This is a genomic window from Stenotrophomonas sp. TWI169 (assembly GCF_039674705.1).
Taxonomy (GTDB): domain Bacteria; phylum Pseudomonadota; class Gammaproteobacteria; order Xanthomonadales; family Xanthomonadaceae; genus Stenotrophomonas; species Stenotrophomonas maltophilia_P.
In genome coordinates this window covers 54,865-160,353 of record NZ_JBDJOB010000009.1, presented here as the reverse complement: position 1 = coordinate 160,353, position 105,489 = coordinate 54,865, and the positions used below count along the sequence as shown (strand labels likewise).

The window sequence follows — 105,489 nt, the reverse complement described above, 5'->3', positions numbered from 1 at the left end:
CCCGGGGGCCCCCCCCGCCCCTGCGCCCCGGCCCCGCCGCCAACCCCCGGGGCGCCCGTCTCCCCGGCGGGGGTTCCCCCCCGCGCGCAGCGCCCCCCGCCACCCTCCTTGGGGTCAGATCCTTTCGCCACGGCGAAAGGGATCTGACCCCTTTGCTCAACCCCGGTTTGCCGGATCCGGGCCGATCACGCCGCACGGGACGCTTGAAACCCCTCCCGGCCGTCCCAAGCTACAATGGGTGTTGCCATCGACAGGGCGCCAAGCGCCCTGTTTCGTTTGCGGCGGACGGATTCCCCAGGGAAGGCCGGGCGTCGTGTCCATCCAACCCGGTTCCTTCAATGATCAACAGCCTGCTTACCCGCGTATTTGGCAGTCGTAACGAACGACAGCTGCGCCAGCTCAACCGCATCGTCGCCAAGATCAATGCGCTGGAGCCGGAGATCGAGAAGCTTTCCGACGAGCAGCTGCAGGCCAAGACGCCGGAGTTCAAGCAGCGCATCGCCGGCGGTGAGGCCCTGGACAAGGTCCTGCCGGAAGCATTCGCGGTCTGCCGCGAAGCCGGTCGCCGCGTGCTCGGCATGCGCCACTACGACGTGCAGCTGATCGGCGGCATGGTCCTGCACCTGGGCAAGATCGCCGAAATGCGTACCGGTGAAGGCAAGACCCTGGTGGCCACGCTGCCGGTGTACCTCAACGCGCTGGAAGGCAAGGGCGTGCACGTGGTCACCGTGAACGACTACCTGGCCCGCCGCGATGCCGCGCAGATGGGCAAGCTGTACAACTGGCTGGGCCTGAGCGTGGGCGTGGTGTATCCGGGCATGCCGCACAGCGACAAGCGCGAAGCCTATTCCGCCGACATCACCTACGGCACCAACAACGAATTCGGTTTCGACTACCTGCGCGACAACATGGCGCTGTCCAAGGCCGATCGCTATCAGCGCGGCCTGCACTACGCCATCGTCGACGAAGTCGACTCCATCCTGATCGACGAAGCACGCACCCCGCTGATCATCTCCGGCCCGGCCGACGATTCCCCGGAGCTGTACATCCGCGTCAACCGCATCGTGCCGAACCTGGTCAAGCAGGAAGTGGAAGACGGCGAGGGCGACTTCTGGGTCGACGAGAAGGGTAAGCAGGTGCACCTGTCCGAAGCGGGCATGGAGCACGCCGAACAGCTGCTGGTCGAGGCCGGCATCCTCAACGGCGACACCGAAGGCCTGTACGCGGCGCAGAACCTGACCGTGGTCCACCACCTCAACGCCGCCCTGCGCGCGCACGCCATCTACCAGCGTGACGTGGACTACATCGTGCGCGATGGTGAAGTGGTGATCGTGGACGAGTTCACCGGCCGTACCCTGGCCGGTCGCCGCTGGTCCGACGGCCTGCACCAGGCGGTGGAGGCGAAGGAAGGCGTGCCGGTGCAGCGTGAGAACCAGACGCTGGCCAGCATTACCTTCCAGAACCTGTTCCGCATGTACAAGAAGCTGTCCGGCATGACCGGTACGGCCGATACCGAAGCATTCGAGTTCCAGAGCATCTACGGCCTGGAAGTGGTGGTGATCCCGACCAACCGCCCGACCATCCGCAAGGACAGCCCGGACCAGGTGTTCCTCAACCGCAAGGGCAAGTTCAACGCGGTGCTGGCCGACATCGAGGAATGCGCCAAGCGCGGCCAGCCGGTGCTGGTCGGTACCACCTCGATCGAAACCTCGGAAATGCTGTCCGAGCACCTGCGCAAGGCGGGCGTGAAGCACGAAGTGCTCAACGCCAAGCAGCATGACCGCGAAGCGACCATCGTCGCCAATGCCGGTCGTCCCGGCGCGGTGACCATCGCCACCAACATGGCCGGTCGTGGTACCGACATCGTGCTCGGTGGTTCGCTGGAAGCCGAGCTGCATGCGCTGGGCGAAGATGCCACCGATGAACAGAAGGCGGCGATCAAGGCCGACTGGCAGCAGCGCCACGAAGCAGTGAAGGCGGCAGGCGGCCTGCACATCGTCGGCACCGAGCGCCATGAATCGCGTCGTATCGACAATCAGCTGCGTGGCCGTTCGGGCCGCCAGGGCGACCCGGGTTCGTCCCGCTTCTACCTGTCGCTGGAAGACAACCTGATGCGCATCTTCGCCTCCGACTGGGTGCAGAAGGCCATGCGCATGATGGGCATGAAGGAAGACGACGTCATCGAAGACCGCCTGGTCAGCCGCCAGATCGAGAAGGCGCAGCGCAAGGTCGAGGCCCACAACTTCGACATCCGCAAGAACCTGCTGGACTTCGACGACGTCAACAACGACCAGCGCAAGGTCATCTACGCCCAGCGCGATGAACTGCTGGACGCCGAATCGGTGAAGGAGAACGTCGATGGCATCCGCGACGACGTCGTCTTCGACATCGTTGCGCGCTTCGTGCCGCCGAACTCGGTGGACGAGCAGTGGGACCTGCGTGGCCTGGAAGCGACCCTGGAGTCGGAGTTCGGCCTGCAGATGTCGCTGACCGACCTGGTCAAGTCGCACGAGGAACTGGACGCCGAAACCATCGCCGCCAAGGTGCAGGAGCGCGTCAACCAGCACTTCGCCGAGAAGGAAGCCAGCGTCGGCGACGAGACCATGCGCGCGCTGGAAAAGCATGTGATGCTGACCGTGCTGGACCAGAGCTGGAAGGAGCACCTGGCACGCATGGACTACCTGCGCCAGGGCATCTACCTGCGGGGTTACGCGCAGAAGCAGCCGAAGCAGGAGTACAAGAAGGAAGCCTTCGAGCTGTTCTCGGACATGCTGGAGAACGTCAAGCGCGAAGTGGTGACCCTGCTCGCCCGCGTGCGCATCCGCAGCGACGAGGAAGTGCAGGCACTGGAAGCGGCCGAGCGCCAGCAGGTCGAGGCACGCCTGCGCCAGTCGCAGTTCCAGCACCAGGACGCCGGCGGCTACAGCGCCGACGAGGAAGCGGCGCAGGTGCAGGCCGCGCAGCAGGGCGTGGCCCAGGTGCAGCGCGAAGAAGCCAAGATCGGCCGCAACGATCCGTGCCCGTGCGGCAGTGGCAAGAAGTACAAGCACTGCCACGGCCAGCTGAGCTGACCGGCCAGAGAGCCCCGCGAAAGCGGGGCTCTCCCGTTCTGGGGCAGGAAAGTACGCGATCCGCGATTGCGCCGGTCCCCCTGTTGTAGGCATGCTCCCTGCATGCCTTCCCCCACCCGATCGATCCATGTCGTGGCGGCCGTCATCACCGACGCCCGTGGCCGCGTGCTGCTCAACCGTCGTACCGAGAACCGCGACATGGCCGGCCTGTGGGAGTTCCCCGGCGGCAAGCGCGAAGCGGGCGAAACCTCCGCGCAGGCCCTGGTGCGTGAACTGCGCGAGGAACTGGGCATCGAAGCCGAGGTCGGCGACTGGATCATGGACGTGCCACAGCGGTACCCGGACAAGCACCTGACGCTGGAGGTGCGGCACGTCCGCAGTTGGAAGGGCACGCCGCGCGGTCGCGAAGGCCAGGCCATCACCTGGGTCGCGCAGGACAAGCTCGGACGCTACTCGATGCCGCCGGCCGACCTGCCGGTGGTGGCGGCACTGCGCGAGCCCGACTGCTACCTGGTCACCCCTGCACCGGGTGAGGACGATGCCGGTCAACGGCAGTGGCAGGAACGGCTGCAGCGCGCGGTCAGTGGCGGCCAGCAGCGCATCCAGCTGCGCCTGCCGCTGCAGCATCCTCGCCGTCAGGCCCTGATCGAGCAGGCGCTGCGTGCGCACCGGCGCGGGGTGCAGTGGCTGCTGAACCGCGATATCGAACTGGCGCGCTCGCTGGGTGTCGGCGTGCATCTGGGCAGCGAACAGCTGTTGTCCCTGCAGGCGCGACCGTTGCCGGATGGGCAGCTGGTGGGAGCCTCCTGCCACGACCTTGCGCAGCTGCAGGCCGCACAACGGCTGGGATGCGACTTCGCCGTGCTTGGGCCGGTGCAGGCGACCGCCAGCCATCCCGAGGCAACGCCGCTGGGCTGGGATGCGTTTGCCGCCCTGCGTGCGCAGGTATCGCTGCCCATCTACGCGCTGGGTGGGATGGCACGCGGCCAGGTCGCTGAGGCGCGCCGCCATGGTGGGCAGGGCATCGCCGCCATCCGCAGCCTGTGGCCGGAGTAGAGCACGCTCGCGGGGCCAGATCCCCGCGCAGCCGGGCTCTGACCCCATTGCCGGGATCGGACCCCACCGGTCACAAGGTGATCCAGAAACAGCCGTACTGACGTCGCAGTCCCAGCACCGTCGCGGCGCGGGTGGCGCTGCCAGGCAGCGTCTGCTCAAGCCGCAGGCCTACGGGATGGCGCGACGTGGAGGGCTCGGTCGCGGATCCGGCCAGTGCAGGATCCTCGTCCTGGAGAAGGGCCTGTGCCTGCTGCGGATAGACCGGCACGACGTCCACCAGTGGCCGCCGCGCCAGCGACTCCAGCTGGCCGAGGATGCGCTGCGCGCCCGCGTCGGACACCGCCCCCCAGAGATAGAGTGAGGACAAGCGGTTCACGTCGTTGCCGGTGATGCCGGTGCGCAGGGCCTGTACCAGCTCGCTCAGGCGGCGCGGGCAGCGCGCCCCCAGCGAGTCCTGCGGCAGGTGGTTGCCGGCAGGAGCGGGAGGTGGCAGCCGTGATCGCGCGCCGATGCTGTCGCAGGGCCGGTCGGTGTAGACGCTCTGGCCTTGTGCATCGGTGCAGCGGTTCAGGCGCGAGGCCTGGCCGTGGGCAACGCCGGGCGCAGCGGACAGCAGCAGCGGCAGCAGCAGGAGTGAAATGGATCTCATCGACGCAGGGTAGCGCCGAATGCACGCGTGCAGCGTGCTTTCAGCCCTGCAGCAGTTTCAACACGGCCGTTGTCGGCTTGGCCAGGTTCAGTGTGTAGAAGTGCAGGCTCGGCGCGCCGCCTTCGATCAGGCGCTGGCACAGCTTGGCCACCACTTCGGCGCCGAATGCACGCACCGATGCCGCGTCATCGCCGTAGGCCTGCATCTTGCGGCCGATCCAGCGCGGGATCTCGGCACCGCATTGCTCGGAGAAGCGGCGCAGCTGGCTGAAGTTGGCGATCGGCATGATGCCGGGCGTGATCGGCACGTCCACGCCAAGCCGGCGCACTTCATCCACGAAGTGGAAGTAGGCGTCGGGGTTGAAGAAGTACTGGGTGATCGCCGCGTCGGCGCCGGCATCGATCTTGGCCTTGAAGTGCTTCAGGTCGGCCAGGGCATCGGAGGCCTGCGGATGTGTTTCGGGGTAGGCACCGACCTCGATGCGGAAGGCATTGCCATGTTCGGCACGGATGAAGGCGATCAGTTCGGCGGCGTAGCGCAGGTCGCCAGGAAAGCCCATGCCCGAGGGCAGGTCACCGCGCAGTGCGACCAGCCGGCGGCAGCCGATCGCGCGGTACAGCTTGAGCAGCTCGCGGATTTCCTGGCGGGTGCCGCCGACACAGGAGAGATGAGGCGCCGCCTCGAAGCCGTGGTGCTGGTTGAGATGGCGCACGGTCTCGGAGGTGTAGCTCAGGGTCGAGCCACCGGCGCCGAACGTACAGGACACGTACTCGGGCGCGTAGTCCTTCAGCTTCGCCGCGGCACGGTCGAGCTGGCTGCGCTGTTCGTCGGTCTTGGGCGGATAGAACTCGAAGCTGATGGCGGTCATGGCACGGGCGATGGCGGCGGGTGCGAACCAGCATATCGCTTCATCAAGATGGATGTGCAATGAATGTGTGAAGCGCCTGCCGCGAAGGGGGAAGGGCGGGTACCCTGTGCCACTGAATTCCTGATCACGCCGCACACCATGTCCATCGTCCTTACCGATTTCGCCCGTCCCCGCCTGTTCCCGCGCGTGCCGCGCGGCAACACCATCCAGGACTGCACTGCCGAGCAGTTCGAGGCGTATCTCAACGCACACGCACCGCTGAAGGTGCTCGACGGCTACGCGCCGTTCTGCAAGCTGTTCGTCTACGAGAACTGGACCAGCACGCGCTGCCTGACCGTGCCGGTCACCGACGCCAACCGCCACCTGCTGCGCAGCGGCTACGAAGCGCGCAACCGCGATGAGCTGCCGGTGCTGGTGCGTTGGTTCGAAGGCGTCGAATCGCCGCGTGCGAACTACCTGGTGGTGATCCTGTACAGCGCCGAGCAGCTGGCCAAAGAGGGCTCACCGATCGATGCGGACTGGGGCATCGTCGGCTGCATCTACACTGCCGAACCGGAGGAGGTGCCGATGGCGCCGATCACGATGATGCGCAATGCGCTCGGTGTGGAGGAGGGCGGTTCCGGCGTGCCGCTGGACCGCGAGGCCTACCAGCGCGCCGTGCAGTTCTGGGAGAACAACGCCAACTGGCGGCCGTAGGCCCGGTCAGGTGCGTCCGGCCGCGCTCAGCCGGAAAGCCATTCCCACCACGGGTAATGGTATTCGCGGTCGATTGCCTGCCAGTGCTGGCCGCAGTGTGCACAGGCGACCGTGTGGCAATCGCCCCACCCATCCTCGGCCTCCTGCAACGAGAGCAGCTGCATGTGGCCCTGTTCGATCAGGCGCCGGGGATCGAAGAACGGGTAGGTGGGGTGGAGCGCGCACAGGCAACCCTCGCGCGCCTGCCAGTAGCGCAATCGCCGCAGCGCCGCCTTCAGGTGCGCCTGGTTGCTGACCAGCATGCCGCCGAGTTCGATGGGCTGGCAGCGTCGCTCGATCAGGTCGGCGTGCGATGCCAGGGCCTCCAGCGAGGAGGGGGTGAACAACCGTGCAACCGTACGCGCGGCGTCGGTGATGCGGCTGGCGTCGCGCGACAGCAGATCCTGCAGCAGCACGTCGGCCTGTGCATCGTCGAGCCGGGGTATCGGCGCTGAGGACCACGGCCAGCGCATCAGCGGGCCTTGCCGATGGCGGCGTAATGGCCGGCCGTAAGGCGCAGCAGGTCGGCCGGCGCCAGTTCCACTTCCAGTCCACGACGCCCGGCGCTGACATGCAGGCTGGGCAATACCTGCGCACTGGCATCCAGGAACGTGCGCAGGCGCTTCTTCTGCCCGAGCGGGCTGATGCCACCGACCACGTAGCCGGTGGCGCGCTGGGCAGCATCGGCAGCGGCCATCTCACACTTCCGGCAGCCGGCTGCTTCCGCCAACGCCTTCAGGTCCAACTGGCCGGCCACCGGCACGATCGCCACCAGCAGCTCGTGGGTTTCGGTGCTGGCCAGCAGGGTCTTGAATACCTGTGCCGGATCGAGGCCCAGCTTGTCGACGGCCTCGCCACCATACGACTCGGCGTGGGCATCGTGCACGTAGCTGCGTACGGTGTGGGCGATCTTCTCGCGCTTGAGCAGGGTGATGGCCGGAGTCATGGGCGCATCGTAGCGTGGGGCGACGCGGCTGCCTTGACCGAGGCTGTTGCCATGATCTGGTAGCGCCGGACCATGCCCGGTGGCGTGGAGATCGTATTGCCTGCGTGTCGATGAGCAGGCGCCTTGTACCCGCCGGGCATGGCCCGGCGCTACCGGGATGCTCGTGGGCTGGCGCTAGCGGCGTGCCTGACGCAGAACGGGCGCCCGAAGGCGCCCGTTCTTTCTGTTTCCGTTGCTGGGGCCGGGGCCCTTTCCTGCGGAAAGGGAACCGACCCCGGGCGCGGCATCAGTAGCGGTAGTGGTCCGGCTTGAACGGGCCTTCCACCGGCACGCCGATGTAGTCGGCCTGTTCCTGGGTCAGGGTGGTCAGCTTCACGCCGATCTTCTCCAGGTGCAGGCGTGCCACTTCCTCGTCCAGCTTCTTCGGCAGCAGGTAGACCTTCTTCTCGTAGCTGTCCTTGTTCGCCCACAGGTCGATCTGTGCCAGGGTCTGGTTGGCGAAGCTGTTGGACATCACGAAGCTCGGGTGGCCGGTGGCACAGCCTAGGTTCACCAGGCGGCCCTCGGCCAGCAGGAAGATCGCATTGCCGTTCGGGAAGACGTACTTGTCGACCTGCGGCTTGATGTTGACGTGCTTGATGCCCGGGTAGGACACCAGCGCATCGACCTGGATCTCGTTGTCGAAGTGGCCGATGTTGCAGACGATCGCCTGGTCCTTCATCGCGCTCAGGTGCTCGATGCGGATGATGTCCTTGTTGCCGGTGGTGGTGACGTACAGGTCGGCACGGCCCAGGGTCGATTCGATGGTGTTGACTTCATAGCCTTCCATCGCTGCCTGCAGGGCGCAGATCGGATCGATTTCGGTCACGACCACGCGTGCGCCGTAGGCACGCAGCGAGGCGGCGCAGCCCTTGCCGACGTCACCGTAACCGCAGACCACGGCCAGCTTGCCGGCCAGCATCACGTCCATGGCACGCTTCAGGCCATCGGCCAGCGACTCGCGGCAGCCGTACAGGTTGTCGAACTTGCTCTTGGTGACCGAATCGTTGACGTTGATCGCCGGAATCAGCAGGGTGCCGGCCTGGGCCAGCTGGTACAGGCGGTGCACGCCGGTGGTGGTCTCTTCGGAGACGCCCTTCCAGTCCTTGACCACGCGGCCCCAGTAACCCGGGCGCTCCTTGGCCACGCGCTTGAGCAGGTTCTTGATGACCTGTTCCTCGTGCGAGGAGGAGGCGGTGTTGACCCAGTCACTGCCGTTTTCCAGCTCGTAGCCCTTGTGGATCAGCAGGGTGACGTCGCCACCGTCATCGACCACCAGCTCCGGACCGGTCAGGGTGCCGTCGGCCAGGGTGAAGGTCAGCGCGTCCAGGGTGCAGTCCCAGTACTCTTCCAGGGTCTCGCCCTTCCAGGCGAACACCGGGGTGCCGGTGGCGGCGATGGCCGCAGCCGCATGGTCCTGGGTCGAGAAGATGTTGCACGAGGCCCAGCGCACGTCGGCGCCGATGTCCTTCAGCGTTTCGATCAGCACCGCGGTCTGGATGGTCATGTGCAGCGAGCCGGTCACGCGCACGCCCTTCAGCGGCAGCTCGGCCTGGTACTTGCGGCGGATCGACATCAGGCCCGGCATTTCATGCTCGGCGATGTCCAGTTCCTTGCGGCCCCAGTCGGCCAGGGTGATGTCGCGGATCTTGTAATCGCCTTCGGTGGAGAAGGTCTTGGCAACAGCGTTCATGCAGTAGCTCCGGTTGTGGGCGAGCGGGTGCTCGCATCTAGCCGGGCGCCGTTGTTACAGAGCCACCTCACCGAGCCTGGCCGGCCTCATGGGGGTCCGGTCGCAGCGCCCCTCGGGAGGGGAGAACGGCCATTATATCGCGCGCCCGGTGTTTCATCGGCGTGACCCAACCATCGGCAGATGGGCGCCTGTGCACGGACTGTTAAGGTCGGGTTTTAACGCACCCTCAGGTGGAACGATGAGCATGCATGTACGCCGCAACCGGCGCTTGACCGGCCTGGTCCTGTCCATGGCCCTGTTGGCGGTGGCCCCGCTGGCCTGGGCGGCAGCGCCGCAGCCTGCGGCGGCCCAGGCCCAGGGGGCAAACGGCTACGAGCTGCCCTCGGCCGAGCTGCAGGCGGTGGTCGACGCCCCGCGTGCGCCCTCGCTGTACCTGTCGCCGCGCCGCGATGTGGCCGCGCTGATGCAGATGCCGTCGCTGCCGTCGATCCAGGTGGTGGCCCAGCCGGAACTGAAGCTGGCGGGCCTGCGCATCAACCCGCGCACGTTCTCCGACAGCCGTTTCAGCTTCGGGGAGAAGCTGTGGCTGATGAGCGTGGCCGACGGCAGGGAGCGGCAGATCAGCGGCCTGCCGGGCACGCTGTCGATTGCCAGCCTGGCATGGTCGCCGGACCAGAAGTGGCTGGCCTTCAACCAGGTCGACGCCGCCAGCGGCGCCAACGAACTATGGCTGGTGGATGTGGCCGCCGGCAGCGCCCGTCGCCTGGTCGCCGGCCTGAACACGGTGATCGGCAGCGGCTACCAGTGGCTGCCGGACAGCCGTGGTCTGGTGGTGTTCACCCGCCCGGCCAACCTCGGCGCCGCCCCGGCCGCCGACGGCATTCCCACCGGCCCCGCCGTGCAGCAGACCAGCCAGGGCGGCGGCGTGGTGTCGATCCGTACCTATCAGGACCTGCTGAAGAACGAGGCCGACGCGCGCCAGTTCGACTACTACGCCACCACCCAGCCGATGGAAGTCAGCTTGGATGGCCGCACCCGCGCGATCGGCGCGGCGGGCATCTTCATGGGCTTCTCGGTATCGCCGGATGGCCGCTTCGTGCTGCGCCAGCCGGTGCAGCGGCCTTACTCCTATGTGGTGCCGGTCAGCAGCTTCCCGCGCCGCATTGAAGTGATCGACCGTGCCAGCGGCCAACTGGTGCACACCGTGGCCGTGCGCCCGCTGGTGGAAGGCCTGCCGACCGGCAACGACGCCGAAGTGACCGGCGTACGCGACATCATCTGGCGCGGCGATGCCGATGCCACGCTGGTCTGGGCCGAGGCCCAGGACGGTGGTGATCCGAACCGCGACGCCAAGGTGCGCGACGCGGTGCTGATGCAGGCCGCCCCGTTCGACAGGCCGCCGGTGACGCTGGCCCAGCTCGGCAGCCGTCTGGCCGGCATCAGCTGGGGCCGTGGCGACCTGGCCCTGCTCACCGAGTCGTGGTGGAAGACCCGCAGGACCAAGACCTGGTTGATTGCCCCGGACAACGCCGGTGCCGAGCCCCGCCTGCTGTGGGATCGTGATGCGCAGGACCGCTATTCCGATCCGGGCCGGCCCCAGCTGTCCAGCGACGATCGCGGCCGCTCGCTGCTGCAGACCAGCCCGGATGGTGGCAGCCTGTATCTGGTCGGTGCCGGTGCTTCGCCGGAAGGTGACCGTCCGTTCGTGGACCGCTTCGACATCGCCAGCGGAAAGGCCACCCGCCTGTTCCACTCGCAGGCGCCGAACTATTCGGTGCCGGTGGCATTGCTGGACAACCAGGGCAGCTCGCTGCTGCTGAGCCGTGAAAGCCCGGACGAGCCGACCAACTTCCATGTGCAGTCGCTCACCGATGCCGGCGCGGCACCGCGTGCGCTGACCCACTTCCCGCATCCGCTGCCGCAGCTCAAGGGCGTGCAGAAGGAGCAGATCCGCTACAAGCGTGCCGACGGCGTGGACCTCACGGCCACGTTGCTGCTGCCGCCGGGCTACGATCCCACGCGCGACGGCCCGCGCCCGCTGCTGATGTGGGCCTACCCGGGCGAGTTCAAGAGCGCCGCGGCCGCCAGCCAGGTCACCGATTCGCCGTACCGTTTCAACGCGATCAGCTACTGGGGGCCGCAGGCCTTCCTGGCCAAGGGCTATGTGGTGCTGGCAAGTCCTTCGATGCCGATCATCGGCGAGGGCGACAAGGAACCCAACGACACCTATATCGAACAGCTGGTGGCCAATGCCCAGGCTGCGGTGGACGAAGTGGTGCGCCGCGGCGTGACCGACCGCGACCACATCGCCATCGGCGGCCATTCCTACGGTGCGTTCATGACCGCGAACCTGCTTGCGCATACGCGCCTGTTCAAGGCCGGCATCGCCCGCAGTGGCGCCTACAACCGTACGCTGACGCCGTTCGGCTTCCAGGCCGAAGAGCGCAACTACTGGCAGGCGCAGGACGTGTATCAGAAGATGGCGCCGTTCAACTATGCGGACCGGATCAAGGATCCGATCCTGTTCATCCACGGCGTGGATGACAACAATTCCGGCACCTTCCCGATGCAGAGCGAGCGTATGTTCGCTGCGGTGAAGGGCCTTGGAGGGACGGCGCGCCTGGTGATGCTGCCGAACGAATCGCATGCCTATCGTGCACGCGAATCGATCATGACCATGCTGGCCGAGAGCGAGCGCTGGCTGGAGCAGACCATCGGCCCGGCAGCCTCCGGCAAGGCGAAGAAGAAGCGCTGACACGTGCATGCCGGCGGCCCCTGTGAGGGGGCCGCCCCGGCCCGGCTGCAATCCACACCGGCAGCGCTGGCGTTGCATGCAGATGAAACCATTTCTGCATCGCAGCACAGCCCACGATCTGGGATAGGCTTGGATCCTGGATCCGTTGACCGAGGCCTGTGCGTCGCCGATGAACGAGTACCGCAGCAGCATCGAGTTCGCTTCTCCCGATCTTCCGCTCCGCGATGACGTGCGCCGGCTCGGCGCGCTGGTCGGCGACCTGCTGGTCGAGCAGGTTTCGGCAACCTTCCTCGACGATGTCGAGGATGTGCGCACGCGGGCCATCGCCCGCCGCGAAAACCAGGCGCCGCTGTCGGAGCTGGCCGATGGCCTGGCCGGTCGTACGCCGCAGCAGGCCGAGACGATGGTGCGGGCATTCAGCACCTACTTCCAGGTGGTCAACATTGCCGAGCGTGTGCACCGCATCCGCCGCCGCCGCGACTACCAGCGCGCCGGTACTGCCGCGCCGCAGCCGGATGGCCTGCAGGATGCGCTGCAGCACCTGAAGGCGCAGGGCGTGACGCTGGATGAGTTGGCGCAGTGGCTGCCGCGCATCGATATCGAACCGGTGTTCACTGCGCATCCGACCGAAGCCGTGCGCCGCGCACTGCTGGAGAAGGAGCAGCTGATGGTGGCCAGCCTGGTCGACAACCTCGACGGCCAGCGCACGCCGGGCGAGGCGGCAGCGGATGCTGCACGCTTCCGCATGGCGCTGACCGCTTCCTGGCAGACCACCGACTCCTCGCCGGTGCGGCCGACGGTCGATGACGAGCGCGAGCATGTCGGCTTCTATCTGGTGCAGGTGCTGTACCGGGTGATACCCGTGCTGTACGAATCCCTGCAGCAGGCGCTGCGTGATACCTATGGCGAAGAACTGGCGCTGCCGCGCCTGCTGCGTTTCGGCACATGGGTGGGCGGCGACATGGACGGCAACCCGAACGTGGACGCCCGCACCATCCGCAGCACGCTCGATGCCCAGCGACAGGCAGTGCTGGGGCGCTACCAGAAGGAACTGCTGCAGCTGGCCAGCCTGCTCAGCCAGTCCACCGAGCGGGTGGGCGTGAGCGATGCGCTGCAGGCGCGCGTGTCGCACTACCAGCAGCTGTTGCCGCAGGTGCAGTCGCGCCCGCGGCACGCCGACATGCCGTACCGGCTGCTCAACGACCGCATGCGTGCGCGCCTGCAGGCCACCCTGGACGATGCAGAGGGAGCCTATGCAGGCCCGGACGAGCTGATCGACGATCTGCAGCTGATCCTCGACAGCCTTCGTGCCAACCGTGGCGAGCATGCCGGCGGATTCGCCGTGCAGCGACTGTTGTGGCGGGTGAAGACGTTCGGCTTCCATCTGGCGCGGCTGGACGTGCGGCAGGAGTCGAGCGTGCATGCGCGCGCGCTGGCGGCAGTGCTGGGCGGTGAAGCGGCCTGGGAAGGAATGGATACATTGGCGCGCGCCGGCCTGCTCGGCCCACACGCCAGCGGCGAGCAGCCGCTGCCGGTGGGCGACGACGAAGGCAACCAGCGATTGGATGCGGTGTTCGCGGCGCTGGCCGACGCGCGCGCGCGGCATGGCAGCGAGGCGCTGGGCAGCTACATCATCTCGATGGCACATGATCGCAGCGATGTGCTGGCCGTGCTGGCGCTGGCGCGCCGTGGCGGATTGGCTGACGAGGACGGCGCGGTGCCGCTGGACATCGCACCGCTGTTCGAGACGGTGGACGATCTCAAGCGCGGTACTGCGACGCTGCGTGACCTGCTGGCCGATCCGGTCTATCGCGCTCATCTGCGGGCACGCGGTGATGTGCAGATGGTGATGCTGGGTTATTCCGACAGCAGCAAGGACGGCGGCATCGCCGCTTCGCGCTGGGGCCTGCAGCGTGCGCAGGTGGAACTGCTGGACGTGGCGGCCGAGGCCGGCATCCGCCTGACCTTCTTCCACGGCCGTGGTGGTTCGATCAGCCGGGGCGGTGGCAAGACCACGCACGCGGTGGACGCGTCGCCACGTGGCAGCATCGATGGTCGCCTGCGCGTGACCGAGCAGGGCGAGGTGATCCACCGCAAGTACGGCATCCGCGCGCTGGCGCTGCGATCGCTCGAGCAGGCCACCGGTGCGGTGCTGCGGGCCAGTCTGCGTCCGCGTGCCGCGGAACCTCGCGAGGAGGGCTGGCGACCGGTGATGGACGGGGTCGCCGCCGCCAGCAGCGAGGTCTATCGCGCCTTCGTCGGCCAGGCCGGTTTCATGGATTACTTCCGTACGGCGACGCCGATCGATGTGATCGAGCGGATGACGCTGGGTTCACGGCCGTCGCGTCGTCTCGGCCAGGATGCGGCACTGGGCAATCTGCGTGCGATCCCGTGGGTATTCGCCTGGAGCCAGGCCCGCGCGGTGATTCCCGGCTGGTATGGCGTGGGCAGCGGCCTGCAGGCGGCGGTGGATGCCGGCCATGAACCTGTCCTGCGCGACATGGCGCGCGACTGGCCGTTCTTCCGCACCTTCCTGGACGACATCGCAATGGTGCTGTCCAAGGGCGATATCACCATCGCCGAACAGTTCTCGCGTCTCTCCGGTGACCTGCACGGGCGCTTTTTCCCGCAGATCCAGCACGAACTGGCGCTGACCCGCCGCTGGCTGCTGGCACTGATGGACCAGCAGACCTTGCTGGAGCACGATGCGCGGCTGGCGCTGTCGATCCGCCTGCGCAATCCCTACGTTGATCCGATCAGCGTGCTGCAGGTGGACCTGCTGCAGCGCTGGCGCGCAAGCGGGCGGGAGGACGAAGAACTGCTGCGCGCGCTGGTGGCCTGCGTGAATGGTGTTTCGCAGGGCGTGCAGAACACCGGGTGATCCGCATCCGCCGGGCATGGCCCGGCGCTACCCGCTTCGGTGGGTGCGGAGCTTGCCCCGCACGCTCTCACTCTTCAGGCGAAGGCGGATTGGACGCCAGCAGTTCCAGGTGCCGTTGCTCCATTTCCTGCCGCAGCTGGCGCCGGATCAGCGCGGCGGCCTGCCGGCGCTTTTCGTCCGAACTGGCGGGCTGCAGCGGGGGGACAGGCGTTGGCCGCCCCTCTTCGTCCACCGCCACCATGGTGAAGAAACAACTGTTGGCGTGGCGCACGCTGCGCTTGAGGATGTCCTCGGCCACCACCTTGATGCCGATCTCCATCGACGAGGTGCCGGTGTAGTTCACCGAGGCCAGGAACGTCACCAGTTCGCCCACCGCGATCGGCTGCCGGAACATCACCTGGTCCACCGACAGGGTGACCACGTAGCTGCCGGCGTAGCGGCTGGCGCAGGCATAGGCAACCTGGTCGAGCAGGCGCAGGATGGCGCCGCCGTGGACCTTGCCGGAGAAGTTGGCCATCTCCGGCGACATCAGCACGGTCATGGACAGCTGGTGGGTTTTGAGTTCGGTCGACATGCACCGATTGTATCGGCGTGGCGCAGCTCGTGTAGAGCCGGGCCGTGCTCGGCTGCTCTCGGCGCAGGCAAAAGAAAGCCGAGCATGGGCTCGGCTCTACAGAAAGCAGAAGGGCCGCTTGCGCGGCCCTTCATGTTTCTTACTTCAGCTTCGCATCGGCGCGCAGGGCGGCGGCACGATCGGTCTTCTCCCAGGAGAAGGCCGTGGCGTTGACCGTCTCGCCGGCACCGTTGAGGTAGCTGAACTCCTTCGGCTTGCGGCCGAAGTGGCCATAGGCCGCAGTCTGCTGGTACATCGGGTGGATCAGGTCCAGCATCTTGATGATGCCGTACGGGCGCAGGTCGAAGTGCTTGCGGATCAGCTTCTCGATCTTGTCGTCGCTGATTTTGCCCGTGCCGAAGGTGGTGACCGAGATCGAGGTCGGCTCGGCCACGCCGATGGCGTAGGAAACCTGCACTTCGCAGCGGTCGGCCAGGCCGGCGGCGACCACGTTCTTGGCGACGTAGCGGGCAGCGTAGGCGGCCGAGCGGTCAACCTTGGACGGATCCTTGCCGGAGAACGCGCCGCCACCGTGACGGGCCCAGCCGCCGTAGGTGTCGACGATGATCTTGCGGCCGGTCAGGCCGCAGTCGCCCACCGGGCCGCCGATCTCGAACTTGCCGGTCGGGTTGATGTGGAACTTGGTGCCCTTGTGCAGCCACTTGGCCGGCAGCACCGGCTTGATGATCTCTTCGCGGACGGCCTCGATCAGGTCCTTCTGCTTGATGCCCGGGGCGTGCTGGGTGGACAGCACCACCGCGTCGATGGCGGCCACTTCGCCGTTCTCGTAGCGCAGGGTGACCTGGCTCTTGGCGTCCGGGCGCAGCCACGACAGCGGGGAGTTCTTCTTCTTGCGGATCTTGGCCTGCTGCTCGACCAGGCGGTGCGACAGGTGGATCGCGGCCGGCATGTAGCTGTCGGTCTCGTTGGTGGCGTAGCCGAACATCAGGCCCTGGTCGCCCGCGCCCATTTCTTCCGGCTTCTTGCGGTCCACGCCCTGGGCGATGTGCGGCGACTGCTTGCCGATCAGGTTCAGCACGCCGCAGGTGGCGCCGTCGAAGCCGACGTCGGAGCTGTCATAGCCGATGTCCAGGATGACCTTGCGGGTCAGCGCTTCGAGGTCGATCCAGGCGCTGGTGGTGATCTCACCGGCAACAATGGCCACACCGGTCTTGACCATGGTCTCGCAGGCCACGCGGGCGCGCTGGTCCTGGGTCAGGATCGCGTCCAGCACCGCGTCGGAGATCTGGTCGGCAATCTTGTCCGGATGGCCTTCGGAGACCGATTCGGAGGTGAACAGGTAGCTGGACATCAGGCTTAATATCCCTTGATTCGGATGGAAAGATGGGCGCGCATCATACACGGGGTGCGCCGCCTGTGCATTGTGAACCCGTACGGGTTGCCGGTGGTTAAGGTGACGTGCCCTCTGGCACAAGGCCTGGCGGGCGTCTGCAGGACACGGTGCGCAGGCAGTGTTCCACTGGCGTGACCATTGCCGCAAGGCCGTGTTGCGGGGGGGGAAGGGGCGGTTCCGGCGTTGCCGGAGCGGGACCGGCCGTCATCGTTCTGCCCCGAAACCGCCATCTGCCTGCCGCGTGCCAGGCGCAGGCTGTCGGCCAATCCGGCCGCCGGGTATCAGTGAGCACGCCATGCAGGAACTCGAACAGCGTCTGCAGCAACGCTTTCCGGAGTGGTTCCATGGCCGCCGCGGCCAGCTCGCGCGACCACTGCTGCGCAGTGTCGGTCGCTGGTCGCGGCTGGACCGGGTGGAGGACTTCCTGCGGCGCAACGCGGACGTGCGCGGATTCGGCTTCGTGGCCGCCGGACTGGAGTTCCTGGACGGCCAGTACCAGGTGGATCCGGCAGCCCTGGCCCGCATTCCGGTCACGGGCCGTCTGCTGATCGTGGCCAATCATCCTTCCGGTGCACTCGACGCGCTGGCGCTGCTGGACGCGGTCGGCCGCATCCGCCGCGATGTGCGGATCGTGGCCAACGATCTGCTGGGCGCCATCGGCCCGCTGCAGGACCTGCTGCTGCCGGTCCGCATCCTCGGCGGCAAGGTCCAGCGCGGCAGCCTGCAGGCGGTGGAGCAGGCGCTGGCCGCCGAGCAGTGCGTGATCGTGTTTCCGGCCGGCGAGGTATCCCGGCTGTCGTTGCGTGGCATCCGTGATGGTCGCTGGCAGCGCGGGTTCGTCAGGTTCGCCCGGGCCGCCGGCGCCCCGGTGTTGCCGGTTAGGGTGGAGGCACGCAATTCGGCCCTGTTCTACGGCGCCTCGACCCTGTTCAAGCCAGCCGGCACCGCGCTGCTGGCGCGTGAGATGTTCGCGCGGCGTGGTCGGCCGCTGCGGTTGCGCATCGGTGAACCGATGCAGCTGGGACAGGGCGACCCGGGCGAGCAGCTGCTGGCGGTACGGCGCGCGGTGTATGCGCTGGGGCGCGACCTGCGCCCCGGCGAGACTGCCAGCGCCGGCCCCGAACCACTGGCCGCACCGGTGCCGCCGTCGCAGGTGGCGGCCGCCATCGCTGGCGCTGTCCGGCTCGGACAGACCGCCGACGGCAAGCAGATCCTGCTGGCCAGTTGCAGCGCCGACTCGCCGCTGCTGCTGGAACTGGGACGCCTGCGCGAGCTGACGTTCCGCCAGGTGGGCGAGGGTACCGGCCACAGCCGCGACCTGGACGCCTTCGATCCGCAGTACGAGCACATCGTGATCTGGGACGCTGCCGCGCAGCGCATCGCGGGCGCGTACCGCATCATGCGGGGCGCGCACGCGCTGGCCCGGCGCGGGCTGGCAGGGCTCTACAGCGCGTCGCTGTTCCGCTATTCCGACGATGCCATCACCCATATCGCCGAGGGGCTGGAGCTGGGCCGCAGCTTCGTGGTGCCCGATTACTGGGGCAGCCGCAGCCTGGACTACCTGTGGCAGGGAATCGGCGCCTACCTGCAGTGCCGGCCCGGCATCCGCTACCTGTTCGGTGCGGTATCGATCAGTGCGGCGCTGCCGCGCGATGCGCGCGAGCAACTGGTGGCCTACTACCAGCGCTACTACGGCGGCATCGCCGGCCTGGCCGAGTCGAACCGGCCCTTCCAGTACTTCGCGGCACCGCCCAGTTTCGGTGAACTGGATGCGGGCGCAGCCTTCGATGTCCTGAAGGCCAACCTGGCCGCACTCGGGACCGGCGTGCCGACCCTGTACCGCCAGTACACCGACCTGTGCGAGCCCGGTGGCGCGCGCTTCCTTGCGTTCGGTGTCGACCCGGCGTTCAGCGACTCGATCGACGGTCTGATCGAGGTGGACCTGTGCGCGATCCGACCACACAAGCGCAAGCGCTACCTGCGTGATGCCGGAGCGCAGGCATGAGCGCGCTGGCGACGTTGTCGCCACGCCGTCGCGCCGTGTTCGTCTCCGACGTGCATCTGGGCTCGCGCCATTGCCATGCGGCCGAACTGGCCGTGTTTCTCACCCAGCTGCGCTGTGAACGGTTGTACCTGGTCGGCGACATCATCGACCTGTGGTGGATGGCGCATCATCGCGCCAACTGGCGGCAGTCGCACAGCGACGTCATCCAGGCGCTGCATGCACTGCGTCGCAACGGTACCGAGATCATCTACATCCCCGGCAATCACGATGCCTCGCTGCGCCATGTCTGCGGGTTGATGCTGCCGGCGATGCAGGTGCGCCGTCGTGCGATTCATGTGACCGCCGATGGGCGACGGTTGCTGGTCGCCCATGGCGACGACTACGACGGTGTCACCCATTTCGGCGGCCTGCAGGAAAAGTTCGGCGACTGGCTGTACTACCGCATCCTGACCGGCAACCAGGCGCTCAACGCGGTACGCCGCCGGCTGGGCATGCGCTACTGGTCGCTGTCGGAATTCCTCAAGAAGCGCAGTGGTGCGGCCGAGCGCTACATCGAGCGCTTCGTGCAGGCCGGGCTGGACGACGTGCGCCGGCGCGGCCTGGACGGCATCATCTGCGGGCACATCCACCGTGCGGCGCTGGTCGAGCGCGACGGCCTGGTCTATGCCAACGACGGCGACTGGGTGGAGAGCCTGACCGCGCTGGCCGAAGATCATGACGGCGCGCTGCGCCTGCTCGATCACCATGGGCGGACGCTGGTGGAGCTGCCCGGCGCAGCCCGGCGCGCGGCGGCTGCCTGAGCCCAGCGACACCGGCCACCGTCCGGGCTCTGCTGTCGCCCGGCAAAGCCGTTAGCATCGGGCCATGGATTCCTTGACCCAGATCGTTCTCGGCGGCGCCGTAGCCGCTGCCATCGCCCCGCCCGGACATCGCCGCGCGGCCCTGCTGGCCGGTGCCGCACTTGGCACCCTGCCGGATCTGGATGCCTTGTGGCTGGGCTTCACTGCCGAGGATCCCGTAGCGGTGATGGTCGACCACCGCAGCTTCAGCCATTCGCTGCTGGTGTTGCCCTGGGTGGCGGCGTTGATCTGGTGGCTGTTCAAGCGCTACGGCCGGGGGCGGGTGGCGCAGTCGCCGCTGCGCTGGTTCTGGGCCATCCAGCTGGCGCTGGTCACCCATCCACTGCTGGATGCGTTCACCGTCTACGGGACCCAGCTGTGGTGGCCACTGCGGCCACACCCGACCATGGGATCGAGTGTTTTCATCATCGACCCGGCGTACACGGTATGGCTGCTGCTGGGCTGCGTGGTGGCGTGGTTCGGGCGCGCGCGGCCGTGGGCCGGCAAGGTGCTCGGGCTCGCCCTGGTGCTCAGTACCGGCTACCTGGGATGGGGCCTGCTGGCCAAGGCTCAGGTCGACCGTGCCGCCCAGCAGAGCCTTGCGGCCATGGGGCTGGGCGATGCACCACGATTCTCGGTGCCGATGCCGTTCAACACCCTGCTGTGGCGGGTGGTGGCGATGACCCCGAACGGTTACGTGGTCGGCGATCGCTCGCTGGTGGCCGACCGCGGCCCGATGCAGTTCGAAGGCCACCCGTCCAATGTGCAGGCCCTGCGTGAAGCGCAGTCGATTCCGGCGGTTCAACGCCTGCAGTGGTTCAACCGTGGCTTCATGCGTGCGCAGATAGTGGACGGAATGCTGGTGCTGAGTGATCTGCGCATGGGCCTGGAGCCGGATTACACCTTCAACTTCGCGGTAGCACGGCAGGTCGATGGGCGCTGGCAGGCGATCGTGCCCGAGCAGCGGCGCACGGATTACAGCAGCCCAGCGGCGCGCGCCGATGTCGGCGTCAGGCTGGCCGCGATGTGGCAGCGGATCTGGCATGCGCCGGCAGCGACGGGCGCCACCGGCGGGAGTGCCCCGGTGCACGCGGGCGATTGATCGGCAGGCGGGGATGCTGTGCCGGCGTCAGGCCGGCGGTGCTGTGCGGTTGAGCTGGATCGAGCGATGCAGGACCTGGCGCGGCGCATTGGCGATGTCGAAGCCGACGAATGCCAGCAGGAACTGCAGACCTGAAATCAGCGAAACCATGACGATCATGAGCGTACCGACCGGCGTCGCAACCTCCGCCGATGCCGATGCGATCCAGTGGTACGCGCCGAACACGCCACCGAAGGCAAGCAGTCCCAGCCCGGCGATCAGCTCCAGCGAGGCGATGGTCAGGTCGCGCAGGAAATAGTTGTAGCCGACACGCTTGAGCGTGTTGCGCACGTGCTTGAAGGCGAACTCGCCCAGTACCCGGCTGATGCGCAGGTTGCTGGTCTCGTCGGCATAGCGCGCGTCCATCGCCACGTCCTGCACCACGGCACGCACCGTGTTGAGGCGGAACAGCATGTCGGTCTCGAAGAAGTAACGGTCGCTGATCGCATCAAGGGGCAGGTGGCTGGCAACGCGGGCGTGGATGGCGGTGTAGCCGTTGGTCGGGTCGAACACCTGCCAGTAGCCGGAAGACGCCTTGCTCATGAACGACAGCGCGAGGTTGCCGATCCGCCGCAACAGCGGCATGCGACGGATGTGGCTGAGGTTCCAGAAGCGGTTGCCCTTGGTGTAGTCGGCGTTGCCCTCGGCGATGGGAGCGACGAAGTCCATCAGCAGTGCGGGATCCATCTGGCCGTCGCCATCAACCTTCACCAGGATGTCCATGCCCTCGGCGATGGCCGCGCGGTAGCCGGTCTTGATTGCACCACCGACGCCGCGGTTCTGCGCATGGAACAGCACCCTGACCCGGGGATCGCGCGTGCTGTCCTGGACCATCCGGCCGCTGCCATCCGGGCAGGCATCATCAACGCAGTAGATGGCGGTGACCGCATCGTCGATCGCTGCGAGCACGCCGAGCACGTGGCGGGTCACCCGGTAGCAGGGAATGATGACGGCGATCTTCGGTGGCGTGGCCGGGCGCGCGTAGGCGTTCATCTGCATCGTCCTCAGGGCTGCGGCGGTGCCGGCGGCTGCGCGGGCGCGGACAGCATCGCGGCTGCGGGCACTTCCACCAGGTCGGCGTACATCGAACGGGGTTCGGCGACGTCGCTGACCATCACATGGTGATAGCGGTTGAACGTGGTGTTGAAGCGGTCTTCGGGCATGTCCGGGAAGCGCGCGCGGAAGTACGCCAGCTGCGGGAAATACAGCGTGTGGTTGACTGCCGGGATACCGACGCCGGACAGCAGCGCACCGTAGCGCCCTTCCACCACCAACGCTCCGTCCGCAGCCTGCCGTGCACCGCGCGCCTGCATCGACGCCAGCACGGCGCTGCGGTCCATGTCGAAGATCGGCCGGGCCGACTGCACCGGATTGAACAGCCCGTTGGTCAGCACGTTGCCGAGCGCGGCCACCGCCAGCACCAGCGCCACCGGATGCGCGGCGAGCCGCGGGCGGCGCGCGGCGAAGGCCAGCACGCCCACGCACAGCAGTGGCCATGCATCGGCCGTGGCATGCAGCCGGCTGAAACTGCCCTGGCCGAAGGCGAACTTGAGCAGGCATCCCGCCAGCAGCAGGGCCGCGAGCAGCAGCAGGCGGCCGCGTCCCAGGCGCACCCCGCCGCGCACCAGCACGATCGCGCAGCCGATGTTCAGCAGCAGGCCCAATGCCAGCAACGCACGGGTGGGCGGCACCATCGACAGTCCGGTCAGCTGGCCGATCCGCAGCGGCACCGGCAGGAAGATCCAGCAGGCGACCAGCGCGATGCCGGCGGCCAGCACCGCCAGCGACAGCCGGTGGCCGCGCGCCCAGCGCAGCACCTGCGTCCAGTCGGCGAGGACGGAGGTGAACAGCGGCAGCAGGCTGCTGAACACTGCGATCTCGCAGGCGTTGGACGGCTCGAACGCAGGCAGCGGATAGAACCCGCGCGTCATCAGGTTGGGGAACCCGTGGGTGAGCAGCGCGACCGGGCTGACCCCGCCGCCGGCGCTCTCGCGCTGGCCGGGATAGACGGTGTTGCGGACGATCTCGATCGCTTCGTGGAAATAGCCCAGGAACGCCAGCAACGCCAGGCCGCCGGCGACCGCCGCGTCGAGCAGGCGTGCCACTGTCAACGCATCGCGGCGGAAGGCCAGCACCAGCACGCCCATGGCCAGCAGCGCTGAAATGATGAAGGGCGGATAGGCCACGGCCAGCAGCCAGACCACCAGTGCGTAGGCGCTGGCGAGGATGCGCAGCCAGCGGTTGTCGATCCGCAGCCAGGCCACGGCTACCCACGGGGCCAGCGCGAACGCGCCCCAGTTGGTCGTCCACCACACCTGCACGTAGGGCGAGAAGTACAGGGTCAGCGCGACCAGCACGGCCGCCAGCGGCGGAACCCGCAGTTGGCGCAGGAACAGCGCCCAGCCGCACAGGAACGCCATCGCCATGAACATGAAGAAGAACGAGTAGGCGTTGGCCGGTGGCAGGATGAAGAAGGCCCAGTGGTACGGCTTGAACAGCAGGCCCCAGTCCAGCAGCGGAAGCGCCTGGAACGAGCGCAGCGTCTCGTGGTACGGCGAAAACGCGTTGGTCGCGCCGAAGTCATTGGCCACCGCGATCTGCACGTAAGGGGTGTAGACCATCCACTCGTCCATGCGGATGCCCCGCGCCTTTCCGAGCAGGGGCTCGATCGGCGCCAGCCCCAGGTACTGGCTGGCCATCGCATACGACGAGGGCGTCAGTGCAAATGCGACATACAGCAGGCACAGCACCGCCACGATGCCCAGGCACAGACGGGCCTGGCGGGAGTCGAGGCCATCCAGCAGGCCGCCTTCCCGGGCGGCGAGGGGCAGCGTGCTACCCGGAGTCGTTGCGCGTGCTGTCATCAGGAATCCCTTCAGGCGCGGAGCTCGGTGGTCCCGTTGCCGCGCACGCGGAAGGGGCCGGGTCCAGCGCGCGCCCGTCCTCGACGCCAGCCCGCGACGATTCTAGCGGGTTGCCAGCCATGCGGCGCGTGGCACCGCCGCAGCGCAGCGGTACAGGCGCCGGTCAATACACCGTCGCGCGGCCCTGCACGAACGAGAAGAAGAACACGGCATTGGGATCGTTCTGCACCAACCGGAACTCGCGACGCATGCCCTCCACCGTATCCTCGTCCACGGTGCCGGCCTGCAGCAGCTGCTCGGCGGCCGACAGCAGCAGCTGCTCCCAGAACGCGATCATCGTCTTGCGCCGCGCCGGCTCGCGGTTGTCCAGGTGGATCGTCTTGATCTCGGTATGCACATCGCGGAAACCACCGGCCAGCAGCAGGTTGCCGAGCTTGGCGCCGACGAAGGGATCGCCGCCGTGGTCGTACTGGAAATCATTGAATGCCATCCAGTAACGCCAGATGTGCGGCGAATACGGATCGAGCAGGAACGATGCGTTCATCACTTCGGTGATGTAGACCGGCGATCCCGGTGCGAGTACGCGGCGCACTTCGCTGAGCACGCGGGCCGGCGAAGGTACATGCTCCAGCACCCAGCACAGGAATGCCGAATCGAAGCTGCGTGCCTCGAACGGCAGCTCGCCTGCATCGGCCTGCTGCAGGGTGTAGCGATCGCTGCACCACGGCGTGCGCGCGAGGTTCTCGCGGGCGGTCGCCAGCTGCGTTTCGCTCAGGTCCACGCCGGTCACGTGCAGGTCGGGGAAGCGGCGCAGCAGGATCTCGGTCTGCGCGCCGACGCCGCTGCCGACTTCCAGCAGGCGTCGTGCGCTGCCGTAGTCGATCTGGCCGAAGATGCTCGATTCCAGCAGGCGGGCCTGGGTCATCAGGCGCTGCTGTTCGGTGCCGGAGAACCCGTGCAGGTAGGTGGGGGAGGAAATCGGCGGTGTCATGGTCGCGGGCTCGTGGTGCGTCGTGCGGGGTCGACTGCGGGGCGTGCGGGGTCAGGCAGCCGACGGCAGCGCCGGTTGCCCGGCGATCAGTCGGTCGAAGTACTCGGTGGTCAGTGTGATCTGGCTCTGCGGATCTTCGGCGCGGTTGACCACGGCGCGGAACGCCGCATTCTCGGGCCGGTCCTTGGCGTACCAGCCCAGGTGCTTGCGCGCGATGCGCACGCCCTGCGGCTCGCCGTAGAAGGCATGCAGGGCGTGCAGGTGGCCGAGCAGGATATCGCGCACTTCGGCCAGTGACGGCGGGGCCAGTTCCTCACCGGTGGCCAGGTAGTGCGCCACCTCGCGGAAGATCCACGGCCGGCCCTGCGCCGCGCGACCGATCATCACTGCGTCCACGCCGGTCTGCTGCAGGACGAAGGCGGCCTTGCGCGGCGAATCGATGTCTCCATTGGCGATCACCGGAATGCGCAGCGCGGCCTTGATCTCGCCGATCGTGGCGTACTCTGCCTGGCCGGTGTAGTGCTGATCGCGGGTGCGGCCGTGCACGGCCAGGGCGGCGATGCCGCTGTCCTCGGCGATACGCGCGATCAGCGGCCCATTGCGGTGGTCGCAGTCCCAGCCGGTGCGGATCTTCAGCGTGACCGGCACATCGACCGCGTTGACCACGGCAGCAAGAATGCGCGCCACCAGCGATTCATCACGCATCAGCGCCGAACCGGCCCAGGCATTGCAGACCTTCTTGGCCGGGCAGCCCATGTTGATGTCGATGATCTGCGCACCATGGTCGACGTTGTAACGCGCCGCCTCGGCCAGCTGCTGCGGCTCGGTGCCGGCGATCTGCACGCTGATCGGTGCCGGTTCACCCTCATGGTCCATGCGGTGGATCGACTTGCGCGTGTTCCAGAAGCGCGGGTCGCTGATGGTCATCTCGGAGGCGGCCAGGCCCGCGCCCAGCCGTTTGCACAGCAGGCGGAACGGCTTGTCGGTGACGCCGGCCATGGGCGCCAGCACGACGTTGGGAGCAATGGTGTAGGGGCCGATCTGCATGCGCCCATTGTAGGCCGCAGGCGGTCACATGGCCGGGTCGGCGAGGCGCCGGTTCAGGCCGATCCGGACCGACCTCATGCCGTACGGGCATCAGCAGATGCTTGACGGTTGCTTCCGCCGCCCCCAGTGGCGGGTCATCGTGGGCGGCTGCGGCAGGGCTGCGTGCCCTGCATGGGCGCAGGCAGAAAAAGGCCCGGGCACCTGCGCGCCCGGGCCGGTTCATGCAGCTGCGGCGTGGACCTACCGGATTTCCACGTCGGCCGGGGTCAGCCGTGGCATCGCCGCTGCGGCGCCTTCCTTCTCGGTCGAGCGGCCCGCGAACTGGTTGGCGAAGCGCACATGGCGTGCGAACGGCGCCTCCGGCAGCTGGGCAAGGGAGGCGGCCAGCGCGCCGTTGAAGGCGTCGCCGGCACCGGTGGTATCGATCGCCTGCACCTGCTCGGCACCCACGCGGTAGTACGGCTGGGTGTCGCCGCGCAGGTTCTCATCGGCATGCGAAACGAACACGCCCACCGAGCCCAGGGTCACTACCACGGTACCGTTGCCGACCAGCTTGCGGCACAGCGCATGCAGGCTGGCACCATCCAGCGCGGCCACGTCGTTGGCATCCACGCGCTCGCCGACATGGCGGCCCAGCAGGGCGGCGAACTCGGTCTCGTTCGGGGTGATCACATCGGCCAGCTTGAGCAGGCCGATGGTCGAGGGGGCGTCGGCCGGTGCGGTGTTGAGCACGGTGGTGACACCGGCCTCGCGGGCGGCAGCCAGTGCCGCCTCGATGGTCTGCACCGGCGACTCCAGCTGCACCAGCACCACCCGGGCACCGGTCAGCAGCGCCTGTTGCTGCTGCAGGAAATCGGTGCTCAGGGCGGCATTGGCGCCCGGGCCGATCACGATGGTGTTGCGACCCCGTGCATCGACATAGATGCCGGCGGTGCCGGTCGGTTCGCTGCTGGCTTCGGCGATCAGCGCGAAACCGTCCTGGCCGGCGAGGTCGCGGGCGGTGGCACCGCCGGCGTCATCACCCAGGGCGCACACGAAGTGGGTGTCGGCGCCCGCGCGGCATGCGGCCACGGCCTGGTTGAAGCCCTTGCCACCGGGGCCGGTGCTGTAGCGGCCGGCAATGGTCGCGCCCGGTGCCGGCAGCGACTCGCACCGCCACACGTGATCGACATTGAAGGAACCGACGACAACGACACTGCTGCTCATAGGGAATCTTTTCTCGAACTAGGGTTCAACTGAAATGCGTCAGCACGCCGGCGATGGTCGCCGTCATGAAGGTGGCGATGGTACCGCCCAGTACCGCGCGCAGGCCGAACTTGGCCAGGTCGTGGCGACGTTCCGGGGCCAGGCCACCGATGCCGCCGATCTGGATTGCGATCGAGCTGAAGTTGGCGAAGCCGCACAGCGCATAGGTGGCGATCAGGCGACCTTCGTTGGACAGGGTCACGCCGGCGACCTGGCCGTTCACGATCTGCGACAGCTCGGTATAGGCGACGAACTCGTTGATCACGACCTTCTGTCCGATCAGCGACCCCACGGTGGTGGCGTCGGCCCACGGAGTGCCGATCACCCAGGCGATCGGTGCCAGCAGGTAGCCGAAGATGGTCGACAGGTTGGTCGGCTTGCCGATCTGTGCGGCCAGGCCGGTCACTTCGCCGAGCCAGGTCAGCGGGGCGTTCAGCAGGGCGATCAGGGCGATGAAGGCCAGCAGCATCGCGCCGATGTTCAGCGCCAGCTTCAGGCCGTCGCCGGCGCCGGCCGCCGCCGCGTCGATGATGTTGCTGGAGGTCTTCTCCACTTCCATCTTCACCGTGCCGCGGGTCAGCGGGGTGCCGGTTTCCGGGATCAGCAGCTTGGCCACCACCAGCGTGGCCGGTGCGGCCATGATGCTGGCCGCCAGCAGATGCTTGGCGTAGAACGCCTGCTGGGTCGGGTCGCCCCCGCCGAGCATGCCCACGTAGGCCGCCAGCACGCCGCCAGCGATGTGGGCCATGCCACCGATCATCATGGTCAGCAGCTCGGACTGGGTCATCTTGGCGATGTACGGGCGCACGGTCAGCGGCGCCTCGGTCTGGCCGATGAAGACGCTGGCGCAGACGCTGGTGGTTTCGGCACCGGACACGCGCATCACCTTGGTGATCGCCCAGGCCATCACCCGGACGATCGCCTGCATGACGTTCAGGTGGTACATCACGCCCATCAGCGCGGAGAAGAAGATGATGGTCGGCAGCACCTGGAAGGCGAAGATGAAGCCGTAGTTCTGGACGTCCATCAGCGAGCCGAAGATGAACTTCGAGCCCTCGTTGACGAAGCTCAGGACCTTCACGAAGCCGTGGCCGAGCGCATCGAACACGTCGCGGCCGCCGGGGACCAGGATCACCAGCGCCGCAAAGGCGATCTGCAGGGTGATGCCGGTGGCGACGAGCTTCCAGTCCACCGCGCGCTTGTTGTTGGAAAACAACCAGGTGATGCCGATCAGCACCGCCAACCCGAACAGGCCGAAGCCGATCCTGCCCAAACCTTCGACCATGTGAGTGACTCCCCTGGGGCGTCGCGAAAAACGGGAAGCCTAGTGCAGGGCAGGGGCCGGGGCAAGGAAAAGCAGCGTGCGCGCGGCCATCGGCACCGATCGGGCCAGCAACGGCAAGGGGTTGCGGTCGGCACGACGGGTAGAATGGGGCTCGATTCCGGCCCGGATGCGGGCCCGCAGCAGGAGATTCGCATGCACTACCGCCGCCTGGGCTCCACCGGCCTGCCGATATCCGCCCTGTCCTTCGGCGCCTGGGTGACCTTCGGTGACCAGATTCCGCGCGACGAGGCCCGCAACCTGGTTGCCGCGGCCTGGGACCATGGCATCAACTTCTTCGACAATGCCGAGGGGTATGCCAATGGCCGCGCCGAGCAGGTGATGGGCGATGTGATCGCCGACCTGCGCCTGCCGCGCGATGGGTTCTGCGTGTCCAGCAAGGTGTTCTTCGGCAGTGCCAAGGATCCGCGACCGACCCAGCGCGGCCTGTCGCGCAAGCACGTCACCGATGCCTGCCATGCCGCGCTCAAGCGCCTGCGGGTGGACTATCTGGACCTTTATTACTGCCACCGCCCGGATCCCGACGCGCCGATCGCCGAGACCGTGCACGCGATGGATACCCTGATACGGCAGGGCAAGGTGCTCTACTGGGGCACGTCCGAGTGGTCGGCGGCACAGATCCAGCAGGCGCTGGACATTGCCGCGCGACACAACCTGCAGGGGCCATCGATGGAGCAGCCGCAGTACAACCTGCTGCACCGCGAGCGGGTGGAAACCGAGTACGCCCCGCTGTACGCGGGGGCCGGCCTGGGCACCACCATCTTCTCGCCGTTGGCGTCCGGCCTGCTCAGTGGCAAGTACGACCGTGGCATTCCGGCCGACGCCCGGCTGGGCCGCGAGGGCATGGAGTGGCTGCAGGATCTGGTTCTGGGCGCCGATGCACAGGCACGCTTGGCCCAGGTCCGTCATTTCAGCGCGGTGGCACGCGAGCTTGGCCACGCCCCGGCCAGCGTGGCCATCGCCTGGTGCCTGCGCAATCCACAGGTGTCCAGCGTGATCCTGGGCGCCAGCCGGGTCGAGCAGCTGCTGCAGAACCTGCAGGCCCTGGAAGTGCTGGAGCAGATCGACGCCGCCGGCTGGGCCCGGATCGAAGCCGCCTTCGTCTGACCCGCAGCATTTTCCCGCCGGGGAGTCGAGCCGTGCTCGACCCCAGGGTCGCCGCCACCCACCGTTCGATTCACAAAATCTATCGAATTTTGGATTTCGATCATTAATCTCATCAATCAAATTGAGAATGGTTGTTGATTGTCAACTGAGAATCATTATCATTTAACTCGTCCCTCGCACGAGTCCAGATGCTCATGAACGCTCAACCTGTACTGCTGCGCCCTGAAACACTGACCCTCCGCGATCGTCCGGTCCGCGTCGTTCCGCCGGAAGAGGTCATCGACAGCGAAGCCCTGCTCAAGGGACGTCGTGAAATCCTGATCCAGCACGGCGATCGCTTCTATCGCCTGCGGCACACCAGCAACGACAAGCTGATCCTGACCAAGTAATGCGGCCTGGTCGCCCGCCTCCCTCCCTCCTGCCGGGCGCCGCCCGCAGGGTGGGCGACCCGACCGCTCCCGCTCTCTCCCCCTCGGTCTACCGCGTGCGCTCCGGCGTGCCGGTGGCCGGGGGTTCCCCTGCCTGACCGAACGAACCCGATGACCCGCCATACCGCCCTTTGCCTTGCTGTCTGGATGGCGCTGCCGCTGTCCGCCCACGCTGCCACCGCCGCCAGCGCCGCCAGCGCCGCGCCCGATGCGCGCGAATTCGATCGCGTGCAGGTCACCGCCACGCGCACCGAGCGCGCAGTGAGTGACGTCGCCGCGACGGTGGACGTGATCGACCGTGAGCAGATGGACCGGCACCTGGTGCAGGACATCAAGGATCTGCTGCGCTACGAGCCAGGCCTGTCGGTCAGCCGCAGCGCCGCGCGCTTCGGCCTGGGCAGCATCCGTATCCGTGGCCTGGACGGCAACCGTGTGCGGGTGCAGACCGATGGCATCGCGATGCCGACCAGCTTCAACATTGGTTCGTTCTCCAACGCCAACCGCAACTTCACCGATCTGGACACGCTCAAGCGCGTGGAGATCGTGCGCGGCCCGGCCAGCTCGCTGTACGGTTCCGATGCGCTGGGCGGCGTGGTCGCCTTCGTCACCAAGGATCCGGCCGATTACCTGAAGGATGGCAAGGACAGCTACGTCGGCCTGAAGTTCGGCTACGACGGTGAATGGAAGGGCCTGCTCGGCGGTGTAACCACGGCGTTCGGCGGCGAACACTGGAGCGGCATGGTCAACATCAACCATCGCCAGGGCCAGGAAACCGACAACAAGGGTGACGTGCGCAGCAACGACAACACCCGCACCGCCCCCAACCCGCAGGACCGCGATGGTCGCAGCGGCTTGGCCAAGCTGGTCTATGCACCGAGCGAGGACCAGCGCTTCCGCCTGACCGTGGAAGGCAACGAAGACAAGACCGAGACCAACGTGCTGTCTTCGATCGACCGTACCACCACCACCGGCATGAAGGCGCGCGACAAGCAGAACCGCACCCGCGTGTCGTTCGCGCATGAAATGGATGCGCTGGACAAAGGCTTCGCCGACAGCCTGCACTGGCAGCTGTATACCCAGCACAGCGAAACCACCCAGATCACCGATGAGGACCGTGCCAACCGCAGCCGTCGCCACCGCGAGTTCAACTTCGACCAGCGTGTGTACGGCCTGCAGGCGCAGTTCAACAAGGCCTTCAGCACCGGCAGCGTCGAGCACGCGCTGACCTATGGCTTGGAGGGTGCACGCACCGAGATCCGCCAGAAGCGCGATGGTTTCCAGGTACTGGCCAACGGCCAGACCAGCACCACCATCCTGCCCGATGCGTTCCCGGTACGCGATTTCCCGATCAGCAAGACCACCGAGCTGGGCCTGTATGCGCAGGATGAAATGCGCATGGCTGGCGGCAAGCTGTCGTTGGTGCCGGGCGTGCGCGTGGACCGCTACGAGCTGAAGCCGGAAGTGGACAACATCTTCGCCGAGGACAATCCCGGCGTGGCGGTGGCGAAGCTGACCAAGACCAGCGTCTCGCCCAAGCTTGGCATGGTCTATCGCTTCACCGACGAATGGTCGCTGTTTGCCGGTTACTCGCACGGCTTCCGCTCGCCGCCGTACAACGACGTCAATCTCGGCTTCACCAACTTCGCCTTCGGCTACACGGCCATTCCCAATCCGGACCTGAAGCCGGAAACCAGTGATGGCATGGAACTGGGCCTGCGCTTCCTGTCGCCGGCTGCCTACGTCAGCGTCAGCGGCTACTACAACGAGTACAAGGACTTCATCGAGTCGCAGTCGCTGGTCGGCACCAATGCGCAGGGCCTGATGGTGTTCCAGTCGCGCAACATCGCCGACGCCCGCATCTACGGCGCTGAACTGAAGGCCGGCGTCGACTTCGGCCAGATCAGCCCGACCCTGCAGGGCTGGGCACTGCGCAGTTCCGTGGCCTGGTCGCGCGGCGACAACAAGACCGAGGACACCCCGCTGGATTCGGTCGACCCGCTGCGCGGCACCGTCGGCCTGATGTACGACACCGATGCCTGGGGTGTCGAACTGGCCGGCACGTTCGTCAAGCGCAAGGACCGCGTCGCCTCGGCCACGGTGTACCGCCCGGCCGGCTATGGCGTGGCCGACCTGATGGCACATTGGAACTTCGCCCCGGGTGCGACCTTCAACGTAGGCGTGTTCAACCTGGGCGACAAACGCTACATCGATTGGTCCAACGTGGGTACGACGCTGTCGCCGACCAGCCGCGTGCTGGATCGCTACACCAGCCCGGGTCGTACCTTCTCCGCCAGCCTTGCCGTGTCCTGGTGACCTCATGAGCCGAGCCTTGTCCGCACGCAGGAATGACTCCATCGCCGCTCCACACCGCGCGGCATGGCCGACCCCGGCACAGCTGGCCACGCTTGGCACCGTGTTGTGTCTCTACCACGCCGACGGCAACGAGCTTGGCGGCTGGCGCCAGGCGGTGCGCGTGCATGCCTGCCAGGGCGTGGACAGCGAGGGCCTGCGCGAAAGCCTGTGCTTCCTTGACGGCCGTGGCCGCTGCGTGTGGCGCCTGTACCTGCTGCCGGACAGCGATTTCCTGGCCTGGGACCGGTTGGTGGCCGCGCTGCCGCCGGGCCCACAGCACGACAGCGACGGCAGTGTCGGTGAACGCCTGTGGCGGCGCCTGGCCGGTCATCTCGGCGGCCAGCGTTGGCGCCTGTGTGCGCTGCGCCTGCATGCCGCCGATGACGGCCGCACCCTGGCGGCCAGCCTGTCGACGCTGTCGTCGCTGGGCGCGGCCACCGCACGCCGCATCGCGCGCCTGGAAGGCGCAGAGGGCGAGCTGGCCATCGACGACTGCTGCTGTGCCGACGCCGCGCGCCGGCCGCCACCACGGATTCCCGGCGACCAGCCGCTGATCCGCCTCTGATCTGTTCCTGATGGAACGCCCGACGGCCACGGATGGCCTCTCAACGAACCTGCAACCCCGAAGGAAGACCCCGATGAAATTCCAGACAGCCAGCGTCCTGCTGTTGCTCGCAGGCAGCGGCGTGGCCAGCGCGCAGCCCTCCGACATCGCCCGCGACCACGACAGCATCCTGGCCATGCAGGGCGAGTACACCGTGGATTTCGCCTTCGACGAAACCGTGCTGCTGAAGCCGGGCTACGAGCGCGCGCCGGCGATGCGCAGCGGCGGCAATGAAATGGTCATCGTGGTCGAGGACACCCCGAAGCGCATCGTGCTGCAACACCTGCTGCTGGACGAGAAGAGCGGCCACATCACCAAGCACTGGCGCCAGGACTGGGTCTACGAGGCCCCGAACCGCTTCGAGTTCAGTGCCGATCAGACCTGGCGGGTACGCAGCATCCCGGCGGCGGTGAACCAGGGCGCCTGGACCCAGTGCGTGTATGAAGTAAGCGATGCACCGCGCTACTGCGGCACCGGCAAATGGACCTACACCAACAACGTGCCGAGCTGGACCAGCGACCTGAGCTGGCGCCCGCTGCCGCGCCGTGAGTACACCAAGCGCAGCGACTACAACGCGCTGGCGGTGGTCAACCGCCACACGCTCACCCCGAACGGCTGGACCCACGAGCAGTTCAACACCAAGGTGCAGCGCAACACCGACGGCAGCCAGATGGAGATAGCGCGCGAGTTCGGCTTCAACGACTACGTGAAGACCACCGAGATCGACTTCACCCCGGCGCGCGACTACTGGAAGGCCACCGCCGGCTACTGGGCCAAGGTCCGCCAGCGCTGGGACGGCTTCCTGACCCAGGCTCCGGGCGTGCACCTGAAGACCAAGCTGGATGGGATGGCGATGATCATTCCGCTGTTCACCCAGGCGCAGGACCTGCAGGACGGCAAGCAGGTGAAGGACGCGCAGATCGACGAAGTGTTCGCCAGGTACGTGGAAAAGGCCCAGTAGGGTCGAGCCATGCTCGAGGCCACAGCCGGACCCACGCATGGCGTGGATCTACCGGAAGGAAGGGTGCCGGGCTTGCCCGGCACGCGCTCCGGTGCGCGCCTTCGTCAGGCCTCGCGCAGGGCCAGGGCGGGCGGGGTATGCAGGATGCGCCGGGTGCCCCACCAGCCCGCCAGCAGGCTCAGCCCGATGCCGACCACGCCGCCCAGCAGCAGGCCCGGCCACGGCGGCAGCAGCGGCAGTTCGAACACCTTCTGCGACACCACCAGCCCGATCACGGCCGTGGCGCCCACCGCCAGCAGCGCGGCGAGCGTGCCCAGTGCCCCGAACTCGACCAGCACCGCACCGCGCAGCTGGCGCCGGGTCGCGCCCAGCGTGCGCAGTACCGCGCTGTCGTAGCGGCGCTCGCCGGCCGTGGCCTGCAGGGCAGCCAGCAGGACCAGCACGCCGGCCAGCAGGCTGAACACCATCACCAGCTGCACCGCCTGCGCCACCCGTTCCATCACGTCGCGCACCTGCGAGATCACCGCATCCACGTCCAGCAGCGACAGGTTCGGCTGTGCACGCACCAGTTCGCCCAGCCCGGCTGCCTGGCCGGCCGGCAGGTGGAATGCCGAGAGCAGGTTGTGCGGGGTGTCGCCCACGGCGTTCGGATTCAACAGCACGAAGAAGTTCGGCCGGAACGTGTTCCAGTCCGCCTTGCGCACGCTGGTCACGGTGAACTCGCGCTGCTGCTCGCCCACGGAAATGCCGATACGGTCGCCGGTCGAGACGCCGTAGCGTTTGGCCCAGCCGGTTTCCACCGAGGCTTCGGGCGCAGTGCTGTCCGCCTTCCAGAAGTGGCCCTCAAGCAGCGTATTGGCCGGCGGGAAAGTGCTGCGCCAGCTGAAGTTCAGTGGCCGGTTCTCGTCGTCGTCCTCGCGCGGGCCGTTTTCCCGCCCCTGGCCGTCCTGCGCCTGGTCCACGCGCACCGGGGGCTTGCCGTTGATCGCGATCAGGCGGCCGGTGGCCATCGGTTCGATGCTGGCATCGGCAGCACCCAGCGCGCGCAATGCTGCCAGCACGCCGTCGCGTTGTTCGGGCTGGATGTTGATCAGGAAGTAGTTCGGCGTGTTCTCCGGCAGGCGCTCGCGCCACTGCTGCAGCAGCCCCGGCCCGGTCACGGCCAGCAGCAGCAGCGCGCACAGCGACAGCGACAGGCCCACCAGTTGCATCACCGCCAGCATCCGGCGGCGGGTCAGGGCGGCCAATCCCAGCCGCCAGTTGCCGTGCAGGCGGTGCTGCAGGCTGCGCAGCACCTGCAGCAGCACAAAGCCGCCCAGGCCCGCCGCTGCGGCGAGAGCGGCCAGGCCACCCAGCACCCACAGGGCCAGCTTCAGGTCGCCGGTCACCTGCACGGCCAGCACCAGGCTGGCCAGCAGGGCGGCGACGTAGGCCAGCAGCGAGGCGGGCGGCAGTGCAGCGAAGGAGCGGTTGAGTACGCGCATCGGCGGCACTTCGCGCAGGCGCAGCAGCGGCGGCAGGCCGAAGCCGAACAGCAGCAACAGACCGATGCCTGCACCGGTCAGCGCCGGTGTTGCCTGTGGCAGCGGCAGGCGCTGCGGTATCAGGCTGCCCAGCACCTGTACCAGGCTTTCCTGCGCGGCCATGCCCAGTCCAATGCCGAGCAGGCAGGCCGGAACGGCCAGCATCAGCAGCTGCAGTGCCAGGCCCAGCAGGATGTCGCGCTGGCGTGCTCCCAGGCAACGCAGGATCGCCACCTGGTCGATGCGGCGCAGGGCGAAGCGGTTGGCGGCCAGCGCGGTGGCAACGCCGGCCAGCAGCACCGCCAGCAGCGCGCTCAGGCCGAGGAAGCGCCCGGCCAGATCGAAGGCCTGGCGCACGCCGCGCTGGGTGTCATCCACGCTCAGCAGGCGCATGCCCTTCACCTGTGGCTGCAGCCATTGCCGGAACGCCGCGATCCGGTCGGCCGGCCCGGCGAACATCAGCCGGTAGCTGATGCGGCTGCCGGGACCGAGCAGGCCGGTGCCGTCGACATCAGCGCGATTGACCAGCAACGTCGGCGACAGCGTGAGGAGGTCGCCGCCGGCATCCGGTTCGGCCTCGATGATGCCGGCGATGCGCAGCGTACCGGCGCCGAACTCGAGGTCATCGCCGGCCTTCAACCCCAGCGCCTGCAGCAGGCGGGGATCGGCATAGGCCTGGCCCTGCGGCGGCATGCCGGCATCGTCGATCAGCGCACCACCGGGCGTGCTGCGTACCCGCAGCGTCCCCCGCAGCGGATAGCCGGCCTGTACCGCCTTGATGCTGGCCATCTGGCTGGCATCGCCCTGGAACAGCACGGTGCCGAAACTGGCCATGCGGGTGGATGCCAGTCCCCGCTGCCTGGCCTCTTCGGCGAAGGCGGCCGGCGGGTCGTCACGACCGGCGACGCCGAGGTCGCCGCCGAGCATCTCCGCAGCGCTGCTGGTCAGTGCCAGGTTGACCCGGTTCACCAGCGTGCCGACCGCGGTCATCACCGCCACGCCCAGTACCAGCGCGGCGAACACGGTCAGCAGGTCGCCGGCCAGGGCTTCGCGGCGCAGCGCGCGCCACGCATGCCGCAGCAGGTTCATGCGCGGGCCTCGTGCGCGACCGCCTGCAGGCGGCCGTTGTCGATGCGGTGGATGTGCTGGCAGCGCTGGGCCAGGCGCAGATCGTGGGTGACCAGCACCAGCGTGGTGCCGCTGCCGGCGTTGAGCTCGAACAGCAGGTCGCTGATGTGCTGGCCGGTGCTCTGGTCCAGCGAGCCGGTCGGCTCGTCGGCGAACAGGATGCGCGGCCGGGTGACGAAGGCACGCGCCAATGCCACGCGCTGCTGTTCGCCGCCGGACAGCTGGCGCGGGTAATGGCGGGCGCGATGGGCCAGCCCGACCTGGTCCAGCACGGCGTCCACCCGCGCGCGATCCTCGCGCCCGCCCAGCTCCAGTGGCAGGGCGACGTTCTCGGCGGCGGTCAGCGCCGGCAGCAGGTGGAAGCTCTGGAAGACGAAGCCGACCTCGCGAGCACGCAGCTGCGCGCGGGCTTCCTCATCCAGGCTGGACAGTTCGTGCCCGGCCAGAGCGATGCGACCGCGGCTGGGCAGGTCCAGCCCGGCGAGCAGGCCGAGCAGGGTGGTTTTGCCGGAGCCGGAGGCGCCGACGATGGCCACGCTGGTGCCTTCATGGACCGTCAAAGTGATGTTGTCCAGTATGTGGACTTCACCCTCCGGGCCATGCACGGATTTGCCGACCTGGTCGACGGCGATGGCGACGGGCGCGCTGCGGGGGGACAGGCTGTCGATGAGGAGACTCCAATGCGCAAGACGGGATGGAGCCGGCGAGCCGGCATGATGATGGTGCTGTTGCTAGGGTTCCTGCTGTTGCCCGGGCTGGCCTGTGCCAAAGGTCCGGCCGGTACCGTCCTGGTGCTCGGCGACAGCCTCAGTGCTGCCCACAATATCCCTGCCGATGCCGGCTGGGTCAGCCTGCTGCAGCAGCGGGTCAGGCAGCAGTCGAAAACGCCGGCGCGGATCGTCAACGCCAGCATGAGCGGCGAGACCACCGCCGGCGCCCTGACCCGGCTGCCGGGCCTGCTGGCGAAGGAGAAGCCGGACGTGGTGGTGATCGCTCTGGGGGGCAACGACGCCCTGCGCGGGCTGACCCCGGCGCAGGTGCAGGGCAATCTGGAAAAGATGGTGCAGGCCAGCCAGAAGGCGGGCGCCAAGGTGCTGCTGCTGGGCATCGATGTGCCACCGAATTACGGCCCGGCGTACCGCCAGCGGCTGGCGGCCGCCTACCGCGCGCTGGCCGACCGCTACGCTGTGCCGCTGCTGCCGTTCCTGCTGGAGGGGGTGGCCCTGCAGCCGGGGATGATGCAGGCCGACGGTCTGCACCCCACCGCCCAGGCCCAGCCGAAGGTGCTCGACAACGTCTGGCCCCTGCTCAAGCCGCTGCTCTGAGCAGCGGATCGGACCTCTTGACGGAACTTCACATTGCCTCCACCGTCGATCCGGCATGTTTCACAAAGCTGAAGTTAGAGGGAATCACATGCGTCAGACGAAGGAGACTTCCGGCTTGGTGCTGGTGGTCGAAGACAACCGCAACATCTCCGAGATGATCGGCGAATACCTGGAAGGTCGTGGCTTCGAAGTCGACTATGCACAGGATGGCCTGGACGGCTACCGGCTTGCGGCGGAGAACAGCTATGACGTGGTGGTGCTGGACCTGATGCTGCCGCGGCTGGATGGCATCGAAGTCTGCCGGCGGCTGCGCAACGATGCGCGCAAATCGACGCCGGTGCTGATGCTGACCGCGCGCGATACGCTGGACGACAAGCTCACCGGCCTGGGTTTCGGTGCCGATGACTACCTGACCAAGCCGTTCGCGATCCAGGAACTGGAAGCACGCCTGCGCGCGCTGATCCGCCGCGAACGCCGCCAGGTGGGTTCGGAAGTGCTCAAGGTCGCCGACCTGGTGCTCGATCCGGTCAGCATGCGCGCCACCCGCGCCGGCACCGAACTGCAGCTGTCGCCGATCGGCCTGCGCCTGTTGACGATTCTGATGCGCGAATCGCCGCGGGTTGTCACCCGCCAGGAAATCGAGCGCGAGATCTGGGGCAACGGGTTGCCGGATTCGGACACCCTGCGCAGCCATCTGTACAACCTGCGCAAGATCATCGACAAGCCGTTCGATCGCCCGCTGCTGCATACCGTGCAGAGCGCCGGCTATCGCATTGCCGACATCGCCCAGCCGATGGCCTGAGCAGGGACCGTGCCGGTGCAGCTGCAGGCCCGGTGCGGTAGCGGACGGGCAACAGGGCAGGGGATGACCGACCGGCAGTGTCGGCGGTCATCATCCCTGCACGACCACGGCGCGGTGCGCTCCCTATAATCGCAGCGCTCTGACCGGGACCCCGCAATGCCGCACGGCCTGCCGCGCAAGATCCGTATCGCCTTCATCCTGCAGGCAGTGCTGGCCAGCCTGGGCATCCTGCTGGGCGCATGGCTGGTGTCGCTGGTCATCAAGCACAGCCTGGTCGGTGCAGCGCTGCGCGAGGAAGCGGCGTATTACTGGACGCTGCACGACGCGTCCCCCGCACAGCCTCCCCCCAATACGCAGAACATCCGCGGCTACCTGCTGGAAAGCGGCCAGTCCGCGTTGTCGCTGCCGGCCAACCTGCGCGACCTGGAGCCCGGTTTCCACGAACTGCCGGCGGATGACCAGCTGGTCCTGGTCGATGTGCGGCCGGCCGGCCGCCTGTATCTGGTATTCCTGCGCTCACGCGCGGAAATGCTGGCGTTCTGGTTCGGCATCGTGCCGGTGCTGCTGACCCTGCTGGCGGTGTATGGCGCCAGCTGGATCACCTATCGCGCGTCCAAGCGTCTGGTATCGCCGGTGAACTGGCTGGCGCGGCGCGTGTCGCGCTGGGATCCCGGCCACCCCGAGGCGGCTGATCTGGAACCGAACAAACTGCCAGCGGACATGCAGGGCGAGACCCGGCAGCTCGCCGCGGCCCTGCATTCGCTGGCCAACCGGGTCAGCGCGCATGTCGCCCGCGAACGCAACTTCACCCGCGATGCCAGCCATGAACTGCGCACGCCGTTGACGGTGATCCGCGTGGCCAGCGACATGGCGCTGGGGGATGATTCCCTGCAGCCGCGCCTGCGCCGCAGCCTGCAGCGCATCCAGCGTGCCGGGCGTGACATGGAAGCGGTGATCGATGCCTTCCTGATCCTTGCCCGCGAGGCGGATGTCGAGCCGCAGGTCGAGCTGTTCGATGTCAACGACATCGTCCGTCACGAGGTTGACAACGCCAACGAACTGCTGGGTACGCGCCCGGTCGTGGTGCACCTGCACAGCGACGGACCGGTGAATCTGCATGCGCCGCCGCGGGTGCTGCAGGTGGTGGTCAGCAACCTGGTGCGCAACGCCTGCAGCTATACCGACGAAGGCCGCATCGACGTGCATGTGCGCGACGACCGGGTGGTGGTGCGCGACACCGGCATCGGCATGTCTGCCGAAGCCCTGTCGCGCGCGTTCGAGCCGTTCTACCGCGCCGAACCCAGTCGCCCGCAGGGCACCGGACTGGGCCTGTCGATCGTGCGCCGGCTGTGCGATCGCTTCGGCTGGAAGGTCAGCCTCTCCAGCGAACCCGGGCAGGGAACCGAAGCCACCGTGATTTTCCGCTAGAGGGCTCTTGCCGGGCGGCGCCCGGCACCCATCGAGGCAACATCAACATCAAATGCGGGCATTCCGCGGAATGGCGGGGCGGTGTGGGTTTGCAGGACACGCCGTGAACCCTTCCATGGGGGCTCGATGGCGCCATCCATGGCGCCAACGGTCCTGCAAACCCACACCGTCCCGCCTTCGACAGTTTCCCGCGATCCGCAGTAGTTCCACGCCATGCGTGGATGCCGGGGCGGTAGCGCCGGGCCATGCCCGGCGTGCGCAGTGTCTCAGTCGCAGGTCACCTTCGGTGCCAGCGCGCGGGTCCAGATGGCATATCCGGCGGGCGTCATGTGCAGCATGTCCTCACGGAACAGCGCGCGATCAGGCTGGCCGTCGGCGCCCAGCATCGGCGTGTAGATGTCGGTGAAGCCGGTGTTGGGCAGCCTGGCCAGCGCCGCCTTGACCAGCGTGTTGGCCTCGTTGATCGCCGGCAGCAGGTGCGCCCGTGACGGGCTGGGCTTGATCGACACGTATTCCACCCGGGTCTTGGGCAGGTCGCGATGCACGCGCTGCACGAAGGCGACCACATCGTCGCGCACCTGCACGGCGCTGCGGCCGCTGTTGAGGTCGTTGTCGCCGGCGTACAGGAAGACCTTGCACGGCGCGTACGGGATCACGATCTGTCCGGCATACCAGGTGCTGTCCCGGACTTCCGAGCCGCCGAAGCCCCGGTTGAACACCGGCTGGCCGGCGAAATCGGCCGCCAGGCTGTCCCACATCCGGAATGACGAACTGCCAATGAACTCGATGCCACCACGAGGCGGCGGGGCGACCTTGTCGGCGGCGGCGAAGGCGGCCATGTCGGCGGCCCAGGCCACGTTGGAGACCTGCTCGGGAACGCGGGGCGACGGCGAGGGAACGCGTGCCAGCGCCAGCGGCGCAAGGGTCAGCAGGCCCAGCATCAGCAGAGCGGGACGGCGGTGGGACATCGTGCACTCCAGGCAGGAAGGAGGGAGCCATCATAGGAGGCGGGCGCGGCCCGCGCTTGTCCTCGGCAGGCCATTCGGCCCGGCCGCGCGGAGTATGGCCGGCGGCCTTGTGGCAAAATGGCGACTGTCTGCCCATCCCTGTGCACCCATGACTCCCTGCCGTGCGTCTGAGCGGTCGCTGCGCCGCGCCCCCGTTGCTGGATGCTCCACCCGTGGCTGACCAGTTCGGCCACATGCCGCGCGGCCCGCGCCGCATCTTCCAGGCCGCGCGCTGGTCCTGGCAGGGCCTGCGGGCTGCCTGGCTGCATGAGTCCTCGTTCCGGCTGGAGGTCTACCTGCTGGTCCTGCTGACCCCGGTGGCGATCTGGCTCGGCCAGACCCCGGTGGAGCGCGCGCTGCTGATCGGCTCGATGCTGCTGGTGCTGGCGATGGAACTGGCCAACTCCGCCATCGAGGCCGTGATCGAGCGCTACGGCAGCGAGATCCACGAGCTGGCCGGGCGCGCCAAGGACATGGGTTCGGCCGCCGTGTTCGTGCTGATGATGAACGTACTGCTGTGCTGGGCCCTGGTCGTGGTCCCGCATGCACTGGCCGGCCGCTACGGCTGAACCCCCATTCCCCCACTGCCTTGAAGAGTTTCCATGTCCTTTGAGTTCCTCGCCGACCCCAACGCCTGGGTGACCCTGTTCACCCTGAGCGCGCTGGAAATCGTGCTCGGCATCGACAATCTGGTGTTCATCTCCATCGCGGTCAGCAAGCTGCCGGAAGAGCGCCGTCCCTTTGCGCGCAAGCTCGGCATCGCCGTGGCCTGCATCACCCGTATCGCACTGCTGGTGTCGCTGGCCTACCTGGCCCACATGGCCGCCAACCTGTTCACCGTGGCCGGCATGGGCATCTCGATCCGCGACCTGGTGCTGATCGTGGGTGGCCTGTTCCTTATCATCAAGGGTTACATGGAGATCAAGGAACTGATCACCGGTGGCGAAGACGAGAATCCGGCGACCAGCAAGGCGTCGGGCGTGTTCGGCATGGTCATCCTGCAGATCGCCATCATCGATATCGTGTTCTCGCTGGACTCGGTGATCACGGCCGTCGGCATCGCCGACCACATCCCGGTGATGGTCGCTGCCATCCTGCTGTCGGTGCTGGTCATGCTGCTGGCGGCCAATCCGCTGGGGCGCTTCATCGACGCCAACCCGACGGTGAAGATGCTGGCGCTGGCCTTCATCCTGCTGATCGGCGCGGTGCTGATCCTGGACGGCCTCGACGTGCACGTGCCCAAGCCGTACATCTACGCCGCGATGGGCTTCTCGGTGCTGGTGGAATGGTTGAACCTGCTGATGCGCCGTCGCGCGCGCGACCACCACGTGCCGGGTGCCGGCGACTGGTAAAGCGTATGACCTCGAACCCCCGGCCCGGCCGGGGGTTCTGCTTTGCGGGCTACCGCGTCCGCCGGGCATAGCCCGGCGCTAACGGGGTACGCCACGCCTCGGGCAACGCCGGGCCATGCCCGGCGGGGGCTTTTGCCTGCAATGCCGGCGTACACCTTCACTTGTGAACCCGCATCAACAGTGTTTTCCCCGGACAAGGCTTAATCCGGTGCGGCAAAGCGCGCAGGCTACGCGCTCCCGATTCCCGCCCCCCAGGAAGTCCCCCATGAAGTCCAGAGCCGCATTGCTGGCGCTTGCCGTCGGCGCCTTCGCCATCGGCACCACCGAGTTCGCCCCGATGGGCCTGCTGCCGGTCATCGCCGACGGCGTAGGGGTTGGCATTCCCACCGCCGGCATGCTGATCACGGCCTACGCCATGGGCGTGATGCTGGGCGCGCCGGTGATGACGCTGCTGATGGGACGCTTCGGCAAGCGCACCGCGCTGATGCTGCTGATGTCGATCTTCGTGGTCGGCAACCTGCTGTCGGCGCTGGCGCCGAACTATGGCCTGCTGCTGTTGTCGCGGCTGGTCACCAGCCTCAACCACGGTGCCTTCTTCGGTATCGGTGCGGTGGTCGCCGCCAGCCTGGTACCGAAGGACAAGCAGGCGGCGGCGGTGGCCACGATGTTCATGGGCCTGACCATCGCCAACATCGGCGGCGTGCCGCTGGCAACCTGGGTTGGCCAGCAGCTGGGCTGGCGCCTGTCCTTCGCCGGCACCGCAGTGCTGGGCGTGGTGGCGATCATCGCGCTCGGCCTGGCCCTGCCGGCCTCGGCACCGGGTCCGCGCCCGGACGTGCGCCGTGAACTGAAGGCGATCCTGCAGCCGCAGGTGCTGCTGGCCATGGCCACCACGGTGCTGGGCGCCGGTGCGATGTTCACCCTGTACACCTACGTGGCGCCGGTGCTGACCGAGCTGACCGGTGCCTCCAATGCCTTCATCGCGATGTCACTGGCGCTGATCGGTATCGGTTTCACCATCGGCAATGGCATCGGCGGGCGCATGGCCGACTGGTCGCTGGATGGCGCTACGCGGATCCTGCTGGCGGCGCTGGCGGTGTTGATGTTCGTGCTGCCGCTGGCCTTCATGAATCCCGTGACCGCAGCGCTGGGGGTACTGCTGTTCGGCGCGGCGACTTTCGCCATCGTGCCGCCGCTGCAGATCCGGGTGATGGAAGCGGCCACCGAGGCGCCGGGCCTGGCGTCGTCGATCAACGTGGGCGCGTTCAACCTCGGCAATGCCGTGGGTGCGGCGCTCGGCGGTGCGGTGATCAGCTCGGGCCTGGGCTATGCGGCCATTCCGGTGGCGGGTGGCCTGCTGGCGGCGGCGGGATTGCTGCTGGCATGGTTGGGGCGTCCCCGCACTGCGGTGGCTGAAGCCTGCTGAGGGGGGGTGGATTCCGGCAGGGCTTGCAGCCCTGCACCCGCCGAATCAACGTCAACGGCAAAAGCCTGCATTCCGTGGGTTGGCGGGGTGGGTCCGGTTGAGGGGGGCGCTGTAAGTACCCCTGCGGGGCCCGGCCCATTCCCGCGATCTGTCGCAACGGCGTTCCTCTCTGGTAGGTGTCGACCTTGGTCGACACGAATGCCTGAAGAACCGGCTTCTGCTTTTGATTTTTTTCTTTTGATCTTCCCGCGGTGCGCAGGAAACCGTATGAGGCCGGGCGGGTGGGGGGGGGGGGGGTATCCGCGCCCAGGATGGGGCGGCGCAGCCGCCCGGGGCGGGTTCACGGCGTCCCCCGCCATGCCCACCCGCCCGGACTACTCAGGCGATCCATGAGCATGGCCACCGCGGAGGGGGCGGCGCCCGATGGCCGGTCTTTCACCCGAACCATGGCATGCTCGGCGCCAAGCCCACCCGGAACCTCCGCCATGCGCCTGTTCACCCGTGTCCTGCCCCTGATGCTGCTGGCCTCCCTGCTGTCCGGCTGCGGCTACAACGCGATCCAGCAGAAGGATGAAGCGGTCAAGGCCAGCTGGTCCGAAGTGCTCAACCAGTACAAGCGCCGTGCCGACCTCGTGCCCAACCTGGTACAGACCGTGAAGGGCTTCGCCAGCCAGGAAGAGCGCGTGCTGACCGAAGTCACCAACGCCCGCTCGCGTGTCGGTCAGATCAACGTCAACGCCGATGACGAAGCCTCGCTCAAGCAGTTCCAGCAGGCCCAGGGCGAACTGGGTAGCGCGCTGTCGCGGCTGCTGGTGGTGACCGAGAACTATCCGGTGCTGAAGTCCGACCAGAACTTCCGCGACCTGCAGGCCCAGCTGGAAGGCACCGAAAACCGGATCACGGTTGCGCGTGGTCGTTACATCCAGCAGGTGCAGGACTACAACACCTACATCCGCTCGTTCCCGCAGGTGATCACCGCAAAGCTGTTCGGCTACAAGACCAAGCCGAACTTCACCGTGGACAACGAAGCGCAGATCTCCAACGCACCGGCCGTCGATTTCGGCAACGCGCCGCAGCAGCAGCCGGCACCGCAGCCGGGCCATTGAGCCATGCGTCTGGCGACGGCACTGCTGGTCATGCTGCTGTGGCTGCCGCTGGCCAGCCACGCACAGTCGCTGGCGCCCATCCCCGCGCTGGACTCGCCGGTGGTCGACACCACCGGCACGCTGGACGCCGCGCAAAAGCAGGCGCTGGTGCAGCAGGCATTGGACCTGCAGCAGCGCAAGGGCAGCCAGCTGCAGGTGCTGGTGGTGCCCACCACCCAGCCCGAGGACATCGCCCAGTACACCACCCGCGTGTTCGACCAGTGGCAGATCGGACGCAAAGGGGTCGATGACGGTGTGCTGCTGGTGGTGGCCAAGGAGGACCGGCGCGTGCGCATCGAGCCGGGCTATGGTCTTGAAGGCGCCATCCCCGATGCCATCGCCAACCGCGTCATCCAGGAATATCTGGTGCCACGCTTCCGCAGTGGCGACTACGCCGGCGGCATCACCGATGCCACCGCCGTACTGGTCGGGCTGATCGACGGCGAGTCGCTGCCGGCGCCGGTCAGTGGCCAGCGCGGGCGGGAGGCCGACGGCGGTGGCGATACCTGGATCCTGGCGTTGTTCATCGGCGTGTTCGCAGGCACGGTGCTGCGGGGCGTGTTCTCGCGGGTGCCGCGGCCGGTGCGCGGGCTGCTCGGAGGTGCGGGTGCGGCGGTTGCTGCCTTCCTGTTCACCTCCACCCTGCTGGCCAGTGGCCTGGCCGGCGTTGTCGGGCTGGTGGTGGCGATGCTGTCCGGCCATCCCGGCCGCTTTGCCGGTGGCGGCGGCTGGGGTGGTGGCAGCTGGGGCGGCGGTGGTGGTTTCGGGGGCGGCGGCGGTTTCGGCGGTGGTGGCGGCTGGGGCGGCGGCGGCGGCCGTTCCGGCGGCGGTGGTGCTTCGGGAGGTTGGTGATGATCCGTCGTCTTTGCCGTCATCTGTTCTCGCCCTCGGTACGACGGGCGTTTCCCCCCGCCACGCTGCAGGCGATCACCGCGGCCATCGCTGCCGGTGAGCAGCGCCACGGCGGCCAGGTGATGTTCGCTGTCGAAGCCGACCTGCCGCTGCACGCGGTCTGGCGCGGAATCACGCCGCGCCAGGCGGCGGAGCAGGCGTTCGCCCACCTGCGCACCTGGGATACCCGGCACAACAACGGCGTACTGATCTACCTGCTGTTGGCCGACCATGCCATCGAGATCGTCGCCGACCGGGGCCTGAGCGACCGGGTCAGCGCGGCGCAGTGGCAGCGGGTGTGCACCCACCTGCGCGAAGGCCTGCGCGGCGCCAGTCCGGTGGATGCGCTGCGCGATGCGATCGACGAAGTGTCCAGCCTGGTGGAAGGGCACTTTCCGGCCTCGACGCGGTCGGAGGATGACGCGCTCCCGAATGCGCCGCAGATCCTGGGCTGAGCCCCGGTCCCGGGCCGGGTCGGGGCGCTAAAATACCCGTACTCCTGCCAGGCGTCTTCCATGATCTATTTCCACGACATCGACCCCATCGCCCTCTCGCTGGGGCCGATCAAGGTGCATTGGTACGGCATCATGTACCTGCTGGGTTTCACCGCCGCCTGGCTGCTCGGTCGTCGCCGGATCGCCGCCGGGCGCCTGCCCGGCGTCGATGCCAACGGATTCTCCGACCTGCTGTTCTACGCCATGCTGGGCGTCGTGCTGGGCGGGCGCATCGGCTACATGCTGTTCTACGCGCTGGGCGATTTCCTGCACAACCCGCTGCTGCTGTTCAAGGTATGGGACGGCGGCATGAGCTTCCACGGTGGCCTGCTGGGCGTGCTCGGCGCCTGCTGGTGGTGGTCGCGCAGGCACAGGCTGCACTTCTTCGACACCATGGACTTCATGGCGCCGCTGGTGCCGCTGGGCCTGGGTTTTGGCCGCATCGGCAACTTCATCGGCGCAGAGCTGTGGGGCAAGTACACCGACGGCAGCTGGGGCGTGGTGTTTCCGTCCGGCCTGCCGGCGCCGCTGAACCAGCTTGACCACGCGACCCTGCAGGCGCAGTTCGCGACCGGCGCGCTGAACCAGTACGCACGCCACCCCTCGCAGCTGTATGAAGCCTTCCTGGAGGGGCTGGTGATGTTCGTGGTGCTGTGGGCGGTGTCGGCCAAGCCACGCCATCGCTATCTGGTGGGGGGGCTGTTCGCGCTGATGTACGGTGTCTTCCGCTTCGCGGTGGAATTCGTGCGCATGCCCGACAACGGCATCTACGTAGCGTTCGACTGGCTCACCCGCGGCCAGATCCTCAGCCTGCCGCTGATCGCGCTGGGCCTGGTGCTGCTGGCGATGTCGCGCCGCGCACCGGTACTGCAGCCGCAGCCGCTGGCGGTGGAGGGCAAGGCATGAAGGCCTACCTGGACCTGCTCTCGCACGTGCTGGAGCACGGGACGGAGAAGAGCGACCGCACCGGTACCGGCACCCGCAGCGTGTTCGGCTGGCAGATGCGCTTCGACCTCAACGAAGGTTTCCCGCTGGTCACCACCAAGAAACTGCACCTGCGCTCGATCATCCACGAGCTGCTGTGGTTCCTGAAAGGCGATACCAACATCGGCTACCTGAAGGACAACCAGGTACGGATCTGGGACGAATGGGCCGACGGCAACGGTGATCTTGGCCCGGTGTACGGCAAGCAGTGGCGCAGCTGGGCCACCGCCGATGGTCGCGAGATCGACCAGATGCAGTGGCTGGTGGACGAGATCAAGCGCAACCCCGATTCGCGGCGGCTGGTGGTCAGCGCCTGGAACGTGGGCGAGCTCTCGCAGATGGCGCTGATGCCCTGCCACAACCTGTTCCAGTTCTACGTGGCCGATGGCAGGCTCAGTTGCCAGTTATACCAGCGCAGCGGCGACATCTTCCTCGGCGTGCCGTTCAACATCGCCAGCTATGCGCTGCTGACCCATATGGTTGCGCAGGCCACCGGCCTGGGCGTGGGCGACTTCGTGCATACGCTGGGCGATGCGCACCTGTACTCCAACCATTTCGAGCAGGCCCGCGAGCAGCTCTCGCGCTCGCCGCGAGCGCTGCCGAAGCTGTGGTTGAACCCGGAGGTGACCGATCTGTTCGGCTTCCAGTTCGACGACATCCGCATCGACGGATACGATCCACATCCGGCGATCAAGGCGCCGGTGGCGGTGTGAGCGCGATGAAGCTTTCGATGGTCGTGGCGCTGGATCGCAACCGTGGCATTGGCCAGGGCAATGCCATGCCCTGGCACCTGCCGGATGACTTCAAGCACTTCAAGGCGCTCACCCTGGGCAAGCCGATCCTGATGGGGCGCAGGACGGCCGAGTCGATCGGCCGCGTGCTGCCGGGGCGGACCAACCTGGTGCTGACCCGCAGCGGTCAGGTGCCGTTCGAGGGCATGCGCGCGGTGGCCTCGCTGGACGAAGCGAAGGCGATCGCCGAAGGCGAGGGGGCCAGTGAGCTGTGTGTCATCGGAGGCGGCGAGATCTTCCGCCAGCTGCTGGACCAGGCCAGTGACCTGTACCTGACCTGGGTCGATGCCGAAGTGCCGGCCGACACCCATTTCCCGCAGGTGGACCCGCAGCTGTGGCGGGAAACAAGCAGTGAGCCGCATCCGGCCGACGAACGCCACGTCTATGCGTTCCGCTTCGTGCATTACGTGCGCCGCTGATCCCCGCACCTGTAGAGCCGAGCCATGCTCGGCTCCCTGAGGGCTCAGCCCTGCGGCGGTGTGCCGGTGCTGTTGCCGCCACCCGTACCGCCACCACCACCACCACCGCGCCGACGGCGGCGACGTGGGCCGCGGTTGCCCGGGTTGGCAGCGGTGTTTCCGCCGCCCTGTTCCTTGCCCTGTGCCGCAGCGGTAGACCGCTCGTGGGCCGGTCGCGCCGGCGGCCGGGCATTCGGAACCGGAGCAGGTACATCGCGGCCGGGCACCTGCACCACGCGCAGCTCATCGGTATCGAGCTGGATCGCGGTCAGCTTGCCGCCCCATACCGCGCCGGTATCGATCGCGTGCACGCCCTGGGTGATGGTCAGGCCCAGCGCCGACCAATGGCCGCATACGACCTTCAGGTCGCGCTCGACCCGGCCGGGCACTTCAAACCACGGATACAGTCCCTGTTCCTGCGTGCCCGGCGTGCCCTTGTCCTCGATGCCGATGCGTCCGCGCGGAGTGCAGTAGCGCATGCGGGTGAGCACGTTGATGATCGCCCGCGAACGGTCGTAGCCGGACAGGTTCGGTGCCCAGCTTGGCTTGTCGCCATACATGTTGCGGAACAGCTTGCGGTAGCTCGCGCCGTGCAGTTGCACTTCGACTTCGGCCGCATGCTTTTCGGCCATCTGCGTGGTCCATTTCGGCGCAAGGCCGGCGTGCACCATCATCCAGCCCATCTCGCGGTCCACATGCACCAGCTTCTGCAGGCGCAGCCAGTCCAGCAGTTCGTCGCGGTCCTCGGCCTGCACGATGCGCAGCAGGTCCGGATTGACCTTGCGCTGCTCTTCCTCGGTGCGTGCACCGACCGCCAGCAGCGAAAGATCGTGATTGCCCAGCACGACCACGCTGTGCTGGCGCAGCGAATGCACCAGCCGCAGCGTTTCCAGGGATTGACCACCGCGGTTGACCAGGTCGCCGCAGAACCACAGGGTGTCCTGCGCGGGGTCGAAGCGGAGTTTCTCCAGCAGTCGCTGGGTCACGTCATAGCAGCCCTGCAGGTCGCCGATCGCCCACACACTCATCGTCCGGCCTCCGTGTCAGTGCAGGGTACGTGGAATGGCCAGCACGAACGGTGCGACCGGGGCGGCGAATTCGGTGCCGTCATCGGCGACCATGTCGTAGTGGCCCTGCATGGTCCCGTGATCGGTCGCCAGCATGACACCGGACGTGTAGTGGAAGTCTTCACCGGGACGCAGCCGCGGCTGCTCACCGATCACGCCTTCGCCATCGACGTGCTCGACGCGGCCGTTGGCATCGGTGATGCGCCAGTGGCGCGCGACCAGCCGCGCGGCCACCCGGCCCTGGTTGTGGATGCGGATCGTATAGGCGAACGCATAGCGGCCGTCTTCCGGCACGGACTGGTCATCGAGGAATCGCGGTGCGACCTCGACGGAAATGGCGTAAACGTCAGCGTCTTCCATACCGGCAGTGTAATCAGGAGGCATTGGCCAAGGCGATGAATTCGGCCACGTCCAGCTGTTCGGCACGGGCATCGGGGCGCACGCCGGCAGCGGCGAACTGGTCGGCCGACACCACGTTGTTCAGTGCGTTGCGCAGGGTCTTGCGGCGCTGGCCGAAGGCGGCCTTGACCACTTCGGCGAAGCGGGCGTGGTCACGGATGCCGACCGTGGCCGGATCATGCGGCACCAGCCGCACCACGGCCGAATCGACCTTCGGCGGTGGCCGGAACGCACCCGGCGGCACCACGAACAGCGAGGTGACGGTGCAGTAGGCCTGCAGCATCACGCTGAGGCGGCCGTAGACCTTGCTGCCGGGGCCGGCTGCCATGCGGTCGACCACTTCCTTCTGCAGCATGAAGTGCATGTCGCGGACCACGGCGGCATGCTCGAGCGCATGGAACAGGATAGGCGAGGAGATGTTGTACGGCAGGTTGCCGACCAGACGGATCGGCTGTCCGGCCGCCAGTTCGGTGAAGTCCACGCGCAGCACGTCGCGGTGGACGATGGTCAGCTCGCCCAGCGGCTCGGCGGCGGCGGTCAGCGGCGCGATCAGGTCGCGGTCGAACTCGATCACCGTCAGTGTCGGATGCACGCGCAGCAGCGGCAGCGTGATCGCTCCCTGGCCGGGGCCGATTTCGACCAGGCGGTCACCGTCCTTGGGATTGACCGCCATCACGATCTTGTCGATGTAGTGGCGATCGGCCAGGAAATGCTGGCCAAGCTGCTTCTTGGCCGGGGCGGTGAACACCGGGCCGGAGGGGGAATGCGGGGAATTCATGCGCTCAGTGTACGTTGCCGCGCAAGCTGCGCACACAGCGTCGTTGCCGCCTGCAGGCTGGATGGATCGGCAATGCCGCGGCCGGCCAGGTCCAGCGCGGTACCGTGATCGACAGCGACGCGCGGGTAGGGCAGGCCCAGGGTCAGGTTCACGGCCTGCTCGAAGCCGGAGTACTTCAGCACCGGCAGGCCCTGGTCGTGGTACATGGCCAGGACCGTATCGAAACCTGCCAGCTTGCCTGGCAGGAACGCGGTGTCGGCCGGCAGCGGCCCGACCAGATCCATGCCTTCAGCGCGCAGGCGCTGCAGCAGCGGGATGACCAGATCCAGTTCCTCGCGGCCGAGGTGACCGTCTTCACCGGCGTGCGGGTTCAGGCCGAGCACGGCGATGCGCGGCGATGCCAGCCCGAACTCGCGGCGCAGCGCGGCGTGCACGGTGCGCAGGGTGTGCTCCAGGCCGGGTGCGGTGATCGCATCGGCGACCTCACGCAGCGGCAGGTGGGTGGTGGCCAGGGCCACGCGCACGATGTGATTGGCCAGCATCATCACCACCTTCACCCCGGCCTGGTCGGCCAGCAGTTCGGTGGTGCCGCTGTAGGCGATGCCGCCCTCGTTGATGACCGCCTTGTGCACCGGGCCGGTGACCACGCCGTGCAGTTCGCCCGACAGGCAGGCCTGGCCGGCGCCGAGCAGGGCGCCGATGACCGCGCCGGCATTGGCCGGATCGGCGTGGCCGAAGCGGCTCGGGACGGCATTGGCCACGACGCGCAGACGCAGGTCGCCCGGGAAGCGGGCTTCCGCTTCCTCGGGCAGCAGTTGCAGGGGCAGGTCCAGCGCGGCGGCGGCTGCGCGCAGGGTATCCGGGTCGGCGAAAGCCAGCAGCCGGCAATCATCGCGCGGCTGCTGGATCAGGCGGATGCACAGCTCCGGGCCGATCCCGGCGGGCTCGCCCGGTACCAGAGCGAGCTCGGGGCGCATCGGTCAGGACTGCGGCGGCGTCGCGGTGTTTTCCGCGCGGTCACCGCTGCGGAAGCTGACGTAGGCTTCGCCACGCAGCTCCTGCAGGAAACGGTTGTATTCGTCTTCCAGCTTGCGGCGGCCGATGGTTTCGCGGACCTGCGCACGCTGGTTGTCGTTGGTCACGTCGGTCTGGCGGGTCGCCACGCGCTGCACGATGTGCCAACCGGCGTCGGTGCGGAACGGCTGGCTGACACCGCCGTCCTGCACGCTCTGGACCTGCTGGCCGAAGGCCGGACCGAACGCATCGGCCGGGAACCAGCCCAGATCGCCGCCCTGGCCCTTGCTGTTGTTGTCCTCGGACGACTCCCTGGCCACCGTCTGGAAGTCGGCGCCGCCGGCAATGCGGGCACGCAGGGTGTCGATCTTGGCCTTGGCGGCCGCATCGGTCTGGTTGTCGTCCACGCGCACCAGGATGTGGCGGCCGTGGAACTCGGTGACGGTATGGGTGCCGGCGGCGGCGCTGGAATCGCGCACTTCCACCAGCTTCAGCAGCTGGAAGCCGCTCGGACCACGGATCGGGCCAACCACGTCACCGGCATTCATCTTTTCCATCAGCTGCGCGAACGCGGCCGGGATCTCGTCCATGCTGCGCCAGCCCAGGTCGCCGCCTTCCAGTGCATTGGGGCTGTCCGAGTAACGTACGGCGGCGGCATTGAAGTCCAGCTCACCCTTGTCCAGCAGGGCCTTCACGCCGTCGGCCTTCTTCTGGCCGGTGGCGATCTGCTCGGCATTGGCGCCGTCGGGCAGGGCGATCAGGATGTGCGCCAGGTGGTACTGGTTGCCGGCGGTGGCCTGCTGCTTCAACGCGGCATCGACTTCGCCCTCGCTGACGCTGATGCGGCTCTGCGCGAAGCTCTGGCGCAGGCGCTGCACGGTGATCTCGTCACGCACCGAGGCGCGGAAGTCGTTGAAATCGATGCCGTCACTTGCCAGGCGTTGGCGCAGCGCGTCCAGATTGGAACCATTCTGCTGGGCGATGGCATTCATCGCCTGGTTCAGCTCCTGGTCGCTGACGCGGATGCCGCTGCCCTGCGCACGGGCCACCTGCAGCTTGACCAGCACCAGGCGCTCGAGCACCTGCCGGCTGAGTACGTCATCCGGCGGCAGCTGGGCCTCGCGGCCGGCGTACTGCGCCTTGATGTTGGCGATGGCGCGCTGGAGTTCGCTCTGCAGGATCACGTCCTCATCGACGACAGCGGCGATGCGGTCCAGCGGCTGCGCCTCCTGGGCAAGTACCTGCAGGGGGGCGGACACGCTGGACACCGCCAGCAGCGAGGCGAGAAGAACGGGGAAGCGCTTGGTCATGGGATCAGATTCGGATCGTAGTCGTCCCGGGTCGTCCCGGTATTGCTGGGGGGCACGAGATAGAGGTCGTCGCGGTTGTAGCCGAGGATAGCACGGCGCAGGGTGCGGTCCGTGTCCTGGCCCAGGGAGCTGAGGCCCTTCAGCACGAACTCCAGCTGGATGGAATTGTTCAGCTCGCCCTCGCGGTTGCGCACGTAGCGGCGGGCCACCGCGCGCACGGCCAGACAGCAGCTGTCCCACTGGACGCCACCGATGATTTCCAGCGGCTTCTTGTCTTCCAGCGAGTAGTAGTAGCGGCCGACCAGGCTCCAGCGGGGGTTCAGCGGGTACAGGAACGACAGGTCGGCCTGCTTCAGCAGGTCGGTGCCGTCCGGGTTGATGCGGTGGCGGTAGGTCAGGTTGACCACGCCATCGTTGGGCATCAGGTAACGGGCGCGGAAGCTGGCCAGGTCCTCACGCTTGTATTTGGGGTCCCACTGGTAGGTCGCGCTGAGGGTCCAGCGGTCGTTGACCATGTAGTTGGCATCGGCGATCCAGGCCGACTTGCCCTTTTCCACCGGCGGGCCACCCGGCACGGCGGTCACCCGCGATTCGTCGAAGTACTGGATCTGGCCGATGGCCGCCGAGAACCGCTCGCGGCCGGTGGTCTGGTCGATGAAGCGGGTGCCCAGCGCCATGGTCAGCTGGTTGGCGTCGTTCTGGCGGTCGGCGCCGGTATAGCGCGAGTCGCGGAACAGCTGGCCCCAGCTGAAGGTGAAGTCGCGGGTATCGAAGATCGGCAGCTCGTCCTGGTTGCGGTAGGGCGTGCGCAGGTAGAACAGGCGCGGTTCCAGGGTGTGCAGGAACGAGCGGCCGCCGATGGTGGTCTCGCGGTCGAAGAACAGGCCGGCATCGATGCTGCCGATCGGCAGGCTGCGGCTGGGCGAGGTGTTGCCGCGCAGCTGCTCGGGGGTAGCGGTGGCCGGATCAACGCCCTGTGAAACCAGCACGTTGCGGCGGATGCTGTCGGCCAGCTGCCGGTCCAGGTCGTAGGCGGTGTAGCGGTAGGCCAGGGTCGGGGTCACGTACCAGGCCGCACCGCTGAACGGCAGCGACACATAGGGTTTCAGGTCCAGGCGTGCGCCGCCGTACATCCGCTGGGTCTGGCCGGTACGGGTGTACTCGAGGTCCGGTCCGGCCTCGGGGCCGTACTTGAAGTTGATGTCTTCATGGGTGAAGCGCACGGCTTCGGCGTACACGCCGGTTTCCAGCCACGACAGGACCGGCTTGTCCCAGTTGAAGTACAGGCGCGGCTGGCGGTTGTAGGCCAGCGCGCTCTCGTTGAGCGTGTAGTCGGTCAGCTGCCAGCGGTCGGCCATGATTCCGGCCGTCCAGTTCTGGCCGGTGCCGTACAGGCCAACGGTGCTCTGCAGGTTCGAGGCGGTCACGCCCACCAGGCGGTTGGCGAAGTCCTCGACGTAGCGCTCGTCGCTGACCCAGGCCAGGTTGGCACGTGCCTGCCAGTGGCTGTCCACGTTGTGGTAGCCGCTGAACATGACACGGCCGCGATCGCGGTCGCGCAGCTTGTCGTTGGGGATGTAGGCGGTCAGCAGTTCGCCGCGGCCGCCGTTGTAGAGGTAGCGGAACTCGTTGTCGAGCATCAGGCCGCGCCGGCTCATGTAGCGCGGCATCAGCGTGTCGTCGTAGTTCGGTGCCAGATTCAGGTAGATCGGCTGGGTGTAGTCGAACCCGTTGCGCCCGGACATGCCCAGCTGCGGGAACAGCAGGCCGGTCTTGCGCCGGTCGTCGATCGGGAACTTGAAGTACGGTGCCCACAGCACCGGCACCTTGCCAATGCGCAGCACGGCATTGCGCGCCGTGCCGAAGCCCTCGTCGTTGTCCACTTCGATCTGCGGCGCCGACAGCTTCCACACCGGCTGCGACGGGTCGCAGGTGGTGTAGGTGGAGCGGTGCATCTGCCCGACCGCGCCCTGCAGGTCGACCGATTCGGCGTCGCCGTTGCCACGGCGGGACACCAGCTGGTACTGGATGTCGGTGATCTTGTGGGTGTCGCTTTCCTGGTTGCCCTCGGCGCGCTTGGCGACCATGCGGATCGACGCGTCCTGGTAGCGGACATTGCCATCGGCGATGTAGTTGCCGGACTCGGTGTCGAAGCTGAGCTTGTCGGTGCCGACGAACTGGTCGCCGCGACGCAGGGCGACGTTGCCCTCGTACTGCGGCACCGTGGTGGTACCCAGCAGCTGATCGCCCTCGATATCGGTCGGCTGCTGCTCGCGCGCGGCGCTGGCGGCGGCCTTGTCCTGGCCCGGAACCGGGGTCGGGGCGTCGGTGAACGCGGGAATGACGTCGGTTGCCGGGCACAGGCCCCAGTTGAGCGGCTTATCATCGGCCATCGCCGGCAGGCAGACGGCGATGCTCAGAGGCAGGGGAAGCAGGCGGAGGGCTCGGCGCACGCGGTTCGGATTCGGGCGAAAACGGACGGTAGCTTGCCCCATCCCTTGCATAGGGGCAATGAAGGCGGCCCGGTCGCACCGGTTCGGGTTCATCCAGCCGGGGGGGACGCCGCCGGCGACATCAGGGCCTGCACGTGGGCCACGCTGCATTCGGCCAGGGCCTGCAGGTCGTAGCCGCCCTCCAGCATCGACACCACCCGGCCGGCCGCGTGGCGACGCGCCAGCGCATGCAGTTCGCGGGTGATCCAGGCGAAATCCTCGGTCTCCAGCATCAGATCCGCCTGGGGGTCGCGCAGATGGGCGTCGAAGCCTGCCGAGATCAGCATCAGCTGCGGGCGGAAGTCGTCGATGGCCGGCAGCATCTCGTCGGCCCAGACATTGCGGAAGCGGAATCCGCCACTGCCCGGCGGCAGCAGGATGTTCATCAGATTGCCCGCGCCACGGTCACGGCGCAGGCCGGAGTTGGGGAACAGGCCGGCCTGGTGGGTGCTGTAATACGACACCCGTGCGTCGTGCTGGAAGATGTCCTGGGTGCCGTTGCCATGGTGGACGTCGAAGTCGACCACCGCGATCCGCTCCAGCCCGTGGCGGTCGCGCGCGTAGGCTGCGGCGATGGCGATGTTGTTGAGCAGGCAGAAGCCCATGGCCGTGCTGCTGGTGGCATGGTGACCCGGCGGGCGCACCGCGCAGAACGCCAGCGGGTCCGCGCCCAGCATCACCGCATCCACCGCGGCCACACCGGCACCGGCAGCATGCACCGCCGCGCTGGCCGAGCCGGGCGAGGTCCAGGTGTCCATGTCCAGCTGGCGCAGGGGCACGGTCTGCGGTTGCAGCACGAAGTCGAGCAGGGCGCTGTCGTGGACCCGGCTCAACTCGCCGAACTTGGCGGGTGGGGCCTCGCGCCAGTCCAGCTGGCCGGGGAATGCGCCGCGCAGGGCGTCGAGCACGCCCTGCAGCCGTTGCGGGCATTCGGGATGGCCCGGACCGGGATCGTGCAGCAGGCAGGACGGATGGGTGAAGACCAGCATCGTACGGACTCAGCCCTGCCGGTGCTGGGGCTGCCAGAGCGCCTCGCCCTGCCCATCGGCGCGGGCCAGCACCCGGGCCAGCACGAACAGCAGGTCCGACAGCCGGTTGAGATACTGCAGCGCTTCGCTGCGCACGTTCTCATGGCGGGACAGCGTCACCGTCTCGCGCTCGGCGCGGCGGACAATCGTTCGTGCCAGGTGGCAGCGTGCGGCGGCTTCGCCACCGGCGGGCAGGATGAACTCCTTCAGCATCGGCAGCGTGGCGTTGTAGTGGTCCAGCTGCTGTTCCAGTGCCGAGACATCGGCGGCATGGATCGCGGCATGGCCGGGGATGCACAGCTCGGCGCCCAGGTCGAACAGCTGGTGCTGCAGATGGACCACCAGCGCGCGCACGTCGTCCGGAAGCGGTGCGGCCAGCAGCAGGCCCAGCGCCGCGTTGGCTTCGTCGACGGTGCCGTAGGAGGCGACGCGGGCATCGTCCTTGGCTACGCGCTGGCCATCGCCCAGTCCGGTGCTGCCGTCGTCACCGGTGCGGGTGTAGATGCGCGAGAGGCGATGGCCCATGGCGCAGCTCAGTGCCGGATGTCGCGACGGGCCTGCTGGAGCTTGAGCACCTGCTCCACGGCCAGTTGCAGGGCGGCGGCCAGCGCCACGTAGATCGCCGTGGTCCGCAGGTAGGGGCCGAACCACTGTGCGTAGTTCTGCGCCCAGCCCGCCAGCGTCGGCTCGGCTACGTTGCGGGTGGTCCAGTAGAAGCCCCCCTGCGCAAGCAGGTGGCACAGCGCCACCGAGGCCACCAGCAGGAGCGCACCCTTGGCCAGCACCGGCCAGCGCGCGCCGCGGTAGTTGTGGCCCAGCAGCATGCCGCCGGCCCACAGCGAGAAGTACGCCGGCAGCAGCAGCCAGTAGCCGGGCGACACGCAGTAGTGCTGCCAGAAATCCAGCCCCGCGCTGCGGATCACGATCCAGTCGACCAGCACCGCGAACAGCATCAGCAGCGGAAAGGCCCAGCGCGTCCAGCGCGCGAGGTAGAAACCGCCGATGAAGAACACCGCCCAGGAGGCATCGGGGATCGCCGCGAAGTGGTTGACCCGGGTCGCCGCCAGCAACAGCACGAGCACGGACAGGACGAAGGCGCGATTGGCGGTGTCGGACATGGCGGCGGGCCCGGAGCGGATTCAGCTTTCATTCTAGCCCGCCGCGCGGGTTGGCGCAGGCAGCGTCGCGTTCGGTGTACAGCCGGGGCGAGCGCGTATCATGAACGCCATGAGTGAACGACATGACGTGCTGATCGTCGGCGGCGGACTGGTGGGTGCCAGCCTCGCCATCGCCCTGGACCGCCTGGGCCGCGACGTGGGCCTGATCGAGGCCAGCCCTGCCGGTGGACTGCCGGCGGTGTTCGACCAGCGCAACCTCAGTTTCGCCGCCGCCACCGTCAACGCGCTGACCGCGCTGGGGGTGATGCAGAAGCTGGCGATGGCGCCGGGACCGATCCGTCGCATCCATGTCAGCCGCGCCGGTGACTTTGGCCGGGTGCAGCTCGATGCGGCCGATTACAACCGGCCGTGGTTCGGCCAGGTGGTGGTCGCACGTGACTTCGGTCATGCGCTTGAGGCACGCCTTCAGGAACTGCCGCGGCTGCGGCGTTACCGGCCGATGCGTTTCCTCGGCCTGGGCGGGGTGGTGGAGGGCTGTCGCCAGGTGCATGTGGCCGACGACGCCGGCGAGCGCACGCTGCTGGCACGGCTGGTGGTCGGTGCCGATGGCACGGCCAGTGCGGTGCGGGAGGCGCTGGGCATCGAGGTCGACCGCCACGATTTCCAGCAGACCCTGTTCGTGGCCCGCGTGCGCAGCCAGCGCGCGCCCGACGGCACGGCTTGGGAGCGCTTCACCGATACCGGCCCGACGGCCCTGCTGCCGCGTGGCGACCGCCATTTCGGCACGGTGCATGGGGTGGCGCGCGAAGACGCCGACGCGGTGATGGCGCTGGACGACGCAGCGTGGCTGCAGCGCCTGCAGCATGCCATCGGCTGGCGTGCCGGGCGTCTGCTGGAGTCGGGTCCGCGCAGTGCCTACCCGCTGATCCAGGTGCTGGCGCGCGCCCTGGCAGGCGAGCGCGCGGTGCTGCTCGGCAATGCCGCACAGACCATCCATCCGTTGGGCGCGCAAGGCTTCAACCTGGGCCTGCGCGATGCGCTGACCCTGGCCGAACTGCTGGAAGACGATGCAGGCGATGCCGGCAGTGATGCGCTGCTGCGTGCGTATGTGGCCCGTCGGGAAGAGGATCGCCAGCAGACGGTGGCGTTCTCCGGAGGACTGGCGCGCCTGACCAGCAATCCTGCGCCGTTGATGCGCCCGTTGCGCAGTCTCGGCCTGGTGGCCGCGCAGCGCGGTTCGGTGCAGTCGATGCTGGTCGGCGGGGCGATGGGTTTCCGTGGCGTCGTGCCGCGACTGTGCCGCGGAGAAGCCGCATGAACCGCCGCGCGCGCCTGGACGTGGTCATCGTGGGAGGCGGCGTGGTCGGTGCCGCGTGTGCACTGGCGCTGGCCGATGCGGGGCTGGCCGTCGCCCTGGTGGAGGGCCGTGAGCCCGCGCCCTGGCAGGCATCGCAGCCGGACCTGCGCGTGTTCGCCTTCGCGGCTGACAACGTGCAGCTGCTGGACCGTCTCGGCGTGTGGCCTGCGATCGTACAGGCGCGGGCCTGGCCGTATCGCCGCATGCAGGTATGGGATGCCGCGGGAGGCGAGGACCTGCTGTTCGACGCCGACCGCCTGGGGCGTCGCGAGCTGGGCTTCATCGTCGAGAACGGGCTGTTGCAGGATCGCCTGTGGGCGGCACTGCCGGCGGCCGGGGTGCAGCTGCATTGCCCGGCACGGGTGGAGGCGCTGGAGCAGGACGAGGAGGGGGTGCGACTGCGCCTGGATGACGGACGCAGGCTGGAAGCGGCCCTCGCCGTGGCCGCCGATGGTGCCGAGTCGACGCTGCGCGAGCTGGCGGGCATCGACGTGGTGCGCCACGACTATCACCAACGTGGCGTGGTGGCCTACGTCGACAGCGAGCTGCCCAACCAGGCTACGGCCTGGCAGCGTTTCCTGCCGACCGGTCCGCTGGCGCTGCTGCCGGTGGCCGAGCGCCGCAGCTCGATCGTGTGGACCTTGCCTGACGAAGAGGCGGTGCGCGTGCTGGCGCTGGAGGAGGAGGCATTCAATCGCGAACTGACCCGCGCCTTCGCCGCACGGCTGGGCGAACTGCGCCTGGTGTCGCCGCGCGCCGCGTTCCCGCTGCGCCGCCAGCTGGCCCGCCACTATGTGGCCGGCCGCGTGCTCGCACTCGGCGACGCCGCGCATGTGGTGCACCCCCTGGCCGGGCAGGGCGTGAACCTGGGGCTGCGGGATGTCGCTGCCCTGCGGCAATGGCTGGCGCCTTCAGCCGAGCGCCGTGGCCAGCCGCGCCTGTCGCCGCAGCGCCTGCAGCGCTGGGCCCGCGAGCGGCGCAGCGACAACCAGGTGGCCGCCTACAGTTTCGATGCGATCAACCGCCTCTTCTCCAACGACGAGATGCACCTGACCCTGGCCCGTGGCCGCGCGCTGGGCTGCGTCGGCAAGTGGCCGCCGCTGGTTCAGGCGTTCTGGAAGCGCGCCGCCGGCGTGTGACGACCCCGTTTGGCGGTTGATCCGCCGGTAGCGCCGGGCCATGCCCGGCGGGATCCGTGAACCGGATCAATCAATCAGCCAGCCGGCCAGGTCGGCACGATCCAGCTTGCCGCGGCGCTTGCTGTCCAGCGCGGTGAACTCATCGGCCAGTGCAGGATTGGCCTGGGCCTCCGCACGGCTGATGAAGCCATCACCGTCGGTATCCAGCGCGGCAAAGTGGATGCGGTACTGGCCGGTCACGCTGCTGGGTTCAACCGAGCGCACCGTGACCTGGGCCTCCCCTGCGGGCATCGGAATATCGACACTGCCGGTGACCCGTCCGGCATTCAAGGGCTGCTGGCGGATGGCTCCGCCGGTCGGACCCAGCGGTTGGCTCTGCGCGGGTGTGGGCGGCAGCTGCTGCGCCAGCACGGGGGACGTGGCCAGCAGGGCAGCCAGCAGCACGGGCAAACGCGGACGGTACATGACGGACTCCTGGCGGGCGTTGACGGAAGCGTACCCGGGGCATCCTGTGCGGGCGATGACCCTGCCGCGCATCACCGCATCGGCGACGCCAGCACGGTGATCTCTTCGCGGTCGTGATAGAGCTGCTTGGCACGCACTTCCAGAGACGTGCCAGCCTGCTCCTGGAACAGGTCCAGGCACAGCCGGGTCTCGTCCCAGCGCTTCTTCATCGGCAGTTTCAGATTGAAGATGGCATGCCTGCACCAGCCTTCGCGGAACCAGGTGGCCATGCGTTCGGCAACGCGGCGCGGTTGCTCGACCATGTCGCACACCATCCAGTCCAGCGGCTGCTCCGGGTGCCAATGGAAGCCATCCGCGCGCAGGTGCTCGACCAGGCCGGTATCCAGTACGTGCTGGCGCAGGGGGCCGTTGTCGATGCTCAGCACCTGCATGTGCTGGCGGGTCAACACCCAGGTCCAGCCGCCCGGTGCCGCCCCCAGATCGGCCGCGCGCATGCCGGGTTTCACCAGTGCCTCGCGTTCTTCCGGCGCCAGCAGCGTCAGCAGGGCTTCGTCCAGCTTCAGCGCCGAACGCGAGGGGGCCTCCGGCAGCAGTTTCAGGCGCGGAATGCCCAGTGCCCACGGTGCGCTGTCGGCGGGGTCGGCCACGCAGATGAAGGCGTGGGTGCCGTCCACGAACACCACGTGCAGGCGTGGCAGCCGTGCATTGGGCTTGTCGCTGAGCTTGCCGGCCTTGCGCAGCGCCGGGCGCAACGCGTTGCCGAACGCACGGGCGAGCCCGGACAGTGGCTTGCCGGCATCCGAATCCGGATGTTCGACCCACAGATCACCAAAGCGTGGCGCATCGGCCAGCACCTCCAGCATCGGCGTGATGCGATCGGCCGGATCCAGCTGCGGCAGTTCAGCCAGCACCACCAGCTTCTGCCGCGCGAAGATCAGGCCGCGCCACGGCAACCGCGGTGCCAACGCGGCCGCTTCGTCGCACATGAACAACACATAGCCGTCATTGCGCTGGGTACGTGCGTAGCCGGCGAAGCCTGCCTCACCGGCGCGGAACTGCAGTTCGCCGGCCAGCTCCGGCTCGAAGCCCTGCCGGCACAGGCACAGCAGGCCGATGCCGGTTTCAGTAACGGGCGCCATCGCTTTCCCCATAGGCGCGCAGCACGCTGCGTGCGGCGTCGCGGTTCAGGCCCTGCACCACCTCGATGCCACGCTTGTTGAGCTCGCCCACCCAGTCGGCCGGCAGCGGGCCTTCGTCGAACGGGGTCAGTTCCTCTACATCGGCGGCACTGGCGCCGATCAGCAGGCGGTCGATGCCGGCCCACACCGTAGCGCCGTAACACTGGCAGCACGGCTGCGAGCTGGTGGCCAGGGTGACCGGCGACAGCACGGCATTCAGGCGCGGCGTCTGCAGGCGCTGCTGGGCCAGCATGTAGGCCATGTTCTCGGCATGTGCCAACGAGGTGGCATGCGGCATCACCCGGTTCACGCCGGCGGCGATCACCTTGTCGTCCGGACCGAACACCACGGCGCCGAACGGGCCGCCGCTGGCGTGCTCGACGTTCTGGCGCGACAGCTCGATGGCCAGCGCGACCTTGGCCTCATCGCCCGGATATCGACGATCCAGGTCGATCTGGTCGTGGATCCAGGCGGGAAGGGTCAGGTGGACTTGCGCATACAGCATCGCGGGGGTGCCTCGTGTGGGATGGGAAAAGTGCGGTTGCTTGGGAAACCGGCGCGCAGTGTAGCCGCACCGGCCTGTACCGGGTGTGGGCGCGTCAGCCGGGTGAGCCGGTGCGGATCACCACGTACTGCTTGCGGAACTCCAGCCCGGCCTGCGGCCAACTGGCGGCATACGCGCGCAGCAATGGCAGGGCAGGGGCGAAGTCGTGGCCATTGACCCGGCAATCGGCCTCGCACAGGCCATCGGCATCGCGCGAGGCGAACAGGCGGATGGCAAGGAACTGGCGCGCTTTCAGCAGCTCGTCGAAGGCGTCCATGCTCCTGGTGAACAGGCAGCAGGGGCAGGAACCGTGGTCGTCCTCACTGCATGTGGCGACCTCCACCTCCTGCGCGCGGTAGTGGGCCAGCGGCCCCAGCACGACGGTGCGCCCGTGTTCCTTGCCGTCATCACCTGCTGGATAGGTCAGGCCCATCATCGGCAGGCCCTGCGCGTCGTCGGCGCCCACTGCGGTCTGCAGGGTGGCCAGGTCCACCCGCACCCAGGCCTGGAAGCCGGACAGCAGCGAGGCCTGCTCATCGGCGCCGTTGGCGTGCTGGTACTCAAACAGGCCATCGGCGAACAGGGTGGGGTGCTGCGCCTCGATGACCGTGGAGGTCTGCCAGCCACCGTTGTCGCGCGCGTGTGCCGCCATCGCATGCGGGGTCAGGCGCAGGCCGCTGTCCAGCACCAGCGCGCCGCCGTCGACGCGGCTGGCGATGCCAGCGTCCTGCAGGACCTGCTGCAGCAGCGGGAGGAGGGCGGTGGACGTCGTGGTCATGTCAGGCCTGTGGATGGATCGGGTGGAGCATCCAGGCCGGGCCGGGTGCTAGTGATCGAGTGCTTCGCGTTCTGCGCGATATCGCCGTGCGTCGGACTGCTGCTGCGGATCGTTGCCATGGTCACGCAGCCAGGTATCCAGTTCCCGGCGATAGTCCGCGCGGAAATCGGCGTTGCCCGGGCTGAAGTGCAGCTTGCGTGCGGCTACCTCCACCCGCTCGCGCGCGCTGGCACGGGCCTGGGCGATGCCGTGCGGTGATTCGGTGGTGAGGATGACGAAGTTGCGCGGAAAGCCCGGCGTGTACTTCACCACGAACGGCTGGTCCTGAGCCGGGATGCGGATCGCGTTCTCCAGCGGCCACAGCGACGCGGTGTTGGTGTGGAACACCACCTCCACGTCGCGACCTTCGGAAGTGCGCAACACCGCTTCGTAGCGCCAGATGTACTGTTCGTTGAGCGTGGAATTGGTTTCCTCGGCCTTCACGATCACCGCTTCACCGCGCTCGCCCACCGCGTTGAGGAAAGTGGCGTTGAGGAAGCTGCCGAGGAAGATGTTGAGCATCGCCAGCGGAAACACCACGATGGCGTAGACCGGTGAACGCCGCCACCACGAGACCAGCGCGGCCAGCCCCATTGCTGCAAAGAACGTCAGCAGCGGATGCTGCGAGATGAACCAGAGCAGGGCGGACAGGGCGGTGACCATCGTCGTGGGCGTGCGGGCGCCGTGCGGGCGCCCGCGCAGGTCTTCAGGCCGACCAGGTATCGCGCAGCGTCACGCTGCGGTTGAACACCGGCTTGGCTTCGGTGTGGTCGCGGCGGTCGGCAACGAAGTAGCCGGTGCGCTCGAACTGGAACGACTGCTCCGGCGCGGCGCTGGCCGCGGCCGGCTCGACATAGCCGGTGACGGTGCGGCGCGATTCCGGATTGAGGTAGTCGCGGTAGGTCCTGCCTTCCGACTCGTCGTCCGGGTTCGGCACCGAGAACAGCCGGTCGTACAGGCGGATCTCGGCCGGAACGCCGTGCACGGCGCTGACCCAGTGAATGGTGCCCTTGACCTTGCGGTTGGCCCCTTCCATGCCGGGGCGCGATTCCGGATCCAGCCAGCCGCGCAGCTCGGTGATGGTGCCGTCGGCATCCTTGATCACCTCATCGCAGCGGATGATGCCGGCACCACGCAGGCGCACTTCGCCGCCCGGCACCAGGCGCTTCCAGCCCTTCGGCGGTACTTCGGCGAAGTCCTCGCGGTCGATCCAGACCTCGCGCGCGAACGGCACCTGACGGCTGCCGAAGCTCTCGTCCTTCGGATGGTTGCTGAAGGTGAGCTGTTCTTCATGGCCTTCGGGCAGGTTGGTCAGTACCAGCTTGAGCGGGTCGACCACGGCCATGCGGCGCGGTGCGGCGCCATCGAGGTCTTCGCGCAGCGCGCCTTCCAGCACGCTGAAGTCGATCAGCGAGTTCTGCTTGCTGATGCCCACGCGTTCGGCGAACAGGCGCATTGCCGCCGGGGTGTAGCCGCGGCGACGCAGTCCCTGCAGGGTCGGCATGCGCGGGTCCTCCCAGCCGTCCACCAGCTGCTCGGTGACCAGCGCCATCAGCTTGCGCTTGCTCATCACCGTGTAGTTGATGTTCAGGCGCGAGAATTCGATCTGGCGCGGCTTGGCAGCTTCGCGCGGCAGGCCGGCATCGACCAGCGGCTGGGTCAGTGCGTCGTCATGGGCGAAATCGACGTTGTCCACGCACCAGTCGTAGAGCGGGCGATGGTCCTCGAATTCCAGGGTGCACAGCGAGTGGGTGATGCCCTCGATCGAATCGCCCAGCGCATGCGCGAAGTCGTACATCGGGTAGATCGGCCACGCATTGCCGGTGTTCTGGTGCTCGACATGCTTGATGCGGTACAGCGCCGGATCGCGCAGGTTGATGTTGCCGCTGGCCATGTCGATCTTCGCGCGCAGGGTGCGCGCACCGTCCGGGAATTCACCGGCACGCATGCGGCGGAACAGGTCGAGGTTCTCCTGGACACTGCGGTCGCGCCACGGCGAGGGACGGCCCGGCTCGGTCAGGGTGCCACGGTAGGCACGCACTTCCTCGGCCGACAGGTCACACACATAGGCCTTGCCCTGCTCGATCAGCTTCTCGGCGGCGAGATAGTAGGCCTGGAAGTAATCGGAGGCGTGGCGCAGCTCGTTCCACTCGAACCCCAGCCAACGGACATCATCCTGGATGGCGGCCACGTACTCCGGGTCTTCCTTGGCCGGATTGGTGTCGTCGAAGCGCAGGTTGCATACGCCGCTGAACTCGCCGGCAATGCCGAAGTTCAGGCAGATCGACTTGGCATGGCCGATGTGCAGGTAGCCGTTCGGCTCCGGCGGAAACCGGGTCTTGATCGCCTGGTGCTTTCCGCTGGCCAGGTCCTCGCGCACGATCTGGCGGATGAAATCGCGCTTTTCGTGGCTGTCGGCGGGGGTCTCGGGGCTGGCGGGGGTGTGCTCGGACATGAGGCTGGGCGAAAAAGGGCAGAAAGACCAACAGTCTAGCGCGTAAGGGGAAGGGCTGCCGGGGTTGCGCCCGCGCTACCGGGCGCAGGGGGGGCCAGGGGTAGCGCCGGGCCATGCCCGGCGAGCGCAGCGGCGGCATTCAGCGCCCGGGCGTATGCTGGAGGCCTCTCCCGTGGAGCCGCCCCATGCACATCGTGTACAAGGCCGACAATCTGTTCGACGCCCACCTGGTGAAGCACGCGCTGGAAGATGCCGGCATTCCTGCCTTCGTGTTCGGCGAGCAGCTGCTGGGGGGCATGGGCGAGCTGCCGCTGTTTGGTGTACTGAGGGTCGGCATCCCCGACGCCGCGCGGGCCGAGGCTGAAGGCATCGTTGCCGGCCTGGACTTGGGCCACGCCGCCGACGCCCCCATTTCCGATGCAGACGACATTGCCGGCCTTCCGGCGTAGGAGCGCATCATGTTGGGAATCGGACAGGGCATCCTGGGCATCGGCGCCTTCAAGCAGCGCCTGCCGCGCCCGGAAGAGGCGCTGCCAGGGCGTGATCAGCCACTGCCGCTGCACAGCAACCAGCACTTCGTGAACAGTCACCCGCTGAAGGACCGCTTTGCCGGCCTGCAGCAGATCCGTTTCGCGCTTGGCTGCTTCTGGGGAGCCGAGCGCAAATTCTGGTCGGAGCCGGGCGTGTACAGCACGTCGGTCGGCTATGCCGGCGGCGTCACGCCGAATCCCACCTATGAAGAAGTCTGCTCCGGCCTCACCGGCCACACCGAAGTGGTGCAGGTGGTGTTCGATCCGAAGGTGGTGAGCCTGGAACGGCTGCTGCAGCTGTTCTGGGAAAGCCACGACCCGACCCAGGGCATGCGCCAGGGCAACGACACCGGCACCCAGTACCGTTCGGCGATCCATGCCACCGACGAAACGCAGTACGCCGCTGCGCTGGCCAGCCGCGAGACGTACCAGGCGCAGCTGGACGCGGCCGGCTATGGCCCGATCACCACTGAGATCGTGTTCCCGGCGCCGGAGTACTACTACGCCGAGGACTATCACCAGCAGTACCTAGCGAAGAACCCGAACGGTTACTGCGGCATCGGCGGCACCGGGGTGAGCTGCCCGATCGGGCTGGATGTGGAGGCGCCGCGCTGACGCGCGGTGGTCCGCCTGCGGCGGGCAGAAGCGGAAAGCAACTGCCGAAGCAAAAGCCAGAGCCAAAGCCAAAGCGGCTCTGGGTTGCTGTGAGTAGGGCGGGGCGGTGTGGGTCGGCAGGACACGCCGTGAACCCATCCATGGGGGCTCGATGGCGCCATCCATGGCGCCAACGGTCCTGCCAACCCACACCACCCCACCTCCGACAGTTTCCCGGTGACGGTGGGCAAGAGCGTGGGTTACTGACGAACTGAAGGAAAACAAGAAGGACGCGGCCTTCGCCGCGTCCTTTTTGTTTGATCCTGCGGTGTCTTTTGTAGAGCGGAGCCATGCTCCGCTCCGAGCAAGCGAAGCGCGCGACCCGCTGTTGCTCTTCCTTCTTCCTTCCGTGGCGGGCAGCCACAGGAAACTGTCGAAGGCCGGGTGGGTAGGCTGTGCAGGGGCGTGAGCCGCATGGATGCGGCGACCGAGCTTACAGGGACGTACTTGCAGCGTCCCCTGCACGGCCTACCCACCCTGCCAAACGCATGACCCGCCTTTCGCGACCGAGCCCCCGCCACGAGGGGCTCAGCCGTTGGCTGGAACCCTTACAGCGCCGCGCGGATCCGCTCGCGCAGCGCTTCCAGATCCTTGGCGAACGCCTCGATACCGGTCGCCAGCTTCTCGGTCGCCATCGGATCGGCAGCCAGATCCGCCGCAAACGTCGCCGCATCGATCGGGGTCACCGCCACGCCGTTACCCTCACCGGGCACCAGCTTGCGCGGCAGCTCGCCGTGATCGGCGTCCAGCTTCTCCAGCAGATCCGGCGAAATGGTCAGGCGGTCGCAGCCGGCCAGCGCCTCGATCTGTGCGGTGGAACGGAACGAGGCGCCCATCACCACGGTCGGCGAACCACGGCGCTTGAACTCCGCATACACGCTGCGCACGAACTTCACGCCCGGGTCCTCATCGATGTTGGCCGGGGTCTGGCCGTTGGCCACGTACCAGTCAAGGATGCGGCCGACGAACGGCGAGATCAGGAACGCGCCCGCTTCGCTGCAGGCCAGCGCCTGGGTCGGGTTGAAGATCAGCGTCAGGTTGCAGTCGATGCCCTCGGCCTGCAGGATCCGCGCCGCTTCCACGCCTTCCCAGGTCGCCGCGATCTTGATCAGGATCTTCTCGCGCGGTACGCCGGCATCGGCGTACATCTGGATGAACTGGCGGGCCTTGGCCACGGTGGCGGCGGTGTCGTACGCCTGGTCAGCATCCACCTCGGTGGACACGCGGCCCGGCACCAGCGTGCTGAGCAGCGCGCCGACGCCGATGGTCAGCCGATCGGCCACCGCATGCACCACGGCCTCGCGGTCGCCGCTCTGCTGACGGCCCCAGGCCAGTTCGCGCTCGATCAGATCGGCATAGACCGGCAGGTCCAGTGCCTTCTTCACCAGGGTCGGGTTGGTGGTGCAGTCCACCGGCTGCAGGCGCTTGATCGCCTCGTAGTCACCGGTATCGGCAACGACCACGGACAGTTCGCGCAGCTGGGACAGTTTGGACGAGGTACTCATTACGGCTCCTGGTACGGGGAATCGGATCGCGCGCAGTGCGCAGCGGAGATCAGGGACGGTCGTTGTGCACTGCGGTCACGCGCAGGCGCAGCTTGCGACCACCGGGTGCAGTCCAGTCGATGCTCTGGCCGACCGACAGGCCGAGCAGGGCACTGCCGACCGGGGCCAGCACGGAAACCTTGCCTTCATCGACGTTGGCTTCGCGGGGGAAGACCAGGGTCAGGACGTGCTTCTCGCCTGAGACCCCATCTTCGCACTCCACGCGGGAATGCATCATGACGATGCCTTCGGGAATCTGGTCCGGCGCCAGCACGGTGGCCCGGTTGAGTTCTTCGGCAAGCGCGAGCGCGGCAGGCGTCTGGCTCAGCGCAGGGGCTTCGAGCATGGCCTCCAGGCGGTCCATGTCGAAGGTTGAGACAGTGATCGACGGCGGCAGGCCGCTGGCGGTGTTCATGTAAAACTCCTTGGTTGAAAACCATGCAAAAGGCGGCGCCTGCTGGCGCCGCCTGTCTGTATTGTGGGGACAAATGCGACCGGAATCGACTCCCGCCGCTCGGGGGCGGGGACGCGGGGCCGTCAGCCGTTCAGCGCGGGGCCGGAAAGGCTGGCCGGATCGGCGGCCGTGCCATTGGCGGCTTCCAGCGTGAACAGCGCATGCGGCAGGCGCTTGAACTGGCTGGCCAGCTCCATCAGGAAGTCGTTCATCGCCGAGCTGCGGCGCCAGACCATCGCAATACGGCGGCTGGGCCGGCCCTCACCGATGAAATCGAGCAGGCGGATGTTGTTCGAGCGCGGGACGGGGGGCTGCACCGACAGGCTTGGCAGCAATGTGATGCCGACATCGGCGGCGACCATCTGCCGCAATGTTTCCAGGCTGGTGGCGCGGAACTCGGATTTCTCGTTGGCGCCGAACAGCCGGCACACTTCCAGCGCCTGGTCGCGCAGGCAATGGCCGTCTTCCAGCAGCAACAGCTTCTGCGTGGCCAGTTCCTGCACATCCAGATGGGCGCGCTGGGCGAGCGGATGGCGACCGGAGACGGCCAACAGGAACGGCTCCTCGAACAGGAACTCGGCGTGCAGCTGGTCGTCGATCACCGGCAGTGCCAGCAGCGCGGCATCGAGCTTGCCTTCGCGCAGGCGCTCCAGCAGCACATCGCTCTTCTCTTCGACCAGCAGCAGTTCCAGTTCCGGGAAACGTTCGCGGATGCGCGGGATCACATGCGGCAACAGGTACGGGCCCAGGGTCGGGAAGATTCCCAGGCGCACCGTGCCGGCTTCCGGATCGCGGCTGCGCCGTGCCGCTTCCTTCAGCTGCTCCACCTCGGACACGATCACCCGCGCCCGTGCAGCGGCTTCCTGGCCGGCCGGGGTCAGCATCACCTTGCGGGGGGCCCGCTCGACCAGCGGCAGGCCCAGCTCTTCTTCCAGCTTGCGGATCTGGGTGGACAACGTGGGCTGGCTGACGAAGCACGACGCGGCAGCCCGACCGAAATGCTTGTGGTCGGCCAGGGCTACCAGGTACTTCAGATCGCGTAGATTCATCCTCACATCCCAGGGATAACGGACCGGCTGGCGGCGTGGTCACCCCGCAGCTGACAATGCTCCCGGCAACCCGGGAGCAGTGGATCAGGCAGCTTCGGCAACGGCTCCGCTGCTCTTGCTCACCGACGAGCGGATCAGATGATCGAACGCGCTCAGTGCGGCGGTCGAGCCGGCGCCCATGGCGATGATGATCTGCTTGTAGGGTACCGTCGTGCAATCACCTGCGGCGAACACGCCGGGCACACTGGTCTGGCCACGGTCGTCGATGACGATCTCGCCGCGCGGCGACAGCGCCACGGTGTCCTTCAGCCACTCGGTGTTGGGCAGCAGGCCGATCTGCACGAAGATGCCTTCCAGCTCTACGCGGTGGGCGTCGCCACCGATGCGGTCCTTGTAGACCAGCCCGGTGACCCGGCTGCCATCGCCCAGCACTTCGGTGGTCTGGGCGCTGGTCAGCACGGTGACATTGCCGAGGCTGCGAAGCTTCTTCTGCAGCACCTCATCGGCGCGCAGGCTGGAATCGAATTCCAGCAGGGTTACATGCGACACGATGCCGGCCAGATCGATGGCAGCTTCAACGCCGGAGTTGCCACCACCGATCACCGCCACGCGCTTGCCCTTGAACAGCGGGCCATCGCAGTGCGGGCAGTAGGCCACACCCTTGTTGCGGTACTGCTCTTCGCCCGGCACATTCATCTGCCGCCAGCGCGCACCGGTGGACAGGATCACCGAACGCGACTTCAGCACCGCGCCGTTTTCCAGCTGCACCTGTACCAGCCCATCGTCGCCGGCCGGCACCAGCGCGGTGGCGCGCTGCAGATCCATGATGTCCACGTCGTACTCGCGCACATGCTGCTCCAGCGCGGTGGCGAGCTTCGGGCCTTCGGTCTCCTTGATCGAGATGAAGTTCTCGATGGCCATGGTGTCCAGTACCTGGCCGCCGAAGCGCTCGGCGGCGATGCCGGTGCGGATGCCCTTGCGCGCGGCGTAGATCGCTGCGGCCGCGCCAGCCGGGCCGCCGCCCACCACCAGCACGTCGAAGGCCTGCTTGGCGGCGATCTTCTCTGCGTCGCGCTTGCTGGCGTTGGTATCCAGCTTGGCGACGATCTGTTCGAGCGTCATCCGGCCCTGGTCGAAGACTTCACCGTTGAGATACACGGTCGGCACCGACATGATCTCGCGCTTCTCCACTTCCTCCTGGAACAGCGCGCCGTCGATGGCCACGTGCTGGATGCGCGGGTTGAGCACCGCGGCCAGGTTCAGCGCCTGCACCACGTCCGGGCAGTTCTGGCAGGACAGGGAGAAATAGGTCTCGAACCGGTACTCGCCTTCCAGGCTCTGCACCTGCTCGATCAGCTCGGCGGTGGCCTTGGACGGATGACCACCGACCTGCAGCAGCGCCAGCACCAGCGAGGTGAATTCATGGCCCATCGGCAGGCCGGCGAAGGTCAGGTGGATGTCCTGGCCGGGCGTGCCCAGGTCGAACGAAGGCACGCGGCCCTGGCCATCACGCAGCACCTGCAGCGAGATGCTGTCGGACAGGCTTTCCAGGGTCTGCAGCAGTTCCAGCATTTCCCGCGACTTGTCGCCGTCGTCGGCATGCGCGGTGATCTGGATGGGGCGGGTCACGCGCTCCAGATAGGTCTTCAGCTGCGACTGCAGGTTGGCGTCCAACATCGGGTCTTCTCCTGGATTCAGGCAAACAGGGGGCGTGGCACCGCTGTAGAAGGTAGCGGACCAGCAGGGGGTAGGGGTGAACCCAAGACAGCGACCGTGGAAGGGGCTGGCTGGCCGCGACGGGCCGGCGATGGCTGTCTTGGGTTCACCCCCACGCCGGCGATGCCGCCGGCATGGAGATGGGCCTGCCGTGGCGTGGGGCCACGGCGTGCCGGTGCTGCGTTAGATCTTGCCGACCAGGTCCAGCGACGGGGTCAGGGTCTTCTCGCCTTCCTTCCACTTCGCCGGGCACACCTGGTTCGGGTTGGCGGCGGTGAACTGGGCGGCCTTCAGCTTGCGCAGGGTCTCGGAGACGTCGCGGGCGATCTCGTTGGAGTGGATCTCCAGGGTCTTGATCACGCCTTCCGGATTGATGATGAAGGTGCCGCGCAGGGCCAGGCCCTCTTCCGGAATGTGCACGCCGAAGGCGTTGGTCAGCTGGTGGGTCGGGTCGCCGACCAGCGGGAACTGGGCCTTGCCGACGGCCGGCGAGGTTTCGTGCCACACCTTGTGCGAGAAGTGCGTGTCGGTGGTGACGATGTAGACCTCAGCGCCAGCCTTCTTGAACTCGGCGTAGTGGTCGGCGGCGTCTTCGATCTCGGTCGGGCAGTTGAAGGTGAATGCAGCCGGCATGAAGATCAGGACGGACCACTGGCCCTTCAGGCTGGCATCGGAAACCTTGATGAACTCGCCGTTGTGGTAGGCGTTGGCTTCAAACGGCTGGATCTGGGTATTGATGAGGGACATCATTTTTCCTCTGGGTGAAGGGAGTGGGTGAATCGACAGGAGCTAGGTTACCGGCTCAGTTGCGATAAGAACAATCCATTGATTGCATCTATTTGATAGATGCAGCCTATCAAATTGCCATGAGCCCGCACTGAACCTTGCGTCCCTCATCCTGCAACTGCCTGTGTGACAAGGAAAATCGCCAGGGACGCGTGAAGAGGGCTGATAGCCCCTCCTTATGCCCTCGGGCGAAACCTGAACGGATTCCAGCTTTTGTAGAGCCGAGCCCACGCTCGACCGCGGATCTGTAGAGCCGAGCCCTTGCTCGGCTGTTCCAGACGCAGCCGAGCATGGGCTCGGCTCTACAATTGCGGAATGTCTTCCCCAACCCAACCCTCCCTGCGCCAGGTGGTGGCCGACGCCAGCGCCCGCCTGGGCGGCATCGACGCCCGCCACGAAGCCGAGCTGCTGCTGCTGCATGTGCTGGAGCGTCCACGCAGCTGGCTGTTCGCCCATGCGACCGATCCGCTGCCGGCAACGGCGCAGGCTGCCTTCGAGGCGCTGCTGGCGCGTCGCGCCGCCGGTGAGCCGGTGGCCTACCTGACCGGCCGGCGCGGGTTCTGGACGCTTGATCTGCGGGTCGATGCGGCGACCCTCATCCCGCGTCCGGAAACCGAACTGCTGGTGGAGCTGGCGCTGGAACGCCTGCCATCGGACCGCCCGCTGTCCGTGGCCGACCTCGGCACCGGCAGTGGTGCGATCGCCCTGGCCCTGGCCAGCGAGCGGCCGCTGGCACAGGTGCTGGCCACCGATGCCAGCCCCGGTGCACTGGCCATGGCTGCGCGCAATGCCGCCCACCATGAACTGCGCAACGTGCGTTTCGCTGAAGGTGGACAGGACTGGTACGCACCGCTGCAGGGCGCGCGCTTTGCACTGATTGCCAGCAATCCGCCCTACATCGCCAGCGAAGATCCGCATCTGCAGCAGGGCGACCTGAGGTTCGAGCCGGCCAGCGCGCTGGCGTCCGGCATCGACGGACTGGACGATATCCGCCGCATCGTCGCAGGCGCGCCCGAACACCTGCAGCCGGCGGGCTGGCTGCTGATCGAGCACGGCTGGGACCAGGGCGCGGCGATCCGCACGCTGTTCGATGCGGCCGGTTTCGCCGACGTGCAGACCCAGCAGGACCTTGAGCAGCGTGATCGGGTCACCCTCGGCCGGCGACCGGCCTAGAATGGGGGTTCTCCTGCCCCGGCAGGGCATCACCCTGGAGCTGCAAGCATGCGTACGCTGTACCCCGCCATCACCCCCTATGACGTCGGCACCCTGAAGGTCGACGACCGCCACACGCTGTACTTCGAGCAGTGCGGCAATCCGGATGGCAAGCCGGTGGTGATGCTGCACGGCGGTCCGGGCGGCGGTTGCAGCGACAAGATGCGCCAGTTCCATGACCCGGCGAAGTACCGCATCATCCTGTTCGACCAGCGCGGTGCCGGCCGTTCCACGCCGCATGCGGATCTGGTGGACAACACCACCTGGGACCTCGTCGCCGATATCGAGCGGCTGCGCGAGCATCTGAACGTCGACCGCTGGCAGGTGTTCGGTGGTAGCTGGGGGTCAACCCTGGCGCTGGCCTACGCCGAAACCCATCCGCAGCGCGTCACCGAACTGGTTCTGCGCGGCATCTTCATGCTCCGCCGCTGGGAGCTGGAGTGGTTCTACCAGGAAGGCGCCAACCGCCTGTTCCCCGATGCATGGGAGCACTATCTGAAGCCCATTCCGGTGGTGGAACGCCATGACCTGATCTCGGCGTTCCACCGTCGCCTGACCAGTGAAGACGAGGCGACCCGCCTGGAAGCAGCCAAGGCCTGGGCCGTGTGGGAGGGTGCGACCAGCTTCCTGCATGTGGATGACGACTTCATCAACAGCCACGAAGACCCGCATTTCGCGCTGGCCTTTGCCCGTATCGAGAACCACTACTTCGTCAATGGTGGCTTCTTCGAGGTGGAAGACCAGCTGCTGCGCGACGCGCACCGCATCGCCGACATCCCGGGCGTGATCGTGCATGGCCGCTACGACGTGGTGTGCCCGCTCGCCAATGCCTGGGACCTGACCAAGGTGTGGCCGAAGGCGAAGCTGGAAATCACCCCGGCATCGGGCCACTCCGCGTTCGAAGCGGAGAATGTCGACGCGCTGGTGCGCGCCACGGACAGCTTCGCGTAACACGCCGGTAGCGCCGGGCCACGCCCGGCGGCATTGCGATCTGTTGCCGCGGTCTGACTCGCCGGGCATGGCCCGGTGCTACCAGTCCCCTGCAAGCAGCGCGTCGGCCAGCACCTGCAGCTTCGGCGAGTGCTGGCGCGAAGGTGGGTAGATCAAAGAGAGTTCGCGGCTGCGGCCTTCATACGGTTGCAGCACGCGCAGCAGACGGCCGTCGGCCAAGGCGTCGGCCACGGCGAAGTCCATTACCTGCACGATGCCGATGCCGGCGATGGCGGCTTCCACCAATGGGTCGCCGCTGTCGAACACCATCCGCGTCGGTGGCGTGAACTCGCGCAGCTGGCCGTCCTGAAGGAACTGCCAGTCCACCAGGCGGCCACTGCGCAGGTTGCGCACGGCCAGGCAGGCATGCCCCGCCAGTGCGGCCACATCACCCGGTGCACCGCGCCGGGCAAGGTAGTCCGGGCTGGCGACGGTCACCCAGCGCAGCGGTCGCAGGGGCCGGGCGACGATGCGCTGATCGGCGATGGTGCCGGTACGCAGCGCGGCGTCGAACCCCTCATCGACCAGGTCGACCAGGCGATCGCTGAGCACGGCTTCGACCTGCAGTTGTGAATGGCGCTCCAGCAGCGGCGCCAGCAGGGGCACCAGCACCTTGCGGCCGAACATCGACGGCGCACTGATCTTCAGCGTGCCCGACGGCGTGCAGGGGCGATCGGCAAGCTGCCGTTCCGCGTCCTCCAGTCCGCACAGCAGTGGCGCGACCTGTTCCACAAACTGGCGCCCATCCGGGGTCAATGCCACGTTGCGCGTGTTCCGCTGCAGCAGCTTCACGCCCAGGTCCACCTCGAGCCGGCTGATCGCGCGCGACAGCCCGGATTGGCTCAGGCCGAGCTGGCCGGCAGCGACGGTGAAGCTGCGTGCTTCGGCCACGTGCACCAGCATGCGCACCGCGTTGAGGTCCATCGATGATCCACTCATGCAGAAAATCATGACAGATATGGCGGGTGAGGGGTTTATTGATTTCGCTGCATCAATGAGACTGCGCTCCCCCCTTCAGTCCAGACCACCGATGCCTCCCCTCAAATACCCGCGCTGGGCACTGACCCTGCTGGCCACCGCCCAGCTGATCATCGCCCTGGATGCCACCATCATCTTTGTCGCGCTGCATGACATGGGCCGCGCGCTGCAGATCAACGCGCAGCAGCTGCAATGGGTGGTCAGTGCCTACACCGTGGCTTTCGGCGGCAGCCTGCTGCTGGGCGGGCGTGCCGCCGACCTGATCGGCCGCCGCCGCTTCTACCGCCTGGGCATGCTGTTGTTCGCGGTGGCATCGCTGCTCGGCGCGCTGGCGCCGAATGCGGGCCTGTTGATCATCGCGCGCGCAGCGCAGGGCATCGGTGCCGCGCTGCTGTTCCCGGCAACGCTGGCCCTGATCAACACGCTGTATGAAGAAGGCCCGGCCCGCAACCGCGCGCTGGCGATCTGGAGCATGGCCAGTGCAGTGGGTCTTGCCTTGGGTACGCTGCTCGGTGGCGTACTCACCCAGGCCTTCGGCTGGCCGGCGGTGCTGGCGGTGATCGTGCCGCTGGCCACCGCGTGCGCGCTTGCCGCCGGTGCGTGGCTGCCGCCCGATGCTTCGCGCCCGCAGGGCCGTTCGTTCGATCTGGCCGGCTGCATCACCGTGACCCTGGGTGGCAGCCTGCTGGTGACCACGCTGGTACAGGGCCCCGAATGGGGGTGGGCGGCGCCCGTCACGCTGGGCTGCCTGGTGCTGTCGATACTGATCCTGTTCGCGTTCGTGCAGATCGAGCTGCGCAGCCGCGATCCACTGATGCAGTTCGCGCTGCTGCGCCTGCCGGGCCTTCGTGCCGCCCTCGGCCTGACCTTCGCGTTCATGAGCAGCTACGGTGTGCAGTACTACTTCATGGCGCTGTACTTCCAGGACGGCTACGGCTGGAGTCCGCTGCAGGCCGGCCTGGCATTCCTGCCGGCCACGGCGGTGTGCACCGTGGGCATCCAGCTTGCCGAGTGGACGCTGCAGCGCTGGAGCGCGCGCAGAGTGCTTGTGATCGGCAACCTGGCCGGTGCCGTCGGCATCGCCTGGGTGGCGGCGGCACTGCCGCATGCCTCGAATTTCTGGCCATTGCTGCCGGGCGTGGTGGTGTTGAGCATCGGCCAGGGAATGACCTGGACCGCGATGTGGATCGTGGCGGGTCAGGGCGTGCCGGCGGCGCAGCAGGGCGTGGCGTCGGGCATGGCGGCCACCGCACAGCAGATCGGCGGTGCGCTGGGCCTGGCGGTACTGGTGATGGTGGCCAACGCCGACGTGGCAGCTGCCGGCTCTCCGGATGCGCTGACCGGGCTGGTGCGTGCGGAGTACGGCGCCGCAGTGTTTGCACTGCTCGGCGTGGTCATCGCGCTGGCCCTGCGCCCGGCGCCGGTCGCCCCGGCGGTCCCCGCCTGCCTGGCCAACGACGCATGATCGACCTGCAGGATGACCCGGTAGCGCCGGGCCATCCCCGGCGAGGCGCAACGCGACGGTGAATCCTCCAGTGCCGCCGGGCATGGCCCGGCGCTACCGGGCCCGGATGGCGTTACACCGATGCCAGCAGCCGTGGCTGCAACGCGCTGAAGATCCGCGCCAGCCGCTCGGCCCACGCCTGCTGCCCGGCCGCGTCGGCGATCAGGTCCTGACGGATCTCCAGTTCCACGTGCACCAGGCCGCGCCCTTCGCCGTGCACCGGTACCGCGTAGTCGCTGGTACTGCTTACCGAATACGGTTCGTTGTCACCGACCACCAGATCGCCTTCCTCGCGCAGTGCCTGCAGCAGGGCGTGGGCAAAGCGCGTGTCCTGGTGGTAGAGCACGCCGGCATGCCATGGCCGCAGCGTGCCGTTCATGGAGGGAGTGAAGCTGTGCATCATCACCAGCAGGGTCGGGCGGCCGGCTTCGCGGCGCGCATCCAGTTCCGCTTCGATGCGGGCGTGATAGGGCGCGTGGATCGCGTCGATGCGCTGCTGCCGTTGTGCGGCCGACAGGCCGGCGTTGCCCGGTACCACGGTGTGATCGCTTGCTTCCGGAATCAGGGTCGGCGATGCCAGCGGACGGTTGCAGTCGATCAGCAGGCGCGAATAGGTCTGCTCGATGGCCCAGGCATCCAGCCGTTCGGCCAATGCACGCGTGGTGCCGGCGATGCCGATGTCCCAGCCGATATGGCGGTCAAGTTCGCGCTGCGGCAGGCCGAGGCCGGCCAGTGCGCGCGGTACCTGCTGCCCGGCGTGATCGGCCAGCAGCAGGTACGGCGAAGCGCCCTGCGGCCGGTGGATGGTGTAGATCGCCGGGTCGTCAGCGCCCAGCAATGCCGGCAAGGTGTGCAGGTCGGCGTCAGCCACGCGGGCGCCCGTCCAGGTGATGTTCGATCATCCACAGCCCGGCCCAGAGCTTGGCATCGAGCTCGTAGCCTTCGCCCATCTTCTGCACCAGCCACGCGGCAGCCTGCTTGAGCGGGACCTCGTGCACCGTGATGTCCTCGCTGTCATCGCCGCCGCCTTCGCCGATCCGGCGCAGGCCGGTGGCGCGCACGAAGGCGATCTTCTCGCTGCTGGCGCCTGAGGAGGTCGGGCCGATCATCAGCACTTCGGCGTGCTCGGCGGTCCAGCCGGTCTCTTCTTCCAGTTCGCGTACCGCCGAGACTTCGATCGACTCGCCGGCATGGATGTCACCGACCAGCCCGGCCGGCATCTCGATGGTCGATGCCTGCAGGGGCACGCGGAACTGCTCGACGAACAGCACCTTGTCCTCGGGGGTGACGGCGATGATGATCGCCGCCAGGCCACCGGCGTGGGTGCGTTCGCTGTATTCCCAGGTGCCGCGTACCAGCATGCGCTGGTACTTGCCTTCATAGACGACACGCGGGGCTTCGGTATTGCGCTGGCTCATGCGGGCTCGCCGGAATTGGAAAAGGAGGGAGTGGGAAGCGGGTCGGCCATGCCGGCGGCGTTGAACAGCCGGCGGCGGGTCATCGGGCCGAAGCGCAGGGTCTGGCACAGGCCGCCGAGCAGCTCCGGGTCGGCCGTCTGCCGCAGCAGGCCGGGCTGGCAGCCTTCCAGCGGCGCGTCCAGCGCGATGGTGGTCAGCTGTCGCCAGAGCAGGGCATGCTCGCGCTGCTCGCGCAGGCGCACTGCCATCTGCGCTGCGCCGCGCAGGCGCAGGAAGGGCACTTCGTCCAGGCGCTCGTACAGCACATCCAGGCTGCCGAAGTGGGCCAGCAGGACCGCCGCGGACTTGCTGCCGACGCCGCTGATGCCGGGGATGTTGTCCACCGCATCGCCGCACAGTGCCAGGTAGTCGGCGATCTGGTGCGCATGCACGCCATGCCGCGCTTTCACCCCGGCCACGCTCCAGCGCTGGTTGCGCGCATAGTCCCACTGCTCGTCGTGGTCCAGCAGCAGCTGCGACAGGTCCTTGTCGGCGGAAATGATGACACCGCGGTGGCTGCCGCGGTGCACATGCAGGGCGCTGCCGATCAGGTCGTCGGCCTCGTAGTCGTGATGGGCAAGCACGGCCAGACCGAGCGCCGCGCACAGTGCCTTGCAATGCACGAACTGGCGCTTCAGCGCCTCCGGAGCCGGATCGCGGTTGGCCTTGTACGCCGGATACAGGCGATGGCGGAAGCCGCTGTCCAGCGCCTCGTCAAAGGCGATGGCGATGTGCTGCGGACGCTCGCGTTCGAGCAGGTCCAGCAGGAAGCGCGCGAAGCCGTGCACGGCATTGGTCGGCCAGCCCTGCGCATCCTGGAACTGGTCGGGCAGCGAGTGCCAGGCACGGAACACGTAGATGCTGGCGTCGACCAGGTACAGCGCCGGCGCCGGTGCCGGCAAGGTCATGCCGGTGGCGTCCAGTCGCGCAGCAGGGCGGCTGGATCCGGACGCTCGCGCTCGGGCACGTCGGCGCGGGCGGTGCCGATATGGATGAAACCGGCGATGCGCTCGCCGTCGGCCAGCCCCAGATGGGCGTGTACGGCCGGGTCGAACGCCATCCACGCCGTCAGCCACTGGGCGCCGAAGCCCAGCGCCTGTGCGGCCTGCAGCAGGGCAAAGCAGACGCATCCAGCGGTCATCAGCTGCTCCTGCTCGGGCACCTTCGGGTCGGGGCGGGGGCTGGCCACCACCACGATCACCAGCGGCGCATGGCTGAAACGCTGGCGATCCTTCTCGAACACGGCCTCGCCGGCAGTGGGATCGCGCTGGCGGCTGCGCTCGGCCAGGAACGCGCCCAGAGTGTGACGCGCATCGCCGGCAATCTTCAGGAACCGGAACGGCACCCGCTTGCCGTGGTCGGGCACCCGCACCGCCGAGGAGAGCATGCGCAGCAGGGTCTGCGGGTCCGGCCCGGGCTCGCCCAGCTGCCGCGAGGGCACCGAGCGGCGGGCATCGAGGGCAAGCAGGGCGGCGGGGTCGGGCATGGCGTCTGAACCGGTCATCACGGGCATTTGATTATAGTCGCGGTGGTCGATGACGCCGTGGCTGCGGCGTCTGTCCCCTCACTATCAAACTGTGATGAACATCATGCCACTGGCGGCAATCGGACGCCGGCTTCCTCTCGCCTCGCGGGCCTTGCACGGCTTACGATATCCCTCTTGCCGGGCCGTGGGTCACGAGGTTTGAAGTGAGGACTGTTTCACTGTCCGTGAGGGGCGGGCCGGCCTACCATCGACGTATCGGTACATGGGGTGTGCCGGTCGTCGCGATGTCCATGTTGTCTGTCGCACCAGAGAAGGTGGGGAGCCTTCCCGAATGATGAGCGCGCCCACACCGTTGGGAACGTCGGGTCGTGACCCGGCCCAGTTCCAGCTTGCCCGTGACGCCGTCCTGCCCGCGCTGTGCCAGGCCTTCGGGGCAGCACTGGCGCGCTTCGACGACGCCCTGTTCGACCGTGCCGGCAATGCCGGCGCCTCGCAGCTGCTGTTCCTTGATGCGATGCGCGAGCTGCGCCGGCGGCGCGAGGAGATCGCGGCGGCCTTTGCCGGCCATCTGCAACGTGCCTGGGCGGCTCTGGTTGCCGGAGAGCCACTGTCGGCGGATGCGACCCTGTCCGGCCCGGCCGAGGATGGCCTGAGCCTGCTGGCCGAGCACGTGCTCGAATCGAGGCTGGCGGTGCGCAATTTCGCCACGGTGCTGCTGCGTGATTTCAAGCCGGTTCTGGCGCGGCTGGACCGCCGCCTGGGCTGGCTGGCCGGCGATGTGCCGCTGGATGCCGACCTGAACCCGATCAGCCCGGAACATCTGGGCGTGGCCATCCACGAGGCCTTCGCCGGCTGCGAACTGGCGCCGGAAGTCCACCTGGTGCTGATCAAGCTGTGCGAGCGCGACCTGCGCGCGCCGGTCGGCCGCATCTACGACAAGCTGGACGAGCAGCTCGCGGCGGCCGGCGTGATGTCGCAGATGGGCGCGGTGCGTCGCACCCCGGCGGCCCCGGGCCCGCGTCCACCGCAGGGGCTGGACGATCTGGTCGAACAGCGCCCGGTGCCGGGGTTCGACAGCGATTTCAGCGATGACGAGCAGGCCGCACCGGCGTGGGCGCAGCGCTTCGCCGCGCGCTGGTCCGAGCGCCGAGGCCACCTTCAGCAGGCCGGTGGGGACGGTCCCGGCGCCGCCGGCAGCGAGGCCTATGGCCAGCAGGGGATGTTGCTGGAAGCGCTGCAGGAACTGCTGCAGCAGACGCGCCACGTGCGTGAGGACGCAACATCGGCCGCGCAGGTGGCCGTGGGCCAGCAGCGCCCGTTGAGCCAGCGCGAGATGATGTCGGTGCTGTCGCTGCTGCAGGCGACCCCCAGCGCCACGCTGCGTGCGGCGATCGGTGAGGATGGTGAGTCGCTCGCGCAGCGCCTGAAGAGCGAGGTGTTGTCCAGCGCCACCCGGCTGGGCGTCGACCCGGGCCAGACCCGCCTGGATCCGCAGGACGAGGACGCGATCGACCTGGTCGGCATGCTGTTCGACGTCATGCTGGATGAACGCGAACTGGAGGGTCGCTCGCGCGAACTGATCGGCCGCCTGGTGGTGCCCTTCGTCAAGGTCGCCATGCTCGACCGCCGGATGTTCGTGCAGAAGACCCATCCGGCGCGCAAGCTGCTCAATTCGTTGGCCGAGGCCTGCGAAGGCAACACCGGCGAGAGCCAGGCCGAGCGCATGCTGATGGCCAAGGTGGAGGAGATCATCGAGCGCCTGGTCGCCGAGTTCAACGAGAACCTGGCCATCTTCCTCACCCTGGAAGAGGAGTTCCGCGACTTCCTGGTGCAGCACCGTCGCCGCGTCGAGATTGCCGAGCGGCGCGCAGCGGAAACGCAGCGCGGCCAGGAAAAGCTGGAAATGGCCCGCACGCGCGCGGCCACCGAGCTGGATCGCCGCATAGGCGATGCCACCCTGCCACCGGCCATCGCCGAGTTCCTGCGCCAGCCGTGGCAGCACCACCTGACCCTGGCGCTGCTGCGCGAGGGCGAAGACGGTGCATCGGTCGCCGAAGCCCTGGCCCTGGGCGATGGCCTGCTGGAGGAAGTGGCCGAAGCGCGCCGGCAGATCATCGGCAAGCCCTGGCTGCAAGCCTGGCAGCCGGTGCTGGCCAAGGTGTTCGCCAGTGTCGGCGTACACGGCGATGCGGCAACCTCGGCCATCGATGCACTGCATGACACCCTGCAGGGCATCGCCGAGTCACGGCCGGAGCTGGAACGTGCGCTGCCGGAGCTGCCGCAGGTTGTCCTGCCCATGCCGCCGGTTGCGGACTCGCCGACGGTCGAACTGGGCAGCCAGGTGGATACCGACGATTTCGACAATGCCGATGCCGATCGCTTCCGCCGGATGGAGATCGGCAGTTGGCTGGACTTCGTCGACAAGGACGGCAAGGTGCAGGCCGGCAAGCTGTCCTGGGTGAGCCCGATTTCTTCCCGGCTGCTGTTCGTCAACCGGCGTGGCGTGCGCTTCTGCGTGGCTTCGCCGGAGGAACTGGCGGTGATGGTGCGGCTGGGCCGCCTGCGTGCGCATGTCGACGATGGCGCCTTCGACAGCGCCATGCAGGGCGTGATCGACCGCCTCGACCCGGGCAACGCCACCCTGCACTGAGCGGGAGCCGCCTGCTAGGATCGGGAAAACTCACCGATCAGCGGGGACCTGCATGGCCGTGGCGTTGCTGGGGATCAAGGAGACCGCGCCGGGCGAACGGCGCGTAGCGTTGACGCCGGAGACCGCGCGCAAGCTCGCCGCACTGGGCGTCACCGTCTGGTACGAAACCGGTGCGGGCGAGGCCGCCGGTTTTCCCGATGCCGCCTATCAGGACGCGGGCGCACGTGCATTCGATGACGGTCGCTGGGGCGAGATCGACATCCTTCTGTGCGTGCAGGCGCCGCCGGCGCAGGTGCTGGCCCGGCTCAAGCCGGGCGCAGCCGTGGTCGGCCTGCTGACGCCGGCCAGCGATCCGACACTGGCGGCGCTGGCCAGCGAGGACCGCCTGCTGCTGTTCCCGCTGCAGCTGTTGCCGCGCACCACCCGTGCGCAGGCGATGGATGTGCTCAGTTCGCAGGCCGGCATGGCGGGCTACAAGGCTGCGCTCATCGCAGCCGAGCGTGCACCGCGCTTCTTCCCGATGCTGACCACCGCGGCCGGTACCGTGCGTCCGGCCAAGGTGCTGGTGATCGGCGCCGGCGTTGCAGGATTGCAGGCGATCGCTACTGCGCGCCGCCTCGGCGCCCAGGTGGAAGGATTCGATGTGCGGCCGGAAACGCGCGAGCAGATCCAGTCGCTGGGCGCACGCTTCCTCGACCTGGGCGTCAGCGCGGCCGGCGAGGGCGGCTACGCGCGGGCGCTGACCGAGGAAGAACGGGCCGAGCAGCAGCGGCGGCTGGCCGACCATCTGCGCATCGTCGATGTAGTGATCTGTACCGCAGCCGTGCCGGGCCGTCCGGCACCGACCATCGTCACTGCGGCGATGGTGGAAGGCATGGCGGCGGGCAGTGTGATCGTCGATCTGGCGGCCGAGAGCGGCGGCAACTGCGCGCTGACCCAGCCGGGGCAGTGCATCGAACACCAGGGCGTGACCATCGATGGACCACTGGGCCTGGCCAGCCGGGGTGCGACCCAGGCCAGCGAGATGTATGCGCGCAACCTGCTCAACTTCGTTGCCCTGTTCGTACGCGAAGGTCAGCTGAGCTTCGACTGGGAAGACGAACTGCTGGCAAAGACGCGCTGGCAGGCGTGAATGGCATGGGGTCAGATCCCTTTGCCTCTGGCAAAGGGATCTGACCCTGCATCCCGAAGGCCTACCGCGGCTTTGCCGGTGGCGGGTTGTCCCGCACCCAGTCGCGACGCTCCTCCGGCGTCATCCGGGACCAGCGATCGCGCAGGGCGTCGCGCTGGGCAGGGGGCAGCTGGCGCATCTGCCCGAACAATGCGCGTGCCTGTTCACGCTGTTCCGGGCTCATGTGCTCGAACCGGCGCAGGCCACGGCGGGCCTTGTCGCGCTCTTCCGGGCTCATGGACTGCCAGCGCTGGCCATGGGCCAGCATGCGCTGGCGCTGACCGGCATCGGCGCCGTTCCAGCGGTCGCGCAGCGGGGCCAGCACCGCCTCGCGCTGGGCGGGGCTGAGCTGATCCCAGGCAGGCAGTGGAGCACCGGGAGCGGGCGGCGCGGGCGCATGGGTCTGCGCCAGCACCGGTGCTGCAGGCAGCAGCGCCAGGGCGATCAGCAGGGGCAGGGAGAGATGTCGCAGCATGATTCACTCCATCGCCAGGTCGGTGTCGCCCAGCCACAGGTACAGATCGGGATTCTCGTCGTACAGCGCGCTGTTGTCTTCCACTGCGGCAACGGTCGGTACCGGCGCTGGCCGCGTCGGCACGTCCGGACCGGTGAACTGCACGCCGATGCCCAGCGCCACCACCAGCGAGCAGGCGCTGGCCAGCCACCAACGCCAGCGCCCACGATGGGCTGCATGGGCGCCCTGGCGGGCCTGGCGCAGGCGCGACAGCGTTGCCGGCGACAGCGCCTGCAGAGAATGCGCATGCAGGCGCCGCAAGGCGTCATCGGAGGGCAGGGAGCGGTTCACGGGGGGTTCTCCAGATAATCCTGCAGCGCCTGCCGGGCGCGTGCGAGATGGGTCTTTACCGCGCCTTCGCTGCAGCCCATGGCGCGGGCGGTGGTGGCGCCGTCCAGATCCTGCAGCACGCGCAGGGTGAACGCTTCGCGCTGGCGGGCGGGCAGCGTACGCAGCGCCTGCACCAGCTGCTGGTACTGCTGGTGCTGCTCGTGCGCCTGCGCCGGGGTAGGGCCGGGGTCGGCCCAGTCGATGTCGGCACCGTCGGCATCCTGGTTGTCGCGCCAGAACGGGAGGCGGAAGCGGCGTCGGCGCTGCAGGTCGATCACCCGCCGGCGCAGGATGCTCCAGAACAGGGGCGCCCATTCGCTGGCGGGCTTGTCGGCATAGTCCAGCATGCGCAGCAGGGCATCCTGCACGGCGTCCAGGGCATCCTCGCGCTGGCGCAGGCCGGCCTCGGCGAAGCGGAACGCGCGCGGGCCGATGCTCGCCAGGAACGCTTCCAGCGACGCCGGCAGGGCATCGGTGTCGGCGGTCGGGGGGACGGGGCTGCTCACCAGCACAGGGTACGGTTCCTTGCTCGGGGTCACCATCGACAACGCGTGAGCGCGGCCCCGGTTGACGAGGATGCGCGCCGGGTTCAGCCCATGGTTATGATGGGCCGACGAAGACAGAGCGGGAGCGTTGCTGATGAGTGACGGGTTCGTGGCGCTGTACATCTTCATGCTGGCCGCCATCGCCGGCCACGTGATCATTTCGCGGGTGCCGGTGATCCTGCACACCCCGCTGATGTCGGGTTCCAATTTCATCCACGGCATCGTGCTGATCGGCGCGATGGTGGTGCTCGGCCACGCACAGACGCCGCTGGAAAAGGCCTTGGGCTTCATCGCCGTGGCGCTCGGTGCCGGTAACGCCGCCGGCGGCTACGTGGTCACCGCGCGCATGCTGGAGATGTTCAGGCCGAGCACGCCGCGGGCAGGCAAGGACGAACCGAAGGAGCCGCAGGCTTGAACATCAGCACCGTCGAACTGCTCGATTGGCTGGTCAAGGCCAGCTACCTGGTGGCCGCCACGCTCTTCCTGCTCGGCCTGCAGCGGATGGCCTCGCCGCTGACCGCGCGCAGCGGCATCCGCTGGGCCGGGCTGGGCATGCTGCTGGCCACCGCGGCCACGTTCTTCCTGCCCGAGCTGCACAACGTGCCGCTTATCCTGGTCGCGCTGCTGCTGGGTGCCGGCCTGGCCTGGTGGTCGGCCGGCAAGGTCGCGGTCACCGACATGCCGCAGATGGTGGCGCTGTACAACGGCATGGGCGGTGGTTCGGCGGCGGCGATCGGTGCGGTCGAACTGCTGCGCTACGCCTTCCTGGCCCATCGCGATACCACCCATTGGAGCGAACAGGCGCTGGCCGACCTTGCCGCACGCCAGCCTTCCACCACCGTGCTGCTGCTGGCGGTGGTCGGCGCCGCGATCGGCGCGGTGTCGCTGTCCGGCTCCGTGATCGCCTGGGCCAAGCTGGATGGCCGCCTCGACAAGCGGGTCACCTGGCCAGGGCAGCAGGCGTTGAACCTGGGGGTGGCGCTGGCGGTGGTGGTGCTGGCCATCGTCGCGGCCAGCACGCTCAGCACCTGGGCGATCATCGCCTTCTTCGTGCTGGCACTGGCGCTGGGCGTGCTGATGACGCTGCCGATCGGTGGCGCCGACATGCCGGTGGTGATCTCGCTGTACAACGCATTCACCGGTCTGGCGGTGTCCTTCGAGGGCTACGTGCTGGGCAACGAGGCCTTGATCATCGCCGGCATGATGGTCGGCGCGGCGGGCATCCTGCTGACCCGCCTGATGGCCAAGGCGATGAACCGGCCTATCCGCAACGTGCTGTTCTCCAATTTCGGGGGGGGTGCAGGCGGAGAGGCACAGGCGATCACCGGCGCGCAGAAGCCGATCGAGGCGGCCGATGTGGCGGCAATGATGGCCTTCGCCGAGCGCGTGGTGATCGTGCCCGGTTACGGCATGGCCGTGGCCCAGGCCCAGCACAAGATCTGGGAACTGGCACAGCGGTTGGGGCAGCGCGGGGTCAAGGTGAAGTTCGCCATCCATCCGGTCGCCGGGCGCATGCCCGGGCACATGAACGTGCTGCTGGCCGAGGCCGGTGTGCCGTACGACCTGATCGCCGACATGGACGACATCAATCCCGAGTTCACCAGCACCGATGTGGCGCTGGTGATCGGCGCCAACGACGTGGTCAATCCGGTCGCACGTACCGATCCGGCCAGTCCGATCTACGGCATGCCGGTGCTGGACGTGATCAACGCACGCAACGTGGTGGTGATCAAGCGCGGTCGCGGGACCGGCTTTGCCGGGATCGAGAATGCGCTGTTCTACGCCGACAACACGCGCATGCTGTACGGCGACGGCGCTGAGGCGGCAGCGTCGCTGGTCAGCGAGCTGAAGGCGCTCGACGGCGGGCATTGAGCCGTAGCGGCAGCGCCGGGCATGGCCCGGCGCTACCCGAATCAGGTGCGATCAGCGCGCCAGCCAGGCGCCGACGGCCACGCCGATCGCCAGCCACAGCCATTCCATCGCGCCATTGGCCAGGTTGATCAGCGTCCAGGCCAGATGCGGGCCCATGCGCAGCGAGGCGTCCCAGGGGTTGAGCCCCATCGAGCCGCCCATCCAGGCGCTGGCGATCGCCCAGTTCGCCACCGCCGCCACCAGCAGCGTGCCGGCCACCACCAGGGCCACGCGAAGACGGCCGGGACCGAGTGTGCCCAGACGCAGCATGAACACCAGTTCCAGAGCGGTCAGCACTGCCATCCAGCCGACCTGGCGGCCGGTCATCAGGGCCAGCAGCATCCAGGCGAGGGGAGCAACAACCAGGCCCAGCAGCAGCATGAAGGGCCAGAGCCAGGTCACGGTCCTGGCACGCGCGGCATTGGAGGACATCGAAGCTTCCTGAAAGTCACCCACAGGATACTGTGGTTTGCCGCGGTGCACCGGCGGGCGCAGGACGGCTGGGCTAGAATGCCGTCTTGCGTGGCCATGGCCACGGCCCCATATCGGTCCCCATGTATTCCCGTAGCAGCGAACCTGTCCACTTCGAACGCGATTGCGAGGCCGTGATGGTCCCGCAGGGCGACACCGTGACCCTGCCCGCCGGCAGCTATGGGTACATCACCCAGGCGCTGGGCGGCAGCTATTCGGTATTCGTCGAAGGCAACCTGTTCCGCATCGCCGGCAAGGATGGCGACGCCATCGGCAAGGAAGCACCCGCTCCGCTGGAACTGCCGGCCGACGCCACCGACGAACAGGTGGAGCAACTGGTATGGCAGCAGCTTCGCACCTGCTTCGATCCGGAAATTCCGGTGAACATCGTCGAACTGGGCCTCGTCTACGAGGTCGAGATCAAGCATCTGGACGAGGGCCAGCGCGAGATCGACGTGAAGATGACCCTGACCGCGCCCGCATGCGGCATGGGTGACATCCTGGTCGACGACGTGCGCAGCAAGCTGGAAATGATCCCGACCGTGGCCGAGGCCGACGTCGAGCTGGTGTTCGATCCGCCATGGAACCAGCACATGATGTCCGAGGCGGCCCGTCTCGAGACCGGCATGCTTTGACCCAGGGCCCGCAGTGACGCGGGCCCGGCACTACCCGCAACCAGAACAGGAATCCTCCGGTGTCCCAGTCCATCCCCAGCTTCGCCGTCACCCGTTCGGACCACCCGCGCAGCGCTGAAGAGCGCGCCACGATCCTGGAGAAGCCGGGTTTCGGCCTGCACTTCACCGACCACATGGTGGAAGTGCGGTGGGACAAGGACACCGGCTGGCACAACGCCAACGTGCGTGCCTATGGCCCGTTGCAGCTGGACCCGGCAGCGGCCGTGCTGCATTACGGCCAGGAGATCTTTGAGGGCATCAAGGCCTACCGCCACGCAGACGGCTCGATCTGGACCTTCCGCCCGGATGCCAACGGCCGTCGCCTGCAGCGCTCGGCACAGCGCCTGGCGCTGCCGGAACTGCCGGTGGAGATCTTCGTCGAGTCGCTGAAACAGCTGATCGCCGTGGACAGCGCCTGGGTGCCGTCGGCGGATGAGTCCAGCCTGTACTTCCGCCCGTTCATGATTGGCGACGAGGCCTTCCTCGGCGTGCGTGGCGCGCACAAGGCCGGCTATTACGTCATCGCCAGCCCGGCCGGTCCGTACTTCGCCAAGGGCGTGGCACCGGTGTCGATCTGGCTGTCCACCGAATATGCGCGTGCGGCCAAGGGCGGCACCGGCGCGGCCAAGTGCGGTGGCAATTACGCCGCCTCGCTGCTGCCGCAGCAGAAGGCCCAGGCGCAGGGCTGCTCGCAGGTGCTGTTCCTCGACCCGGTCGAGGGCAAGTACCTGGAGGAACTGGGCGGCATGAACGTCTTCCTGGTCTACAAGGACGGCACCCTGGTCACGCCGCAGCTGTCGGGCAGCATCCTGGAAGGCATCACCCGCGAGAGCATCCTGCAGCTGGCCCGCGACCGCGGCATGAAGGTCGAGGAGCGCAAGGTCAGCATCGACGAGTGGAAGGACGGCGTTGCATCCGGTGCGATCAGCGAGGTGTTCGCCTGCGGCACCGCTGCGGTGGTGACTCCGATCGGCCAGCTCAAGGGCGAAGGCTTCTCGGTGGGCGACCTCAACGCGCCGGCCGGCGAAGTGACCATGTCGCTGCGCAAGGAACTGACCGACATCCAGTACGGCCGCCTCCCGGACCGTCACAACTGGCTGGTCAGGCTGGGCTGATCCTCCCGCCAGGCTGTAGCGCCGGGCCCATGCCCGGCGGCGCTGTTCCCCGAAGGCCCGTCCCCGCGACGGGCCTTCGTCGTTTACAGGGAAGGCCGGCCGCCGATGTCGGCAAAGTCATCGGTGGACAGGACATCTGCCCAGTCAGGTTCGTGCGCGTGGCGCGAAAGTTCCTTCATCTTCACAAACCCTCGACCCGGAAAGTCTCAGATCGAACATTTCATGTTCCTGAAAAGACACTGAAAATATTGTGGTGTCCGGTTTAGGCCATTAGCGTCATCGGCACGGCGGATCGTAAGGGGGATCCGCTGGCTCGCCGGACTCCGGACCTCGCCAACGCAAGCCAGCCCATGGTCCGGGCCGGTGTTTCTGCCGATTCCGGCATTCACACCACTAGAAAGGGAAATACGATGTCCCAGGTAACGCAACCGCGTGTGCGTCGAGTGTGGGTGGTCCTTGGTGCTTCCGTTCTTTCATCGCTGCTGCTGGCCACGCCTGCGCTGGCCGGTGATGTCCAGCTCAGCGGGCTGCAGTCCGCGCCGACGCACCAGCGTTTCATCGTCAAGTATCGCGACGGCAGTGCGCCGGTGGCCAACACCACCGCCCTGGCATCGTCGCTGAAGACAGCGGCTGCGGGCCTTGCCAGCAGCCAGGGCCGCGCGCTGGGCCTGCAGCAGGTCCGCAAGCTGGCCGTCGGCCCGACCCTGGTCAGGACCGATCGTCCGCTGGACCAGGCCGAATCCGAGCTGCTGATGCGCAAGCTCGCCGCCGACCCCAACGTCGAATACGTGGAAGTCGACCAGATCATGCGCGCGACGCTGACGCCGAACGACACCCGCTTCAGCGAACAGTGGGGGTTCGGTACGTCCAACGCCTCGATCAACGTGCGCCCGGCCTGGGACAAGGCCACCGGCACCGGCGTGGTCGTCGCGGTGATCGACACCGGCATCACCAACCACCCCGATCTGAACGCCAACATCCTGCCCGGCTATGACTTCATCAGCGACGCGGCAATGGCACGCGACGGCGGTGGCCGCGACAGCAATCCCAACGACGAGGGTGACTGGTACGCCGCCAACGAATGTGGCGCAGGCTACCCGGCCTCCAACTCCAGCTGGCACGGCACCCACGTTGCCGGCACCGTCGCAGCGGTGACCAACAACAGCACCGGCGTGGCGGGCACGGCTTTCAATGCCAAGGTCGTGCCGGTGCGCGTGCTCGGCAAGTGCGGTGGCTACACCTCCGACATCGCCGACGCCATCGTGTGGGCCTCCGGCGGCAGTGTCAGCGGCGTGCCGGCCAATGCCAATCCGGCCGAGGTCATCAACCTCTCGCTGGGTGGTGGCGGCAGCTGCTCGACCACCTACCAGAACGCGATCAACGGCGCCGTCGGCCGTGGCACCACGGTGGTGGTGGCCGCAGGCAACAGCAACACCAACGTGTCTTCATCGGTACCGGCCAACTGCCCGAACGTGATCGCGGTGGCGGCCACCACGTCGGCGGGCGCACGTGCCAGCTTCTCCAACTACGGCACGGGCATCGACATCTCCGCGCCGGGCCAGGGCATCCTGTCCACGCTCAACACCGGCACCACCACGCCGGGCAGCGCCAGCTATGCCTCGTACAACGGCACCTCGATGGCGGCACCGCACGTGGCCGGCGTGGTCGCGCTGATGCAGTCGGTCGCACCGAGCCCGCTGAGCCCGGCCCAGGTGGAAAGCATCATCAAGAGCACCGCTCGGCCGCTGCCGGGTGCCTGTTCGGGTGGCTGTGGCGCCGGCATCATCGACGCCGATGCGGCAGTGGCGGCAGCGATCAATGGCGGTGGCAACCCGAACCCGGGCGGCACCGTGCTGCAGAACAACGTACCGGTGAGCGGACTGGGTGCCGCATCGGGCGCTTCGCTGAACTACACCGTCAATGTCCCGTCCGGCAGCAGCCAGCTGCGGGTGACGATCAGCGGCGGCAGCGGTGATGCCGACCTGTACCTGCGGCAGGGCAGCGCGCCGACCGATACCGCCTACACCTGCCGTCCGTACCTGAGCGGCAACAGCGAAACCTGCACGGTCAACAGCCCCGCTGCCGGTACCTGGTACGTACGGGTGAAGGCCTACAGCACCTTCTCGGGCGTGACCCTCAACGCGCAGTACTGAGCCCAAGACCCTCTCCTAGGGCACGCCCTGGCTTCGGCCGGGGCGTTTTCGCATGGGGCCGCGCGGTGGTGCGTGCCGCCGCGTCGTGGTGGGTGCCGACCTTGGTCGGCACTCCGTTCCTCAAACCGATTCGAAGCGGTTTGCGGCAACGTTCTTGCGCACGTGCTGCGGGTCGAAAATCCGCCCGTTCATCGCGATGTAGACGCCGGCCGGCAGCGACTGTACCGCGCCGATCGCGCAGCCGATGTTGAACTCCGCGTCCGAACCGCGGAAACGTGCCGGACTGAGCGCGCCGGTCATCACGATGGTCTTGTCCGCGATCGTCGCCAGCACCTTGCCGGTCTGCACCATCGAATCGGTGCCATGGGTCACCAGCACATGCCGGGTCGGCTGCGCCGCGATGGTGGCCCGGATCAGCTCGCGGTCCTCATCGTTGATGTGCAGCGAGTCCTTGCGCAGGATCGGAATCACGTTGAAGCGGAACGTCACCCCCAGCTCGCGCAGGATCATGCCGATCTGCGGATCGCCGATCTGGTAGTCCGACTTGTCGTCGAAGTAGATCTTGTCGATCGTGCCACCGGTGGTGACGACCAGGAGCTCTTCCATCATGTGCATGCGCGAAACCAGGACAGGTGCAGCGGCGCGGGGCCGGGAACGCAGATGATACGGCCCGGGAGGCGCAGCGTCAGCGTCGCCTGCCGAAGCGCGCACGCAGGCCCGGCAGGCTGGCGGCGAAGATCACGGTCAGTGCCAGGGCAATCTCGAGCAAGGCCAGCCAGCGCGTTTCCGGGTGGCTCCAGGCGCTCATCACGCCATGGCTGAACCAGCCCAGCGCCAGCACGGAGGCCCAGAACCCTGCCTTGCGCCAGCCCAGGCGCAGGGCGATGGCCAGTGCAAGCGGTGGGGCGGTGAACACCAGCTGGGTGGCCAGCCAGTGCTTGTCGTTGATGAACCAGCCTGCAAACAGCGCGGCCAGACCCATCAGGGCCAGCAGCAGAACCGTACGCGGCGCGGCGTTCATCGGGCCAGCCGCTGCGCGATATCGGCGACGCGACGGCCCAGCGCCCGCGCCAGCACCGCCTCATCATCGGTCGGCTGCGGGTCGTCGGCCGCTCCCGCCACATGGCTGGCGCCGTAGGGCGTGCCGCCGCTGGTGGTGTGGCTCAAACCCGGTTCGGTGAATGGAATGCCGACGATCAGGCAGCCGTGATGCAGCAACGGCACCTGCATGGTCAGCAGGGTCGATTCCTGCCCGCCGTGCATTGATGCGGTCGAGGTGAACACGCCGGCGGGCTTGCCCGCAAGCGTGCCATTGACCCATTCAGCACCGAGCCCATCGAGGAAGTGCTTGACCGGCGCGGCCATGTTGCCGAACCGCGTCGGACTGCCCAGCAGCAGCCCCTGGCAGTCGGCCAGATCCTGCACGCTCACGTAGGGGGCGCCATCGTCGGGCACCGGCGGCTGTGCGGTCTGGGTCACGGCCGCCACCGGCGGCACCGTGCGCAGCCGCGCCACCATTCCCGGCACCTCGCCGATTCCCCGCGCGATCTGGCGCGCCAGCCGTGCCACCGAGCCACCGCGGCTGTAGTAAAGCACCAGGATCTCGCCCATCGTGCCCAGGTCTCCTCATCGTGTGGACGCCAGTATGGCTATCCTGCGTGCATTCCGCATCGGGTACCCTTGCGCCGATGGAACCTCTGGATACGCTCAACCTATGGATGGAACGCGCGCGCGATCGTGCGCGTGCCGCCAGCTTCGGCCGCTTCCTGTGGCACCGCTTTCTCGATGACCGCCTGTTCCAGGCGGCCGCCGCACTGGCCTACACCACGGTATTCGCCCTGGTTCCGCTGGCGATCGTGGTGTTCGGCGTGCTTTCGGCCTTCCCGGTCTTCGACCGCTGGAGCGATCAGCTCAGCGACTATGTCTTCTCCAACTTCGTGCCCAATGCCGCACGCGCCGCCGAAGGCTACCTGCGGCAGTTCTCGGCCAGCGCTGGCCAGCTCACCGCGGCCGGCTTCATCGCCCTGGTCGTCTCGCTGCTGATCACCCTCAACAGCGTGGAAGAGACGTTCAACAAGATCTGGCGGGTCGGATCGACCCGGCCCAAGCTGACCCGCTTCCTGGTCTACTGGACCGTGCTGACCCTGGGCGCGATGCTTGCCGCCGCCTCGCTGGCAGTGTCGGCACGGGTACTGGCAATGCCGCTGTTCGGGACCCAGGAGGGGCGCTGGCTGGCCGACCTGTCGCTGCGGCTGGCACCGGTGCTGATCGAATTCGTCTGCATCAGCCTGATGTTCCGGGTCGTGCCGCACCATACGGTGAAATGGCGGCACGCCGTCCCCGGCGCGATCCTGGCGGCGGTGATCCTGGAGCTGGTGAAGTGGGGCATCGGTGCCTATCTGGGCAGTTTCCAGTCCTACCAGAAGCTCTATGGCACGGTCGCGTTCGTGCCGATCCTGCTGCTGTGGATCTATCTGTGCTGGGTGGCGGTGCTGCTTGGCGCATCGCTGGCATCGTCGATGGCGGCGTTCCGCTACCAGCCGGTCGAGCTGCGCCTGCCGCAGGGCTATGAATTCTATGGGCTGCTGCGCCTGCTCGGCCGCTTCCACCAGGCGCGTGCCCGGGGCAGGGGGCTGGCCGATGACGAGATCCTGCGGCTGGAGCCGATGCTGACCGACTCGCTGCTGCAGGACCTGGCCTGCAAACTGGAGGCCATCGGCCTGCTGCGCCGCGACGAGCGGGGTGAATGGCTGCTCGCGCGCGACCTGGACCAGGTCAGCCTGGCCGATCTGTACGAATGCACCCAACTGCGCATCCCGGTGGCGGAGCAGCATCTGCCCTACCGCGAAGACAGCCTGGGCCAGGCCGCGCTGGCGGCGCTGGATGAACTGCGCCTGCCTCTGCGTGAGCGCCTCAAGCGTCGCGTCAGCGATATCTATCCCGATTCCGGAGACACCCCATGACCCGCACGACTCCGCTGCTGCTGGCAGTTCCATTGGCCGTGGCGCTTGCCCTGGCGGCCTGCAAGCCTGCGCAGGACACGACCCCGGCCAGCAGCCAGCCACCGGCGCAGGCTCCCGCACCGGCGGCACCGCCTGCGGCCGAGGACACGCCTGCCGAGCGTGTCACGGCCGAGTTCCCCACGTTGAAGATGAAGGCCGTCGATGGCAGCGAGTACGACCTGGCGGCCCATCGGGGCAAGTGGGTGGTGGTGAATTTCTGGGCCACGTGGTGCGCACCATGCCGCAAGGAGATGCCGGAGTTGTCCGCGCTGCACGCCATGCGCAGCAACATCGAAGTGGTCGGCCTGGCCTATGAGGACATCGAGGTGCCGGAGATGCAGTCGTTCCTGACCAAGCATCCGGTGACCTATCCGATCGTGATCGTGGATCCGTTCGATCCGCCGGCGGACTTCGCCACGCCGCGGGGTCTGCCGCTGACGCATCTGATCGATCCGCAAGGGCGGTTGGCGCACAGCTTCCTAGGCCCGGTTACGGCGGCCGACATCGAGAAGCAGATCGCGGCTGCGAAGTAGTGGGTGTGCCGGCAGGGCCTGCGGCCCTGCACCCGCTACGCGCAACAGCAACAGCAACAGCAGACATACCGTGGGGTGGCGGGGCGGTGTCGGAGTGCGGGGACGCCGCAAGTACGTCCCTGTAGGCTTGGCAGCCGCATCCATGCGGCTGACACCCCGCACTCCGACACCGCCCCACCTCTGACAGATATCTGCAATCTGATAGATCGACGCCATGCGTGGATCTACTGAAGCTCGCAGGAAACTGTCGAAGGCGGGGTGGGTCCGGTTGCGGGGGTGTCCGCGGCATGGATGCCGCGGCCAAGCCCCCATGGATGGGTTTACGGCGTCCCCCGCAACCGGGCCCACCCCGCCATCCCTCAGGAAACCTGCTTCTGCTTCTGCCGTTGCTCGTAGCGGGTGCAGGGCCGCAGGCCCTGCAGACAACCCCTACTCCTCGACCGGGAAGTCCTCGATCGGCTTCAGCACATCGTAGTGCTCGCGATGCAGCTTGCCCTTCAGCTTCGGCAGCTCCGGCAGAGGCGCGTCCACGCGGGTGTCGGGCAACCGGTCAAGCAGGTTGCGTACCAGGGTCAGCCTGCCCAGCCGCTGATCGTTGAAGTCCACCAGGGTCCACGGCGCACCTTCGCGATGGGTGGCACGCAGCATGGCCTCCCGTGCTTCGGTATAGGCGCTGTACTTGCTGCGCGATTTCAGGTCGACCGGTGACAGCTTCCAGCCCTTCAGCGGATCGATATGGCGCTCGGCGAAGCGCTTCTCCTGCTGCTCCTGGTCCACGCACAGCCAGTACTTGAACAACAGGATGCCGTCATCCACCAGCAGCTGCTCGAACACCGGGGCCTGGCGCAGGAACTGCTGGTACTCGCTCTCGCTGCAGTAGCCCATGACCCGCTCGACACCTGCGCGGTTGTACCAGCTTCGATCCATCAGCACGATCTCACCCGCCGCCGGAAGGTGCCCGACGTAGCGCTGGAAGTACCACTGTGTCGCCTCGCGGTCGGTCGGCTTGGGCAGCGCCACCACCCGGCACTGGCGCGGATTGAGGTGCTGGCTGATGGCCTGGATCGCGCCGCCCTTGCCGGCGGTGTCGCGGCCTTCGAACAGCACCAGCAACCGCTGCCCGCTGTGCTGCACCCAGCGGGCCATCGCGGTCAGTTCCAGCTGCAACGGCAGCAGCAGTTCGTCGTAGTCCTTGCGTTTGAGCTTGCCCATCGTCATGCCGCGCGGAAAGGAGGGCCCAGCCTAGCGCAGTGGTTGCTCAGGCGCCGTCGACGCCCTGCCAGCCCTGCTCGTGCGCCAGCCGCTGCAGCAGTGCCGAAAGGTCGCGGGCGAAACCGGCCATGTCGAACACGCCTCTACGCGCGCGGGCCTGTGCCAGTTCGGCGCGCAGTGCGGCCAGCGCTGCCGGATCGTTGCCGAGCGCACGGGCGGTGGCGATGAACGCCGCATCGTCGGCAACGTTCATCCGTGCCAGGCCCAGGTGATGGTTGAGGCTGCCGGCCACGCGCGCGGCGAAGGTCTCGCCCGGGCAGGTGAGTACCGGGCAGCCCGCCCACAGTGCGTCGGAGGCCGTGGTGTGCGCGTTGTACGGGTGTGTATCCAGGAACAGATCGGCCAGTTGATAGCGGGCCAGATACTGCGGATGCGGCAGCTTGGGCATGAACACCAGCCGCGCCGGGTCCAGACCCGCTGCCTGCGCCGCTGCCCGCAGGCGCGCATCGGCCTGGCCGGGGCCGGACAACAGCCATAGAACGCTGCCAGGCACCGCCGCCAGGACGGCGAACGCCCGCCCCATGCTGCGCGGGTTGAGCTTGTAGCTGTTGTTGAAGCAGCAGAACACCACGCCGTGTCCAGGCAGGCCGCACGCGGCGCGATCCGGTGCCGGCTCGAGCGCGCGGGTGTTGTCCGAGGGCTGGAACGCGCGCGGCAGGTACACCACGCGCTCGCTGTGGTGGGGCGCCAACGCCGCTGGCAGGACGAACGCATCGGCGATCACCGCATCCAGCCACGGTGCGCCGGATGTGCCGGGATAGGCCAGCCAGTTGAGTTGCAGCGGGGCAGGGCGCAGCGCCAGCACTTCCGGCGCGCCGCCACCGCCCCAGCCACGCAGGTCGAACAGCAGGTCGATGCCCTGTGCACGGATGGCGGCAGCGATGTCGGCATGGCGGCGCCCCGCCAGATCGTGCAGCCGGGTTGCCGCCTGCAGCCGCTGGCGGATGCGGCTGCCATCGTCCCGGTTCAGTGCGAACAGATGCAACTGCAGTTCCGGGTGGCGGCCCAGCTGCTCGAACAGGGCAACGGTCAACAACCCGGTCGGATGTGCGCCGAAGCCGTTGGAGAGGAAGCCGATCCGCAGGGCTCCCTGTGTCCGTACCTTCACAGCGGGCATCGGCCGCACCGATGCGGCCACCGCTGCGGCGCGCGTGCGGGCGCAGGCCAGCTGCTCGGCGGCGCTGGCGTCTTCGCTGAGGAAGGCAAAGGGCTCGACCGCGCCCTGCCCGGTCGCGACCGCGCCGCGCACCTGCGCAGCCAGGGCCTCCACGTCCTGCCAGTCGCACAGGCGGCGTTGCCATGCCAGTCGCTGGGCGGCGATATAGGGTTCGTCGGGCATCAGCCCATGTGCACGCCGGTACGCGGCCGCCGCGCCCTCGGGGTCGCCGGCATCTTCCAGGGCATGGCCCAGCCACAGCGCGATGCCGGGATGCTCCGGAGCGCGCGCTGAAGCCTGTCCCAGCAGCGTCGCAGCGTCGGCGTGCGCACCGGCCATCCATGCCACGCGACCCAGCCGGGCCAGTGCCTCGGGATGGTCCGGCCGCAGCTGCAGCGCACGCCGTGCGGCCTGCTCGCCTGCGCCGATGTCGCCGGCTTCCAGTTCCAGATCGGCCAGCATCACCCAGGCGACGAAGTCACCGGGCTGGCGCGCGATCGCCTGCTGCAGTTGTTGCCGCTGCTGCCAGGCCGACATCGACGTCAGCCCGCCGACAGCTGGGCCAGGGCATCCACCTGGTGCTCGTGGCTGAGGCGCTGCAGCAGCGGGTCCAGATCGCCGGCGAGGATGTTGGGCAGGTCATACAGGGTCAGGCCTTCCACACGATGATCGGTGATCCGCCCCTGCGGGAAATTGTAGGTGCGGATGCGCTGGCTGCGATCGCCACTGCCGACCTGCAGGCGGCGCGATTCGGCCTGCGCGGCGTCCTGGCGCTGGCGCTCGGCGTCGAGCAGCTGCGCCTTCAGGCGTTTCATCGCCTTGTCGCGGTTCGCGTGCTGGCTGCGTTCGGTCTGGCATTCCACCACCACGCCGGTCGGCACGTGGGTGATGCGGATCGCCGACTCGGTCTTGTTGACGTGCTGGCCACCGGCACCGGATGAGCGGAAGGTGTCGACCTTCAGGTCGGCGGGGTTGATGACGATGTCATCGACTTCGTCCGCTTCCGGAATGATCGCCACGGTAGCCGCCGAGGTGTGGATGCGGCCCTGCGATTCGGTGGCGGGCACGCGCTGCACGCGGTGCGTGCCGGATTCGAATTTCAGCCGCGAGAAGGCGCCACGGCCGACCACGCGCGCCACCACTTCCTTGTAGCCGCCGTGCTCGCCGGGGTTGTCGGACTCGATCTCGACTTTCCAGCCCTGGCGCTCGGCATAGCGCGCGTACATGCGGAACAGGTCGCCGGCGAAGATCGCTGCTTCGTCGCCACCGGTACCGGCGCGGACTTCCAGGAACAGATTGCCCTCGTCACGTGGGTCGCGGGGCACCAGCAGCAAGGCCAGCTCCTGCTCCAGTTCCTGCAGGCGCGCCTGGGCCGAGGCGATTTCCTCATCGGCCAGCTCGCGCAGGTCCGGATCGGCGCGCATGCCCTCGGCGGCGGCCAGGTCGGCCTTGGCGCGCGCCTCGTCGGCCAGTGCGGTGGCGACCGGTTCAAGTTGGGCGAATTCGCGCGAAAGGTCGCGGAAACGGGTGTTGTCGGCGACCACGTCGGGTTCGGCGAGCAGGCGTTCCAGTTCTTCGCGGCGCTCGGCCAGCGCTTCCAGCTTACGGCGCAGGGTCGGCGTCATCGGTTCTCACGGGTGGGTGGCGGTAACCCGGCGTGGCCGGGAACAGGCGCTCGGCGGCGCGGGTCAGGTCGGCATCGCCGCTCAGCGCGGCCGCGCGCAAGGCAGCGGTCGGGGGGTGCAGGAGCCGGTTGGTCAGGCCGTGGGCCAGCAGTTCCATGACCTCTTCGGCCGGCTTGCCGTTGGCCAGCTGCTGACGGGCACGTTCGAGCAGCTCGGCGCGGGTGGCGTCGCCGAAGGCACGCAGTTGCCGCAGCGGCGCGTGGTGGGCGCCGGCCTGCAGGGTCTCGACGAAGCGCGATACCTGCAGGTCGATGATGGCTTCGGCTTCGGCGGCGGCCTCGCGGCGGCCGCGTCGATTGTCCTCCACCGCGCGTTCCAGATCGTCCACGGTGTACAGGAAGGCATCGTTGAGCGTGCCGACCTCAGCCTCGATGTCGCGTGGCACGGCCAGATCGAACAGCAGCATCGGCTTGTGCCGGCGTGCACGCAGTGCATTGGCCACGGTCTCGCGGTGGATCACCGGTTCGCGTGCGGCGGTGGCCGAGAACACGATGTCGGCCTCGGCCAGATGGCGTTCAAGCTCGGTCAGCGGCAGGGCCACGCCGCCATGACGGCTGGCCAATTCCTGCGCATGGGCGAGCGTGCGGTTGGCGATCAGCAGCCGCCGCACCTTGCCTTCGCTGAGGTGGCGGGCGGCCAGCTCGATGGTTTCCCCCGCACCGACCAGCAGCACGGTGGAATCATCCAGGCGGGCAAAGGCATTCTGCGCCAGGCGCACCGCAGCCGAGGCGACCGACACCGGGTTGGCGCCGACCTGGGTATCGGTGCGCGCACGCTTGGCCACGGAGAACGTCTGCTGGAACAGCCGGTCCAGGCGCTGGCCAAGCAGCCCGTGGTCGCGCGCGGTCGACCAGGCATCCTTCACCTGGCCCAGGATCTGCGGTTCACCCAGCACCATCGAGTCCAGGCCCGTCGCGACCCGGAACAGGTGGCGCACGGCATCGGCGTCAGCATGCTGGTACAGGTAGCCCTGCAGGTCGCCGGCCTGGCTGCGCAGCCAATGGTCCAGCGCCTGCGCCGAATCGGCCACCGCGTACAGTTCCGTGCGGTTGCAGGTGGACAGCAGCACCGCCTCGGCAATCTGCGGGGTGTCGCGCAGCGAACCGAGCGCGCGCGGCAAGGCATCGCCGGCGAAGGCCGCGCGCTCGCGCAGTTCCACCGGCGCGGTCTGGTGATTCAGTCCGAGCACCCACAGGGTCATTGTTCAGTTGCTTGCGATAAGCTGCTGGCCATTGGACGACATTTTAAGGCCCCGATGCCGACGATGCCCGCATTGATTCGCATCCCCAGTGTTCTGCTGCTGTCCCTGGCGTGCAGCCAGGCCCTGTCGGCGGCGCCCGCCAAGCCCCCGGCGCGGGGCGCCGCCACCGAGGAACTGGCACTGGAGCCGGTGATGGCCGGCGAGTTCGCCCTGCAGGCCGGCAAGCTGGCCGAGGCGGCGCGCTGGTACCTGCAGGCCGCCCAGCGCAGCGACGGCGATGCCGGCCTGGCCGAGCGCGCGACCCGTATTTCCATGCTGGCCAACGACGATGCCAGCGCCGCCCAGGGCCTGGCCCTGTGGCAGCAGCGCGCGCCACGGTCGCTGGCCATGCGCAGCGCGGCCGGTGCGCTGGCGATGCGCCAGGGCGACGTGAAGGCGGCCCGCAGCGAGCTGCAGAGCCTGCTGCAGGACAGCGATGACCGTGGCTGGAAGTTTGCCCTGGCCGCGCTGGTCGGCGGTGGACGCGATCCGGCCGTGCCGGCGCAGGTGCTGGGCGAGCTGGTCGATGCCAACGCCATCCCGCCGAAGATCGAGGCCTGGCAGGAATTCGGTCGCCTGGCGCTGCGGATGGAAAAGCCGGAGCTGGCACGGCGCATGATCGATGAGGTGGTCAAGCGCTTCCCGGAAGAGCCGCGCGTGGCGTTGCTGCGCGCCAGCCAGCTGCAGCAGGCGGGGCAGACCGATCGCGCGCTGGCGCTGCTGCGCGAGGTCGAACCGAAGACCCGCCAGGATCCGGAACTGCGCAACGCGGTGGCCATTGCCTACGACAGCCTGAACCAGCCGGCCGCCGCCGAGCGGGTGCTGGCGGTAGGGCCGCAGGACGTGCAGACCTGGGGAATGCGGGCGTCGCTGCTGGCCAAGCAGGGAGACAAGGCGGCCCTTTCCAACCTGTACAGCGAGCTGTCGCGGCAGGCCGCCAAACCGGACCCGGCGCAGCGCCTGCTGCTGGGCAAGATTGCGGAGTATCTGAAGCGTTATCCGGAAGCGGTGCAGTGGTATCACAGCGTGCCGGGCGGCGATGAACTGAGCGAGGCCCGCCTGCGGGCGGCGAGCGCACAGGCGCTTGCCGGGCGCCAGAGCCTGGCGCTGGACGAGGTACACGCGATCCAGTCCGATGCCGGCGTGGACGACGAGGTGCGCCGCGACGCCTATCTGCTGGAAGCGGAGCTGCGGCAGCGCGCCAGCGACGATGCAGGTGAACTGGATGCGCTGGCCCGCGGTCTGGCCGCTTACCCGGACGAGAATGCACTGCTGTACGCGCGTGCGTTGGCCTGGGAACGCCGTGATGATATTGCCCGTGCCGAGGCCGACCTGCGCAAGATCCTGATCACCGAGCCGGAGAACGTGCCGGCGCTGAATGCGCTGGGCTACACCCTGGCCGATCGCACCGGTCGCTACCAGGAGGCGCTGGAACTGATCGACCGTGCCCGAGTGGCCGAGCCGGACAATGCCGCCATCGTCGACAGCTATGGCTGGGTGCTGTATCGCCTGGGCCGCAACGAAGAGGCGCTGGTGCAGCTGCGTCGTGCGTGGACCCTGGCCAAGGATCCGGAGATCGCCGCACACGTCGGCGAAGTGCTGTGGGTGCTCGGCCGGCATGACGAGGCCCGCCACTTCTTCGAGGAAGCGGCCAGGCTCGACCCCGACAACCGCGCGCTGCAGCGTGCCCGCGAGAAATTCAATCCATGAGTGCTTCCCTGTTCCGGCCGCTGCTGTTGGCAGTGGCGACCGTCGCCATGACCGCCTGTACGTCGCTGGGCACCCAGAAGACACCAGCGCCGGCCGTGGTCGAGACCGTGTCGGCCGAAGCGGCACAGGCCGAAGCCGCGCGGGTGGCGGCGCTGCAGGCGCAGCCGGAGTGGTCCTTCCAGGGCCGGGTAGCGGTCAGCAAGGGCAAGGACGGTGGCAGTGGACGCATCGACTGGCAGCAGGCCGGGCGGCGCTACGTGATCGAGCTCAGTGCACCCGTGACCCGGCAGAGCTGGAAGCTGACCGGCGACAGCCAGCATGGAGGCGGTCGCCTGGAGGGACTGGCCGGCGGCCCGCGTGAAGGCGAGGACGCGCAGCAGCTGCTGCTGGAGGCCACGGGCTGGGAAATCCCGGTCAACTCCCTGCCCGAGTGGGTGCGTGGGCTGGCGGTTGCCGATCCCGCCGGCGCGGGCAAGGTCGAGCGTGATGGCGAAGGCCGCCCGCGCCGCATGCAGCAGATGGGCTGGCAGATCCAGTACCTGGACTGGTACCCCGCCGAGGCCGGGCGCCCGTCCCTGCCGCGCCGGATCGAAGCCAGCAGCGGAGACGCCAAGGTTCGCCTGCTGGTGGACCAGTGGGGGCAGGGCGCGCCATGAGCGCGGGTGCGGAGGATGCGGGCTGGTCTTGGTGGCCGGCCCCGGCCAAGCTGAACCTGTTCCTTCATATCACCGGCCGCCGCGCCGACGGCTATCACGAGCTGCAGACCGTGTTCCGCCTGCTGGATTGGGGGGACCGCATCGGCCTGCGCCTGCGTGAAGACGGCCAGGTACGTCGGCAGGGTGAGGGGTTGCCGGGTGTGGACGAGGCCGACGATTTGGCCGTTCGTGCCGCCCGCACGCTGAAAGAGGCCGCCAACATCGACCAAGGTGTCGACATCATCGTCGAAAAGCATATTTCGGCCGGTGGTGGGTTCGGCGGTGGGTCATCCGACGCTGCCACCGTGCTGGTGGCGCTGAACCGGCTCTGGAACGCCGCTCTGGACGAGGACGCGTTGGCCGCGCTGGGCCTGCGCCTGGGCGCGGATGTGCCGGTGTTCGTGCGTGGCCGTAACGCCTGGGCCGAAGGTGTGGGAGAGCGGCTGCAGCCGATCACCCTGGCACCGGCCTGGTATGTGGTGGTCGAGCCCGGCGTTCATGTTCCGACCCCGGTCCTGTTCGCAGCCCCGGATTTGACGCGCGACAGCCCAGTGGCGAAAATAGACGACTTCGCTTCCGGGGCCTTGGTCGGGAACGCGTTCGAACCGGTGCTGCGCCGCCGCGAGCCTGCCGTCGAGGCAGCACTTGCCGCGTTGAGCGACATCGGTACCGCGCGACTGACCGGTTCTGGAAGTGGTTGTTTCGTCGAATTCGCATCGCAGACTGCCGCACAGCAGGGGCGGGCGAAGTTGCCGAAGGAGTTGCGGGCCAGGGTGGCTGCGGGCGTTGCGCGTTCGCCGCTGCTGGATGCACTCGAGCAACACTGATTTCAAATGCAGGGGCGTCGCCAAGAGGCCCAAGGCACCAGGTTTTGATCCTGGCATTCGTAGGTTCGAATCCTACCGCCCCTGCCAATGCGGCTGTGTCCGCGCCTTCAGCGCATCATCCGCGCGGGACGTGGAAACAACCGCGGTGTTGTCAGCAGCAAGGGTCCGGCGTGGTCCTTGCCGCCACCGGATCCCCGCCACTCGTCCCCGCCCGAGACAATCATGATGCAAGAGTCCCCGAACCTGCTGGTCTTTTCCGGCAACGCCAACAAACGTCTGGCGCAGAACATCTGCAAGGAACTGGGGGTTCGCCCGGGCAAGGCGCTGGTCTCGCATTTCTCCGATGGAGAAGTGCAGGTGGAGATCGAAGAGAACGTCCGCAAGCAGGACGTGTTCGTGATCCAGCCGACCTGCGCGCCGAGTGCGGAAAACCTGATGGAACTGCTGGTGCTGATCGACGCGCTCAAGCGCGCATCGGTGAACAGCGTGACCGCCGTGGTGCCGTACTTCGGTTACTCGCGCCAGGATCGCCGCATGCGTTCCTCGCGTGTGCCGATCACCGCCAAGCTGGCGGCGAAGATGTTCAGCACCGCTGGCGCTGATCGCGTGCTGACGGTCGACCTGCACGCCGACCAGATCCAGGGCTTCTTTGATATTCCGGTCGACAACGTTTATGCCTCCCCGCTGCTGCTGGCCGACATCTGGCGCGCCTACGGCACGGAAAACCTGATCGTGGTGTCGCCGGACGTGGGCGGCGTGGTCCGCGCCCGTGCCGTGGCCAAGCGCCTGGATGATGCCGACCTGGCGATCATCGACAAGCGCCGTCCACGCGCCAACGTCTCCACCGTGATGAACATCATCGGTGACGTCGAAGGCAAGACCTGCGTGATGGTCGATGACATCGTCGACACCGCCGGCACCCTGTGCGCCGCCGCCGCTGCCCTGAAGGCGCGCGGTGCGCTCAAGGTCGCCGCCTACTGCACCCACGCGGTGCTGTCGGGCCCGGCGGTGGACAACATCACCAATTCCCAGCTCGACGAGCTGGTGGTGACCGATACCATCCCGCTGAAGGACGCAGCGCGGGTGTGCAGCAAGATCCGCCAGCTGAGCGTGGCGGAGATGCTGGCCGAAACGATGCGCCGCATCGCCTTCGGCGAGTCGGTCAGCTCGCTGTACGTGGACTGAGTTTTTCGTCCCTGCCGGCAACGGCAAGGACTTCCCCGGATGCTTCTGGTCGCGGAAGCATCTTCAATCGCCAAGCCGCAGGGCAAGGCAACAACCTGAGTAGTCGAAAATGTCGAAGACCCATGAAATCAAGGTCACCAAGCGTGAACTGCAGCGTAAGGGTGCGAGCCGCCGCCTGCGTCACGCCGGTGTGATCCCGGCCATCGTGTACGGCGGCAACGCCGAGCCGGTCGCCATCAGCCTGGACCACAACGAAATCTGGCTGGCACAGCAGAACGAGTGGTTCTATGCCTCGATCCTGGACCTGAACCTGGACGGCCAGGTGCAGAAGGTCCTGCTGCGTGACATGCAGCGCCATCCGTACAAGCAGCTGATCATGCACCTGGACTTCCAGCGCGTGAACGAGAACGAAGCCCTGACCGCTTCGGTCCCGCTGCACTTCATCAACGAAGACACCTCGCCGGCTGGCAAGGCTGCCGACGTCGTGGTCACCCACGAACTGAAGGAAGTGACCATCAGCTGCCTGCCGAAGGACCTGCCGGAGTCGATCGAAGTCGACCTGGCCGACCTGGCTGCTGGCGACGTGGTGTACCTGTCCAACATCAAGCTGCCGAAGGGCGTGGAAATCCCGGCCCTGGCGCTGGGCAAGGACCACGACGACGCGATCGTCACCGCCAAGCACGGCAAGGAAGACGCTGCCGACGCTGAAGAAGCACCGGCCGCCGAGTAATGCCCCCGCGGAGCCTGCTCCGGCAGGCGCCGCCCCGGCATCTACAGGAAGATCCAATG

The 105,489-nt window shown here is 67.8% G+C and carries 98 protein-coding genes, 1 tRNA gene, 1 pseudogene and 1 riboswitch (1 of these 101 only partly in view); of the genes and pseudogenes, 48 read left to right on the top strand and 52 right to left on the bottom strand.

The window, feature by feature from the left end:
- The first annotated feature begins 338 nt into the window (after positions 1-338).
- Entirely contained in the window at positions 339-3,071 is a 2,733-nt protein-coding gene (gene secA, locus ABE543_RS09575) for a preprotein translocase subunit SecA (protein WP_053516445.1), read from the top strand.
- 102 nt (positions 3,072-3,173) lie between these two features.
- Positions 3,174-4,127 (top strand): Nudix family hydrolase, encoded by a 954-nt coding sequence (locus ABE543_RS09570; protein ID WP_346475614.1) that lies wholly within the window; start codon positions 3,174-3,176, stop codon positions 4,125-4,127.
- Between the two features lie 70 nt (positions 4,128-4,197).
- Here ABE543_RS09570 and ABE543_RS09565 read toward each other — a convergent pair whose 3' ends face one another.
- A complete protein-coding gene (locus tag ABE543_RS09565) occupies positions 4,198-4,776 on the bottom strand; it encodes a DUF4124 domain-containing protein (protein ID WP_111186308.1) in 579 nt (192 codons plus the stop codon).
- 40 nt (positions 4,777-4,816) lie between these two features.
- Positions 4,817-5,644, bottom strand: coding sequence for a methylenetetrahydrofolate reductase [NAD(P)H] (metF, locus tag ABE543_RS09560; protein WP_346475613.1), 828 nt, complete (start codon positions 5,642-5,644; stop codon positions 4,817-4,819).
- Between the two features lie 138 nt (positions 5,645-5,782).
- Here metF and ABE543_RS09555 point away from each other — a divergent pair, with 138 nt between their 5' ends.
- Positions 5,783-6,340, top strand: a complete 558-nt coding sequence (locus ABE543_RS09555; RefSeq protein ID WP_197572340.1) for a DUF3228 family protein — start codon at positions 5,783-5,785, stop codon at positions 6,338-6,340.
- A 26-nt stretch (positions 6,341-6,366) separates the two neighbouring features.
- Here ABE543_RS09555 and ABE543_RS09550 read toward each other — a convergent pair whose 3' ends face one another.
- The 3 genes from ABE543_RS09550 to ahcY all read right to left on the bottom strand — a co-directional run bounded on the left by ABE543_RS09550 (position 6,367) and on the right by ahcY (position 9,057).
- A complete protein-coding gene (locus ABE543_RS09550) occupies positions 6,367-6,852 on the bottom strand; it encodes a hypothetical protein (protein ID WP_065175807.1) in 486 nt (161 codons plus the stop codon).
- Positions 6,852-7,325: a Cys-tRNA(Pro) deacylase gene (ybaK, locus tag ABE543_RS09545; protein WP_053516440.1), complete on the bottom strand. Its 474-nt coding sequence runs from the start codon at positions 7,323-7,325 to the stop codon at positions 6,852-6,854. Before ybaK ends, ABE543_RS09550 begins: the two co-directional genes overlap by 1 nt.
- A 286-nt stretch (positions 7,326-7,611) precedes the next feature.
- Positions 7,612-9,057: an adenosylhomocysteinase gene (ahcY, locus tag ABE543_RS09540; RefSeq protein ID WP_065182797.1), complete on the bottom strand. Its 1,446-nt coding sequence runs from the start codon at positions 9,055-9,057 to the stop codon at positions 7,612-7,614.
- A gap of 36 nt (positions 9,058-9,093) precedes the next feature.
- A riboswitch (S-adenosyl-L-homocysteine riboswitch) is annotated at positions 9,094-9,177 on the bottom strand.
- A 118-nt stretch (positions 9,178-9,295) separates the two neighbouring features.
- Here ahcY and ABE543_RS09535 point away from each other — a divergent pair.
- On the top strand, positions 9,296-11,812 hold the full coding sequence (locus tag ABE543_RS09535) for a prolyl oligopeptidase family serine peptidase (protein ID WP_111186307.1): 2,517 nt from the start codon (positions 9,296-9,298) through the stop codon (positions 11,810-11,812).
- Positions 11,813-11,981: 169 nt separating this feature from the next.
- Complete coding sequence (ppc, locus tag ABE543_RS09530; RefSeq protein WP_346475617.1) at positions 11,982-14,693, top strand: phosphoenolpyruvate carboxylase; 2,712 nt, start codon at positions 11,982-11,984, stop codon at positions 14,691-14,693.
- Positions 14,694-14,760: 67 nt separating this feature from the next.
- Here the strand turns inward: ppc and ABE543_RS09525 are convergent, their stop codons facing one another.
- Positions 14,761-15,267: an acyl-CoA thioesterase gene (locus tag ABE543_RS09525; protein ID WP_053516435.1), complete on the bottom strand. Its 507-nt coding sequence runs from the start codon at positions 15,265-15,267 to the stop codon at positions 14,761-14,763.
- A 139-nt stretch (positions 15,268-15,406) separates the two neighbouring features.
- Positions 15,407-16,618: a methionine adenosyltransferase gene (metK, locus tag ABE543_RS09520; RefSeq protein WP_053516433.1), complete on the bottom strand. Its 1,212-nt coding sequence runs from the start codon at positions 16,616-16,618 to the stop codon at positions 15,407-15,409.
- Between the two features lie 337 nt (positions 16,619-16,955).
- Here metK and ABE543_RS09515 point away from each other — a divergent pair, with 337 nt between their 5' ends.
- The 3 genes from ABE543_RS09515 (at position 16,956) to ABE543_RS09505 (ending at position 20,606) form a co-directional block, all read left to right on the top strand.
- The gene (locus ABE543_RS09515; protein ID WP_340045051.1) at positions 16,956-18,665 is read left to right on the top strand and encodes a lysophospholipid acyltransferase family protein; all 1,710 of its coding nucleotides are present in this window, start codon (positions 16,956-16,958) and stop codon (positions 18,663-18,665) included.
- Entirely contained in the window at positions 18,662-19,465 is an 804-nt protein-coding gene (locus tag ABE543_RS09510; protein WP_346475612.1) for a UDP-2,3-diacylglucosamine diphosphatase, read from the top strand. Before ABE543_RS09515 ends, ABE543_RS09510 begins: the two co-directional genes overlap by 4 nt.
- 64 nt (positions 19,466-19,529) lie before the next feature.
- A complete protein-coding gene (locus ABE543_RS09505; RefSeq protein WP_053516430.1) occupies positions 19,530-20,606 on the top strand; it encodes a metal-dependent hydrolase in 1,077 nt (358 codons plus the stop codon).
- Positions 20,607-20,633: 27 nt separating this feature from the next.
- On the opposite strand, the gene ABE543_RS09500 is transcribed toward ABE543_RS09505, so the two are convergent.
- From ABE543_RS09500 to ABE543_RS09475, 6 genes are all read right to left on the bottom strand, one after another.
- Positions 20,634-21,638 (bottom strand): glycosyltransferase, encoded by a 1,005-nt coding sequence (locus ABE543_RS09500; RefSeq protein ID WP_346475611.1) that lies wholly within the window; start codon positions 21,636-21,638, stop codon positions 20,634-20,636.
- 11 nt (positions 21,639-21,649) lie between these two features.
- Entirely contained in the window at positions 21,650-23,509 is a 1,860-nt protein-coding gene (locus tag ABE543_RS09495) for a hypothetical protein (protein ID WP_346475610.1), read from the bottom strand.
- 163 nt (positions 23,510-23,672) lie between these two features.
- Complete coding sequence (locus ABE543_RS09490) at positions 23,673-24,500, bottom strand: methyltransferase domain-containing protein (protein WP_053516428.1); 828 nt, start codon at positions 24,498-24,500, stop codon at positions 23,673-23,675.
- A gap of 51 nt (positions 24,501-24,551) precedes the next feature.
- Positions 24,552-25,547, bottom strand: a complete 996-nt coding sequence (gene dusB, locus ABE543_RS09485; RefSeq protein ID WP_053516426.1) for a tRNA dihydrouridine synthase DusB — start codon at positions 25,545-25,547, stop codon at positions 24,552-24,554.
- Between the two features lie 240 nt (positions 25,548-25,787).
- Positions 25,788-26,753 (bottom strand): ribokinase, encoded by a 966-nt coding sequence (locus ABE543_RS09480; RefSeq protein WP_053516425.1) that lies wholly within the window; start codon positions 26,751-26,753, stop codon positions 25,788-25,790.
- A gap of 25 nt (positions 26,754-26,778) precedes the next feature.
- Positions 26,779-28,077, bottom strand: coding sequence for a nucleoside transporter C-terminal domain-containing protein (locus ABE543_RS09475; RefSeq protein WP_053516424.1), 1,299 nt, complete (start codon positions 28,075-28,077; stop codon positions 26,779-26,781).
- A gap of 192 nt (positions 28,078-28,269) precedes the next feature.
- On the opposite strand from ABE543_RS09475, the gene ABE543_RS09470 reads away from it, so the two are divergent.
- The 5 genes from ABE543_RS09470 to ABE543_RS09450 all read left to right on the top strand — a co-directional run bounded on the left by ABE543_RS09470 (position 28,270) and on the right by ABE543_RS09450 (position 33,586).
- On the top strand, positions 28,270-29,241 hold the full coding sequence (locus ABE543_RS09470) for an aldo/keto reductase (RefSeq protein ID WP_053516475.1): 972 nt from the start codon (positions 28,270-28,272) through the stop codon (positions 29,239-29,241).
- A gap of 194 nt (positions 29,242-29,435) precedes the next feature.
- Complete coding sequence (locus ABE543_RS09465) at positions 29,436-29,630, top strand: hemin uptake protein HemP (protein ID WP_005412278.1); 195 nt, start codon at positions 29,436-29,438, stop codon at positions 29,628-29,630.
- A 186-nt stretch (positions 29,631-29,816) separates the two neighbouring features.
- Positions 29,817-31,982 (top strand): TonB-dependent hemoglobin/transferrin/lactoferrin family receptor, encoded by a 2,166-nt coding sequence (locus tag ABE543_RS09460; protein ID WP_346475616.1) that lies wholly within the window; start codon positions 29,817-29,819, stop codon positions 31,980-31,982.
- A gap of 4 nt (positions 31,983-31,986) precedes the next feature.
- Positions 31,987-32,586, top strand: coding sequence for a Hemin transport protein (locus tag ABE543_RS09455; RefSeq protein ID WP_065175798.1), 600 nt, complete (start codon positions 31,987-31,989; stop codon positions 32,584-32,586).
- A 73-nt stretch (positions 32,587-32,659) separates the two neighbouring features.
- Positions 32,660-33,586 carry a DUF6607 family protein gene (locus ABE543_RS09450; RefSeq protein WP_253119377.1) on the top strand — a complete coding sequence of 309 codons (927 nt, stop codon included), beginning with the start codon at positions 32,660-32,662 and terminating at the stop codon, positions 33,584-33,586.
- A gap of 104 nt (positions 33,587-33,690) precedes the next feature.
- Here the strand turns inward: ABE543_RS09450 and ABE543_RS09445 are convergent, their stop codons facing one another.
- Together ABE543_RS09445 and ABE543_RS09440 are read right to left on the bottom strand one after the other, a co-directional pair.
- Positions 33,691-36,198 (bottom strand): FtsX-like permease family protein, encoded by a 2,508-nt coding sequence (locus ABE543_RS09445; protein ID WP_263177420.1) that lies wholly within the window; start codon positions 36,196-36,198, stop codon positions 33,691-33,693.
- Positions 36,195-36,842, bottom strand: coding sequence for an ATP-binding cassette domain-containing protein (locus ABE543_RS09440; RefSeq protein ID WP_080375229.1), 648 nt, complete (start codon positions 36,840-36,842; stop codon positions 36,195-36,197). The genes ABE543_RS09445 and ABE543_RS09440 overlap by 4 nt, the downstream gene beginning before the upstream one ends.
- A gap of 75 nt (positions 36,843-36,917) precedes the next feature.
- Here ABE543_RS09440 and ABE543_RS09435 point away from each other — a divergent pair, with 75 nt between their 5' ends.
- From ABE543_RS09435 to ABE543_RS09425, 3 genes are all read left to right on the top strand, one after another.
- Complete coding sequence (locus ABE543_RS09435) at positions 36,918-37,562, top strand: arylesterase (RefSeq protein ID WP_053516417.1); 645 nt, start codon at positions 36,918-36,920, stop codon at positions 37,560-37,562.
- 88 nt (positions 37,563-37,650) lie between these two features.
- Positions 37,651-38,364, top strand: a complete 714-nt coding sequence (locus tag ABE543_RS09430) for a response regulator transcription factor (RefSeq protein ID WP_002811889.1) — start codon at positions 37,651-37,653, stop codon at positions 38,362-38,364.
- A 156-nt stretch (positions 38,365-38,520) separates the two neighbouring features.
- Entirely contained in the window at positions 38,521-39,792 is a 1,272-nt protein-coding gene (locus tag ABE543_RS09425; RefSeq protein ID WP_053516416.1) for a HAMP domain-containing sensor histidine kinase, read from the top strand.
- Positions 39,793-40,058: 266 nt separating this feature from the next.
- Here ABE543_RS09425 and ABE543_RS09420 read toward each other — a convergent pair whose 3' ends face one another.
- A complete protein-coding gene (locus ABE543_RS09420) occupies positions 40,059-40,760 on the bottom strand; it encodes an SGNH/GDSL hydrolase family protein (RefSeq protein WP_065182787.1) in 702 nt (233 codons plus the stop codon).
- 212 nt (positions 40,761-40,972) lie between these two features.
- Here ABE543_RS09420 and ABE543_RS09415 point away from each other — a divergent pair, with 212 nt between their 5' ends.
- From ABE543_RS09415 to ABE543_RS09375, 9 genes are all read left to right on the top strand, one after another.
- Entirely contained in the window at positions 40,973-41,368 is a 396-nt protein-coding gene (locus tag ABE543_RS09415; RefSeq protein WP_053516413.1) for a diacylglycerol kinase, read from the top strand.
- Positions 41,369-41,401: 33 nt separating this feature from the next.
- Positions 41,402-42,151 carry a TerC family protein gene (locus tag ABE543_RS09410; protein WP_053516412.1) on the top strand — a complete coding sequence of 250 codons (750 nt, stop codon included), beginning with the start codon at positions 41,402-41,404 and terminating at the stop codon, positions 42,149-42,151.
- Between the two features lie 265 nt (positions 42,152-42,416).
- Positions 42,417-43,577 carry an MFS transporter gene (locus tag ABE543_RS09405; RefSeq protein WP_346475609.1) on the top strand — a complete coding sequence of 387 codons (1,161 nt, stop codon included), beginning with the start codon at positions 42,417-42,419 and terminating at the stop codon, positions 43,575-43,577.
- A 485-nt stretch (positions 43,578-44,062) separates the two neighbouring features.
- A complete protein-coding gene (locus ABE543_RS09400) occupies positions 44,063-44,683 on the top strand; it encodes a LemA family protein (protein WP_100471327.1) in 621 nt (206 codons plus the stop codon).
- A 3-nt stretch (positions 44,684-44,686) separates the two neighbouring features.
- Complete coding sequence (locus tag ABE543_RS09395) at positions 44,687-45,574, top strand: TPM domain-containing protein (protein WP_346475608.1); 888 nt, start codon at positions 44,687-44,689, stop codon at positions 45,572-45,574.
- Positions 45,574-46,068: a TPM domain-containing protein gene (locus tag ABE543_RS09390; RefSeq protein WP_065182836.1), complete on the top strand. Its 495-nt coding sequence runs from the start codon at positions 45,574-45,576 to the stop codon at positions 46,066-46,068. The genes ABE543_RS09395 and ABE543_RS09390 overlap by 1 nt, the downstream gene beginning before the upstream one ends.
- A 60-nt stretch (positions 46,069-46,128) precedes the next feature.
- Positions 46,129-47,013, top strand: a complete 885-nt coding sequence (lgt, locus tag ABE543_RS09385) for a prolipoprotein diacylglyceryl transferase (RefSeq protein WP_346475607.1) — start codon at positions 46,129-46,131, stop codon at positions 47,011-47,013.
- Positions 47,010-47,804 carry a thymidylate synthase gene (locus ABE543_RS09380; RefSeq protein WP_180875724.1) on the top strand — a complete coding sequence of 265 codons (795 nt, stop codon included), beginning with the start codon at positions 47,010-47,012 and terminating at the stop codon, positions 47,802-47,804. Before lgt ends, ABE543_RS09380 begins: the two co-directional genes overlap by 4 nt.
- 5 nt (positions 47,805-47,809) lie before the next feature.
- Entirely contained in the window at positions 47,810-48,301 is a 492-nt protein-coding gene (locus ABE543_RS09375; RefSeq protein WP_053519678.1) for a dihydrofolate reductase, read from the top strand.
- 44 nt (positions 48,302-48,345) lie between these two features.
- On the opposite strand, the gene ABE543_RS09370 is transcribed toward ABE543_RS09375, so the two are convergent.
- The 9 genes and pseudogenes from ABE543_RS09370 to ABE543_RS09330 all read right to left on the bottom strand — a co-directional run bounded on the left by ABE543_RS09370 (position 48,346) and on the right by ABE543_RS09330 (position 57,546).
- Entirely contained in the window at positions 48,346-49,368 is a 1,023-nt protein-coding gene (locus tag ABE543_RS09370; protein WP_253119357.1) for a symmetrical bis(5'-nucleosyl)-tetraphosphatase, read from the bottom strand.
- A gap of 15 nt (positions 49,369-49,383) precedes the next feature.
- Positions 49,384-49,767, bottom strand: a complete 384-nt coding sequence (apaG, locus tag ABE543_RS09365; RefSeq protein ID WP_053519676.1) for a Co2+/Mg2+ efflux protein ApaG — start codon at positions 49,765-49,767, stop codon at positions 49,384-49,386.
- Positions 49,768-49,780: 13 nt separating this feature from the next.
- Complete coding sequence (gene rsmA / locus ABE543_RS09360; RefSeq protein ID WP_346475606.1) at positions 49,781-50,584, bottom strand: 16S rRNA (adenine(1518)-N(6)/adenine(1519)-N(6))-dimethyltransferase RsmA; 804 nt, start codon at positions 50,582-50,584, stop codon at positions 49,781-49,783.
- A complete protein-coding gene (gene pdxA / locus ABE543_RS09355; protein ID WP_253119352.1) occupies positions 50,581-51,561 on the bottom strand; it encodes a 4-hydroxythreonine-4-phosphate dehydrogenase PdxA in 981 nt (326 codons plus the stop codon). Before pdxA ends, rsmA begins: the two co-directional genes overlap by 4 nt.
- Before the next feature lie 18 nt (positions 51,562-51,579).
- Positions 51,580-52,908: pseudogene (locus ABE543_RS09350) on the bottom strand (peptidylprolyl isomerase); the annotation flags it as partial.
- Positions 52,905-55,361, bottom strand: a complete 2,457-nt coding sequence (gene lptD, locus ABE543_RS09345) for an LPS-assembly protein LptD (protein ID WP_080375337.1) — start codon at positions 55,359-55,361, stop codon at positions 52,905-52,907. The gene lptD and the pseudogene ABE543_RS09350, both read right to left, overlap by 4 nt.
- 89 nt (positions 55,362-55,450) lie before the next feature.
- A complete protein-coding gene (locus ABE543_RS09340; protein ID WP_065176230.1) occupies positions 55,451-56,389 on the bottom strand; it encodes a histone deacetylase family protein in 939 nt (312 codons plus the stop codon).
- A gap of 9 nt (positions 56,390-56,398) precedes the next feature.
- Entirely contained in the window at positions 56,399-56,953 is a 555-nt protein-coding gene (locus tag ABE543_RS09335; RefSeq protein ID WP_065176231.1) for a cob(I)yrinic acid a,c-diamide adenosyltransferase, read from the bottom strand.
- A gap of 8 nt (positions 56,954-56,961) precedes the next feature.
- Positions 56,962-57,546: a hypothetical protein gene (locus tag ABE543_RS09330; RefSeq protein WP_053519669.1), complete on the bottom strand. Its 585-nt coding sequence runs from the start codon at positions 57,544-57,546 to the stop codon at positions 56,962-56,964.
- A gap of 109 nt (positions 57,547-57,655) precedes the next feature.
- On the opposite strand from ABE543_RS09330, the gene ubiH reads away from it, so the two are divergent.
- A complete protein-coding gene (gene ubiH, locus ABE543_RS09325) occupies positions 57,656-58,864 on the top strand; it encodes a 2-octaprenyl-6-methoxyphenyl hydroxylase (protein WP_065176232.1) in 1,209 nt (402 codons plus the stop codon).
- Positions 58,861-60,042 (top strand): UbiH/UbiF family hydroxylase, encoded by a 1,182-nt coding sequence (locus ABE543_RS09320; protein ID WP_065176233.1) that lies wholly within the window; start codon positions 58,861-58,863, stop codon positions 60,040-60,042. Before ubiH ends, ABE543_RS09320 begins: the two co-directional genes overlap by 4 nt.
- Before the next feature lie 66 nt (positions 60,043-60,108).
- On the opposite strand, the gene ABE543_RS09315 is transcribed toward ABE543_RS09320, so the two are convergent.
- From ABE543_RS09315 to ABE543_RS09290, 6 genes are all read right to left on the bottom strand, one after another.
- The gene (locus ABE543_RS09315; protein WP_065182845.1) at positions 60,109-60,507 is read right to left on the bottom strand and encodes a hypothetical protein; all 399 of its coding nucleotides are present in this window, start codon (positions 60,505-60,507) and stop codon (positions 60,109-60,111) included.
- 71 nt (positions 60,508-60,578) lie between these two features.
- The gene (gene rlmM / locus ABE543_RS09310; RefSeq protein WP_065176234.1) at positions 60,579-61,646 is read right to left on the bottom strand and encodes a 23S rRNA (cytidine(2498)-2'-O)-methyltransferase RlmM; all 1,068 of its coding nucleotides are present in this window, start codon (positions 61,644-61,646) and stop codon (positions 60,579-60,581) included.
- On the bottom strand, positions 61,630-62,190 hold the full coding sequence (locus ABE543_RS09305; protein ID WP_065176235.1) for a nucleoside deaminase: 561 nt from the start codon (positions 62,188-62,190) through the stop codon (positions 61,630-61,632). Before ABE543_RS09305 ends, rlmM begins: the two co-directional genes overlap by 17 nt.
- A 94-nt stretch (positions 62,191-62,284) precedes the next feature.
- Complete coding sequence (locus ABE543_RS09300; RefSeq protein WP_065182846.1) at positions 62,285-63,007, bottom strand: DUF6348 family protein; 723 nt, start codon at positions 63,005-63,007, stop codon at positions 62,285-62,287.
- A 48-nt stretch (positions 63,008-63,055) separates the two neighbouring features.
- Complete coding sequence (locus ABE543_RS09295; RefSeq protein WP_277381424.1) at positions 63,056-63,709, bottom strand: hypothetical protein; 654 nt, start codon at positions 63,707-63,709, stop codon at positions 63,056-63,058.
- Positions 63,710-63,752: 43 nt separating this feature from the next.
- Positions 63,753-65,501: a glutamine--tRNA ligase/YqeY domain fusion protein gene (locus ABE543_RS09290; protein WP_263177510.1), complete on the bottom strand. Its 1,749-nt coding sequence runs from the start codon at positions 65,499-65,501 to the stop codon at positions 63,753-63,755.
- 185 nt (positions 65,502-65,686) lie between these two features.
- On the opposite strand from ABE543_RS09290, the gene ABE543_RS09285 reads away from it, so the two are divergent.
- Positions 65,687-65,950 (top strand): DUF2007 domain-containing protein, encoded by a 264-nt coding sequence (locus ABE543_RS09285; protein WP_053519109.1) that lies wholly within the window; start codon positions 65,687-65,689, stop codon positions 65,948-65,950.
- 30 nt (positions 65,951-65,980) lie between these two features.
- Positions 65,981-66,646, top strand: a complete 666-nt coding sequence (gene msrA, locus ABE543_RS09280) for a peptide-methionine (S)-S-oxide reductase MsrA (protein WP_197600906.1) — start codon at positions 65,981-65,983, stop codon at positions 66,644-66,646.
- 587 nt (positions 66,647-67,233) lie between these two features.
- On the opposite strand, the gene ABE543_RS09275 is transcribed toward msrA, so the two are convergent.
- The 5 genes from ABE543_RS09275 to ahpC all read right to left on the bottom strand — a co-directional run bounded on the left by ABE543_RS09275 (position 67,234) and on the right by ahpC (position 72,195).
- Positions 67,234-68,190 carry a transaldolase gene (locus ABE543_RS09275; protein ID WP_065182848.1) on the bottom strand — a complete coding sequence of 319 codons (957 nt, stop codon included), beginning with the start codon at positions 68,188-68,190 and terminating at the stop codon, positions 67,234-67,236.
- A gap of 49 nt (positions 68,191-68,239) precedes the next feature.
- The gene (gene rnk / locus ABE543_RS09270) at positions 68,240-68,644 is read right to left on the bottom strand and encodes a nucleoside diphosphate kinase regulator (RefSeq protein ID WP_053519113.1); all 405 of its coding nucleotides are present in this window, start codon (positions 68,642-68,644) and stop codon (positions 68,240-68,242) included.
- A 122-nt stretch (positions 68,645-68,766) separates the two neighbouring features.
- Positions 68,767-69,732 (bottom strand): LysR substrate-binding domain-containing protein, encoded by a 966-nt coding sequence (locus ABE543_RS09265; protein ID WP_065175982.1) that lies wholly within the window; start codon positions 69,730-69,732, stop codon positions 68,767-68,769.
- Positions 69,733-69,816: 84 nt separating this feature from the next.
- Positions 69,817-71,409 carry an alkyl hydroperoxide reductase subunit F gene (gene ahpF / locus ABE543_RS09260; RefSeq protein WP_346475605.1) on the bottom strand — a complete coding sequence of 531 codons (1,593 nt, stop codon included), beginning with the start codon at positions 71,407-71,409 and terminating at the stop codon, positions 69,817-69,819.
- 222 nt (positions 71,410-71,631) lie between these two features.
- Positions 71,632-72,195 carry an alkyl hydroperoxide reductase subunit C gene (gene ahpC / locus ABE543_RS09255; protein WP_005408159.1) on the bottom strand — a complete coding sequence of 188 codons (564 nt, stop codon included), beginning with the start codon at positions 72,193-72,195 and terminating at the stop codon, positions 71,632-71,634.
- A gap of 354 nt (positions 72,196-72,549) precedes the next feature.
- On the opposite strand from ahpC, the gene prmC reads away from it, so the two are divergent.
- Both prmC and pip read left to right on the top strand, forming a co-directional pair.
- Positions 72,550-73,407, top strand: a complete 858-nt coding sequence (gene prmC / locus ABE543_RS09250) for a peptide chain release factor N(5)-glutamine methyltransferase (RefSeq protein WP_065182850.1) — start codon at positions 72,550-72,552, stop codon at positions 73,405-73,407.
- 48 nt (positions 73,408-73,455) lie between these two features.
- A complete protein-coding gene (gene pip / locus ABE543_RS09245) occupies positions 73,456-74,397 on the top strand; it encodes a prolyl aminopeptidase (RefSeq protein WP_065175985.1) in 942 nt (313 codons plus the stop codon).
- 78 nt (positions 74,398-74,475) lie between these two features.
- Here pip and ABE543_RS09240 read toward each other — a convergent pair whose 3' ends face one another.
- Positions 74,476-75,360 (bottom strand): LysR family transcriptional regulator, encoded by an 885-nt coding sequence (locus ABE543_RS09240; protein WP_346475615.1) that lies wholly within the window; start codon positions 75,358-75,360, stop codon positions 74,476-74,478.
- A gap of 106 nt (positions 75,361-75,466) precedes the next feature.
- Here ABE543_RS09240 and ABE543_RS09235 point away from each other — a divergent pair, with 106 nt between their 5' ends.
- Positions 75,467-76,879 (top strand): MFS transporter, encoded by a 1,413-nt coding sequence (locus tag ABE543_RS09235; protein WP_193396236.1) that lies wholly within the window; start codon positions 75,467-75,469, stop codon positions 76,877-76,879.
- Between the two features lie 112 nt (positions 76,880-76,991).
- Here the strand turns inward: ABE543_RS09235 and ABE543_RS09230 are convergent, their stop codons facing one another.
- The 4 genes from ABE543_RS09230 to ABE543_RS09215 are packed head-to-tail and all read right to left on the bottom strand — an operon-like array spanning position 76,992 to position 79,861.
- Positions 76,992-77,789: an N-formylglutamate amidohydrolase gene (locus ABE543_RS09230; protein WP_065182853.1), complete on the bottom strand. Its 798-nt coding sequence runs from the start codon at positions 77,787-77,789 to the stop codon at positions 76,992-76,994.
- Positions 77,782-78,336: an NUDIX hydrolase gene (locus ABE543_RS09225; protein WP_053519128.1), complete on the bottom strand. Its 555-nt coding sequence runs from the start codon at positions 78,334-78,336 to the stop codon at positions 77,782-77,784. Before ABE543_RS09225 ends, ABE543_RS09230 begins: the two co-directional genes overlap by 8 nt.
- On the bottom strand, positions 78,333-79,283 hold the full coding sequence (locus ABE543_RS09220) for a 5'-3' exonuclease H3TH domain-containing protein (RefSeq protein ID WP_065175990.1): 951 nt from the start codon (positions 79,281-79,283) through the stop codon (positions 78,333-78,335). The genes ABE543_RS09225 and ABE543_RS09220 overlap by 4 nt, the downstream gene beginning before the upstream one ends.
- Positions 79,280-79,861: a nitroreductase gene (locus ABE543_RS09215; RefSeq protein ID WP_065176012.1), complete on the bottom strand. Its 582-nt coding sequence runs from the start codon at positions 79,859-79,861 to the stop codon at positions 79,280-79,282. Before ABE543_RS09215 ends, ABE543_RS09220 begins: the two co-directional genes overlap by 4 nt.
- Before the next feature lie 331 nt (positions 79,862-80,192).
- Between ABE543_RS09215 and ABE543_RS09210 the strand changes: the two genes are divergently transcribed.
- Positions 80,193-82,511 (top strand): DUF1631 domain-containing protein, encoded by a 2,319-nt coding sequence (locus ABE543_RS09210; protein ID WP_128988694.1) that lies wholly within the window; start codon positions 80,193-80,195, stop codon positions 82,509-82,511.
- 52 nt (positions 82,512-82,563) lie between these two features.
- The gene (locus ABE543_RS09205) at positions 82,564-83,643 is read left to right on the top strand and encodes an NAD(P) transhydrogenase subunit alpha (protein WP_262217992.1); all 1,080 of its coding nucleotides are present in this window, start codon (positions 82,564-82,566) and stop codon (positions 83,641-83,643) included.
- Positions 83,644-83,704: 61 nt separating this feature from the next.
- Here ABE543_RS09205 and ABE543_RS09200 read toward each other — a convergent pair whose 3' ends face one another.
- From ABE543_RS09200 to ABE543_RS09190, 3 genes are read right to left on the bottom strand one after another with little or no spacing between them, the layout of a single operon-like run.
- A complete protein-coding gene (locus ABE543_RS09200) occupies positions 83,705-84,157 on the bottom strand; it encodes a DUF3106 domain-containing protein (RefSeq protein ID WP_053519136.1) in 453 nt (150 codons plus the stop codon).
- A gap of 3 nt (positions 84,158-84,160) precedes the next feature.
- A complete protein-coding gene (locus ABE543_RS09195) occupies positions 84,161-84,487 on the bottom strand; it encodes a hypothetical protein (protein WP_053519138.1) in 327 nt (108 codons plus the stop codon).
- Entirely contained in the window at positions 84,484-85,068 is a 585-nt protein-coding gene (locus ABE543_RS09190; protein WP_081279792.1) for an RNA polymerase sigma factor, read from the bottom strand. Before ABE543_RS09190 ends, ABE543_RS09195 begins: the two co-directional genes overlap by 4 nt.
- Positions 85,069-85,165: 97 nt before the next feature.
- On the opposite strand from ABE543_RS09190, the gene ABE543_RS09185 reads away from it, so the two are divergent.
- On the top strand, positions 85,166-85,486 hold the full coding sequence (locus ABE543_RS09185; RefSeq protein WP_346475604.1) for an NAD(P) transhydrogenase subunit alpha: 321 nt from the start codon (positions 85,166-85,168) through the stop codon (positions 85,484-85,486).
- Positions 85,483-86,943 (top strand): NAD(P)(+) transhydrogenase (Re/Si-specific) subunit beta, encoded by a 1,461-nt coding sequence (locus tag ABE543_RS09180; protein WP_346475603.1) that lies wholly within the window; start codon positions 85,483-85,485, stop codon positions 86,941-86,943. Before ABE543_RS09185 ends, ABE543_RS09180 begins: the two co-directional genes overlap by 4 nt.
- 51 nt (positions 86,944-86,994) lie before the next feature.
- Here the strand turns inward: ABE543_RS09180 and ABE543_RS09175 are convergent, their stop codons facing one another.
- Entirely contained in the window at positions 86,995-87,414 is a 420-nt protein-coding gene (locus ABE543_RS09175) for a hypothetical protein (RefSeq protein WP_053519146.1), read from the bottom strand.
- Positions 87,415-87,536: 122 nt separating this feature from the next.
- On the opposite strand from ABE543_RS09175, the gene sufT reads away from it, so the two are divergent.
- The 3 genes from sufT (at position 87,537) to ABE543_RS09160 (ending at position 91,395) form a co-directional block, all read left to right on the top strand.
- Entirely contained in the window at positions 87,537-88,088 is a 552-nt protein-coding gene (gene sufT, locus ABE543_RS09170; RefSeq protein WP_004144911.1) for a putative Fe-S cluster assembly protein SufT, read from the top strand.
- 59 nt (positions 88,089-88,147) lie between these two features.
- On the top strand, positions 88,148-89,242 hold the full coding sequence (locus tag ABE543_RS09165) for a branched-chain amino acid aminotransferase (RefSeq protein ID WP_053519148.1): 1,095 nt from the start codon (positions 88,148-88,150) through the stop codon (positions 89,240-89,242).
- A 410-nt stretch (positions 89,243-89,652) separates the two neighbouring features.
- A complete protein-coding gene (locus ABE543_RS09160) occupies positions 89,653-91,395 on the top strand; it encodes a S8 family peptidase (RefSeq protein ID WP_053519150.1) in 1,743 nt (580 codons plus the stop codon).
- Between the two features lie 120 nt (positions 91,396-91,515).
- On the opposite strand, the gene ABE543_RS09155 is transcribed toward ABE543_RS09160, so the two are convergent.
- From ABE543_RS09155 to wrbA, 3 genes are all read right to left on the bottom strand, one after another.
- Positions 91,516-92,001, bottom strand: a complete 486-nt coding sequence (locus tag ABE543_RS09155) for an asparaginase domain-containing protein (protein WP_053519164.1) — start codon at positions 91,999-92,001, stop codon at positions 91,516-91,518.
- A gap of 79 nt (positions 92,002-92,080) precedes the next feature.
- Entirely contained in the window at positions 92,081-92,416 is a 336-nt protein-coding gene (locus ABE543_RS09150; RefSeq protein ID WP_065175995.1) for a DUF2069 domain-containing protein, read from the bottom strand.
- Positions 92,413-93,006, bottom strand: a complete 594-nt coding sequence (gene wrbA / locus ABE543_RS09145) for an NAD(P)H:quinone oxidoreductase (RefSeq protein WP_053519154.1) — start codon at positions 93,004-93,006, stop codon at positions 92,413-92,415. Before wrbA ends, ABE543_RS09150 begins: the two co-directional genes overlap by 4 nt.
- Before the next feature lie 77 nt (positions 93,007-93,083).
- Here wrbA and ABE543_RS09140 point away from each other — a divergent pair, with 77 nt between their 5' ends.
- Together ABE543_RS09140 and ABE543_RS09135 are read left to right on the top strand one after the other, a co-directional pair.
- Positions 93,084-94,358, top strand: coding sequence for a YihY family inner membrane protein (locus ABE543_RS09140; protein ID WP_053519156.1), 1,275 nt, complete (start codon positions 93,084-93,086; stop codon positions 94,356-94,358).
- A complete protein-coding gene (locus ABE543_RS09135) occupies positions 94,355-94,930 on the top strand; it encodes a TlpA disulfide reductase family protein (protein ID WP_346475602.1) in 576 nt (191 codons plus the stop codon). The genes ABE543_RS09140 and ABE543_RS09135 overlap by 4 nt, the downstream gene beginning before the upstream one ends.
- Positions 94,931-95,359: 429 nt before the next feature.
- On the opposite strand, the gene ppk2 is transcribed toward ABE543_RS09135, so the two are convergent.
- The 4 genes from ppk2 to hemA are packed head-to-tail and all read right to left on the bottom strand — an operon-like array spanning position 95,360 to position 100,244.
- Positions 95,360-96,142, bottom strand: coding sequence for a polyphosphate kinase 2 (ppk2, locus tag ABE543_RS09130; RefSeq protein WP_053520281.1), 783 nt, complete (start codon positions 96,140-96,142; stop codon positions 95,360-95,362).
- A 46-nt stretch (positions 96,143-96,188) separates the two neighbouring features.
- Positions 96,189-97,895, bottom strand: coding sequence for a tetratricopeptide repeat protein (locus ABE543_RS09125; protein ID WP_346475601.1), 1,707 nt, complete (start codon positions 97,893-97,895; stop codon positions 96,189-96,191).
- A 5-nt stretch (positions 97,896-97,900) separates the two neighbouring features.
- Positions 97,901-98,983 (bottom strand): peptide chain release factor 1, encoded by a 1,083-nt coding sequence (gene prfA, locus ABE543_RS09120; RefSeq protein WP_053520283.1) that lies wholly within the window; start codon positions 98,981-98,983, stop codon positions 97,901-97,903.
- Positions 98,961-100,244 carry a glutamyl-tRNA reductase gene (gene hemA / locus ABE543_RS09115; RefSeq protein WP_164153091.1) on the bottom strand — a complete coding sequence of 428 codons (1,284 nt, stop codon included), beginning with the start codon at positions 100,242-100,244 and terminating at the stop codon, positions 98,961-98,963. The genes prfA and hemA overlap by 23 nt, the downstream gene beginning before the upstream one ends.
- A 63-nt stretch (positions 100,245-100,307) precedes the next feature.
- Here hemA and ABE543_RS09110 point away from each other — a divergent pair, with 63 nt between their 5' ends.
- From ABE543_RS09110 to pth, 7 genes are all read left to right on the top strand, one after another.
- The gene (locus tag ABE543_RS09110; protein WP_180875739.1) at positions 100,308-101,993 is read left to right on the top strand and encodes a tetratricopeptide repeat protein; all 1,686 of its coding nucleotides are present in this window, start codon (positions 100,308-100,310) and stop codon (positions 101,991-101,993) included.
- Positions 101,990-102,649, top strand: a complete 660-nt coding sequence (lolB, locus tag ABE543_RS09105; RefSeq protein WP_279943024.1) for a lipoprotein insertase outer membrane protein LolB — start codon at positions 101,990-101,992, stop codon at positions 102,647-102,649. Before ABE543_RS09110 ends, lolB begins: the two co-directional genes overlap by 4 nt.
- On the top strand, positions 102,646-103,515 hold the full coding sequence (gene ispE, locus ABE543_RS09100; protein WP_346475600.1) for a 4-(cytidine 5'-diphospho)-2-C-methyl-D-erythritol kinase: 870 nt from the start codon (positions 102,646-102,648) through the stop codon (positions 103,513-103,515). Before lolB ends, ispE begins: the two co-directional genes overlap by 4 nt.
- A gap of 10 nt (positions 103,516-103,525) precedes the next feature.
- Positions 103,526-103,602, top strand: a tRNA-Gln gene (locus tag ABE543_RS09095).
- Positions 103,603-103,740: 138 nt separating this feature from the next.
- Positions 103,741-104,700 carry a ribose-phosphate diphosphokinase gene (locus ABE543_RS09090; RefSeq protein WP_053520289.1) on the top strand — a complete coding sequence of 320 codons (960 nt, stop codon included), beginning with the start codon at positions 103,741-103,743 and terminating at the stop codon, positions 104,698-104,700.
- A gap of 109 nt (positions 104,701-104,809) precedes the next feature.
- Positions 104,810-105,430 carry a 50S ribosomal protein L25/general stress protein Ctc gene (locus ABE543_RS09085; RefSeq protein ID WP_053520288.1) on the top strand — a complete coding sequence of 207 codons (621 nt, stop codon included), beginning with the start codon at positions 104,810-104,812 and terminating at the stop codon, positions 105,428-105,430.
- 56 nt (positions 105,431-105,486) lie between these two features.
- A protein-coding gene (pth, locus tag ABE543_RS09080; RefSeq protein ID WP_346475599.1) for an aminoacyl-tRNA hydrolase crosses the window boundary here: on the top strand, positions 105,487-105,489 show its 5' portion. The gene runs 576 nt beyond the window's last position; only the first 3 of its 579 coding nucleotides appear in the window; its start codon is at positions 105,487-105,489; the stop codon falls past the right edge of the window.

What these genes read in the sequence shown, in the direction of transcription:
- ABE543_RS09300 (WP_065182846.1), bottom strand. Translation starts at nt 63,007, where the DNA reads ATGACCACGACGTCCACCGCCCTCCTCCCGCTGCTGCAGCAGGTCCTG.
- ABE543_RS09135 (WP_346475602.1), top strand. Translation starts at nt 94,355, where the DNA reads ATGACCCGCACGACTCCGCTGCTGCTGGCAGTTCCATTGGCCGTGGCG.
- ABE543_RS09140 (WP_053519156.1), top strand. Translation starts at nt 93,084, where the DNA reads ATGGAACCTCTGGATACGCTCAACCTATGGATGGAACGCGCGCGCGAT.
- ABE543_RS09455 (WP_065175798.1), top strand. Translation starts at nt 31,987, where the DNA reads ATGAGCCGAGCCTTGTCCGCACGCAGGAATGACTCCATCGCCGCTCCA.
- ABE543_RS09435 (WP_053516417.1), top strand. Translation starts at nt 36,918, where the DNA reads ATGCGCAAGACGGGATGGAGCCGGCGAGCCGGCATGATGATGGTGCTG.
- ABE543_RS09155 (WP_053519164.1), bottom strand. Translation starts at nt 92,001, where the DNA reads ATGGAAGAGCTCCTGGTCGTCACCACCGGTGGCACGATCGACAAGATC.
- ABE543_RS09275 (WP_065182848.1), bottom strand. Translation starts at nt 68,190, where the DNA reads ATGAGTACCTCGTCCAAACTGTCCCAGCTGCGCGAACTGTCCGTGGTC.
- ABE543_RS09200 (WP_053519136.1), bottom strand. Translation starts at nt 84,157, where the DNA reads ATGCTGCGACATCTCTCCCTGCCCCTGCTGATCGCCCTGGCGCTGCTG.
- apaG (WP_053519676.1), bottom strand. Translation starts at nt 49,767, where the DNA reads ATGGAAGACGCTGACGTTTACGCCATTTCCGTCGAGGTCGCACCGCGA.
- ABE543_RS09215 (WP_065176012.1), bottom strand. Translation starts at nt 79,861, where the DNA reads ATGCCCGACCCCGCCGCCCTGCTTGCCCTCGATGCCCGCCGCTCGGTG.
- ABE543_RS09160 (WP_053519150.1), top strand. Translation starts at nt 89,653, where the DNA reads ATGTCCCAGGTAACGCAACCGCGTGTGCGTCGAGTGTGGGTGGTCCTT.
- ABE543_RS09340 (WP_065176230.1), bottom strand. Translation starts at nt 56,389, where the DNA reads ATGCTGGTCTTCACCCATCCGTCCTGCCTGCTGCACGATCCCGGTCCG.
- ABE543_RS09175 (WP_053519146.1), bottom strand. Translation starts at nt 87,414, where the DNA reads ATGTCCTCCAATGCCGCGCGTGCCAGGACCGTGACCTGGCTCTGGCCC.
- ABE543_RS09210 (WP_128988694.1), top strand. Translation starts at nt 80,193, where the DNA reads ATGATGAGCGCGCCCACACCGTTGGGAACGTCGGGTCGTGACCCGGCC.
- ABE543_RS09110 (WP_180875739.1), top strand. Translation starts at nt 100,308, where the DNA reads ATGCCCGCATTGATTCGCATCCCCAGTGTTCTGCTGCTGTCCCTGGCG.
- hemA (WP_164153091.1), bottom strand. Translation starts at nt 100,244, where the DNA reads ATGACCCTGTGGGTGCTCGGACTGAATCACCAGACCGCGCCGGTGGAA.
- rnk (WP_053519113.1), bottom strand. Translation starts at nt 68,644, where the DNA reads ATGAACACCGCCAGCGGCCTGCCGCCGTCGATCACTGTCTCAACCTTC.
- ABE543_RS09430 (WP_002811889.1), top strand. Translation starts at nt 37,651, where the DNA reads ATGCGTCAGACGAAGGAGACTTCCGGCTTGGTGCTGGTGGTCGAAGAC.
- ABE543_RS09220 (WP_065175990.1), bottom strand. Translation starts at nt 79,283, where the DNA reads ATGACCTTGCCGGCACCGGCGCCGGCGCTGTACCTGGTCGACGCCAGC.
- ahcY (WP_065182797.1), bottom strand. Translation starts at nt 9,057, where the DNA reads ATGAACGCTGTTGCCAAGACCTTCTCCACCGAAGGCGATTACAAGATC.
- pdxA (WP_253119352.1), bottom strand. Translation starts at nt 51,561, where the DNA reads ATGCGCCCCGAGCTCGCTCTGGTACCGGGCGAGCCCGCCGGGATCGGC.
- ABE543_RS09185 (WP_346475604.1), top strand. Translation starts at nt 85,166, where the DNA reads ATGAGTGACGGGTTCGTGGCGCTGTACATCTTCATGCTGGCCGCCATC.
- ABE543_RS09570 (WP_346475614.1), top strand. Translation starts at nt 3,174, where the DNA reads ATGCCTTCCCCCACCCGATCGATCCATGTCGTGGCGGCCGTCATCACC.
- ABE543_RS09490 (WP_053516428.1), bottom strand. Translation starts at nt 24,500, where the DNA reads ATGACACCGCCGATTTCCTCCCCCACCTACCTGCACGGGTTCTCCGGC.
- ABE543_RS09535 (WP_111186307.1), top strand. Translation starts at nt 9,296, where the DNA reads ATGAGCATGCATGTACGCCGCAACCGGCGCTTGACCGGCCTGGTCCTG.
- ABE543_RS09235 (WP_193396236.1), top strand. Translation starts at nt 75,467, where the DNA reads ATGCCTCCCCTCAAATACCCGCGCTGGGCACTGACCCTGCTGGCCACC.
- ABE543_RS09445 (WP_263177420.1), bottom strand. Translation starts at nt 36,198, where the DNA reads ATGAACCTGCTGCGGCATGCGTGGCGCGCGCTGCGCCGCGAAGCCCTG.
- metF (WP_346475613.1), bottom strand. Translation starts at nt 5,644, where the DNA reads ATGACCGCCATCAGCTTCGAGTTCTATCCGCCCAAGACCGACGAACAG.
- ABE543_RS09265 (WP_065175982.1), bottom strand. Translation starts at nt 69,732, where the DNA reads ATGAATCTACGCGATCTGAAGTACCTGGTAGCCCTGGCCGACCACAAG.
- ABE543_RS09375 (WP_053519678.1), top strand. Translation starts at nt 47,810, where the DNA reads ATGAAGCTTTCGATGGTCGTGGCGCTGGATCGCAACCGTGGCATTGGC.
- ABE543_RS09150 (WP_065175995.1), bottom strand. Translation starts at nt 92,416, where the DNA reads ATGAACGCCGCGCCGCGTACGGTTCTGCTGCTGGCCCTGATGGGTCTG.
- ybaK (WP_053516440.1), bottom strand. Translation starts at nt 7,325, where the DNA reads ATGACTCCGGCCATCACCCTGCTCAAGCGCGAGAAGATCGCCCACACC.
- ABE543_RS09315 (WP_065182845.1), bottom strand. Translation starts at nt 60,507, where the DNA reads ATGTACCGTCCGCGTTTGCCCGTGCTGCTGGCTGCCCTGCTGGCCACG.
- ABE543_RS09505 (WP_053516430.1), top strand. Translation starts at nt 19,530, where the DNA reads ATGGATTCCTTGACCCAGATCGTTCTCGGCGGCGCCGTAGCCGCTGCC.
- secA (WP_053516445.1), top strand. Translation starts at nt 339, where the DNA reads ATGATCAACAGCCTGCTTACCCGCGTATTTGGCAGTCGTAACGAACGA.
- ABE543_RS09510 (WP_346475612.1), top strand. Translation starts at nt 18,662, where the DNA reads ATGAGCGCGCTGGCGACGTTGTCGCCACGCCGTCGCGCCGTGTTCGTC.
- ABE543_RS09305 (WP_065176235.1), bottom strand. Translation starts at nt 62,190, where the DNA reads ATGCTGTATGCGCAAGTCCACCTGACCCTTCCCGCCTGGATCCACGAC.
- ABE543_RS09460 (WP_346475616.1), top strand. Translation starts at nt 29,817, where the DNA reads ATGGCGCTGCCGCTGTCCGCCCACGCTGCCACCGCCGCCAGCGCCGCC.
- ABE543_RS09410 (WP_053516412.1), top strand. Translation starts at nt 41,402, where the DNA reads ATGTCCTTTGAGTTCCTCGCCGACCCCAACGCCTGGGTGACCCTGTTC.
- ubiH (WP_065176232.1), top strand. Translation starts at nt 57,656, where the DNA reads ATGAGTGAACGACATGACGTGCTGATCGTCGGCGGCGGACTGGTGGGT.
- ABE543_RS09380 (WP_180875724.1), top strand. Translation starts at nt 47,010, where the DNA reads ATGAAGGCCTACCTGGACCTGCTCTCGCACGTGCTGGAGCACGGGACG.
- ABE543_RS09240 (WP_346475615.1), bottom strand. Translation starts at nt 75,360, where the DNA reads ATGGACCTCAACGCGGTGCGCATGCTGGTGCACGTGGCCGAAGCACGC.
- ABE543_RS09125 (WP_346475601.1), bottom strand. Translation starts at nt 97,895, where the DNA reads ATGTCGGCCTGGCAGCAGCGGCAACAACTGCAGCAGGCGATCGCGCGC.
- ABE543_RS09225 (WP_053519128.1), bottom strand. Translation starts at nt 78,336, where the DNA reads ATGAGCCAGCGCAATACCGAAGCCCCGCGTGTCGTCTATGAAGGCAAG.
- prmC (WP_065182850.1), top strand. Translation starts at nt 72,550, where the DNA reads ATGTCTTCCCCAACCCAACCCTCCCTGCGCCAGGTGGTGGCCGACGCC.
- dusB (WP_053516426.1), bottom strand. Translation starts at nt 25,547, where the DNA reads ATGCAGATCGGCCCCTACACCATTGCTCCCAACGTCGTGCTGGCGCCC.
- ABE543_RS09405 (WP_346475609.1), top strand. Translation starts at nt 42,417, where the DNA reads ATGAAGTCCAGAGCCGCATTGCTGGCGCTTGCCGTCGGCGCCTTCGCC.
- ABE543_RS09400 (WP_100471327.1), top strand. Translation starts at nt 44,063, where the DNA reads ATGCGCCTGTTCACCCGTGTCCTGCCCCTGATGCTGCTGGCCTCCCTG.
- prfA (WP_053520283.1), bottom strand. Translation starts at nt 98,983, where the DNA reads ATGACGCCGACCCTGCGCCGTAAGCTGGAAGCGCTGGCCGAGCGCCGC.
- ABE543_RS09390 (WP_065182836.1), top strand. Translation starts at nt 45,574, where the DNA reads ATGATCCGTCGTCTTTGCCGTCATCTGTTCTCGCCCTCGGTACGACGG.
- ahpC (WP_005408159.1), bottom strand. Translation starts at nt 72,195, where the DNA reads ATGTCCCTCATCAATACCCAGATCCAGCCGTTTGAAGCCAACGCCTAC.
- ahpF (WP_346475605.1), bottom strand. Translation starts at nt 71,409, where the DNA reads ATGTTGGACGCCAACCTGCAGTCGCAGCTGAAGACCTATCTGGAGCGC.
- ABE543_RS09425 (WP_053516416.1), top strand. Translation starts at nt 38,521, where the DNA reads ATGCCGCACGGCCTGCCGCGCAAGATCCGTATCGCCTTCATCCTGCAG.
- ABE543_RS09190 (WP_081279792.1), bottom strand. Translation starts at nt 85,068, where the DNA reads ATGGTGACCCCGAGCAAGGAACCGTACCCTGTGCTGGTGAGCAGCCCC.
- ABE543_RS09500 (WP_346475611.1), bottom strand. Translation starts at nt 21,638, where the DNA reads ATGAACGCCTACGCGCGCCCGGCCACGCCACCGAAGATCGCCGTCATC.
- ABE543_RS09335 (WP_065176231.1), bottom strand. Translation starts at nt 56,953, where the DNA reads ATGGGCCATCGCCTCTCGCGCATCTACACCCGCACCGGTGACGACGGC.
- ABE543_RS09370 (WP_253119357.1), bottom strand. Translation starts at nt 49,368, where the DNA reads ATGAGTGTGTGGGCGATCGGCGACCTGCAGGGCTGCTATGACGTGACC.
- ABE543_RS09395 (WP_346475608.1), top strand. Translation starts at nt 44,687, where the DNA reads ATGCGTCTGGCGACGGCACTGCTGGTCATGCTGCTGTGGCTGCCGCTG.
- ABE543_RS09480 (WP_053516425.1), bottom strand. Translation starts at nt 26,753, where the DNA reads ATGAGCAGCAGTGTCGTTGTCGTCGGTTCCTTCAATGTCGATCACGTG.
- ABE543_RS09450 (WP_253119377.1), top strand. Translation starts at nt 32,660, where the DNA reads ATGAAATTCCAGACAGCCAGCGTCCTGCTGTTGCTCGCAGGCAGCGGC.
- ABE543_RS09465 (WP_005412278.1), top strand. Translation starts at nt 29,436, where the DNA reads ATGAACGCTCAACCTGTACTGCTGCGCCCTGAAACACTGACCCTCCGC.
- ABE543_RS09420 (WP_065182787.1), bottom strand. Translation starts at nt 40,760, where the DNA reads ATGTCCCACCGCCGTCCCGCTCTGCTGATGCTGGGCCTGCTGACCCTT.
- lgt (WP_346475607.1), top strand. Translation starts at nt 46,129, where the DNA reads ATGATCTATTTCCACGACATCGACCCCATCGCCCTCTCGCTGGGGCCG.
- ABE543_RS09470 (WP_053516475.1), top strand. Translation starts at nt 28,270, where the DNA reads ATGCACTACCGCCGCCTGGGCTCCACCGGCCTGCCGATATCCGCCCTG.
- ABE543_RS09295 (WP_277381424.1), bottom strand. Translation starts at nt 63,709, where the DNA reads ATGGTCACCGCCCTGTCCGCCCTGCTCTGGTTCATCTCGCAGCATCCG.
- ABE543_RS09475 (WP_053516424.1), bottom strand. Translation starts at nt 28,077, where the DNA reads ATGGTCGAAGGTTTGGGCAGGATCGGCTTCGGCCTGTTCGGGTTGGCG.
- ABE543_RS09565 (WP_111186308.1), bottom strand. Translation starts at nt 4,776, where the DNA reads ATGAGATCCATTTCACTCCTGCTGCTGCCGCTGCTGCTGTCCGCTGCG.
- ABE543_RS09320 (WP_065176233.1), top strand. Translation starts at nt 58,861, where the DNA reads ATGAACCGCCGCGCGCGCCTGGACGTGGTCATCGTGGGAGGCGGCGTG.
- ppc (WP_346475617.1), top strand. Translation starts at nt 11,982, where the DNA reads ATGAACGAGTACCGCAGCAGCATCGAGTTCGCTTCTCCCGATCTTCCG.
- pip (WP_065175985.1), top strand. Translation starts at nt 73,456, where the DNA reads ATGCGTACGCTGTACCCCGCCATCACCCCCTATGACGTCGGCACCCTG.
- ABE543_RS09290 (WP_263177510.1), bottom strand. Translation starts at nt 65,501, where the DNA reads ATGTCCGAGCACACCCCCGCCAGCCCCGAGACCCCCGCCGACAGCCAC.
- ABE543_RS09555 (WP_197572340.1), top strand. Translation starts at nt 5,783, where the DNA reads ATGTCCATCGTCCTTACCGATTTCGCCCGTCCCCGCCTGTTCCCGCGC.
- wrbA (WP_053519154.1), bottom strand. Translation starts at nt 93,006, where the DNA reads ATGGGCGAGATCCTGGTGCTTTACTACAGCCGCGGTGGCTCGGTGGCA.
- ABE543_RS09085 (WP_053520288.1), top strand. Translation starts at nt 104,810, where the DNA reads ATGTCGAAGACCCATGAAATCAAGGTCACCAAGCGTGAACTGCAGCGT.
- ispE (WP_346475600.1), top strand. Translation starts at nt 102,646, where the DNA reads ATGAGCGCGGGTGCGGAGGATGCGGGCTGGTCTTGGTGGCCGGCCCCG.
- rlmM (WP_065176234.1), bottom strand. Translation starts at nt 61,646, where the DNA reads ATGGCGCCCGTTACTGAAACCGGCATCGGCCTGCTGTGCCTGTGCCGG.
- ABE543_RS09525 (WP_053516435.1), bottom strand. Translation starts at nt 15,267, where the DNA reads ATGTCGACCGAACTCAAAACCCACCAGCTGTCCATGACCGTGCTGATG.
- ABE543_RS09090 (WP_053520289.1), top strand. Translation starts at nt 103,741, where the DNA reads ATGCAAGAGTCCCCGAACCTGCTGGTCTTTTCCGGCAACGCCAACAAA.
- lolB (WP_279943024.1), top strand. Translation starts at nt 101,990, where the DNA reads ATGAGTGCTTCCCTGTTCCGGCCGCTGCTGTTGGCAGTGGCGACCGTC.
- ABE543_RS09285 (WP_053519109.1), top strand. Translation starts at nt 65,687, where the DNA reads ATGCACATCGTGTACAAGGCCGACAATCTGTTCGACGCCCACCTGGTG.
- metK (WP_053516433.1), bottom strand. Translation starts at nt 16,618, where the DNA reads ATGTCCAGCTACCTGTTCACCTCCGAATCGGTCTCCGAAGGCCATCCG.
- rsmA (WP_346475606.1), bottom strand. Translation starts at nt 50,584, where the DNA reads ATGAATTCCCCGCATTCCCCCTCCGGCCCGGTGTTCACCGCCCCGGCC.
- sufT (WP_004144911.1), top strand. Translation starts at nt 87,537, where the DNA reads ATGTATTCCCGTAGCAGCGAACCTGTCCACTTCGAACGCGATTGCGAG.
- ABE543_RS09515 (WP_340045051.1), top strand. Translation starts at nt 16,956, where the DNA reads ATGCAGGAACTCGAACAGCGTCTGCAGCAACGCTTTCCGGAGTGGTTC.
- ABE543_RS09205 (WP_262217992.1), top strand. Translation starts at nt 82,564, where the DNA reads ATGGCCGTGGCGTTGCTGGGGATCAAGGAGACCGCGCCGGGCGAACGG.
- ABE543_RS09550 (WP_065175807.1), bottom strand. Translation starts at nt 6,852, where the DNA reads ATGCGCTGGCCGTGGTCCTCAGCGCCGATACCCCGGCTCGACGATGCA.
- ABE543_RS09495 (WP_346475610.1), bottom strand. Translation starts at nt 23,509, where the DNA reads ATGACAGCACGCGCAACGACTCCGGGTAGCACGCTGCCCCTCGCCGCC.
- ABE543_RS09330 (WP_053519669.1), bottom strand. Translation starts at nt 57,546, where the DNA reads ATGTCCGACACCGCCAATCGCGCCTTCGTCCTGTCCGTGCTCGTGCTG.
- ppk2 (WP_053520281.1), bottom strand. Translation starts at nt 96,142, where the DNA reads ATGGGCAAGCTCAAACGCAAGGACTACGACGAACTGCTGCTGCCGTTG.